The organism is Streptomyces sp. NPDC100445 (assembly GCF_044759735.1).
Taxonomy (GTDB): Bacteria; Actinomycetota; Actinomycetes; order Streptomycetales; family Streptomycetaceae; genus Streptomyces.
In genome coordinates, this window is record NZ_JBIVZV010000001.1 from 678370 (window position 1) to 793134 (window position 114765).

The 114765-nt window shown below is 74.0% G+C and carries 95 protein-coding genes and 1 pseudogene (2 of these 96 cut by a window edge); 43 read left to right on the forward strand and 53 right to left on the reverse strand.

Annotation, left to right across the window (positions count from 1 at the left end):
* The 5 genes from ACIQVT_RS03070 to ACIQVT_RS03090 form a co-directional block, all read right to left on the reverse strand.
* Positions 1 to 922: the 5' portion of an MFS transporter gene (locus tag ACIQVT_RS03070; RefSeq protein WP_403746548.1), read on the reverse strand. It extends 518 nt beyond the left edge of the window; only the first 922 of its 1440 coding nucleotides appear in the window; its start codon is at positions 920 to 922; its stop codon lies off the left edge, out of view.
* Positions 923 to 1129: 207 nt separating this feature from the next.
* Positions 1130 to 1936, reverse strand: a complete 807-nt coding sequence (locus ACIQVT_RS03075) for an FAD binding domain-containing protein (protein ID WP_403746552.1) — start codon at positions 1934 to 1936, stop codon at positions 1130 to 1132.
* Positions 1937 to 2221: 285 nt separating this feature from the next.
* Entirely contained in the window at positions 2222 to 4414 is a 2193-nt protein-coding gene (locus tag ACIQVT_RS03080) for an MMPL family transporter (protein WP_403746555.1), read from the reverse strand.
* A gap of 412 nt (positions 4415 to 4826) precedes the next feature.
* Positions 4827 to 5489 carry a ScbR family autoregulator-binding transcription factor gene (locus ACIQVT_RS03085; RefSeq protein ID WP_403746556.1) on the reverse strand — a complete coding sequence of 221 codons (663 nt, stop codon included), beginning with the start codon at positions 5487 to 5489 and terminating at the stop codon, positions 4827 to 4829.
* A gap of 368 nt (positions 5490 to 5857) precedes the next feature.
* Complete coding sequence (locus ACIQVT_RS03090) at positions 5858 to 6703, reverse strand: RNA polymerase sigma factor SigF (protein ID WP_403746558.1); 846 nt, start codon at positions 6701 to 6703, stop codon at positions 5858 to 5860.
* Between the two features lie 208 nt (positions 6704 to 6911).
* On the opposite strand from ACIQVT_RS03090, the gene ACIQVT_RS03095 reads away from it, so the two are divergent.
* Positions 6912 to 7781, forward strand: coding sequence for a class II glutamine amidotransferase (locus tag ACIQVT_RS03095; protein WP_403746561.1), 870 nt, complete (start codon positions 6912 to 6914; stop codon positions 7779 to 7781).
* A gap of 133 nt (positions 7782 to 7914) precedes the next feature.
* A complete protein-coding gene (locus ACIQVT_RS03100; protein WP_403746564.1) occupies positions 7915 to 8694 on the forward strand; it encodes a DUF1206 domain-containing protein in 780 nt (259 codons plus the stop codon).
* A gap of 82 nt (positions 8695 to 8776) precedes the next feature.
* Here the strand turns inward: ACIQVT_RS03100 and ACIQVT_RS03105 are convergent, their stop codons facing one another.
* From ACIQVT_RS03105 to ACIQVT_RS03115, 3 genes are all read right to left on the reverse strand, one after another.
* Complete coding sequence (locus tag ACIQVT_RS03105; RefSeq protein ID WP_403746566.1) at positions 8777 to 10483, reverse strand: LCP family protein; 1707 nt, start codon at positions 10481 to 10483, stop codon at positions 8777 to 8779.
* A gap of 202 nt (positions 10484 to 10685) precedes the next feature.
* Positions 10686 to 11660, reverse strand: coding sequence for an urea transporter (locus ACIQVT_RS03110; protein WP_403746568.1), 975 nt, complete (start codon positions 11658 to 11660; stop codon positions 10686 to 10688).
* A 136-nt stretch (positions 11661 to 11796) separates the two neighbouring features.
* Complete coding sequence (locus ACIQVT_RS03115; RefSeq protein WP_403746571.1) at positions 11797 to 13038, reverse strand: hypothetical protein; 1242 nt, start codon at positions 13036 to 13038, stop codon at positions 11797 to 11799.
* A gap of 216 nt (positions 13039 to 13254) precedes the next feature.
* On the opposite strand from ACIQVT_RS03115, the gene ACIQVT_RS03120 reads away from it, so the two are divergent.
* Positions 13255 to 13617, forward strand: a complete 363-nt coding sequence (locus ACIQVT_RS03120) for an STAS domain-containing protein (RefSeq protein ID WP_403746573.1) — start codon at positions 13255 to 13257, stop codon at positions 13615 to 13617.
* Between the two features lie 43 nt (positions 13618 to 13660).
* Here the strand turns inward: ACIQVT_RS03120 and ACIQVT_RS03125 are convergent, their stop codons facing one another.
* Together ACIQVT_RS03125 and ACIQVT_RS03130 are read right to left on the reverse strand one after the other, a co-directional pair.
* Positions 13661 to 14542: a YegS/Rv2252/BmrU family lipid kinase gene (locus tag ACIQVT_RS03125; protein WP_403746577.1), complete on the reverse strand. Its 882-nt coding sequence runs from the start codon at positions 14540 to 14542 to the stop codon at positions 13661 to 13663.
* Between the two features lie 77 nt (positions 14543 to 14619).
* Positions 14620 to 16212 (reverse strand): FAD-binding oxidoreductase, encoded by a 1593-nt coding sequence (locus ACIQVT_RS03130; protein WP_403746579.1) that lies wholly within the window; start codon positions 16210 to 16212, stop codon positions 14620 to 14622.
* Positions 16213 to 16317: 105 nt separating this feature from the next.
* Between ACIQVT_RS03130 and ACIQVT_RS03135 the strand changes: the two genes are divergently transcribed.
* Together ACIQVT_RS03135 and ACIQVT_RS03140 are read left to right on the forward strand one after the other, a co-directional pair.
* On the forward strand, positions 16318 to 16917 hold the full coding sequence (locus ACIQVT_RS03135; protein ID WP_403746581.1) for a TetR/AcrR family transcriptional regulator: 600 nt from the start codon (positions 16318 to 16320) through the stop codon (positions 16915 to 16917).
* Positions 16914 to 18497, forward strand: a complete 1584-nt coding sequence (locus ACIQVT_RS03140; protein ID WP_403746584.1) for a glycerol-3-phosphate dehydrogenase/oxidase — start codon at positions 16914 to 16916, stop codon at positions 18495 to 18497. Before ACIQVT_RS03135 ends, ACIQVT_RS03140 begins: the two co-directional genes overlap by 4 nt.
* 78 nt (positions 18498 to 18575) lie before the next feature.
* On the opposite strand, the gene ACIQVT_RS03145 is transcribed toward ACIQVT_RS03140, so the two are convergent.
* Together ACIQVT_RS03145 and ACIQVT_RS03150 are read right to left on the reverse strand one after the other, a co-directional pair.
* A complete protein-coding gene (locus ACIQVT_RS03145) occupies positions 18576 to 20027 on the reverse strand; it encodes a WGR domain-containing protein (protein ID WP_403746588.1) in 1452 nt (483 codons plus the stop codon).
* A gap of 482 nt (positions 20028 to 20509) precedes the next feature.
* Entirely contained in the window at positions 20510 to 21214 is a 705-nt protein-coding gene (locus tag ACIQVT_RS03150) for an SDR family oxidoreductase (protein ID WP_403746591.1), read from the reverse strand.
* Positions 21215 to 21598: 384 nt separating this feature from the next.
* Between ACIQVT_RS03150 and ACIQVT_RS03155 the strand changes: the two genes are divergently transcribed.
* Complete coding sequence (locus tag ACIQVT_RS03155) at positions 21599 to 23077, forward strand: glutamate-cysteine ligase family protein (protein WP_403746594.1); 1479 nt, start codon at positions 21599 to 21601, stop codon at positions 23075 to 23077.
* A gap of 75 nt (positions 23078 to 23152) precedes the next feature.
* Here ACIQVT_RS03155 and ACIQVT_RS03160 read toward each other — a convergent pair whose 3' ends face one another.
* Positions 23153 to 23542: a winged helix-turn-helix transcriptional regulator gene (locus tag ACIQVT_RS03160; protein WP_403746599.1), complete on the reverse strand. Its 390-nt coding sequence runs from the start codon at positions 23540 to 23542 to the stop codon at positions 23153 to 23155.
* A gap of 150 nt (positions 23543 to 23692) precedes the next feature.
* Here ACIQVT_RS03160 and ACIQVT_RS03165 point away from each other — a divergent pair, with 150 nt between their 5' ends.
* The 8 genes from ACIQVT_RS03165 to ACIQVT_RS03200 all read left to right on the forward strand — a co-directional run bounded on the left by ACIQVT_RS03165 (position 23693) and on the right by ACIQVT_RS03200 (position 28247).
* A complete protein-coding gene (locus ACIQVT_RS03165) occupies positions 23693 to 24343 on the forward strand; it encodes an FMN-dependent NADH-azoreductase (RefSeq protein WP_403746602.1) in 651 nt (216 codons plus the stop codon).
* Between the two features lie 160 nt (positions 24344 to 24503).
* A complete protein-coding gene (locus ACIQVT_RS03170; RefSeq protein WP_403746605.1) occupies positions 24504 to 25121 on the forward strand; it encodes a flavin reductase family protein in 618 nt (205 codons plus the stop codon).
* A 21-nt stretch (positions 25122 to 25142) separates the two neighbouring features.
* Positions 25143 to 25823 carry a maleylpyruvate isomerase N-terminal domain-containing protein gene (locus ACIQVT_RS03175; protein ID WP_403746608.1) on the forward strand — a complete coding sequence of 227 codons (681 nt, stop codon included), beginning with the start codon at positions 25143 to 25145 and terminating at the stop codon, positions 25821 to 25823.
* A 103-nt stretch (positions 25824 to 25926) separates the two neighbouring features.
* Positions 25927 to 26208: a hypothetical protein gene (locus tag ACIQVT_RS03180; protein ID WP_403746610.1), complete on the forward strand. Its 282-nt coding sequence runs from the start codon at positions 25927 to 25929 to the stop codon at positions 26206 to 26208.
* A gap of 271 nt (positions 26209 to 26479) precedes the next feature.
* Complete coding sequence (locus ACIQVT_RS03185; RefSeq protein WP_403746613.1) at positions 26480 to 26644, forward strand: hypothetical protein; 165 nt, start codon at positions 26480 to 26482, stop codon at positions 26642 to 26644.
* 2 nt (positions 26645 to 26646) lie between these two features.
* Positions 26647 to 26922, forward strand: coding sequence for a DUF4190 domain-containing protein (locus ACIQVT_RS03190; RefSeq protein WP_403746616.1), 276 nt, complete (start codon positions 26647 to 26649; stop codon positions 26920 to 26922).
* 87 nt (positions 26923 to 27009) lie between these two features.
* Entirely contained in the window at positions 27010 to 27708 is a 699-nt protein-coding gene (locus tag ACIQVT_RS03195; protein WP_403746619.1) for a YqjF family protein, read from the forward strand.
* Positions 27705 to 28247: a hypothetical protein gene (locus ACIQVT_RS03200; protein WP_403746625.1), complete on the forward strand. Its 543-nt coding sequence runs from the start codon at positions 27705 to 27707 to the stop codon at positions 28245 to 28247. The genes ACIQVT_RS03195 and ACIQVT_RS03200 overlap by 4 nt, the downstream gene beginning before the upstream one ends.
* Positions 28248 to 28429: 182 nt before the next feature.
* On the opposite strand, the gene ACIQVT_RS03205 is transcribed toward ACIQVT_RS03200, so the two are convergent.
* The gene (locus tag ACIQVT_RS03205; protein WP_403746628.1) at positions 28430 to 28849 is read right to left on the reverse strand and encodes a CBS domain-containing protein; all 420 of its coding nucleotides are present in this window, start codon (positions 28847 to 28849) and stop codon (positions 28430 to 28432) included.
* Between the two features lie 182 nt (positions 28850 to 29031).
* Here ACIQVT_RS03205 and ACIQVT_RS03210 point away from each other — a divergent pair, with 182 nt between their 5' ends.
* Positions 29032 to 29913, forward strand: coding sequence for a DMT family transporter (locus ACIQVT_RS03210; protein WP_403746631.1), 882 nt, complete (start codon positions 29032 to 29034; stop codon positions 29911 to 29913).
* Between the two features lie 6 nt (positions 29914 to 29919).
* Here ACIQVT_RS03210 and ACIQVT_RS03215 read toward each other — a convergent pair whose 3' ends face one another.
* From ACIQVT_RS03215 to ACIQVT_RS03225, 3 genes are all read right to left on the reverse strand, one after another.
* Positions 29920 to 30363, reverse strand: a complete 444-nt coding sequence (locus ACIQVT_RS03215; RefSeq protein ID WP_403746634.1) for a MarR family winged helix-turn-helix transcriptional regulator — start codon at positions 30361 to 30363, stop codon at positions 29920 to 29922.
* A gap of 107 nt (positions 30364 to 30470) precedes the next feature.
* The gene (locus ACIQVT_RS03220; protein ID WP_403746638.1) at positions 30471 to 31031 is read right to left on the reverse strand and encodes a quercetin 2,3-dioxygenase; all 561 of its coding nucleotides are present in this window, start codon (positions 31029 to 31031) and stop codon (positions 30471 to 30473) included.
* A 152-nt stretch (positions 31032 to 31183) separates the two neighbouring features.
* Positions 31184 to 31354, reverse strand: coding sequence for a hydrophobic protein (locus ACIQVT_RS03225; RefSeq protein WP_403746641.1), 171 nt, complete (start codon positions 31352 to 31354; stop codon positions 31184 to 31186).
* 138 nt (positions 31355 to 31492) lie between these two features.
* Between ACIQVT_RS03225 and ACIQVT_RS03230 the strand changes: the two genes are divergently transcribed.
* Positions 31493 to 31666, forward strand: a complete 174-nt coding sequence (locus ACIQVT_RS03230; protein WP_403746647.1) for a CsbD family protein — start codon at positions 31493 to 31495, stop codon at positions 31664 to 31666.
* A gap of 105 nt (positions 31667 to 31771) precedes the next feature.
* On the opposite strand, the gene ACIQVT_RS03235 is transcribed toward ACIQVT_RS03230, so the two are convergent.
* From ACIQVT_RS03235 to ACIQVT_RS03265, 7 genes are all read right to left on the reverse strand, one after another.
* Entirely contained in the window at positions 31772 to 32221 is a 450-nt protein-coding gene (locus tag ACIQVT_RS03235; RefSeq protein WP_403746651.1) for a hypothetical protein, read from the reverse strand.
* 173 nt (positions 32222 to 32394) lie between these two features.
* On the reverse strand, positions 32395 to 32742 hold the full coding sequence (locus ACIQVT_RS03240; protein ID WP_403746655.1) for an STAS domain-containing protein: 348 nt from the start codon (positions 32740 to 32742) through the stop codon (positions 32395 to 32397).
* Positions 32743 to 32820: 78 nt separating this feature from the next.
* Entirely contained in the window at positions 32821 to 33309 is a 489-nt protein-coding gene (locus ACIQVT_RS03245; protein ID WP_403746658.1) for an MSMEG_6728 family protein, read from the reverse strand.
* Positions 33310 to 33382: 73 nt separating this feature from the next.
* Positions 33383 to 34264: an SDR family oxidoreductase gene (locus ACIQVT_RS03250; protein ID WP_403746661.1), complete on the reverse strand. Its 882-nt coding sequence runs from the start codon at positions 34262 to 34264 to the stop codon at positions 33383 to 33385.
* A 59-nt stretch (positions 34265 to 34323) separates the two neighbouring features.
* A complete protein-coding gene (locus ACIQVT_RS03255) occupies positions 34324 to 34776 on the reverse strand; it encodes a hypothetical protein (RefSeq protein WP_403746664.1) in 453 nt (150 codons plus the stop codon).
* 91 nt (positions 34777 to 34867) lie between these two features.
* The gene (locus tag ACIQVT_RS03260; protein WP_403746667.1) at positions 34868 to 36487 is read right to left on the reverse strand and encodes a phytoene desaturase family protein; all 1620 of its coding nucleotides are present in this window, start codon (positions 36485 to 36487) and stop codon (positions 34868 to 34870) included.
* Complete coding sequence (locus ACIQVT_RS03265) at positions 36480 to 36971, reverse strand: SRPBCC family protein (protein WP_403746670.1); 492 nt, start codon at positions 36969 to 36971, stop codon at positions 36480 to 36482. The genes ACIQVT_RS03260 and ACIQVT_RS03265 overlap by 8 nt, the downstream gene beginning before the upstream one ends.
* A 379-nt stretch (positions 36972 to 37350) precedes the next feature.
* On the opposite strand from ACIQVT_RS03265, the gene ACIQVT_RS03270 reads away from it, so the two are divergent.
* Positions 37351 to 37959, forward strand: coding sequence for a PRC-barrel domain-containing protein (locus tag ACIQVT_RS03270; RefSeq protein WP_403746673.1), 609 nt, complete (start codon positions 37351 to 37353; stop codon positions 37957 to 37959).
* Complete coding sequence (locus tag ACIQVT_RS03275) at positions 37956 to 38387, forward strand: PRC-barrel domain-containing protein (RefSeq protein WP_403746676.1); 432 nt, start codon at positions 37956 to 37958, stop codon at positions 38385 to 38387. The genes ACIQVT_RS03270 and ACIQVT_RS03275 overlap by 4 nt, the downstream gene beginning before the upstream one ends.
* Before the next feature lie 63 nt (positions 38388 to 38450).
* On the opposite strand, the gene ACIQVT_RS03280 is transcribed toward ACIQVT_RS03275, so the two are convergent.
* On the reverse strand, positions 38451 to 39941 hold the full coding sequence (locus ACIQVT_RS03280; RefSeq protein WP_403746679.1) for a hypothetical protein: 1491 nt from the start codon (positions 39939 to 39941) through the stop codon (positions 38451 to 38453).
* A 291-nt stretch (positions 39942 to 40232) separates the two neighbouring features.
* Between ACIQVT_RS03280 and ACIQVT_RS03285 the strand changes: the two genes are divergently transcribed.
* From ACIQVT_RS03285 to ACIQVT_RS03295, 3 genes are all read left to right on the forward strand, one after another.
* Entirely contained in the window at positions 40233 to 41498 is a 1266-nt protein-coding gene (locus tag ACIQVT_RS03285; protein WP_403746682.1) for a sensor histidine kinase, read from the forward strand.
* Complete coding sequence (locus tag ACIQVT_RS03290) at positions 41495 to 42157, forward strand: response regulator (protein ID WP_403746687.1); 663 nt, start codon at positions 41495 to 41497, stop codon at positions 42155 to 42157. The genes ACIQVT_RS03285 and ACIQVT_RS03290 overlap by 4 nt, the downstream gene beginning before the upstream one ends.
* A 156-nt stretch (positions 42158 to 42313) precedes the next feature.
* Positions 42314 to 42826 carry a MarR family winged helix-turn-helix transcriptional regulator gene (locus ACIQVT_RS03295; protein WP_403746690.1) on the forward strand — a complete coding sequence of 171 codons (513 nt, stop codon included), beginning with the start codon at positions 42314 to 42316 and terminating at the stop codon, positions 42824 to 42826.
* Between the two features lie 457 nt (positions 42827 to 43283).
* On the opposite strand, the gene ACIQVT_RS03300 is transcribed toward ACIQVT_RS03295, so the two are convergent.
* Complete coding sequence (locus tag ACIQVT_RS03300) at positions 43284 to 44459, reverse strand: PP2C family protein-serine/threonine phosphatase (protein ID WP_403746693.1); 1176 nt, start codon at positions 44457 to 44459, stop codon at positions 43284 to 43286.
* A 199-nt stretch (positions 44460 to 44658) separates the two neighbouring features.
* On the opposite strand from ACIQVT_RS03300, the gene ACIQVT_RS03305 reads away from it, so the two are divergent.
* A complete protein-coding gene (locus ACIQVT_RS03305; RefSeq protein WP_403746698.1) occupies positions 44659 to 45093 on the forward strand; it encodes a MarR family transcriptional regulator in 435 nt (144 codons plus the stop codon).
* A gap of 369 nt (positions 45094 to 45462) precedes the next feature.
* Here the strand turns inward: ACIQVT_RS03305 and ACIQVT_RS03310 are convergent, their stop codons facing one another.
* The 9 genes from ACIQVT_RS03310 to ACIQVT_RS03350 all read right to left on the reverse strand — a co-directional run bounded on the left by ACIQVT_RS03310 (position 45463) and on the right by ACIQVT_RS03350 (position 54425).
* A complete protein-coding gene (locus ACIQVT_RS03310; RefSeq protein WP_403747880.1) occupies positions 45463 to 45873 on the reverse strand; it encodes an STAS domain-containing protein in 411 nt (136 codons plus the stop codon).
* A complete protein-coding gene (locus ACIQVT_RS03315; protein ID WP_403746702.1) occupies positions 45851 to 46939 on the reverse strand; it encodes a B12-binding domain-containing protein in 1089 nt (362 codons plus the stop codon). Before ACIQVT_RS03315 ends, ACIQVT_RS03310 begins: the two co-directional genes overlap by 23 nt.
* Entirely contained in the window at positions 46936 to 48618 is a 1683-nt protein-coding gene (locus tag ACIQVT_RS03320) for a SpoIIE family protein phosphatase (RefSeq protein ID WP_403746706.1), read from the reverse strand. Before ACIQVT_RS03320 ends, ACIQVT_RS03315 begins: the two co-directional genes overlap by 4 nt.
* A gap of 296 nt (positions 48619 to 48914) precedes the next feature.
* Positions 48915 to 49349, reverse strand: a complete 435-nt coding sequence (locus ACIQVT_RS03325) for an ATP-binding protein (RefSeq protein ID WP_403746709.1) — start codon at positions 49347 to 49349, stop codon at positions 48915 to 48917.
* A gap of 117 nt (positions 49350 to 49466) precedes the next feature.
* Complete coding sequence (locus tag ACIQVT_RS03330; RefSeq protein WP_403747883.1) at positions 49467 to 50309, reverse strand: RNA polymerase sigma factor SigF; 843 nt, start codon at positions 50307 to 50309, stop codon at positions 49467 to 49469.
* Positions 50310 to 50454: 145 nt separating this feature from the next.
* Entirely contained in the window at positions 50455 to 50814 is a 360-nt protein-coding gene (locus tag ACIQVT_RS03335; RefSeq protein ID WP_403746712.1) for an STAS domain-containing protein, read from the reverse strand.
* A gap of 12 nt (positions 50815 to 50826) precedes the next feature.
* Positions 50827 to 52443, reverse strand: coding sequence for an FAD-dependent oxidoreductase (locus ACIQVT_RS03340; RefSeq protein ID WP_403746715.1), 1617 nt, complete (start codon positions 52441 to 52443; stop codon positions 50827 to 50829).
* On the reverse strand, positions 52440 to 53177 hold the full coding sequence (locus tag ACIQVT_RS03345; protein WP_403746718.1) for a class I SAM-dependent methyltransferase: 738 nt from the start codon (positions 53175 to 53177) through the stop codon (positions 52440 to 52442). Before ACIQVT_RS03345 ends, ACIQVT_RS03340 begins: the two co-directional genes overlap by 4 nt.
* 60 nt (positions 53178 to 53237) lie before the next feature.
* Complete coding sequence (locus ACIQVT_RS03350) at positions 53238 to 54425, reverse strand: lycopene cyclase family protein (RefSeq protein WP_403746721.1); 1188 nt, start codon at positions 54423 to 54425, stop codon at positions 53238 to 53240.
* A 243-nt stretch (positions 54426 to 54668) separates the two neighbouring features.
* Here ACIQVT_RS03350 and ACIQVT_RS03355 point away from each other — a divergent pair, with 243 nt between their 5' ends.
* The 4 genes from ACIQVT_RS03355 to ACIQVT_RS03370 are packed head-to-tail and all read left to right on the forward strand — an operon-like array spanning position 54669 to position 59642.
* On the forward strand, positions 54669 to 56063 hold the full coding sequence (locus ACIQVT_RS03355; protein WP_403746725.1) for a polyprenyl synthetase family protein: 1395 nt from the start codon (positions 54669 to 54671) through the stop codon (positions 56061 to 56063).
* A complete protein-coding gene (gene crtI / locus ACIQVT_RS03360) occupies positions 56060 to 57601 on the forward strand; it encodes a phytoene desaturase family protein (protein WP_403746731.1) in 1542 nt (513 codons plus the stop codon). The genes ACIQVT_RS03355 and crtI overlap by 4 nt, the downstream gene beginning before the upstream one ends.
* A complete protein-coding gene (locus ACIQVT_RS03365; protein WP_403746734.1) occupies positions 57598 to 58635 on the forward strand; it encodes a phytoene/squalene synthase family protein in 1038 nt (345 codons plus the stop codon). The genes crtI and ACIQVT_RS03365 overlap by 4 nt, the downstream gene beginning before the upstream one ends.
* Complete coding sequence (locus ACIQVT_RS03370) at positions 58632 to 59642, forward strand: DUF5914 domain-containing protein (RefSeq protein ID WP_403746739.1); 1011 nt, start codon at positions 58632 to 58634, stop codon at positions 59640 to 59642. The genes ACIQVT_RS03365 and ACIQVT_RS03370 overlap by 4 nt, the downstream gene beginning before the upstream one ends.
* Positions 59643 to 59694: 52 nt before the next feature.
* Here ACIQVT_RS03370 and ACIQVT_RS03375 read toward each other — a convergent pair whose 3' ends face one another.
* The 5 genes from ACIQVT_RS03375 to ACIQVT_RS03395 all read right to left on the reverse strand — a co-directional run bounded on the left by ACIQVT_RS03375 (position 59695) and on the right by ACIQVT_RS03395 (position 66105).
* On the reverse strand, positions 59695 to 61770 hold the full coding sequence (locus ACIQVT_RS03375) for a SpoIIE family protein phosphatase (RefSeq protein WP_403746742.1): 2076 nt from the start codon (positions 61768 to 61770) through the stop codon (positions 59695 to 59697).
* Between the two features lie 503 nt (positions 61771 to 62273).
* Positions 62274 to 62975, reverse strand: coding sequence for a hypothetical protein (locus ACIQVT_RS03380; RefSeq protein ID WP_403746745.1), 702 nt, complete (start codon positions 62973 to 62975; stop codon positions 62274 to 62276).
* Positions 62976 to 63037: 62 nt separating this feature from the next.
* Positions 63038 to 64744 carry a carbamoyltransferase N-terminal domain-containing protein gene (locus ACIQVT_RS03385; protein WP_403746748.1) on the reverse strand — a complete coding sequence of 569 codons (1707 nt, stop codon included), beginning with the start codon at positions 64742 to 64744 and terminating at the stop codon, positions 63038 to 63040.
* Between the two features lie 40 nt (positions 64745 to 64784).
* Positions 64785 to 65306, reverse strand: a complete 522-nt coding sequence (locus ACIQVT_RS03390; protein ID WP_403746753.1) for a GNAT family N-acetyltransferase — start codon at positions 65304 to 65306, stop codon at positions 64785 to 64787.
* The gene (locus ACIQVT_RS03395; protein WP_403746756.1) at positions 65296 to 66105 is read right to left on the reverse strand and encodes an SDR family NAD(P)-dependent oxidoreductase; all 810 of its coding nucleotides are present in this window, start codon (positions 66103 to 66105) and stop codon (positions 65296 to 65298) included. The genes ACIQVT_RS03390 and ACIQVT_RS03395 overlap by 11 nt, the downstream gene beginning before the upstream one ends.
* Before the next feature lie 537 nt (positions 66106 to 66642).
* Between ACIQVT_RS03395 and ACIQVT_RS03400 the strand changes: the two genes are divergently transcribed.
* The 7 genes from ACIQVT_RS03400 (at position 66643) to ACIQVT_RS03430 (ending at position 76174) form a co-directional block, all read left to right on the forward strand.
* Complete coding sequence (locus ACIQVT_RS03400; protein ID WP_403746759.1) at positions 66643 to 68256, forward strand: MBL fold metallo-hydrolase; 1614 nt, start codon at positions 66643 to 66645, stop codon at positions 68254 to 68256.
* Between the two features lie 20 nt (positions 68257 to 68276).
* Complete coding sequence (locus ACIQVT_RS03405; RefSeq protein WP_403746762.1) at positions 68277 to 69065, forward strand: thioesterase II family protein; 789 nt, start codon at positions 68277 to 68279, stop codon at positions 69063 to 69065.
* Positions 69062 to 69832, forward strand: coding sequence for a thioesterase II family protein (locus ACIQVT_RS03410; RefSeq protein ID WP_403746764.1), 771 nt, complete (start codon positions 69062 to 69064; stop codon positions 69830 to 69832). The genes ACIQVT_RS03405 and ACIQVT_RS03410 overlap by 4 nt, the downstream gene beginning before the upstream one ends.
* Positions 69833 to 69911: 79 nt before the next feature.
* Positions 69912 to 71606 (forward strand): ABC transporter transmembrane domain-containing protein, encoded by a 1695-nt coding sequence (locus tag ACIQVT_RS03415; protein ID WP_403746767.1) that lies wholly within the window; start codon positions 69912 to 69914, stop codon positions 71604 to 71606.
* A gap of 49 nt (positions 71607 to 71655) precedes the next feature.
* The gene (locus tag ACIQVT_RS03420) at positions 71656 to 73410 is read left to right on the forward strand and encodes an ABC transporter ATP-binding protein (RefSeq protein WP_403746770.1); all 1755 of its coding nucleotides are present in this window, start codon (positions 71656 to 71658) and stop codon (positions 73408 to 73410) included.
* A gap of 51 nt (positions 73411 to 73461) precedes the next feature.
* On the forward strand, positions 73462 to 74544 hold the full coding sequence (locus ACIQVT_RS03425) for an ornithine cyclodeaminase family protein (RefSeq protein WP_403746775.1): 1083 nt from the start codon (positions 73462 to 73464) through the stop codon (positions 74542 to 74544).
* 4 nt (positions 74545 to 74548) lie between these two features.
* Positions 74549 to 76174, forward strand: a complete 1626-nt coding sequence (locus ACIQVT_RS03430) for an amino acid adenylation domain-containing protein (protein ID WP_403746778.1) — start codon at positions 74549 to 74551, stop codon at positions 76172 to 76174.
* Here the strand turns inward: ACIQVT_RS03430 and ACIQVT_RS03435 are convergent.
* Positions 76150 to 76986, reverse strand: a complete 837-nt coding sequence (locus tag ACIQVT_RS03435) for a putative nonproteinogenic amino acid hydroxylase (RefSeq protein WP_403746781.1) — start codon at positions 76984 to 76986, stop codon at positions 76150 to 76152. The two genes, ACIQVT_RS03430 and ACIQVT_RS03435, sit on opposite strands and share 25 nt — an antisense overlap.
* 191 nt (positions 76987 to 77177) lie before the next feature.
* Between ACIQVT_RS03435 and ACIQVT_RS03440 the strand changes: the two genes are divergently transcribed.
* Complete coding sequence (locus tag ACIQVT_RS03440) at positions 77178 to 78812, forward strand: condensation domain-containing protein (protein ID WP_403746784.1); 1635 nt, start codon at positions 77178 to 77180, stop codon at positions 78810 to 78812.
* 38 nt (positions 78813 to 78850) lie between these two features.
* Positions 78851 to 79921, forward strand: coding sequence for a guanitoxin biosynthesis L-enduracididine beta-hydroxylase GntD (gene gntD, locus ACIQVT_RS03445; RefSeq protein ID WP_403746788.1), 1071 nt, complete (start codon positions 78851 to 78853; stop codon positions 79919 to 79921).
* Between the two features lie 40 nt (positions 79922 to 79961).
* Here gntD (ACIQVT_RS03445) and ACIQVT_RS03450 read toward each other — a convergent pair whose 3' ends face one another.
* Positions 79962 to 82391 (reverse strand): amino acid adenylation domain-containing protein, encoded by a 2430-nt coding sequence (locus ACIQVT_RS03450; RefSeq protein ID WP_403746790.1) that lies wholly within the window; start codon positions 82389 to 82391, stop codon positions 79962 to 79964.
* A gap of 1468 nt (positions 82392 to 83859) precedes the next feature.
* On the opposite strand from ACIQVT_RS03450, the gene ACIQVT_RS03455 reads away from it, so the two are divergent.
* On the forward strand, positions 83860 to 87525 hold the full coding sequence (locus ACIQVT_RS03455; protein ID WP_403746792.1) for an amino acid adenylation domain-containing protein: 3666 nt from the start codon (positions 83860 to 83862) through the stop codon (positions 87523 to 87525).
* A gap of 83 nt (positions 87526 to 87608) precedes the next feature.
* Here ACIQVT_RS03455 and gntD (ACIQVT_RS03460) read toward each other — a convergent pair whose 3' ends face one another.
* Positions 87609 to 88691 (reverse strand): guanitoxin biosynthesis L-enduracididine beta-hydroxylase GntD, encoded by a 1083-nt coding sequence (gene gntD / locus ACIQVT_RS03460; protein WP_403746795.1) that lies wholly within the window; start codon positions 88689 to 88691, stop codon positions 87609 to 87611.
* Positions 88692 to 89126: 435 nt separating this feature from the next.
* Here gntD (ACIQVT_RS03460) and ACIQVT_RS03465 point away from each other — a divergent pair, with 435 nt between their 5' ends.
* Both ACIQVT_RS03465 and ACIQVT_RS03470 read left to right on the forward strand, forming a co-directional pair.
* On the forward strand, positions 89127 to 93665 hold the full coding sequence (locus ACIQVT_RS03465; protein ID WP_403746797.1) for an amino acid adenylation domain-containing protein: 4539 nt from the start codon (positions 89127 to 89129) through the stop codon (positions 93663 to 93665).
* Entirely contained in the window at positions 93662 to 94954 is a 1293-nt protein-coding gene (locus ACIQVT_RS03470; protein WP_403746800.1) for a cation:proton antiporter, read from the forward strand. Before ACIQVT_RS03465 ends, ACIQVT_RS03470 begins: the two co-directional genes overlap by 4 nt.
* A gap of 187 nt (positions 94955 to 95141) precedes the next feature.
* Here ACIQVT_RS03470 and ACIQVT_RS03475 read toward each other — a convergent pair whose 3' ends face one another.
* The 4 genes from ACIQVT_RS03475 to argG form a co-directional block, all read right to left on the reverse strand.
* Positions 95142 to 96884, reverse strand: coding sequence for an NAD(P)/FAD-dependent oxidoreductase (locus ACIQVT_RS03475; protein ID WP_403746802.1), 1743 nt, complete (start codon positions 96882 to 96884; stop codon positions 95142 to 95144).
* 23 nt (positions 96885 to 96907) lie between these two features.
* Positions 96908 to 98704, reverse strand: coding sequence for an amino acid adenylation domain-containing protein (locus ACIQVT_RS03480; protein WP_403746804.1), 1797 nt, complete (start codon positions 98702 to 98704; stop codon positions 96908 to 96910).
* Between the two features lie 142 nt (positions 98705 to 98846).
* The gene (locus tag ACIQVT_RS03485; RefSeq protein ID WP_403746807.1) at positions 98847 to 99602 is read right to left on the reverse strand and encodes a thioesterase II family protein; all 756 of its coding nucleotides are present in this window, start codon (positions 99600 to 99602) and stop codon (positions 98847 to 98849) included.
* 1296 nt (positions 99603 to 100898) lie between these two features.
* Positions 100899 to 102344, reverse strand: a complete 1446-nt coding sequence (argG, locus tag ACIQVT_RS03490; protein ID WP_403746810.1) for an argininosuccinate synthase — start codon at positions 102342 to 102344, stop codon at positions 100899 to 100901.
* A gap of 219 nt (positions 102345 to 102563) precedes the next feature.
* Here argG and ACIQVT_RS03495 point away from each other — a divergent pair, with 219 nt between their 5' ends.
* Together ACIQVT_RS03495 and ACIQVT_RS03500 are read left to right on the forward strand one after the other, a co-directional pair.
* On the forward strand, positions 102564 to 103244 hold the full coding sequence (locus ACIQVT_RS03495; RefSeq protein WP_403746813.1) for an SMI1/KNR4 family protein: 681 nt from the start codon (positions 102564 to 102566) through the stop codon (positions 103242 to 103244).
* Positions 103190 to 103771, forward strand: a pseudogene (locus tag ACIQVT_RS03500) (Dps family protein); the annotation flags it as partial. The gene ACIQVT_RS03495 and the pseudogene ACIQVT_RS03500, both read left to right, overlap by 55 nt.
* Before the next feature lie 58 nt (positions 103772 to 103829).
* Here the strand turns inward: ACIQVT_RS03500 and ACIQVT_RS03505 are convergent.
* Positions 103830 to 104906, reverse strand: coding sequence for a fatty acid desaturase family protein (locus tag ACIQVT_RS03505; RefSeq protein ID WP_403746816.1), 1077 nt, complete (start codon positions 104904 to 104906; stop codon positions 103830 to 103832).
* 124 nt (positions 104907 to 105030) lie between these two features.
* Positions 105031 to 107811, reverse strand: coding sequence for a M4 family metallopeptidase (locus ACIQVT_RS03510; protein ID WP_403746819.1), 2781 nt, complete (start codon positions 107809 to 107811; stop codon positions 105031 to 105033).
* Between the two features lie 307 nt (positions 107812 to 108118).
* On the opposite strand from ACIQVT_RS03510, the gene ACIQVT_RS03515 reads away from it, so the two are divergent.
* Together ACIQVT_RS03515 and ACIQVT_RS03520 are read left to right on the forward strand one after the other, a co-directional pair.
* A complete protein-coding gene (locus ACIQVT_RS03515) occupies positions 108119 to 108892 on the forward strand; it encodes a polysaccharide deacetylase family protein (protein ID WP_403746821.1) in 774 nt (257 codons plus the stop codon).
* Positions 108893 to 108950: 58 nt separating this feature from the next.
* Positions 108951 to 109961 carry an aminoglycoside phosphotransferase family protein gene (locus tag ACIQVT_RS03520; protein ID WP_403746824.1) on the forward strand — a complete coding sequence of 337 codons (1011 nt, stop codon included), beginning with the start codon at positions 108951 to 108953 and terminating at the stop codon, positions 109959 to 109961.
* A gap of 43 nt (positions 109962 to 110004) precedes the next feature.
* Here the strand turns inward: ACIQVT_RS03520 and ACIQVT_RS03525 are convergent, their stop codons facing one another.
* Together ACIQVT_RS03525 and ACIQVT_RS03530 are read right to left on the reverse strand one after the other, a co-directional pair.
* Complete coding sequence (locus ACIQVT_RS03525) at positions 110005 to 110895, reverse strand: SDR family oxidoreductase (RefSeq protein WP_403746826.1); 891 nt, start codon at positions 110893 to 110895, stop codon at positions 110005 to 110007.
* Between the two features lie 81 nt (positions 110896 to 110976).
* Positions 110977 to 111159: a hypothetical protein gene (locus tag ACIQVT_RS03530; protein ID WP_403746829.1), complete on the reverse strand. Its 183-nt coding sequence runs from the start codon at positions 111157 to 111159 to the stop codon at positions 110977 to 110979.
* A gap of 369 nt (positions 111160 to 111528) precedes the next feature.
* Between ACIQVT_RS03530 and ACIQVT_RS03535 the strand changes: the two genes are divergently transcribed.
* The gene (locus tag ACIQVT_RS03535) at positions 111529 to 111927 is read left to right on the forward strand and encodes a VOC family protein (RefSeq protein WP_403746832.1); all 399 of its coding nucleotides are present in this window, start codon (positions 111529 to 111531) and stop codon (positions 111925 to 111927) included.
* A 126-nt stretch (positions 111928 to 112053) separates the two neighbouring features.
* Here the strand turns inward: ACIQVT_RS03535 and ACIQVT_RS03540 are convergent, their stop codons facing one another.
* Both ACIQVT_RS03540 and katG read right to left on the reverse strand, forming a co-directional pair.
* On the reverse strand, positions 112054 to 113346 hold the full coding sequence (locus ACIQVT_RS03540; protein WP_403746834.1) for a right-handed parallel beta-helix repeat-containing protein: 1293 nt from the start codon (positions 113344 to 113346) through the stop codon (positions 112054 to 112056).
* A gap of 303 nt (positions 113347 to 113649) precedes the next feature.
* Positions 113650 to 114765, reverse strand: partial view of a catalase/peroxidase HPI gene (katG, locus tag ACIQVT_RS03545; protein ID WP_403746836.1) — the 3' portion only. The gene runs 1116 nt beyond the window's last position; 1116 of the gene's 2232 nt are visible here — the last part of the coding sequence; the start codon falls outside the window, past its right edge — the gene reads right to left on this strand; the stop codon is at positions 113650 to 113652.

The window sequence follows — 114765 nt, forward strand, 5'->3', positions numbered from 1 at the left end:
TGAAGCCGCGGGTGTGCTGGAGGTAGAGGGTGTTGAGCAGCAGTGTCATGTTCAGTGCGGCGAACACCGCCACCGCGCCGAGGACGGCGCCGCTGAACACGGGTCCGCGGAACAGGCCCGGGTCGACCAGCGGTTCGGCCCGGCGGGACTCCGCCAGTGCGAAGCCCGCCGTCGCCGCGAGGGACAGGGCGTAGGCGCCGAGCGCCGCCGGTGAGGTCCAGCCGACGCGCGGTCCCTCGATGAGGATGCCGACCCACAGTCCGATGGTCACGGTCAGCAGGAGCTGTCCCGGGACGTCGGGCCGCCGGGGCTTCGCCGCCCGGGACTCGGGTACGAACACCGCGCTGAGCACGAGGGCGGCCACGACGACCGGGGCGTTGATCCAGAACAGCGACCGCCAGCCGAGTTCCGCGACGAGGGCGCCACCGGTGACCGGGCCCGCGGCCATGCTGAGTCCGAACACGGCCGCCCACACGCCGATGGCCCGCGCCCGTTCCCGCGGGTCGGGCATCGCGTTGACCACGATGGCCAGGGCCACGGGGCTGAGCATGGAGGCGCCGACCCCCTGCACCGCGCGCGCCGCGATCAGCGCGCCCGCCGACGGGGCCAGGGCGCAGGCCAGCGAGGCCGTGCCGAACACCGTCAGACCCCACTGGAACACCTTGCGCCGCCCGCACCGGTCCGCCAGCGCGCCGGAGGAGATCAGCAGACCGGCCAGGACGACGGTGTAGGCGTCCACGGTCCACTCGAGGTCGCGGGTGCCCACGCCCAGGCCGTGGCCGATGGCGGGCAGTCCCACGTTGACCACGGTGGTGTCCAGGCCGACGAGGAACATGCTGAGGCAGCAGACGGCCAGCACCGTCCAGCGTCTGCGGCTGCTCGGCGGGAGGGAGGGGGGCGGGGCGACGGTCGTGGCGGTCACGGTCTGCCTTCCGGGTGCGGGAGCGGTACCCGGTCAGGCTCGGTCAGGGCGGCGGGCAGCGGCCAGCGTCTTTGCCGCTACGGCAAACGGGCGCGCGGCCGGCGCGGTGGCGCGGTGGCGCTCTCAGCGCTCCGGCGCGGGCGGGGCCTCGCGCGCGCCGGCCTCCCAGCGCTCCGGCGCGGATGTGGGCCTCCTGCGCGCGGCCTCTCAGCGCTCCGGCGCGGACGGGGCCTCGTGCGCGCCGGCGCCGTGCGGACCGGGTGCGTGGTCACCGGGCGTGTGGTCGCTCCACGGGTGCCCGTCGCGGCCGTGCAGGAGGCCGGTGACCTGTGGGCGGATCACGTCCCAGGCGCCGGTCGGCAGGTCGCCCAGGGCCGTACCGCGCAGTGCGCCGAGAGCCTCCTCGGTGCCGGTGTCGCCGGCGGTGTCCCCGCCGAGCACGTCGTAGCCGTCCCGTACGGCGACGCGCAGGCGCCGGCCCCCGCTCTCGTCTGCGCCCAGCGCCGAGGCCACGACCAGCGGGGGCGGTCCGCCCGCCTCACCGGGCAGTTTGCGGTAGGCGGAGGCGATCGGCGCGCGCCAGCGCAGGCTGAGCAGCAGGGGCCGTTTGACGACGACCTCGGCCAGGTCCACCTCGCGGACACCGTCGCTCTCCAGCACCGTCGCGCGGGCGTCCAGGACGAGGGCGGCGGGGAGCAGGCAGCGCAGCGTGCTGCCGACGAGGTTGCCCCCGACCGTCGCGGTCCGCCGCACGGCTCCGGTGCCGATGGCGGCGGCGGCGAGCCGCAGGACGTCCGGCTGCCGGGCGCCGATCCGGTGCAGGACCACGGCGGCGCCGACGGTCTCGCGCCCCGTGACATTGGCCTCCGGCAGTTCGCGCAGGGACATGGCGAGGCCGGGGAAGCCGTCCCGTTGCCACGTCGCCCAGACGAGCGTCGCCCCGCCGATCGGCACGGCCCCCTCGGCCAGGTATTCCTGTGCTTCCGTCACGGACGTGGGCAGACACAAGAGCACGGCGGCGACCTGCCTTCCTGGTCGGTGGGACGGCGGGCGGCCGCACCGGGGCCGACGGCCCGCCGACAGCGCAGTCTGGTCGTACGGCCGGGGGCGCGTACAGGGCTCACACGAGCGTGATGTGCGCACCGTCGGTCCGGGGCCGTGGTTCCCGTGGCGCCGGGCGGACTGCCCGCGCACGGCGGTGTGCGGTGCGGGGTGTCGGTGCCGGCGCGGGGGGTGACCCGGAACGCGATGAGTCCTGCCGGGCCGTGCGGCCCGGCAGGACTCATCCGGTTGACGCGGTCAGCCGCGGTGGCCCGCCGGGTCGTGGGTGACGTCCCGGCCCTCGTCGCCGTGGAGGGGTCCGGAACCGTCGGTCCCGGCGGTCGGCCGGGGAGCCGGCTCCGTCGCCCGGTCCCCGTGGCCCGGCCACCAGGCCGCGTGGCCGATGAGCGCCGTGAGGCTCGGGGTGAAGAACATCGCCATGACGAACGCGGCGACCGCGATGCCGAAGGAGACGGCGAAACCCATCTCCGTGAGCAGCGCGTTGCCCGCCAGCATCATAGTGGCGAAGGTCGCCGCGAGGATGAAGCCCGCCGCGGCGACGGTCGGTCCGGCGTGGCGCAGGGCCATGCCCGCCGCCTCGCGCGGGTCGCGGCCCTCACGGGCCTCCTCACGCAGTCGGGCGATCATGAGGATGTTGTAGTCGGTGCCGATGGCCACCACGAACAGATACATGATCACCGGGAGCATAAACATCAGCCCCGGGTGTCCCTGTCCGTCCTGGAAGATCCACACGGTGGCGCCGAGGGTGGCGCCGAAGCCGAGGCCCACCGAGGCCATGAGGTACCAGGGTGCGACCACACTGCGCAGCAGCAGCCCGAGGATGATCATGATGAGGAGGGCGGCGACGGGGAACACCGTGCGGTAGTCGTGGTTGACCGCGGCGTTGATGTCCTTGTAGATCGAGGACATGCCGCCGACGAGCGCCTCGGTTCCGCCGGGCGCGGCGGAGTGCGCGACGTCGCGGACCCGGCCCACGGCGTCGATGGCCTTGTCCGTGGACGCCTCGTACTTGAGCGTGACGGTGAAGTCGGCGGTGGTGCCCGGCTTGTTCACCTGGGTCACACGGACGTCGGCGACACCGTCCACGGCGCTGAGCTTGCGCGTGTACGCGTCGAAGGCGGACTTGTCCAGCGGCTTGCCGGCGGTGGAGGAGAGGTAGACGTCGGTGGGTGCCGCGGCGCCCGCCGAGTACGCCTTCTGCATCTCGTCCTGGACGACCATGGACTCCTTGGTCTTGGGCATGGAGCCGGAGGCCAGGTCGAAGGTGGCCTTGTAGCCGAGCGTGCCCAGCGACAGGGCGAGCAGGATGAGACCGGACACCACGGCGGTCAGCGCCGGGCGGCGCTGCACGCTCCGGCCGAGGGCGGCGAACCGGGCGTTCTCCGGCTCCTTCTGCCAGGACTTGGACGGCCAGAACACCTTGGGCCCGATGAGGGAGACCACGGCCGGGATCAGGGTCAGGCCCGCGACCAGGGTGGCGGCGACCGCGATGGCCAGCGCCGGGCCCATCTGCTTGAGGAAGCCCAGCGTGGACAGGACCAGGGCGAGGAAGGCGATGATGACCGCTCCGGCCGCCGAGGCGATGGCCTCACCGACCCGGGCGACCGCGTTGATCATGGCCTGCTTGGGTTCGTCCCCGGCCCGCAGACTCTCGCGGTAGCGGAAGATCAGGAACAGGAAGTAGTCCGTGCCGACGCCGAAGAGGACGACGATCAGGATGGACGAGATCGAGCTGTTGGCCTGGAGGTCGAACAGCTTGGTGGCGTAGGCGATCAGTCCGTTGGCCACGGCGGACACGAGACCGATCAGCAGCAGCGGCAGCACCGCGAGGATCGGCGCCCGGAAGATGATCAGCAGCGTCACCAGGATGATCACGAAGGTGCCGATACCGATCAGCGCCTGGCCACGCTTGGAGGAGTCCTCCTGGTCGAGGGCCTGTGCGGCGGAACCACCGAGTTTGACGTCGAGGTGGGTGCCCCTGGCCAGTTTCCTGACCTCGGCGCGCAGGTCCTTGGCGGCGTCCACCTGTTTCGGCTGGCCGGCGTTCTTGCTGTCCATCTGCACCAGGGTCAGGGCGTACCTGCCGTCCTTGGACGGCTGGCCGGGGACCACCTTCTGGACCTGGTCGATGTGCTTCTGGCCCAGATCCGAGGTGATCCGGGCGACGTCCTTCTGGTCGGCGGCGGTCAGCTTGCCGCCGTCGGTGCGCTGGTAGAGCGCGATCGCGGACGGGGTGAAGGCGCTGGGGAACGCCCTCTCCTGGAGTTGTGCCGCTTTGATGGATTCGTAACTCTTCGGCAGGAAACTGCTCTCGTCGCTGTTGGAGGGCAGACTCGGAGCGGTGGCCACAATGGCCACGGCGGCGATCAGCCACGCGACTATCGTCCAAATGGGATGACGGACGACGGCGTTGCCTATTCGTCGGAACATGCGGAGGGTCCTCCTGGGAAGGAAGATCACCGCAGCCCGGGGAGCGGTCCCTGGCATCGGCGACCCCGACCGGCACGCAGGTCACGGGCCGGTCGCATGGTTGTCTTGGTCCCACATCCTAGTGACCACGCGCGCCTGTTCCCGCATCGGGCGCGCTCAGCCGGGCGATGTGCTTCGGAAGTGAACGACTGGCCGACGGCGGCCTGTTGGGGGCGGGAACGGAAGGTGACCGCAGCGGCGCACGGGGCCCGGCCGCCTCCCGGACGAAACGAAACGCCTGTTTCCGGACGGCCTTCCCGCCGTACGGACCACCGCCGCTCCCGGCCGGAAACCGGCACGGCGGTTCGGTACCGGCCGACGGATGCACCCGCCGCGCCACGCGGGTAGGGCCACCGGAGCGGGGGGGGGAGGGTCAGGCGAGGGCGCCGGCGAACTCGGCCGACTTCTCCCGGACCTCCGCGATCACGCGGGCGCCCCGATCCGGCGCGGTGTCCAGCCGGACCAGCACGGCCGGGGCGGCGATCGCGGGCAGGAGGTGCTCGTACAGCGCCGCCATGCGCTCGTCGAGGTCCGTCCACCCGGCCACCGCCTGCGAGACGAACTGGACGCCGATCCACGCGCCGAGGAAGACCTGGGCGGTCTGTTCGGGGACCACGTGCGGGAGGACCTCACCGCGTCGCTTGGCCTCCGCCAGGACGCAGGAGGTCAGCCGGGCCCAGGCCGGCCAGGTGCTGCCGAGGACGTCGTGGCCCCGGAGGTCCGCGGAGAGCCGGACACCGGCGAGCAGCATGGGTTCCCGCGGCAGGCGCGTGGCCAGGGTCATGCCCGCGTCCACCCATTCCTGGAGCTTCAGCTCCCGGGGCACGTGGTACGCGGTGCGCATCTGCTCCTGGAGCACGCCCCGGGCGAGGGCGGCCTTGGAGTCGAAGTGGAAGTACAGGGCGCCCTTGGTCACGCCGGCCCGGTTGAGTATCTCGGCGATGGTGGCGGCCGCGTAACCGCGTTCCGCGAAGACGCCGGCGGCGGCCTCGAGAACAGCGCGCCGGGTCCGGACCGCTCGCTCCTGCTGAGCCATGGACCCTCCCCCGGCCGAGAACCAAACCGAACAGCTCGTACCCTACCGCACGCCGTTCAACAAGAGGGCGTACGGCACCTGTTGGGCGCGGCAGGACCCAATCGCCCCCGGGGAAACCCGACTTGGCCGCCGCCGGGCGCGGGAGGGGACGAAGGCATGCGCGTGGGAGGCGGCCGGGGGCCGCGCGGACACGGTGGCGACGGTGTGCCCGCACGCGTACGCCCCGCACGGCCGTCGGCTCCCCGGCGGACCGGGGCCGGGGGTCGTCCTCCGCGCGGTGGCGGGGGCGACCCGGACGGCTGTGCGGGGCGGCGATGCCGGTGCCGGTCCCCGCTGTATCGCGGGCACCGGGTGTGCGGCCGTGGGCGTCAGCTGGTGGCCAGCATGCCTTCGCGCAGGCGCTTGAGGGTGCGCGACAGCAGCCGCGAGACGTGCATCTGCGAGACACCCAGACGCTCACCGATCTGCGCCTGCGTCAGCTCCTCCACGAACCGCAGATGCAGGATCACCCGGTCCCGCTCCTCCAGCTCCGCGATCATCGGAGCCAACGCGTGGAAATCCTCCACCAGACCCAGCGCCGCGTCCTCCGCACCGATGAAGTCCTGAAGCGCGCTCTCCCCGTCCTCACTCCCACCGATCGCCGCGTCCAGCGAAGCCGAGTTGTAGCCGTTGGCCGCCAGCCGCGCCTCCACGACCTCCTCCTCCGACAGACACATCAACTCCGACAGCTCACGCACCGTCGGCGTCCGCCCCAACCGACTGCGCAACTCCTCCGTCGCCCGCGCCAACGCCACCCGCGCCTCCTGAAGACGCCGCGGCACATGCACCGCCCACGACGTGTCCCGGAAGAACCGCTTGATCTCTCCCACGATGTACGGCACCGCGAACGACGTGAACTCCACCTCACGCGTCAACTCGAACCGGTCGATCGCCTTGATCAGGCCGATCATCCCGACCTGGACGATGTCCTCCATCTCCTCCGGCCCACGACTACGAAAACGCGCCGCCGCGAACCGCACCAACGACATGTTCATCTCGATCAACGTGTTCCGCGCGTACTGGAACTCCGCCGTACCCTCCTCCAGCACCGCCAGCTGATCGAAGAACACCTTCGACAGCTCCCGCGCATCCCGAGGAGCCACAGCCGTGGGATCCGCGACCTCCGGCAGCCCGACCGCCGTCTTCGTGTCCTGGGCCACGGTGAGCGTCGTCATGGTGTTCCCCTCCCGAATCGTTCCGTAGGTGCTGGTCACCGGTCGACGAAGCCGCGTCTACCCGGGCGCATCACATACACACCTGTTTTTTTCGAGAAGTCCGTGGAACGCCCGTCGCGCGTGCCGCGTGCGGGGCGGCGCCGGGCGCGGGACCATGGGCGTCCGGCCGCGGATCTCCCGGGCGGGACCGAGACGAAGGAGGGTGCCCGTGTGCCGTCTTTTCGGGCTGAGCAGCTCCCCCGCCCGCACCGACGCCACGTTCTGGCTGCTGGACGCGCCGGACAGCCTCGACGCCCAGAGCCACCGGGAACCCGACGGCACCGGTCTCGGCTACTTCACCGGGGACGGTACTCCGGAGGTGCACAAGGCGCCGATCGCCGCCTACGAGGACCGGGTCTTCGCGCGGGAGGCCCGGGAGGTGGAGTCGGCGACCTTCCTCGCCCACATCCGTTTCGCCTCGACGGGCGGCCTGGACGTGCGCAACACGCACCCCTTCCAGCAGGACGGGCGGCTGTTCGCGCACAACGGCGTCATCGAGGGCCTCGACGCACTCGACCGGCACCTGGGCCAGGACCTCTCGCTGGTGCACGGCGACACCGACTCCGAACGGTTCTTCGCGCTGGTGACCCGGGAGACCGCGGCGCACGGCGGTGACGTGTCCGCCGGCATCGTCGCCGCGGCGCGCTGGGCGGCCGCCCACCTCCCCCTGTACGCCCTCAACATCATCGTGGTCACCGCCGCTGAGCTGTGGGCGCTGCGCTATCCGGCCACGCACGAGCTGTACGTCCTGCCCCGTCCGGCCGGCGGCCGTCACGGGTCGCGGCACCTGGACCACTCCGGCCGCCACGGCCGGCTGCGCGTGCACTCGGCGGCCCTGAGCGAGCGGCCCGCCGTCGTCGTGGCGAGCGAACCCATGGACGAGAACCCGCACTGGCGGCTCATGGACCCCGGTGAGCTGCTGCACGTCGACGGGGAGGGGCGGATCACGTCGCGGATGGCGCTGTCCGAGCCCCCGGCACAGCCCCTCACTCTCGCCGACCTGCGCCCCGCGGCGGCCGCCTCGCAGCGGTCCAAGTAGCGCCCGCCCCGCCGGCCGGAGCCGTCCCGGCAGGTGTCGTACCGGGACGCGGGGGCATCGGCCATGTATGGGGACACAGTCTTGGGCAGTACGCGGACGGTTCGGGGCCCGGCGCGCGGCCGACAGTACGGCGATGACCGCCGCGGGCCGGGCGGGCTTCGCCGCCCGCGGGCTGATCTACGTCCTGGTGGGCGTCATATCGCTGGAGATCGCGTTCGGCGGCGGCAGCGGCGGGAAACAGGCCGACCGCGGCGGCGCTCTCACGGAGCTGGCCGGCAAGCCGCTCGGCTCGGCGATGCTGTGGGTGGTGGGCCTCGCGCTCGCCGGCATGGCGCTGTGGCGGCTGTCGGAGGCGGTGGTCGGCGCGGCGGGCCCGGACGGCACCAAGCTGTCCAAGCGGGCGGCGTCCGCGGGCCGGTTCGTCTTCTACGCCTTCGTGTCCTACTCGGTGCTGTCGTACGCGGCGGGCGACAAGGGCAGCGGCAGCGGCTCCTCCGACCAGAACACCGACGACGTCACCGCGATGGTGCTGAAGTGGCCGGCCGGTGAGTGGCTCGTCGGCATCGCGGGGGCCGGCGTGGTGATCGCCGGACTGTGGATCGCGGTGCGGGCCGCGCAGAAGAAGTTCCGCAAGCACCTGCGGACCGGGGAGATGTCCCCGCGGACCGAGCGGGTGACCGACCTCCTGGGAGTCACGGGCGGCGCCGCCCGCGGCATCGTCTTCGCCGTCGCCGGGGTGTTCGCGATCATCGCGGCAGTCCAGCACCAACCCGGCAAGGCCAAGGGCATGGACGACACCCTGCGCTCGTTCCGGGACCTGCCGGCCGGGCCCTGGCTCCTCGCCCTGATCGCGCTCGGCCTGGCCGCCTTCGGCGTCTTCTCCTGGTTCATGGCCCGCTGGCGCAGGATCTGACCGCGCCGGGCGGTGCCGGCCGGGACGTACGCGGCGGCCCGGAACGAACCCCCGCGACCGCGACGCGCCTCCCGCGCGCCGCTCAGTCGTCGGAGTCGGCTTTGTTCCGGGCCGCCGCGTACGCCTGGGACGGGGTCATCGGGACGCCGTGCAGGGCGACCGTCCGGTACCGGCTGACCTTGGCGCAGGTCTTGGCCTGGTCGGCGGTGGAGGCGTGGGCGTGGGAGACGGCGGTGGAGGTGCCGGCGGACGTGGACGCGGAGGAGCCGCCGGGGTAGTCCTTGCCGCTGGTCCAGTCGCCGCCCACCACCAGGGTCAGGCCGCTGCCGGTGCCCTGCTTCAGGTGCGAGGCGGGCAGGCCGAGCGCCTTGGCGACGGTCTGCGCGGCGGCCTTGCGGCCCGTGCCGTAGGTGAGGGTGGTGGTCGTGGCGGCGCGCGGGGCGTTGCCCGTGGTCGTGCCGGAACCGAAGCCCTGCGCGGTGAGGGCGTCCGCGACGGCGGAGGCGCGGCCGGTGACGGCGGTGCCGTTCTCCACCGTCACGGCGATCTCGGAGGCGGGCACGGGCGAGGCGCCGGCCGTGGCGGTCGCGGAGGCCGCCCCGGACCGTCCGCCGGAGCCGGTGCTCAGGGACCGGTCGTGGGCGATGGTGGCGAACAGCGCCCTGGCGCCCGGGCCGACCACCACGCGGTTGTCGTCGTCGGGGTCGGGGGCCGTCTGCATGGTGGCGAAGGTGATCCGCTTGGCCGGGACCTTGTTGACGTCGGCCGCCAGCGCGATGAGCCGCTTCACGGAACCGAGGCCATCGTCCACGGTGAGCGCCTTGGTGGCGGCGTCGGCGAGCGCGTACACCGCGCCGGGGTCGGTGAGCGTGCCGGCGCTCTTGAACTTGCGGATCATCGCGCTGAGGAAGATGTGCTGGGAGATCGTGCGGCCGAGGTCGCTGCCGTCCCCGAAGCCGTGCCGGGAGCGGACGAACTCCAGGGCCGCGACCCCCTTGAGGGTGTGGGTGCCCTCGGAGAGCTTCAGGTGGGAGTACGTGTCGTAGACGTCGGCGTCGACACAGACGGAGACACCGCCGACCGCGTCGGACATCTTCACCACGCCGGAGAAGTCGAGCTTGACGAAGTGGTCGACGGGGATGCCGGTGAGCTGGTGGACGGTGGCCACCTGGCAGGCGGGGCCGTACTGGAGCGCGCTGTTGACCTGTCCGTAGTACCCGGGCGTGGACTTGCCGGTCTCGCTGTCCTCGCACGCCGGGACCTTGGTCATGGTGTCCCGGGGGATGCTCATCACGCTGGCGTTGGAGCGGTCGGCCGATATGTGCAGCACCATCTGCACGTCGGCGTTGCTGCCGGTCTGCACCCCGGTCTTCGCGCAGCCACCGCCCAGTGAGCAGTCCTTGGCGCTGGTCCGGCCGTCGGAGCCCATGACGAGGATGTTGATGGGGGTGCGACCGAAGGCGTCGGCCTGCTCCGCGCCGCCCTTGCCGTCCAGCGCGACGCTGTGGATGTTGCCGTCGAGGTGCTGGTAGAACCACCAGCCGGCACCGGCGGTGACCATGATGAGGGTGGACAGGCAGATGCCGAGGATCTTCAGCACCCGCCGGCCGCGGCGCACCGGACGGGCGCGGCGGGAGCGCACGCCGTCGTTCCGGCCGGACGTCCCCCGGTCCTGGGCCCGGGGACCCGGGGGGCGGGCCCCCTCGGGGGTGGCCGAGCGCTGCCCGGGTACCCCGTCGCCGCGGCGGCGCGTGGCCTGGCCGGCCGGCCCGTCCCACGGGTCGCTCATGTCCCACTCCCCTGAACGGTCGAGCCTGCCGCACCCGGCCGTTCAGGAACGGCCGGGCGTGTGCGGCGGTGTACGGGCAGGCGAGCCGGGCTGTGTCGACCCGCTCGCGTAGTTGCGCAATCTAACAAAGCTGTGGCCGGAACCGCACAGATGCATACGCAATTCACAGGTGAGGCATCTCATGGCACCGCCTCGGGCGATGTCACGCGGCGGGTGCCGGGCCGCCCGTCCGCCGTGGGGTCCGCCCGTCGGGTTCGGGGGCGCGTCCGGTCAGCCGGGGGAAGGACCGGGCGGCGGCGAGGAACGCGAGTGTCGTCAGCACGAACGGCCAGGTGAAGGCGTGGCCGCCGGACGGGGCGAGGAGCCGCTCGACGGCCGGTGTGAGGGCGGTCGCCGTGGCCGCGCCCAGCAGCGCGTACGGCAGCGTGACCGGTCCGGCCGGCAGCAGGACGCCGCACAGGGCGAGGGCGACGAGCACCGCGTTGTGGCCCATCGTGCCGTCGGCGATCCGCGACGCCGGCGCCCCGAGCGCCCAGGCGGTCAGCAGGCCCGTCGCGCTGCCGGCACACGCCACCAGCCCCATCAGCCGGCTCGCGAGGAACAGGCCGGCCAGGAGCAGGGCGCCCACATACCACTCGTCAAGGAGGAAGACCTGCGACAGGCCGCGGAAGAACGCCCGCCACAGCCGGCCGGGGTCCAGCGCGGTCGGCCCCGCGGCGGCGGACGGCAGCGCGGCGAGGCCGTCCCCGCGCGCCCGGACGCGGTTGAAGGCCGGGGCGGCGATGGTCACCGCGTTCGCCAGCAGGCAGTACGGCAGGGTCAACGGCGGCAGGTGCCTGCCGCGCGGCAGCCGCGTGACGGCGGCGGTGACGACGGTGACGACCGGGCAGGCCGCGGCGGCGAGCAGGGCCGTGGACGGCCGGCCGGGTCCGAGGAGCACCGCGCAGCACAGGGCGAGGAGGCAGGAGTTGAAGCCCTCCAGCCCCGTCTCCACCCGGGCGCGGGCCACTTGGAGCAGACGCGCGGCGCCGGTGCCGAGGGCGGCGCCGCCCAGCGCGTAGGCGGCGTACCGCCAGTCCGCCGCACCGAGGGCGAGGCAGACGACGGCGCCCGTCCGCGCGTCGGCCAGGAACAGCACCTGCGCCGGACCGCGCAACAGCACCCACCACCCGCTCACGCCGTGCTGCCGCCACCACCCCCGGACACCGTCCGACCGCCGCACACCCGCCCCCTAATTCCGCTCTACGACAGTTATCTTCCGCCATACGGTACGAACTGTCGAGATCGCGGACGGACGGGAGCGGGCGGCCGGGTCACCTCCTGGTCGTGCTCCGGCGGCGTACGGCCACCAGGACCAAGCCGCCGAGAGCGGTGACGCCCACCGCGATGCCGGCCAGCAGCGGCATGCCGTCGCTTCCCGTCGCCGCGAGCGCGCCGCCGGTTGCGGTGCCCGCGCCGGAGGCCGCCGAGGCCGAGCCGGAGGCGCCGCTCGTGCCGGTGGTGCCGGTGGTGCCGGTCGACTGTCCGTGCGGGTCGTTGCCCTGACCCCGGGTGCCGCCGGTGCCGCCGCTGCCCGTGTCCCCGCCGGACGTGGTGCCGCCGGTCGTCGTGCCGCCGGCGGTGTTGGTGCCGCCCGGCTCACCGCCGCCGGTCACGTGGACCGACAGTGGGGCGGTGTCGTTCGCCGGGTTCTTGTCGAACACGGGGTGGATGCCGTACACCGAGGAGGCCGTCACCTCGCCCTGGGTGTCCCGCGTCTTCCTCCCGATCTCCAGGACGAAGGTGTACGTGAGGGACTGGCCGACGAGGAGGGTGTGCTCGGCGGGCCAGCAGACGTACTTCGGATGGCCGGGCTCCGACGGTCCGGTCGGAGCGTCGATCCCGAACGGCGCGCAGTCCTTGGGCACTTCACGCGCCACGGTGCCCGGCGGGATCCGCACCATCAGGCCAGGCTGGTCGTCGCTCTCCTCGTTGCGGATCCAGCCGGGGCCGCTGTTGCGCAGGGTGGCGGTGACGGTGACCCGGCTGCCCGGGGCGCCCTCCGCCTCGTCCCCCTCGGCCACCAGGTCGGCCGTGCTGTCCGCGGTCAGGGCCAGCCGCCGGTAGCTGTCGTCGAATCCCTCGCCCGGAGCTTCGCCGGTGGGGCCGGTGCCGTACTCGACGGCCTCCATCAGGGCCTCGGGCAGGGCCTTGAACCGGACGGGCGTGGTCAGGGTGGCGCCGGGCTTCACGACCGCGTCCAGCTCGCACAGCGCCTGGCGGACCTGGTCGGCGGAGGTCGAGTACGTGCAGCCGTCCGTGTGCTGCGGGAAGTCGAGGCCGCGGGTGAGCCGGATCCGGAAGGTCACGCCGTCCGCGGGTGCCGTGCCCCGGTTGGTGACGGTGACGCTGTGGTCGTACACCTCGCCGGGCTCGGGAGAGGCGGTCGGCAACGCCGAGACCACCAGGTCGGGGGCGAGGTCGTCGGCGTGCGCCAGGGGTACGGCGAGGGCGGGGACGCCGATGCCGATCGCGGCGGCCATCGCCGCTGCCGCGGGGCGCAGGGGTGAGCGCACGGTGGGACTCCTCGTCAGGACGGAAGAAGGCGGTGACCGGCGCCGTGCCGGCCCGGTCGTCGTGTACTGGACACACCGGGGACGGCAGAGGTTGTAAAGGAAATCGCACATTCGTGCCGGACGGCCGGGGGCCGGCCCGCATCCTCCGCCCGATCCGGGGCAGCCTCCCGGGAGAGAAGCTTTGGGCAAGGATCGGCGAGCGTGGACGAGGAACACGTGGCAGACAGGAACGAAGAGACGGCAGCGGACCGGCTGTCGGTCGATCGGGCCACCGTCGACGGTGTCACCGTGGTCACGGTGAACGGCGAGGTGGACCATCACACCTCAGGCGTGCTCCGCCAGGCCCTGGGGCCCGACGATCCCGCCGAACCGACGCGTACGGTCGCGGACTTCAGCGGCGTGGCCTTCATGGACTCCAGCGGTATCAACGTCCTCATCGCCGCCCACCAGGCCCACGGACCGGCCGGCTGGCTGCGTCTGGCCGGCGTCCGCAGAACCGTCCTGCGCACCCTGGAGATCGTGGGCCTGACCACTCTCCTCCCCTGCTACCCGAGCGTCGAGGACGCCCTGCGGGACTGAGCCGCGCCGCACCGGGTCGGCGGCTCGATCCGTGCGCGTGCGGTCAGTACAGCATCCGCAGGTCCGCGGGGCGTACCCGCAGCGTCACCGGGAGGGTGGCCTCCACCTCGCCGTCGGCACCGCAGGGGACGGGCCGGTCGGCCTCGATGCGCAGTTCCCGGCCGCGCAGGACGCGCACCTCGGGGCGGTTCACGTGCGCGCCCGTCCTGAGTTCGTTCATCAGGGTGAAGAACAGCCGGCGGGGCGCGTCGCGGATCATGACGATGTCGAGCAGCCCGTCGTCCACCCGTGCCTCCGGCGCGATGAGGCGGCCCGAACCGTAGTAGGGGGAGTTGGCGGCGACGACGGTGTAGCCGCGGTGGTCGTGCTCGGTGCCGTCGACCGTGACGCGGAATGCGGCCGGCCGCCAGGTGGTGACGGCACGCAGGCCCCCGGCGTAGTACGAGGCGGCGCCGCGCAGCAGCCGGGCTTCGTTCGCGTGCCGGTTGGCCTGCGCGTCGACCCCGGCGTACACGCTGCCCAGGACGACGGTGCGCGGGTGGACGGCCGACTCCACCTCGATGGTGTCGACGGCCCGGGGCTCGGCGTGCAGCAGGACGCCAGCGAGCGCGGCCGGGTCCGTGGGCAGGCCCAGCGCGCGGGCGAAGTCGTTGCCGCGGCCGGCGGGGACCAGCCCCAGGACGGTGCCGGTGCCGCTGAGCGCGCCGCCGATGCCGCCGGCGATGCCGTCGCCGCCGACGGCGAGGACGACGCGACCCCGCTCCCCGGCGGTACGGGCGATGTCCCGGGCGTGGGCCAGGCTGTGGCTGTACTCGGTGTCCAGCCCGGCGCCGGCCTCACGCAGCAGCCGGGCCAGCCGGAGCAGGGTCGCCGCCCCGGTGGAGCCGCCCGCGGTGGGGTTGACGACGGCGGTGAACTGTCGCATCGGTATGCCTTTCGCGGCAGGCGGTCGGAGCGGTGGGGTCGGTCGGTGCGGTCGGTCGATGGGTTCGGTCGGTGGGGTCAGTCGGTGGGCAGCAGGACGCCCGGGTTGAGGAGCCCGTCGGGGTCCAGGCGGTGTTTCACGGCACGCAGGGCCGAGACACCGAGCGCGCCGGCCTCGCGGACGTACCAGTCGCGGTGGTCGGTGCCGACCCCGTGGTGGTGGGAGATGGTGCCACCGGCGGCCAGGACGGCCTCGTTCGCGGCGTGCTTGGCCGGCGTCCAGTGCGCCACCGGGTCCTCGCCCTGGGCGCTGACGACGGTGAAGTACAGCGAGGCGCCGTTCTCGTAGACGTGGGAGATGTGGCACATCACCAGGGGCGGGGTGCCCGCCCGGGTGAGGGTGTCGGTGAGGGCGGTGCGGACGGCCGTGTACAGGTCGGGGATCCGGGACCAGAACGCCGCGGTCTCCAGCGTCTCGGCGAAGGCGCCGGCGTCGAGCAGGGCGTCGCGCAGGTAGGGCGCGGAGTAGCGGCCGTGCGCCCAGCGTTCGCCGGGCGCGGTGCCGGCGGGGGTGCCGCCGCAGTCCGCCAGGACGGCCGCCGCCCGCTCCCGGCGCCACGCGGTGTCCTCTGCCGTCCCCTCGTACCCGGTGATCGCGAGGCAGCCGGCGCCGCCCGCGTCCGGACCGGCGCCGATCGCGTCGGGCTGGGCGAGGCCGACGAGGGTCTCGGTCTCGTCGGACAGGCGCAGCACGGTCGGGCGGGGCCCGTCCTGGGCGAGGCGGCGCAGCGCCGTGGTGCCCTGCTCGAACGAGCCGAACCGCCAGCCCTCGTACACCCGGCTGCGCGGCACCGGGCGGATCCGTACGACGACGGAGGTGATGACGCCGAAGGCGCCCTCCGAGCCGAGGATCAGCTGGCGCAGGTCGGGTCCGGCGGCGGACCGGGGGGCGCGACCGGTCTCCACGGTGCCCTCCGGGGTGGCCAGCGTCAGGCCGAGGACCATCTCGTCGAAGCGGCCGTAGCCGGCGGAGGCCTGGCCGCTGGAGCGGGCGGCGGCGAATCCGCCGACGCTGGCCCATTCGAAGGACTGCGGGAAGTGACCGAGGGTGAAGCCGTGTCCGGCGAGCAGCGCCTCGGCCTCCGGGCCGCGCAGACCGGGCTGGAGCACGGCGGTGCGCGAGACGGGGTCCAGGTCGAGCAGGCGGTTCATGCGGCGCAGGTCCAGGGAGACGAACGCGCTGCGCTGGGGGGCGAGTCCGCCGACGACCGAGGTGCCGCCGCCGAAGGGGACGACGGCCAGGCCGTGCGCGGCGCAGGCGCGCAGCACCGCGAGGACCTCGTCGTGGCCGCCCGGCAGGACGACGGCCTGCGGGATGTCCTCGACGTCGCCGGCGCGGACGCGCAGCAGGTCGGGGGTGGACTTGCCGCGGGTGTGGCGGACGCGGCTCTCCGCGTCGGTGCGGACGTGCTCCTCACCGCCGACGGCACGGGCGAGCGCGCGCAGCGCGTCGGGGGAGGCCGTGGGGGCGGGCGGGCGGAGGTCCGCGAGGGCGGCCACGGATGTGGTGCGGGGTGTGACGCCGAGCAGGTCGCGCAGCAGCCCGGTCACCGTCTCGGGCAGCGGTGCCGCCTTGGCCGGGTCGCCCCAGCCGTTCCACAGCATGTCCATCGAACGGTCGTCCTCACAGGTCGTGTGCTCGGTTCGCGCGGCTCGGCCGCCGTCCCGGGGCGCGAACCGCTTCCGTCCGGCCCCCGGGGCGTTACACTGTGACACATGACGCCTATTCGTCACAACGGTTCGGACGGCGATCACGTCCTCGACGCGGTGCGCGACTGCGTGCTGGCCGTCGGGGTACGGCGCACCACCCTCGCCGACGTCGCCCGCCGCGCCGGTGTCTCCCGGATGACCCTCTACCGACGCTGGCCCGACCTGCGGACCCTGGTGGGCGACCTGATGACCCGCGAGTGGATCGACGTGGCCGGCCGGGCGATGCCGGAGCCCTCCGCCGGCACCACCACTCGCGCCCGGATCGTGGAGGGACTGGTGACGGGGGTCGAGGCGTTCCGGGCCCACCCCCTGTTCCGGAAGATCGTCGACGTCGACCCCGAACTGCTGCTCCCCTACGTGCTCGACCGGCGCGGCGCCAGCCAGGAGGCCCTGCTCGGACTGCTGGCCGACGCCCTGCGGGAGGGCCACGCGGACGGGTCCGTCCGGCCCGGCCACACCGAACGGCAGGCCCGCGCGCTGCTGCTCACCGTCCAGTCCTTCGCCCTGTCCCTGCGCACGATGACCGACGAGGACGACCCGGAGCTGGACTCCGGCGCCTTCCTCGGCGAGCTGCGCGCCCTCCTGGAGAGGACCCTGACGCCATGAGCCACACCGAGGCCGCGCCCGGCTCGTCCCTGAACGCACACCGGCGCGAGCGGGAACTGGCCGAGGCCGCGGACGGCCGGACGGTGGACGTCCTGGTCGTCGGGCTCGGCGCCACGGGGGCCGGTGCCGCCCTGGACGCGGCGGCCCGCGGACTGGACGTCGTCGCGGTGGACGCCCACGACCTGGCCTTCGGCACCTCCCGCTGGAGTTCCAAGCTCATCCACGGCGGGCTGCGCTATCTGGCCTCCGCCCAGTTCGACGTCGCGCACGAGAGCGCGGTCGAACGCGGCGTCCTGATGACCCGTACCGCCCCGCACCTGGTGGCCGCCCAGCCGTTCGTGCTGCCGCTCACCCCGCTGGTGTCCCGGGCGCAGGCCGGGCTGGCGTGGGCCGGGTTCCGGGCCGGGGACGTGCTGCGGCTGACCGCCCGGACCCCGCGGCAGGTGCTGCCGGCACCCCGGCGGCTGTCGGCGACCGAGGCCCGGCACCTGGCGCCCTCCGTCCGCGCGGCCGGGCTGCGCGGAGGCCTGCTCTCCTGGGACGGCCGGGTGACCGACGACGCCCGCCTGGTGACCGCCCTGGCCCGTACCGCCGCCGCGCACGGCGCCCGGGTGCTGACCCGGGTGCGGGCGCTGGAGCTGACCGGGACGGGCGCCCGCGTCCGGGACGAACGCACCGGCGAGGAGGGCGAGATCAGGGCCCGCACCGTGATCAACGCCACCGGGGTGTGGGCGGACACCCTCGCCGACGGCATCCGCGTCCGGCCGTCGCGCGGCACCCACCTGGTCCTGCGCTCGGAGCGGCTCGGGGCCCTGCCGGCCGGGCTGCACGTCCCGATCCCCGGGGAGACCAACCGCTTCGTGCTGGTCCTGCCCCAGGGGGACGGCCGGGTCTACGTCGGCCTCACCGACGAACCGGTCGAGGGCGGTGTCCCGGACGTGCCGGAGGTCCCCGAGACCGACATCGGCTTCCTCCTCGACGTGCTCGGCTCCGTCCTGGACACCCCGGTGGCCCGGGACGACGTCGTCGGCGCGTTCGCCGGACTGCGCCCGCTGCTGGACACCTCCGGGACCGACGACCGGGACGGCGCGCCGGCCCGCACCTCCGACGTCTCGCGCCGGCACGCGGTGCTCACCTCGCCCGACGGTGTCACCACGGTGGTCGGCGGCAAGCTCACCACCTACCGGCGGATGGCACAGGACGCGGTGGACGCCGCCGCCGGGACGCGCGGGCTGCGCGCCGGCCCCTCCCCCACCGCCGCGCTGCCGCTGGTCGGCGCCGCCGCCCCCGGCCGGCTGCGCGCCCTCGGCGCGCCCCCGCACCTCGTCCGCCGCTACGGCACCGAAGCCCCGGCCGTGCACGCCCTCGGCGTCCGGGACCCCGCCCTGGCCGAGCCGGTACTGCCCGGCCACCCCGTGACCCGGGCGGAGCTGCGTTGGGCGGTCGAGCACGAGGGCGCCCTCGACGAGGCCGACCTCCTGGACCGTCGCACCCGCATCGGCCTGGTCCCCGCGGACCGCGCCGCCGCGCTCCCCGTCGCCCGGGAGACCCTGGAACGGGCGGCGGCCGCGCGTTCCTGACCGGACGGGCACGGGCAGGGCACCGACCGGACGGCGGTACGCCGCCGTCCGCGGGCCGTCACCCGGGCCGACGGGCCGTCACAGCAGACGCCGGATGTCGCCCCGGACCCGGTAGAAGCCGCCCGCCGCGGGGTGCAGGGCGTCGACGACGTACCGCGCGCCGGGTTCCCGTATCGCCCGGGGGAACTGGACGTTCCAGGAGGTGTCGTAGCCGTCGGACAGCACGTGCACCCGGACCCGGCCGGCCTCCCGGACGCACTCGACCACCACCGCTCCGGCGGGGGCCCGGTCGACCGTGGCCACCGCGGTCACCGTCGTGGCCGGCGCGTACGTCGGCAGGGCGGCGGCGAGCTTGACGTCCCGCACCACCGGCACCGTGCCCCGCTGGGCCTCGGACACCGCGTCCTCGCTCGCGTCCACGCAGACCAGCGACCCGTCGGTGGTGACCAGGTACAGGCGCTCGTCGTGGTACTGCATCGACAGCGCCGAGCCGCCGCCCGTGCCGAGCTTCCACAGGCGCGTGCCGTCCTGGTCGAAGCAGTACACGGACGAGGCCGCGTCACCGGCGAAGACGAACCGGCCGCCGGGTGAGGTGGCGCACGAGTACACGCTGCTGTCGCACGCGTACGTCGCCTCTATGGCACCGCTCTCCTTGCACAGCCGCTGGACCACCCGGTGCGCGGTGCCCGCGTACACGGCGTGCTCCTCCTGCCAGCCGAAGAGCACGCCGCCCCGGGTGGGGGTGTGCCACAGTTCGCCGCCGCCGTCGGGCGCGTAGGCGGTGACGCCCCGCTGGTGGCCGTGGTAGACCGCCCGGTCGTCGGCCCGCACCATCCACGCGTGCTCGCCCTGGCTGCGGCGGGACCACTGGTGTTCGTCCTCGTGGTCGATGACGGTCAGCCGGCCCGCGCGGTCCGAGACGTCCAGGACGCCTTCGTGGATGTCCAGCCAGAAGATGTCCACGTCGGCGGCGATGTCGTAGGCGGCGAAGGGCAGTTTCGAGGACAGGTCGTACACCTTGCCGTCGTCGCAGCCCGCGTAGATCCAGAAGTCGTCGGCGACCAGGCACTTCACGCCGTCCGGCAGGCCGAACCGGGCCTGGACGGCGCCCTCGTGGTCCAGGGTGTAGACGTCCCCGGCCTGGTTGCCCACCCAGCAGCGCTCGTCGTCCACATGGATGCCGAACGCGGCGGAACCGGTGCGGAAGCGCCACAGCACGGGTGCCACCGCCCGCGCCGTGGACGGGGCGGAGCTGACCTGACGGCGGGTCACCGCACGGGGGGCGCGCTGCCCGGGGACGGCGGGGGCGTATCCCTTGCGGACCTTCTCCCCCACCTTCCTCGCGGCGGCGGCCCGCGCCTTCTCCGCCGTCGCGAACGTCGTCGTCTGCGTCTGCCCGGCGGCGCCTATCCGCCCGTACCGCACGGTCACCACGAGGCCGTCGACGGTCACCTCGTAGAACTTGTGGGCACCTTCGCCCTCCTGCGACAGCTCCAGGTACGTCGTCGACACCGTGCACGCCGTGGACATGGCAGACCCCTCCCCCAGGCCGGACCCGCGGCCGTTCCCGCAGGTCCTCACTGCCCAACACCGTAGAGGCGCCCACTGACAACGCCCCGGCCCTCGAACCCCGGCCGCCGGACCGAGGCCGCGGGTGCCGGCACGACACGCGCGACGGACCCGGCTGACGCGACGGATGCGGCAGACGTGGTGTCGGGGGCCCGGTGCCGGAGTGCCGCGCGAAGACGGGCGGCGCCCGGCGCGGTGTGCTCCTGACCGTGTCGGCCGGCATCCCCGGGACGGCGGCCGTCCCGGGGATGCCGGCGCGCGAGCACCCGGAGGGCGGCCGGCAGCGCGGCGCGGTCGGCGAGCCGCTCGGCCCGGTCGCCGACTCCACGCCGCCGCGGTCGATGTGCAGGCCGCGCCGCCGGCCGAATCGAACGGCGTGCGGCCGGACGCGGCGCGGTGGGAGCCGTGCGGGCGGGGCCGGTGCCGGGGCGCGGCGGGCGGGTCTACCGCGCCAGCTGCGGGTAGAGCGCGGCCGGGTCGCCGGAGAGCGCGGCCTTGACCTGGCGGCTGAAGTCGTCCGCGAGGACCTCGTACGCCCCGGACTCGACCCCGTCCAGCGCCAGCGCGGCGACACTCCGGGGGTCGGACTTGGGCGCGTCGACGTGCGCGGTCATGTCGGTGTCGAGGTAGCCGACGTGCAGTCCGGTGACGCCGATGCCCCGCGGAGCCAGTTCCAGGCGCAGGGAGTTGGTCTGGGACCACAGCGCGGCCTTGGTGGCGCTGTAGGAGCCTGCGAGACCGATCCAGGACAGCACGGAGTGGATGTTGAGCAGGTGGCCGCCGCCGTTGCGCTCGATGGCCGGCACGAAGGCCCGGGTGACCAGGAGGGGGCCGTAGAAGTTGGTCTCGAACTCCCGCCGTACGTCGTCGACCGGGGCGTCGAGGAAGGAGGCCGCGCCGAGCGAGATGCCCGCGTTGTTTACCAGGACGGTGACGTCCTGGGCGAGTTCCGCGGCGGCCTGGACGGACCCGGGGTCGGTGACCTCCAGGGCGACGGGCACCGCGTCGGGGTGGGTGACGCCGCGCGGGTCACGGGCCGTGGCGTACACCTTCGTGGCGCCCCGCGCGTACAGCTCCTCCACCAGCGCCTTGCCCAGCCCGCGGCTGCCGCCGGTGACGAGCGCGACCGAACCCTTGATCGTGGTCATGTGTATCTCCCAGTAGTAAACCGATCGGTTTCCATCAAGGTAGACCGATCGGTTTCCCACGGCAAGCGAGCCGGCGGGCGGACAGGCGTAGCGGGCCCGGAGGCGGCGGGCCGGCGCGGCGGGGAACGGCCCGAGCGCATGGATGCACCGTTCCCCGCCCCGGACCGGTCGGCCGATGAGCGGACCGGTCTGGTTCAGACCTTCCGCCGCCGGGCGCGCGCGAGCCATCCGGGAGGGCCGGCCGGGTGAGCCGGGACCGCGCGCCGACGCCGGCCCGGGGCTCCGGCGGGCCGACGGGGCCGGGCGACCGCCCGCTTGGTGCGGCTCGCGCGGGGGTGCGACGCTGGGGGGAAAGGTGTCCGTCGAGGGGACCCTGGAGGGTCGATGGGGCGTGACGTCCCGGCGCTCGTGTTCACCCGCGAGGACCGCCGCCGGTACCGGATCAAGATGCACGCCTGCCTGGACGCGCTGGCACTCATGCTCCGCGAGGCGCGGTTCGAGTCGGAGCGGCCGCAGGTCGGCCTGGAGATCGAGCTGAACCTGGTGGACGACGAGGCCGAGCCGGCGATGCGCAACAGCGACGTGCTGGAGGCGATCTCCGACCCCGCCTGGTCCACCGAGCTGGGCCGGTTCAACCTGGAGATCAACGTCCCGCCCCGGCGGCTGACGGCGGGCGGCCCCGACGCCTGGGAGTCGGAGATCAGGGCGGCGCTGAACCACGCGGACGAGCGGGCCCGGTCGGTGGGCGCCCGCCTGATCACGGTGGGGATCCTGCCCACCCTGCGCCAGGAGGACATCGGCGAGGGCGCCCTGTCGGAGAACCCCCGCTACCGGCTCCTCAACGACCAGGTCTTCGCGGCCCGCGGTGAGGATCTGCGCATCGAGATCGACGGGGTCGACCGGCTGCGCACCTACGCGGACACCATCACCCCGGAGGCCGCCTGCACGAGCACGCAGTTCCACCTCCAGGTGTCCCCGGAGGAGTTCGCCCCCTACTGGAACGCCGCCCAGGCGATCGCCGGGGTGCAGGTCGCGCTCGCGGCGAACTCACCGTTCCTGTTCGGCAAGGAGCTGTGGCACGAGACCCGTGTCCCGCTGTTCGAGCAGGCCACCGACACCCGGCCGGAGGAGATCAGGGTGCAGGGGGTGCGGCCGCGGGTCTGGTTCGGGGAGCGGTGGATCAACAGCGTCTTCGACCTGTTCGAGGAGAACCTGCGCTACTTCCCGGCCCTCCTGCCGCTCTGTGACGAGCAGGACCCGGCGGAGACCCTCGACGGCGGTGACATCCCCGACCTGGGCGAGCTGACGCTGCACAACGGCACCATCTACCGCTGGAACCGTCCGGTCTACGCCGTCACCCACGGCGTGCCGCACATCCGGGTGGAGAACCGTGTGCTGCCGGCCGGGCCGACCGTCGCCGACACCCTCGCCAACGGCGCCTTCTACTACGGGCTCACCCGGGCCCTGGTGGAGGAGGACCGGCCGGTGTGGTCGCGGATGTCCTTCTCGGCGGCCGAGGACAACCTGCACGCCGCCGCCCGGCACGGCATCGACGCGCTGCTGTACTGGCCCGGGATGGGCGAGGTGCCGGTGCCGGAACTGGTCCTGCGGCGCCTGCTGCCGCTCGCGCACCGCGGGCTGGAGCACTCCGGGATGGACGACGCGTGGCGGGAGCCGCTCCTCGGGATCATCGAGCAGCGCTGTGTGACGGCCCGGAACGGGGCCGTGTGGCAGAAGGAGATGTTCCACCGCCTCGACACCGCCACGCACGCCGGCCGGCACGAGGCGCTGCGGCGGATGGCGCAGCTGTACATCGACTACATGCACCTGAACGCGCCGGTGCACACCTGGCCGGTCGACTGACCGATCCGCCCCCGCCCACATCCGGCGCCGTTCGGCCGGAAGGAGAGCTAGCCGTCGGGTCGGCCGGAAAGTCAGCTAGCCGCAGGTCCGGGACGGCGGCTCCAGGCTGGTCTCCGGGCACGCCGACGCCTCCGGCAGGTGGACCTTGGCCCACTCCGCCAGCTCGCGCAGCGCGGGCTCCAGGGCCGCGCCGGCCGTGGTCAGCCGGTAGGAGACGCGCAGCGGCGGGCCGTCGTCGACCTCGCGCAGCACCAGACCGGCCGCGCCCAGTTCGGCGAGCCGGTCGGACAGCATGCGTTCGCTGATGCCCGGCACGGCCCGCCGGAGGTCGGTGAAGTACGCGGGCTGTTCCACCAGAACTGCCACGATCGGGCCGCTCCAGCGCTTGCCGAGCAGCTGGAAGACGCGGGTGATGCCGTCGTCCACCCGCTTGCAGGCCGCACTGTCGTGGTTCTCGTCCGCCATGACCTCAGCGTACTACTTGTCCGTAGGGGGGTGAGGAAAAGTAAGTCCCTGTGTTAGAAATAGTCGAGTACGAAACGTCAGCCGCGGCGTCATGTGCTCGGCTGTTCGCATGACCCGCCTTGCCTCGCTTCGCCCTTTCTGGAGACATCCATGGCCACCCTGCTGCACATCGACTCGTCCGTCTTCCCGACCCAGGCGTCGGCCTCCCGCGCCGTGACGGAGGCCTTCCGCAAGCACTGGGAGGAGGAGCACCCGCAGGGCACCGTCGTCTACCACGACCTGGCCGCGCAGCCCGTTCCGCACATCACCGCCGAGGCGCACCTCGCGGGCTTCACCGACCCGGCCACGCACACGCCCGAGCAGGCCGCCGTCTTCGCCGAGCGCCTGAAGCTGATCGAGGAGCTGGAGCAGGCCGACGCGATCCTGATCGGCGCCCCGATGTACAACTACACGATTCCCTCGACCTTGAAGGCCTGGCTGGACAACATCGTGCTGATGGGCCGGACGGGGGGCCCCGACCCGTCCGCCAAGGGCACCCCGGTGACCGTCGTCGCCAGCCGGGGCGGCTCCTACGCCCCGGGCACCCCGCGCGAGCCCTACGAGTACGTGCAGAACTACCTCAAGGCCGTCCTCGCCGACGCCCTCGGCCTGGACCTTGAGTTCATCGTGCCGGAGCTGACCATGGCGTCGAAGAACCCGGCGATGGCCGAGCTGGTCCCGCTGTACGAGGCCTCCCGCGACCAGGCCCTGGAGGCCGCCGCCGCCCGGGTCAAGCAGCTCGCCGGGCGCCTCGCGGCCTGACCGCCTCCCGGCCCGGGCACCGCGAGGCGCCCGGGCGAGCGGCCCCGGACCGGTGTACGCCGGTCCGGGGCCGCCGCATGTCCGGAGGTCTGGCGGGCCCCGGGGTGACGGGCGGGCCCCGGGGTGACGGGCGCTGCGGGCGACCGCTTAGCGTGCTGTCATGCGTGTCGACTACTCACCGGATGCCATGGATCCCGGATCCTTCTACCGTCTGCTCACGGCCGTCGTCGTGCCCCGGCCGATCGCGTGGGTCTCCACCCTCACGCCGGACGGCGCGACGGCGAACCTGGCCCCGCACTCGTTCTTCACCGTCGCCAGCACCGATCCGCCCATCGTCCAGTTCACCTCCGTGGGCCGCAAGGACTCGCTGCGCAACGCGGAGGCGACGGGCGAGTTCGTCGTCAACCTCGCGCCCGAACCGCTCCTCGCCGAGATCAACGCGACGGCGACCGACTTCCCCCGCGACCTCGGCGAGTTCGACGCGGTGGGCATCGAGCGGGAGCCCTCCCTGCGGGTGGGGCCCCCGCGCGTCGCCGCCTCCCCCGTCGCCCTGGAGTGCACGCTGCACTCGACGCTGCGGCTGGGCGGTTCGACGGTCGTGTTCGGCCGGGTCGTGCACGCCGCCGTCGACGAGGACGCGCTGGTGGACGGCCATCCCGACATCGGGCTGCTGCGGCCGCTGTCCCGGCTGGGCGGCAACGAGTGGGGAACGGTCGGCGAGATCCACGAGCTGGCCCGGGTGCCGTACCGGGACACGGCGCGACTGACCCGCAACTGACCGGCACCGGAGGGAGACCGCATGAGCAGGCCACCGGGCACCGGCCCGGCGTCCCTCCTGCGCGCGGCGTACGAAGCCGCCTCCGCGGTGGTCGCGGACCTCGGCGACGAGGAGTCGTGGCTGCCGACCGGCTGTACCGGCTGGGCGGTGCGCGACCTCGTCTTCCACTGCCTCCAGGACGCCCAGCGGGCGTTGGTGGCCCTGCACACGCCCGTCGACCGGCCCGTCGACCGGGACGCGGTCACCTACTGGCGGGACTGGCGGCCGGACACGGCCGGGGCGGCGAACGGCCGGCGCTGGGCACGGGTGAACGGCAGCATGTTCCTCGACTTCGGCCAGCTGCGCGGCCTGTACCTGGAGACGCTGGCGGCGGCCGCGCACGCGGCGGCCACCACGCCGCCCGGGACACCGGTGGCCACGCAGGGGCACGTCCTGACGGCCGGCGACCTGACGACCACCCTCGCGGTGGAGGCGACCGTCCACCATCTGGACCTCACCGTCCGGCTCCCGCACGCGCCGGGCCCCTCGGCCGAGGGACTGGCGGCGGTCCGCACCACCCTGGACGGCCTGCTGGGCCGGCCCGCCCCGCCGGGGTGGAGCGACGCGCACTACGCCCGCGTGGGCACCGGGCGGACCGCGCTCACCGACGCCGAACGGGCCGCCCTGGGGTCGACGGCCGACCGGTTCCCGCTGTTCGGCTGAGGGGCCGCCCGGTCATCGGCCGCACGCCCAACACGGGGACACGCACGCGTCGCACCTGCGCGGTGCGGGGCGCGTCGGCCAGGTTGATGGAAACGTGCGCCCCATGAACAACCCACCCACCGTCAACAGTTACGTCGACCGGGTCACGGCCGGCCCCGGCGGGGCGATGACCGACGAGGTCGGCGTCGTCACCGGCGACCTCACCGTCGCGACCATCCTCCGCTCCGACGGCCACAGCGTGCGCGTCGCCGTGCAGCAGGACGGCAGCGACACCTGGTACACCCTGGCCGGCAGCCCGGCCCCGGTGCCCGGCGGCCGGATCGCGGCCTACCACCGGGACCTGCTGGGGCGGATCCGCCGAGGCGGCGGCACCCGCGCCACCTGAGCGGCGGCCGGCACGGACACCGCCGGGCGCCGGAGGGCACCGTGGCGCGGAGCGGGCCGCGCGGACACGGCCCGTGCCGCCCGCTCCGCGCCACCTTCCGGCCACGTCCGCGCCGCCGCGCCGTCGGGAACGCGCCGATACGGCCCGCCCCCGCGTGAGGAGGCGACTCGCGGGTAACCGGCGATGTCATGAACGCGTTGAAGAAACGACCGCAGCAGTCGGTGCACCGACAGGAGTGCGCGCCCCTCGGCACCGGCCCGGGGAGGTGGCCGTGTTCTTCCTGATCGCCGCCCTGCTCCTGCTGGGCATCGTCGTGGGGTCGGCGGCGTACCTGCCCTGGCCCGTCACCCTGGTGGCCGGTGCGCTCATCGCCCTCTGGCTCGTCGTCTTCGCGGGACGCGAGCGGCGCCGCCGCGACCGGACGGGAAGGGCGTGACGATGCGACTGACCGCACCCCCCTCGCCCCGGACCGGCCGCCGGGACACCGAAGGCATGGCCGTGGCCTCCTTCGTCCTGGGACTCGTCGGACTGCTGGTCCTCAACCTCGTCCTCGGCCCCGTCGCCATCGTGCTGGCCGTCATCGCCCTGCGCCGTGACACCCCGCGCCGGTTCCGCGCGTACCTGGGGCTGGGCCTCGGCGTCGCGGACCTCGTCGTGCTCGCCGTCCTGATGTCCGCGCACGGCACCGCGTCCTGGTCCGTCTGGGGCGGCTGAGCCCGCCTGTCTGCCGCACCCTCCCGGTTTCGGGGACCGTCCGCGGGAAAACCGGGGGGCGTGGTGTCCTACGGACCGGAGCGGCGTGTGCGCGCCCCCGTGCTGCGAGCCGGATGGCTGACCCAGGCCTTCGTGCACCGGGCGTACTCCCCCGGCGAGGTCCAGCGGCTGCTGCCGCGGGGACTGGAGGTGGACACCTTCGACGGGGCGGCGTGGGTGGGCGTCACCGCGTTCGTCATGGCCGGTGTGCGCCCGCAGGGTTCGCCGCTCGGCCTGCCCTCCTTCGCCGAGACCAACCTGCGGACCTACGTCCGTGACCGGGACGGCCGGGACGGGCTCCGGTTCCTCTCCGTCGAGGTGGCCTGCCCGGTGATGCCGGCGGCCCGCGCGGTGGGCGTGCCGTACCACCTCGGGCGCCTCACGGTGGCCCGCGACGGGGAGACCCTGACCTGCACCGGGATCCGGCACGGCGGCGGACCCCGCCACGACCTGGCCGTCCGGCCGGGCGCGCCGCTCCGGCCGACCCCCCGGGACGTATGGCTGACCTCGCGGTGGCGGGCCTACACCCGGCGGTTCGGCGCACTCCGGGAGACACCCGTCGAGCACGCGCCCTGGCCGCTGCGCACGGCCCGCCTCGAACGCGCCGAGGAGACCCTCACCCGCGCCGCGGGACTGCCACCGTCCGGCTCCGAGCCGATCGCGCACTTCTCCGACGGTGTGCGCGGGGTGCGGCTCGGCGTCCCCCGCCCGCTGCGCCACACAAGCCCAGAAGGAGGCTCACGATGAATCCGTCCCGTACGGCCGCTGCCAGGACCACGGGCGGCCTCGACACGCGGCTGCTCGGCATCTACCTCAACGACCACCTGGGCGCCGCCACCGGAGGCGTCGAACGGTTCGGCCGCGTCGTGCGGTCGGCTCACGGGTCCGCGCTGGGCAGGGCCCTCGGGCCGGTCGCCGCGGAGGTCCGCGAGGACCGGGCGGCGCTGCTGGACATCATGCGGGACCTGGGCGTGCCGGTGCGCCGCGCCAAGGTCTGCGCGGGCTGGGTGGCCGAGAAGGCGGGACGGCTGAAGCTCAACGGCCGGCTGGTGCGGCCGTCGCCGCTGACACCGGTCGTGGAGCTGGAGGCGCTGCGGCTGGCGGTGGAGGGCAAGGCGGCCGGCTGGCGCACGCTGCGCCGGCTCGCCGAGACCGACCGGCGTCTGGACGCGGGCCGGCTCGACACCCTCCTGGAACGGGCCCGGCGACAGCAGGACACGGTGGAGCAGTGGCGGGTCCGCTCGGTGGACAGGGCGCTGCGCGCCGACCGCGCCGGCGGCGCGTGAGCCGCCCGACCGGCCGGCCCGTCACCCCCGGCCGGTCCGCTCGCCCGCCCCGCACCGCCCTCGGCCACCATCGCCGCCGCGTACGGCGGGAGCCGTGCCCGGAGGTCGTCCGCCCGGGCGCCGGCCGTGCGGCCGCGTACGGCACCGCGCGGCCCGTCGTGCCGTCGGCACCGGCGATCCGGTCACCGGGTGGGGCCGGCGGCGCTGATGACCCCCAGCGTGGACTCGGGGTCGTACTCCATCGCGACGTCGCCCAGGGCGATGATCCCGACCACGTTCCCGTCCTCCACGACCGGCAGCCGGCGCAGCGCCTTGCCCCGCATCAGCCGCACGGCCCGCTCCACGTCGTCGTCCGGGGCGACGGTGACCAGTTCACTGCTGCACGCCTCGGCGACCGTCCGCCCGGTGACGTCACCGCCGTCGGCGAGGATGCGCACCGTCAGGTCGCGGTCGGTGACCAGTCCGCGCAGCCGGTGGCCGGCGCAGACCAGCACCGCGCCGATGTCCTCGTCCCGCATCCGGGCCGCGACCTCGCACACCGGGGTGTCCGGCGTCACCGCGACCGGGTTGCTGGTCATGATCTCGCGGACCGCCTGCGCCATGCACTCCTCCACTTCCACCCGTCGGACTCTGCCGGGCAGATACCCCGGAAACGGACGCGTAGCCCGTCCGGGCGGGAACGACGCTCCGGTCGGCCGCCGTCCCCGGCACCCCGCCCCGCCCTTCGTAGGCTGGCGGGGCCCCGTCCTCCCTCCGGGGAGCACGCGGCAGGCAGGAGACGGTCGTGATCGAACTGGCCGCGGCGTTCGCCGTCGCGGGAGCGGCGAGCAACGCGGTGGGCACCGCGTTCCAGCGCAAGGCGGCCTCGGCCAGCAGCCGGGGCGGGCTGCGCCTGCTGGCGGAACTGGTGCACCAGCCCTTCTGGATGATCGGCATGGCGGGGGTGATCTGCGCGGCGCTGTTCCAGAGCCTGGCCCTGGTCAACGGTCCGCTCGCGCTGGTCCAGCCGCTGTTCATCCTGGAACTGCCGTTCGCGCTGCTCGTCGCCGCCCCGCTGATGCACCGAAGGCTGCCGCCGTGGGGCTGGTGGGGGGTGGGCGGCTGCGTGGCGGGCCTCGCCGTGCTGCTGCTGGCGGCGGCCCCGCACGGCGCGACCGACCACGCGCCCCTGTCCCGCTGGATCCCGGCCCTGTTCCTGTGCACGGGCGCCATGGCCGCGGCGATCGCGCTGGCCGGCCGGGGGCGCCCACCGGCCCGGCGCGCCGCGCTGCTGGCGATGGCGTCCGCGACGGGCAACGCCCTGACCGCGGCCCTCCTGAAGTCGGCCAGTGGCACCTTCGCCGACCACGGTTTCGCCGCGTTCCTGCGGTCCTGGCAGACCTACGGCTTCGCGCTCGCCGGTGCCGCCTCCGTGCTCCTGCTGGAGAACGCGCTCCAGGCCGGTCCCCTGGCCGCGGCGCAGCCCGCGCTGACCATCGGTGACGCGGTGGTGAGCCTGGTCCTCGGGATCACCCTGTTCGGCGAACGGATCCGCACCGGGTGGTGGCTCGTGCCGGAGGTGTGCGGGGCCCTCATGATCGTCGTGGGGGTGGTGGTCCTGAGCCGGGCGGTCCAGGGCATCACCCTGGTCCCGTCGGCGTCCGGGGAGGAGAACCCGGCCACGTGAGGCCGCTCAGGGCGCGGCGACGAACGGCGGCTCCCCCCAGTCGGAGGTCAGCGCCTCCCGCAGCGCCCGCGCCGGTACGGGGCCGATCCGGTCCACCAGCACCGCCTCGATCACGCTGATCGTGGCCTGCGCCCGCTCGTGCGCGCGCCGCCCCTCGGCCGTCGCGCGGATCAGCCGCCTGCGGGCGGACCCGGGGTCGGGCACCTGCTCCAGCAGTCCCAGGCCGATCAGTCCGTGCACCGCCTGGTGCGCCGTCTGCCGGGTGACACCGACGCGCCGGGCGAGTTCGGAGACCGTGGTGCCCTCCGCGTCGAGCATCGCGAAGACGGACGCCTGCGCGGTCGTCACCGGCTGCTCGCCCGCCGCCTCCATGCTCGCGAAGAGGGCGTCCTCGAACCAGCGGCGGGCCTCGGACAGCAGTTGGGGCAGGTTGGGTGCGCGGTGACTCATGGCTCCTCGGAAGGTCGGGTACCCGGCGGATTATCCTCCGCCGGGCGGCGACCACCCGGTGCGTCCCGGGAGCCGGCGGCGCAACGGCCGCGGCGTGACCGGCCGGGTCAGCTCCCGGTCCGCCACTCGTGGCCGGGCAGGAAGCTGACGTCGTACCGCTCGGGCACGGTCGCGAACTTTTCCGGTGCGGGCACGAACGGGCGCGCGGGCAGCCCGAGTCCGTCGGCGGGCGTGCCGAGAGTCTCGAAGAACCGCTCGAAGGTGCCGCCGGGGCCGGCGGCGACGCCGACGATCTGGGAGTGGTGGCGTTCCATGCGGTAGGCGTGCGGGCAGTTCTTCGGGACGAAGCCGAAGTCACCGGGGGTGAGCAGCTTCTCGTGCTGCTCACCTTCGAGGTCCTCCACGAAGAGCCGCACGGCGCCCTGGGTGATGTAGAAGACCTCGTAGGTGTCCGTGTGGGAGTGGGCGGGGATCAGTTCGCCCTTCGGCCCTTCGCAGGTGAAGAAGTTGAACGTGTTCTCGGTCTGTTCGGCGCCCGCGTACACCGTGAAGAGGTCGCCGAACAGGTGGGCGCGGTCGCCCCGGCCCTTCTCGACGAAGTAGGGCTTCCCGGGCTCCGGCGGGATGGCGGAGCGGGTCCGGTGCCGGGTGGCGTACTCGATGGTCATGCAGAACCTCCGATTCCGTACGGGCTTCATGTCAGGCTACCTGACATTACTCCGACACCCGGCCGCTCAGCCGAAATCCGTCGCCGCACGCGCGCGGGGCCCGGCCGATACTTCGGCCGGGCCCCGCGCGTGACGCGTGTGTACGGGTCAGATCACCATCGGTACCACCGACCTCGGCCGCCACCGGAGTTGGTGGAGCGCATCACGAAACCGAGGAGCCAGACGACCAGGACGATGACGGCGACCCACCAGAGGATCTTGAGGGCGAAACCGGCACCGAAGAGGATCAGGGCGAGAAGCAGAACGAGAAGCAGGGGAACCATTTTTATCAACCTCCTGTCCTCCGCATGCCCTGCGAACTTCCCTTCATTCTTCACCGCCCCCTTGTTTGTGAAGGGATGATCGGGGCACGAGCGGGTTACCGCGACAGCGGCACACGACCTACGAGGAGGCGCTGTTCCATGACTGCCGGCGAGAAGGCCAAGGCGAAGACCGAGCAGGCCGAGGGCAAGACCAAGGAAGCCGTGGGGAGCGCCGTGGGCAACGACCGCATGGCCGCCGAGGGGCAGGCCGAAAAGAGCAAGGGGGACGCCCGCGAGGCCAAGGAGAAGACCAAGGACGCTTTCAAGCACTGACGTTCTTCTCCCGAGAACGCGGAAAGCGAAAAGGGCCTCCCCGGAGAATTCCGGGGAGGCCCTTTTCGCGGTGCCGGCCCGCCGTCATGGGCGGCCGGGCGCCGTTCACATGGGCGAGCGGCTGCGCGGCACCCGGGCCAGCGGGCTCACCAGGCCGTACAGCTGGTCGAAGGCGTCCCGCAGCACCGGGCGGTCCTGCGGCGCGGCCGTCACCAGGACCTGTTCCAGAAGTTGCCGCCGGCGCTGCCGGGTCGCCTCCAGGACACACTTGCCGGCGCCGGTCAGGCAGTACTCCCCGGGCGGGACACGGCGCACCAGCGTGCGCTGCTCCAGCCGGTCGAGCAGGTGCCGCACCGCAGGGAGGCCGACGCCGAGGTCCCGGGCGATCCGCTCCGGACCGGCCTGCCCGCCCGCCAGGGCCAGCAGGCCGCGCATCTGCTCCTCGGCGACCGTGGGGGCGACGTCCTCATGGGCCCGCTGCCACAACTGGATCATCGACGCGGCCACGTGTTCCGCCGCCAGTTCCGCTCCGGCAGGTTCGGGTTCCACTGACATGGCTTGCCCCTTCCTCGATGCCGTCGAGAACAGGCGCTTACCCACCTGATGACACATCAGGCCCGCCCGCGCGTTCGAAAAGGCGCTGAACTGGGACGGCACGCCGGGGAAATGCGCCACGGGTCGGCCGTCCGGGTGAAGGGCGGCATCCGGGTGAGGACCGGAGCGACGAATCAGCCGCCGGCGGCCGCCGCGTCCTGGGCGGTGTCGAAGATGTCGATGATCTCGTCGACGCCGGTGATTCTCAGCAGTTGCCGCAACTGGTCGGGGACCGCGGCCAGCACCAGCCTGGTGCCGATCTCCCGAGCGCGCCGATGGGCCGCGAGAAGGGCGTTCAGCCCCGCGGAATCACAGAACGGCACCCCGGCGACGTCCAGTACGACGAAAGTGTCCCCGGAGGCGAGCAGGTCCAGGAACTCCGTGCGGAACATGGGCCCGGTCAGGTAATCCATCTCCCCGTCGAACACGGCCACCAGGGCGTGCCCCAGACGGGTCTTCACCACCGAAGGAACGTTGGACACCAGCCCTCCCGATACCACCCGGACCGCAGACCGCGTCCCGCAGGGCCACCTGCCCCCGATGCGGCCGCCCAACCAGTGTCAGGGACGCTCGGACAGGTCGCGGCCCGCACGGTCGGACGACGGCCACACATAGGGCAGATCGTCCGGGACGCCCGGGAAGGTGTGCGCGTACGTCTCCGGGTCCTTGCGGACGAGGGCGGACCGGTGGCTGCGGTGGAAGGCCTCGTCACCCAGCCACGGCGGCAGCTCCCCCGCGCCGGCCAGGGCGGCCTGGTCCCGCACGCGCGCGCCCGGCCGGTGCGCGGCGTACCCGGCGACCAGCGAGGCGGCGCAGCTGTCCTGGTGCCCCTGCTCGCGCCAGACCCGGCACACCTCCAGGCCGTAGCGGACCAGTGCCTCGTCGTACCCGTGCCACATGCGCACGGCCGGATGTCGGCGCCAGCCGTAGCCGGGGACGGTGAGGCCGCGCAGCACCTGGAGCGCCTCGACCCGCTGTTTGCCCAGGCGGCGGCGGTCGAGGAGGAGCGCGGAGCGCCGGAAGTCGGGGTCGGGGAGAAACGTCTGCATGGACGCCGTCCTGGGGTGGGTGGGTGCGGGGTGCCGGCTCGGCCGGGGTGACGCGCGGGCGTCGCCGGGCGGTTCACGGGTCGGGCCGGGCCGCCGCGTGGTCGGCGTCGCCTCCGCCGCCGAGGAGTCCGGTCGGCCGCAGGGAGTCCTCGGCCTCCAGGCGGGGCAGGTGTCGCCGGGTGGCGCGCAGGACGACCGGGGGCAGGAAGGCACGCACCGGCTGCACGAGCCGCAGCCAGGGCGGCGCGTACACGGCCGTGCGCCGGCGTTCCAGGCCGCGGACGATCCGGCCGGCGACCTCCGTGACGTCGTACACCCGGCGGGCGGGTCCGGGCATGTGGCCGCGCAGCTCGCGCAGCACCGGGTACCGGTCGGCGTCGCGGATCATGTCGGTGTCGGTCCAGTTGGGGTAGGCGATGCCCACGGCGACGCCGTGCGGGGCGACCTCGGCGCGCAGCGCGTGCGCGAAGGCCTCCACGCCCGCCTTGGACGCGCAGTAGGCGCTCATCAGCGGGGCGGCGCCGAGCGAGGCCAGGGAGGCGATCTGGAGGTAGTACCCGGCCGTGACCTGGAGGTCGGGCAGGAAGACGCGGGCGGTCTGGGCGCTCCCGGTGAGGTTGACGTCGATCACCCGCCGCCACTCGGCCGGGTCCGTGGCGGCGAACGGGCCGCCCGCCGCGATGCCGGCGTTGGCGATCACGACGGACGGGGTGCCGAGTCGCCGGCGTGCCTCGCGCGCGGCCTCCCGCAGCGCCGGCAGGTCCGTCACGTCCACCTCGATCGCGAGCGACCGGGTGGGCAGGCGGGCGGCCAGGTCGTCCAGCCGGTCCTTCTCGTGGCCGAGGAGGACGGGCCGGGCGCCCCGCCGGGCGACCTCCCGGGCCAGCGCGGCGCCCAGCCCCCGTGCGGCGCCCGTCACCACGACCGTCCGGTCCTTCAGGGGGCTGTTTCCCACGGGCTTCGCCTTTCTCTCTCGCCGGGGTGCGTGGCCGCGCCCCGGCCGGGACGCGGGTCTCAGGCGCCGGCGGCCGGGGGGCGCGCCGTGTGGTCGGGGTGGCCCGGGGTGCGGCGGTCCTCCTTCATCTCCGCCTCGTACAGGTGGTCCCGGCCCTGGGCGAGTTCGTTCACCGCGCTGCGTTCCAGCTGCTGGAAGGGGCGGTAGTACGTGTCGTTGTAGGCCTCGACGATCTGGAACGTCCAGTGGCCCGGGATGACGTTGCGGCCCAGGATCTCGGCCTCGACCTTCTCCGCCCACTCGGGGTGCCCCGCCTCGCGCAGCAGCCGCACCGCCCGGTCCAGCTCCAGGTCGGCGCCGCCGGTGAGCTGGTGGAAGCCGTACAGGTGGCCGCGGGCGCGTTCGGTGGTCTCCAGGGCCTTCGACAGGGCGCCGAGGGCCTCGACGGTCTTGTCGTCGACGCCCTCGGGACGCCGGTGCCGGCGGTCGGGGCCGTCCTGCTGGTCGTGCATGGTGCTCCCTGGTACGAGGTGACGTGTGCGGGTCTCTTCGACGTTTCCCGTCCCCGGGGACGACCGGATGCGCCGTCCGCCGGACGGGGGGTCAGCGTTTGCGGCCGGTGCGGTCGCGGCGGGTGAGGACCCGCTGGACACCGGCCAGGCCGGGTGCCCGGCGCGAGCGCAGCGCGGCACGGGCCGCGTTGGCGCCGGGCGCGCCGTGCACGCCGCCGCCCGGATGGGCGCCGGCGGAGGCGAGGTACAGGCCCGGCACGGGGGTCTCCGGCCGTCCGGCGCCGGGCACCGGACGGAAGACGAGCTGCTGGTGGAGGGCGGTCGTGCCGCCGTTGATGGCGCCGCCGGGCAGGTTGGCGTCCATCGCCTCCAGGGTGGGCGGCGCGAGGACGCGCCGGGCGCGGATCCGGGAGCGGAAGCCCGGGGCGAAGCGTTCCACCTGGCGCTCCACCCGGTCCGCCATGCGTTCCTGCTCGCTCTTGTCCCAGGCTCCGGTGATGCCCTCGTCGCCGGCGTCCGCCCGGATGTCGTGCGGCACGTGGGTGTAGGCCCAGGCCGACTCGGTGCCCTCCGGGGAACGGGAGGCGTCCGCGGTGGTCATCTGCCCGAACAGGGCGAAGGGGCGGTCGGGGACCTGGCGCATGGCGATCTGCGCGGCGAAGCGGGTCAGCTCGTCCACGCCGTCGGCGAGGTGGACGGTCCCGGCGCGGGCGGCCTGCTCGGCCCGCCACGGCACCGGGCCGTCGAGCGCCCAGTCCACCTTGAAGGTGGCGAAGTCCCACTGGAACCGCAGCAGATCCGCCATCAGCTGCGCGGGCAGGTGCTCGGCGCCGACGAGTTCCCGGTAGAGGACGGGCACGGCCACGTCGGCGAGCACCGCCCTGCGCGCGGGCACGGCGGAACCGGCGCTGGTGCGCACCCCCACGGCCCGGCCGCCGCGGACGACGATGTTGTCCACCCGTTCCCCGCAGCGCAGCTCGCCGCCCTTGTGGCGCAGCCGCCGCACCAGCGCCTCGGTCAGCGCGCCGGAGCCGCCGGCCGGCACGGGGAAGCCGTAGGTCTGGCCGAGCATCGACATCAGCCAGCCGAAGCCGCCGCTGCCCGCCGACTCGGGGGCGAGGTCGGCGTGCAGGGCGTTGCCGGCCAGCAGCAGCCGGCCGCCCTCGCCGCGGAACTCCTCCTCCCCCATCCGGCGTACCGGCAGGGCCAGGGACCGGGCCGTGCGCAGACCGCCCGCCGCGCGCAGCGTCCACAGCAGCCGGGCGGAGGACTTGACCGGCGGGAACGGGGTGAACAAGGCGCCCAGCAGGTCCGGGCGCAGGGTCTCCCACAGCTCGCACAGGCGGTGCCAGGCCGCTCCGTCGCCGGGCGCGAAGGCCTCGACGGCCGCGGCCGTCGTCTCGATGTCCCGGTCCAGCACGGCGCAGCGGCCGTCGCTCAGCGGATGGGCGAGCACGCTGGGCGCGTGGCTCCAGCGCAGCCCGTGCTCCTCCAGGCGGAGCGCGGACAGGATCGGGGAGGCGGCGGCCAGCGGGTAGAACGAGCTGAAGAGGTCGTTGACGAAGTCGGGGTGGACACCCCGGTCGTGGCGGACCGCGCCGCCCGGTTCCGGCTGCTCCTCGATCACCAGGACGCTCCACCCGGCGTCGGCCAGCACATTGGCGGCGACCAGTCCGTTGGGGCCCGCCCCGATCACCACGGCGTCAGGCATGACGGGGGGCCTCCCCGGTGCGGGCCTGCCGGGCGGAGGGTCCCGGGCGCCGCTCGCCCTCCTCGCAGCAGCGGGCGAGCCGGGCGAGCATCGACCGGTGGCGCACCTGGATCAGCGCCTCGACGCCGAAGTTGTGCAGCGCGGCCCCGGCCCCCCGCAGGGGGTGTTCGTCCGCGATGACCAGGCAGTGCTCGCCCCACTCCCGCAGCTCGATGGCGAACCGGGCCGAGCCGAGGAACCCGGCCATGATCTCCAGCTCCAGGCGCTCGCCCTCCTCGCAGCGGCGTACGACGGTCCGGTTGGTGAGCCGCGCCGGGCCCAGCCGGATCTCGTACTCGATGGACGCGCCGACCTGGGGCCATTGGCCCTGTTCCGGCCGGGACTCACCGGTGCCGACCACCCAGTCGGCGTACCTGTCGCCGTCGGCGAGGACCTCCCACACCGCGGCCGGATCGGCCTTGATCAGACGATGACGAACTGCCATGTTGCCTCCGGTTCACGCGCTGCCGACGGCCGTCACCGGGTGCCCGGGGACGGGCGGCCCAACCGTGTGACCGGCCGGGCTGCCGTGTGCCCACGTCCGGGCGGCGCCATGCGCCGCGGCGCCGTGGGCGGCCGGGCGTCACCCGCACGGCAGGCGTGTGCGGTGACCCTGCGGGCAAGCGGGAGCACAGGGGAACCCCGGTACGGCGAGGGACACGGTCCCTGAGGAGGTCGGCGATGGTGTGGTGGGCCTGGGTGGTCCTGGTGATCGTGGCGATCGGACTGATCGCCGCGGCGACGCTGGCGGTACAGGCCAGACGGCGTTCCGGAACGGTGATCGCGGTGCGCGGTGGCCGTCGCTCCGGTCGAGGGGGGCCGCGGTGATCACGCTGATGCTCGCACGCGAGCTGAGCGGGCGTGAGGTGGTGACCCTCGCCGGCGAGGCGGTGGCGCGGATCAAGGACACCGTCTTCGACGCCGGGGCGGGCCGGATCACCGGCTTCACCCTCAGCGGCCGGGGGCTGCTGGCCGGGCCGCTGAAGCGGAGTCTGCCGTTCTCCGCGGTGCACGCGGTGGGGCCCGCCGCGGTGATGATCCCGAGCGAGGCCGTCCTCGCGGACCGGGAGGCGGTCGTCGGGTCCCGCTCGGCCGGCGGCCAGGTGATCGGGGCGCCGGTCCTCACCGACCAGGGCACCGCGATCGGCACCGTGCGCGACGTGGTGGTCGAGGCCGGTGCCGGCGGGCGCGTCGTCGGCTTCGAGATCGCCGCGGACGAGCGGTTCGACAGCCACCGGCGCCATGTGTTCATCCCCCGCGGGGAGACCCTGGCCGTCTCCGGCGAGGCCATGGTCGTACCGGCGCGGGCGAGTCACTTCGCCGCGGCCGACCTGCCGAGCTTCGCCGGCCAGGTGGAGGCCTTCCAGGCGGGCACCCCGCTGCCGCACGTGGAGACCCCCGCACCCGCCGCAGCCGAAGGAGACCCGGCATGACCCTCTTCACGCAGGCCCGGGGCCTGTCGGTGATCACCGCCGAGGAGGCGGCCACCCTCGGCACGGTGAGCGGCCTGACCATCGACGCCCACACCCGCCGCGTCGCGTGCCTGCGGCTGTCCGGGGCGCCCAAGGGCTCGTCGGTCATCGGCTGGGGGGCGGTGGAGGCCGTCGGACGCGATGCCGTGATCGTCCGGTCCCGCGTCGCCGCGGACTCCGGGCCGGACGGCGCGCCCGAACACCGCGAGATCGTCGGGAGCCGGGTCCTGACCGAGTACGGCACCGAACACGGCACGGTCAAGGACGTCGCCTTCGACCCGGTGAGCGGAGAGATCCTCACCCTGTACACGGCGCTCGGCGACATCCCCGGCGACCACCTGATCGGCCTCGGTTCCTATGCGGTGGTCGTCCACGCCGACCGGGTCTGACGGGGCGGGACGCGTAGGGCCGCGGCACGCCGCCACCCGGCGGCCGTACCGCGGCCCGGTCGGTCAGCGGCCGCCGGCCGGGCGGTGGACCCTGAGGTCGCCGTAGGCCGACAGAGCACCGGCGAGGTCACCGGGTCCGTGCCGCAGGGTGGTGTCCAGGAAGGCGAGCGTGGTCGCGGCGACGACGTGGGGGCTCTCGGTGCGGCCCAGGGAACCGACGATCGAGGGCACGGGCGGCAGGTACAGGGGGCCGTCCATGAAGGTGAGGTGGGTGGCACCGGGGACGGTGAGCCGGTAGCTCGTCGCGGTGTTGTTCCGGAGGGCCTCGGTGAGGCGGGGCAGGTAACGCGGATCGGTTCCCGGGGTGATGGCCTGGGTGAGCGCGAGCACCGGCCGGTGGAGGGAGGGGGAGGCGGGGCCGTGGGGGTAGCCGTCCAGATCGATGACGGCGTCGAACCGGCCGTCCTGCCGCGCTGCCCGCAGGGCGGCGGCACCGCCCAGTGAGTGGCCCGTGGCCGCGACCCGGCCGGTGTCCAGGCGGCCGGTCAGCGGGCCGGTGATCACCCCTGCGTCCAGACGCTCCAGCTGGGTGAGGACGAAGCACAGGTCGGCGGCCCGCACCGCCGTCCAGCCGACCGCCAGCTTCTCGTCCTCGTCCCGGTCTCCGGTGGAGGTGGTCCTGGAGCGGATCGTCCGGCCGTCGGTGAGGACGACGGCGGCGGAGTCGTAGGGGTGGTCCAGGGCGGCGACGACATAGCCGTGGCTGGCCAACTCCTCCGCCCAGGCGGTGTTCTGCGTGCGCACGCCACCCGACCCGGGTGAGAACAGCACGACCGGGAACCGTCCGCCCCCGCCGGCCACCGGCGCGTCGACGACCGCGTGGCTGTGGGCACGCGGGACGCCGTCGACCAGGAAGCCGGGCAGACCGACCTCGTGGGCGAGGGCGTCGGAGACGGTGCGCGCCTCGTGCTCCGTGCGCCCGAGGTACCGGGCCCGCCGCGCGCCCGCGGGGCTCGGCCGCGCGGGATACCAGAGCTGGACCACGACCGTGCGCCGGTCGCGCGGATCGGCGGTGAAGCTCTCCGGGCGGCGTACGTCGGTCCACTGCACCACTCGGGTGCCGACCGCGAAACGGCCCGACGGCTCGGGGAACACGGGCACCGGAAAGGCCCACGCGGCCACCGGACCGGTGGCGATCAGGCCGGCGCAGGCCACCGACCCCGGCAACGCCAGCCACCACCGGGCCCGCCACGGCGGCCGGCCGGTACGGCGGCGCAGCAGCGGGATGAAGGCGAACGGCGACGCGACGGCGGCGCCCGCCAGGACCGGCAGCAGCTGCCAGCGGATCCCCACCGCCCCCAGCACGATCGTGGACAGCACGAGAACCGCTCCGGCGGCGATCGTGACGCGTGGGCGGGCCGCGGGGGGAAGCCAGCGCGCCGCCACCAGCGCGGCGGCACCCAGCGAGACGGCGATTTCGGGAGGGGACAGGTACAGCCCCGTGATGATCTCGGTCACCCGGTCATCGTCGGGGTGGGACACGCGCCGCCACATCGGTCCCGGGTCGCCCGCGCATGCGACCTCAGTCGCGACCGGACAGGCCGGATGGGCGGCCGGTCTGCGACCGCGGAACGCAACGGGACTCCTCCTGCGGTCGTACTTCGCCGCAGTGCCGTCAGACCGTGGGCCCATGTGTGCGGCGGGGTCCGCGGCCTACCGTGACAGGCCCCGGTGCACGCCGGGGAGCGCGGGGCGCTGAGCCGCTCGTACACGATCCGGCTCCCGCCGTGCGCGACGGCGGCCCCGGCCGGGGCCGCCAGGACGCCGAACCGACAGGAACGAGTGATGACCGAGGCGGCCACAGGGCCCGGTGACCCCCACCAGGCACACCGGACGAGGACCGCCGTACGGAGGCACGCCGATCCGGTCCCCGTGCGGGCGGCGCGCCTGGTGCGGGCCGCCCGGCGCCGGGGCTCCCGGCTGCCGCCCGGGGTGCGGGACGGACTGTTGCCGGCGCTGCTCCTGCTCCACGTCATGACCACGCGCGCGCCGCGGGAGCTGCCGGTGGCCGTGGCCCTGACCGCCGCCCTCGCGCTGCCGCTGGTGTGGCGGCGCCGGGCCCCGCTCACGGTCTTCGGCGTCGTGGCGGCCGCGGCCTTCGTCCAGTGGCTGGTGGGCGTCCAACTGCCGGCCGACGTCGCCCCGCTGGTGGCTCTCCACACGGTAGCCGCGCACTCGGGCCTGCGCGGCACGCTGGTCGCCGGCGCCGTCGTGGAGTGCGGGGCCCTGCTGGCCTGCCTGCGCTGGGCGACGGGAGGCGCGTTCCTGACCCCCTTCGTCGGGGTGAGCGCGGTGGTGGTCGCCGCCGCCGTGCTGGGGATGAACGCACGCACCACGCGCGCCTATCTCGCGGTCCTGGAGGAACGGGCCGCACGCCTGGAGGAACAACAGGACCAGCGGGCGCGGCTGGCCGTCGCCGAGGAGCGGACGCGCATCACCCGGGAGATGCACGACATCGTCACCCACAACCTGTCCGTCATGGTGGCGCTCACCGACGCCGCCGTCCACGTGCAGCACCGGTCGCCGGACAAGGCCACCACCGCGATGGTCCGGGTCTCCGAGACGGGCCGGCAGGCCCTGACCGACATGCGGCGCTCGTTGGGCATCCTGCGGACCGACGAACCGGACGCGGAACGCCACCCGTTGCCCAGCATCGCACAGCTGGAGGACCTCGCCGACCGGATGTGCGCCGCCGGGCTGCCGACCCGCGTCGAGATCCACGGCGGCCACACCCACGTGCCCGCCACCGCCCAACTGACCGTCTACCGCCTGGTACAGGAAGCCTTGACCAACACCTTCAAGCACACACCCGCCGGCTCCCAAGCTCAGGTCCGGGTCCGGTGCTCGACCGAGGACGTGACCGTGGACGTCACCGACAACGGCCCCCGCCCGCCGCGTTCCGGCGCCGCAGGACCGGGCCACGGCATCACCGGCATGCGCGAGCGCGCGGCCGCCTACGGCGGGAAGCTGCGCGCCGGCCCGCTTCCGGGCGGTGGCTGGGGCGTTCACACCCGGCTCCTCCTCGGCAGCGGCGGAGCGGCGTCCGCATGACGATCCGCATCCTGATCGCCGACGACGAAGCGCTGCTCCGCATGGCCTTCGGTACGGTCCTGGAGGCCCAGCCCGACATGGCACCCGTCGGCGAAGCCGCGGACGGCGCCCAGGCCGTACGCCTCACCCGGGAGCTGCGCCCCGATGTCGTCCTCATGGACGTCCGGATGCCCGGGACCGACGGGATCGAGGCGACCCGGCAGATCGTCCGGATCGCCCCGCGGAGCAAGGTGCTGATCCTGACCACCTTCGACCTGGACGAGTACGCCTTCGCCGGGCTCGACGCCGGTTCCTCGGGGTTCCTGCCGAAGAACACCAGGCCCGAGGAGCTGCTCACCGCGATCCGCGGCGTGGCCTCGGGCGACGCGGTGGTCTCCCCGCGGATCACCCGCCGCCTGCTGGAGAAGTTCCGCCCGCACCTCTTCGACGGCGGCGGCGCCGAGCACGACGAGCGGCTGAGCCGGCTGAGCGCCCGTGAGCGCGAGGTGCTCGTCCAGGTGGGCCGCGGCCTGTCCAACAGCGAGATCGCGGCCGGCCTGTACCTCGCGGAGGCGACCGTGAAATCCCATCTCGGACGCATCCTGCACAAGCTGGAACTCCGCGACCGCGTACAGGCCGTGATCTTCGCCTACGAGAGCCGCCTCGTCCGCCCGGCGTGAGACCGCCGCCCGGCGGGGCGCGGGCGGCGGCCCTGCCGGGAGTGCCGGCCGCGTCCCGGAGCGGGCCGGTACCGGTTGCCCCGCGGATGGGCGGGTACAGCGTGTGCGTGAGGTAGGTGTCGGTCAGGTCCAGGGGTTCCTGAGAGTGATGAGTTCGTGACTCGTCCCGGTGGTGCCGGAGACGGCCAGGCGCGCGCGGAGGGGGACGGCCCCGATGCCGCCGCGTCGCAGATCGCAGACGCCGTCGAGCGGCTGTCCCAGCTGTGGTCGGACGCCGCGCAGCGGGCGAGTCTGCGGCTCTCGGCGCACCAGCTGCGGGGTCTGCGGATACTGGAGGCCAGCCCGGGGCTCAATCTGACGGGCCTCGCGGAGCGCATGGACATCGGCCTGCCCACGGCCAGCCGGCTCTGCGACCGTCTGGAGGCGGCGGGCCTGCTGGAGCGTGAACTCCACCCGCACCGGCGGCGCGAGGTGCGGCTCAGCCTGACGGGCCACGGCCGGCGCCTGCTCACCGAGGTGGCCTCGGAACGCGCGCGGGCCCTGGCCACTCCCCTGGCGGCCATGCGGACCGCCGAGCGCGCGGCGCTGGTCCAGGGCATGCGGGCCTTCCTACGGGCTCAACGCCACGGACCCGCACGGGGCACCGACCCCGACACCCGCGAACCCTGACGCGCGGCGGGGCAACGGCCGGTCGGCCGGCGTACGGCGCGCGCGCCCAAGGCGTACGGGCGTTCCAACTGACGCGGCGACCCGGACCACACGCGGCGCGGGCACCGATGTACGCCCACGGTGACAGACGGCTGAACCCGGCCGGGCACACGTCCACTCGGACCTACGCGCCGCGCCGACCCCGAGAAACGCGAGCCGTGACACGGGGCTGGACCCGGCCCGGCGGGGCAACGGCCGATCGGGCCTCTCGCCGACCGCCCGGCGCAGTGTTCCTCCGTAGGTGCGGGCGTTCGCGCGGACCAGCGCACCCATCCCCGTCGGGCGGCGGTGCGCCGGGACGGTGTCGCCCCCGGGGCGTCCCGCTCGCGGGGGACGGACGTACCGGCGCGGTCCACGTTCGGCGGCCGGTGGTGCGCGGTCACGCGGTGCGCCCCGGGCGGTCAGCGGGTCGTGTCGCTCACCGGTCGTCCTCCGGCCGGCCGCGCCAGTCCAGGCAGACCACGAGCGCGTCGTCGTCCGGCATGACCTCGCCCCGGTGGCCGGTCAGCTCGCGCAGGATGGCGCGCGGCACCTCGGCCGCGGGGAGCAGGCGGGTGGACTGGATCGCCCGCGCCAGGGCCGCCTCCCCGTACGCCTCCCCCTTCGGCGAGGCCACCGCGTGCACGCCGTCGCTGACGAACAGCAGCCGGTCGCCGGGCTCCACCTGGAACTCCTGCGCTACGTAGTCGGTCTCCTCGAACATGCCGAGCGGCAGCTGCGCGTCGAGCGTGACCCGCTCCACGACACCGCGCCGCAGCCGCAGCAGCTGCGGGGAGCCGGCGTCGACCACCCGCACCCGGCCGGTCGTCAGGTCGAAGTCGAAGAGCAGGACGGACAGATAGCAGCGTCCGCGGTAGTGGGCGTAGACGGCCTGGTCGGCGAGGGCGGCCTGGTCGGCGATGGGGATGCCGGCCCGCCGGGCGTTGCGCAGGGCGTTGATCGCCAGGTTGGTCAGCAGGGACGCCTCTATGCCCTCGCCCATGCCGTTGGTGACGTACAGGATCAGGTGGTCCGCGGTGGCCGACCAGTCGAAGTTGTCGCCGAAGACGGCGTAGGCGGGCTCCAGCTGGGCGGCCAGGTCGTACTCGGGACGCGAACACGAACGGCCGGGCAGCAACTGCCACTGCATCTCGGCGGCCAGCGTCAGCCGGTCCTTGCGCCGCGCCTGGAGGTACAGGTCGGTGTCCCGCTCGGCCACCAGCACCTCGCGTCCGAGCACCTCGGCGATCTCGCAGAGTTCGGCCTGGTGCCGGCGGGCGTGGCCGGCGTCGGCCAGGGTCACGGACAGCACGCCGATCCGGTCGCCGCGCACACTGACCGGCAGGTGCAGCCTGGCGCGCCCGTCCCGCAGGTCCTCCCTGTAGCACTGCTGGGAGCCGAACGCCCGCCCGGCGGGGCTGTTGTGCACCGACACCGGTTCCAGGGTGTGCGGCAGCACGGACACCGGCTGGAGCACGGTCAGGCTGTAGTCGGCCATGAACAGCTCGACGGCCTCGGCCGCGTACTGTTCGACCAGTACGCGGCGGGCGGCGTCGAGCAACTCATGGGGAGCCGCTGTCCGCAGGGCGCGTACAGCGGCGACGAATCTCTTCACGATGAGAAGTGAACCAATCTTTCGCCGGACATAGTGTGTGCCTCCCGCGGAGGCGAAGTTCTCCCGTACCGTCGGCCGGTCGCGCCGGACATCGGCCGGCGGCACCCGCACCTAGTACGCTGGCGGGCACCCCAGTGCCTGCGAGAGTGTGACTGTGACTTGCTTCCACCGCCGACCGGAGCCCGACGAGATCGCACGCGTGACCTCAACGGCCGCGGAGCTGCTGGAAGTCCTGTGGGGCCGGGCGTCGACCGCGCCGGCCTCCGCGTCCCAACTGCGCCTGCTGCATATCCTCGAGCACCAGGACGGCATCAATATGCGCACGCTGGCCGAGGCACTGGCCTCGACGCCGCCGTCGACCAGCCGGCTGTTCGACAGGTTGCAGGCCGCCGGGTTCGTCGAGCGCGAGAACAGCCCGGCCGACCGGCGTGAGGTGCGGCTGCGCCTGAGCGGCCGGGGCCGCGCCTTCCTCGCCGATCTGCGGTCCCGCCGGGAGGCGGAACTCAGGGCGGTCCTCGCCCTCATGCCGGCCGCGAAGCGGACCGCGCTCGCGGAGGGGCTGGAAGCGTTCTGTGCCGTGGCCGCCGAGCAGATACACGCCGACGCGCAGGGTCCCGGAAGCAGGACCGCCTGAACCGGCCGGCCGGCCGGCACCGCCCGCCTCGGACGACGGCGCGCACACGGAGCGGCCTCCGTTGACCGGAGCATCCCAGATCCTTCCCCGTGTACATACGACACGGCTACTTTCTTGCCTCCTGGCTATAGTTGTCAAACGGCAACTGTTGATGCCGTTCGGTCCTTGCCGGGCATCCGGAGGACGCCCTGTCCTCCGTCTACCCCGAGCCCCGGGCGATCCGCGGTGTCCGGGCCGCACTTCTCGGCCCGGATGCGCGAGCGCACCGAGGAATCCGGCCCCCAGCAGGGGAAACGCCTCGACGGGAGGCCGAAAAGATGTGCGGCGCCGGGTGCCCGGGCGGACGACGGAACCTCCGGAGCGGTCCGCTCAGGTGGCGCCGGCCCGGGTGGCGTCGCCGTCCGCGCCCGCCTCGCGGTCGTCGGCGGGCGTCACCGGCCGGGTGAGGTGGCCGAGGATGTCGGTGAGCAGGAGCCGGTGGTCCAGGACGGCGGGACGGTTGTCCAGGCAGAGGCCGGCGCCGAGGGAACTGGTGTATCGGCGGATCATCAGCAGTGCGGACAGGCCGGAGGAGTCGATCCAGGTCGGTCCGCTGAAGTCCGGGTGGACCACCCGGGGCCGGGGATGGCTCCGCAGGTGCGCGACGACGGTGTCCACCAGGTCGTCGCTGGTGTCGTGGTCCAGCTCGCCGACCACACGGACCGTCCACGTGGCCGGCCGGTGATCTCCAGGCTGAATTCGGTGGGGGCGTGCTCGGTCATACGCGGCTGTCGGGTCCAGGCGCGGGTCGGGTGGAGTGGGCGCGTACCGCGAGCTCGCCCGCGCGCAGCAGACCCAGGGCGCGAGGGAAGTCGCGGAGCAGACCGGCCAGGACGTCCAGCCCGGCCAGCAGGGAGGGCGTCGGCACCCCGCGGGCCCGCAGGATGCCGGCGGTCCAGGTCAGGAAGGCGGTGAAGACCCCCGGATCGTCCACGTACAGGGCGGTGGCCAGGAAGCCGACGATGTGGGCGAGGTCCTCCGCCGTACGCTCCCGCTGCGCGTCGGTGTAGTCGCGCAGCGCCGGGAAGCGGTCCTCCAGGTCGCTGAGCGTCTGTTTCACCAGCCGGCCGCGGGAGTGGACGACCATCGTGTACTCCTGGTCGGCCAGGTGGGGCAGGTCGTCGACCACCTGCCGGACCGCCGTGGGCGCCGGCCGGGGCAGACCGCGCGCCAGGACGTCCGCCGCGCCCCGGGCGTCCGCCGCCCACCGGTCGGCCCCCAGGGCCTTCGCGTACCTGCCGTCGGGGCCGAAGGCGCGGCCCCCGGCGAGGACCGGGACGCCGACGGCCTGGCAGGCGGTGATCGCCGTGTGGGCGGTGGGCAGGTGGGTGGGCAGCGAGCTGGACAGCAGCACGGCCTGCGGGTCGGTGTGGTGCAGGTGGGCGATGAGGTGCGGGGTGGGCGTCTGCGCCCCGAGGTAGTCCACCTGCCAGCCGCGCAGGCGCAGTACCTCGGTCACCAGCCGGGCCGGGAAGGCGTGCCACTCGCCGTCCACGCAGCAGACGGTCACCCGGCCCAGCACCACGCGGCCGGGCCGGCCGGGCCGCGGGAGGTGGGCCAGGGCGGCCACCACCCGTTCGTTGATGGCCGTCGCGGCGTGCTCCTGGGCGACACTGAGGCGGTCGGCGGCCCATGCGGTGCCGACCCTGACCTGGACCGGAGCGATGACGTCCAGCAGCAGTGTCTCTTCGTCCAGTCCGTCGGCCAGGGCGTCCCGGACGGCGTCCACGGCGTCGTACTCGTCACCGGCCGTGACGGCCTCCCACAGCCGCTCGCGACACTCCTCCGCCCGGGCGGGGTGGCTCACCTGCTCCTCCGGGGATGCGGATGGCGGGCCCTGCCGTCGACCACCGACAGGGGGCCGGTCCTAGGGGCACTGATGGCGAGGACGGCCATGTCGTCGTGGGGTCCCGTGGCGAGCCACTGGGTGGCGAGCATCTGGACGCGTTCCACGACCGCCTCCGCCGGCATGCCCGCGCACTCCGCGAGCGCCCGCCGGAGCCGGTGCTCCCCGAAGAACTCGTCCCCCAGGGGACCCCCGCGGGCCTCGGTGATGCCGTCGGTGTAGAGCAGGCAGGTCTCCCCCGGAGCGAGCGCGGTCTCGACCGTGCGGGCCGTCACCGTGGGCAGCGCGCCGACGAGGGTGCCCCGGGTGGGCATCTCCTCGACGTCGCCGTTGTTGCGGACGACCAGCGGCGGCAGGTGTCCGGCGCTGGTCAGCCGCAGCCGCACCCGGCCGTCCCGGCGGCGGACCGAGGCGAGCACGAGGGTGGCGAACCGGGTGTGGTGCGAGGTCAGCAAGGCACCGTTGAGGAGGCGGAGGACGTGCTGGTGATCGGCGGCGAGGGGCAGCAGCGCGTGCAGGGTGTTGCGGATCTTGCCGGTCAGCACGGCGGCGTCCAGGCCCTTGCCGGCGACGTCGCCGAGGACGACGAGGCTCTCCTGCGAGGAGTCGGCGCCGGGGTGGAAGTCGTAGAAGTCCCCGCCGACCCGCTCGTGGTCCTTGGCCGGGCGGTAGGCGGCCGCGTACTCCACCTCGTGCACCCGGTGCAGGGCGGGCGGGAGCAGTTCCCGCATCAGCGTGGCCGTGATGGCGGCCTGTTCGGTGTAGAGGCGGGCCGCGGACAGGGCGGCGCCCGCCCGGGCGGCGAACAGCCGGGCGAAGACCTCCTCCCCCTCGGAGAAGGACCGCTCGGTGCCCGAACGCAGCAGGACCAGCGCGCCGGCGGGCACCCCGTGGCCGGGCAGGGGGGCGATGATCACGGAGCCGGCCGAGCCGGAGAAGCCCTCGGGCAGCAGCCAGTCCGGGATGGCGTCGGGGTTGATCCAGCGTGCCGGGACGGGCGGGAAGCCCTGGAGCGCCTCGCTGAGACCGGGGACGGTCCGCGGGTCTACCTTCCGGGTGACCTGGGTGACGGACCCACCGCGCCCGGCGTACGTCAGGTGGTGGCGCCGGCCCTGCGGCGGGGCGACGAGCACGGCGGCCTCGGCCAGGTACTCCGCGGCCGTGCCGGCGACCACTTCCATGCAGCGGGGGACGTTGAGGGTGGACAGCAGCCGGTTGGAGACCTCGGCCAGGGCGGTGGACCGCTCCTGGGCGCCGAGCAGGGCCTGCTCGGCCCGGTACCGGTCGGTGTCGTCGACCAGCCACCACACGACGTCCCCGTCGGCGGACGGCGAGGGGTGCGCCTGGAAGACGCGTTCGTCGATGACACCGCTGAGCGGGGCGCGGGGCTCGGTCGGCCGGCCGCCGGCGAGGTGCCGGTGGGCGTCGGACAGCCAGGCCGGCACGACGTCGTGGAGCCGGTCACCGCCACAGGCGTCCGGCAGCAGTGACCGGGCGGCCCGGTTGAGCTGCACGAGGCCGCCGTGCCGGTCGACGACCAGGACGGGGCAGGGGGCGTCGCCCCACGTCGCACCGACACTGGCGGCGGCGTCGCGCGGGGCGGCGGAGGAGCCGCGATGAGCGCACACAAGCAGGGGCACGCGAGACGCGCGCCCCACCACCTTCCTGCCATCGGAAATAGATGCCTTACGGCAACAGTTCCGCATGATGGCGTGGGAAGCAAGCCGCGTCCCGGGGTCGGTGGCGGCGCTCCGGTGCCGCTTCCCTGCTGGGAGCGGCCGCTCGGTGCGGAGAAAAATGTGGGCCACTTCCTGTCCGGGACCGCCCACGCGGGGGATTCCTCACCCTGGGCGGGGAGCGTTCGCCCCTGCGTGCGATTCCGGCCCGCGGGTCCGCGCCGGCCGGGCGTCCCGTCTGCGGGGCGCCCGGCGGGGCGTCACCCGGCCGCGCGTCCGGCGGGCGTGTCGTCCGCCAGGGCGAGGCGGACGGTGATCCGCTTGCCCACCGGCTCGCGCTGGGCCTCGAAGGCCTCGGCGACGGCCAGGACGATCTCCAGGCCGTGCTGGCCGACCCGGCCGGGCTCGGCGGCCCGGGCCACCGGCAGCACGGGGTCGGAGTCCCACACGGACACCTCGACCAGGGCGCCGACGACGCGCAGGTCCATCAGGATGGTCCCCTGCGCGTACTTGCACGCGTTGGTGACCAGTTCACTGACCACCAGCTGGGTCAGGTCGAGCGCCCGGGCGGAGACCGGGACGCCGTAGTCCTGCTGCGCGTGCGTCAGGAACGCGGCAGCACGGTGCCGCGCCTCGGCGATGCAGCCGATCCCACCGTCGAGCGCCGCGCTGGCCTTCATCGGCTCGGGGGCCATGTCCCGTGCACGGTCGGCGCGGAGACCGCACGCCGTGGAAGCCGCCTTCACTACCTTCACTTGGCCGCCTATACCCGTCTTGTGGGGCTCCATGCCCCTGACTACGACGAAGGGAACTCAGCGAGTGGTGAGCATGCCTTCGCGCAGGCGCTTGAGGGTGCGCGACAGCAGCCGCGAGACGTGCATCTGCGAGACACCCAGACGCTCACCGATCTGCGCCTGCGTCAGCTCCTCCACGAACCGCAGATGCAGGATCACCCGGTCCCGCTCCTCCAACTCCGCGATCATCGGAGCCAACGCGTGGAAATCCTCCACCAGACCCAGCGCCGCGTCCTCCGCACCGATGAAGTCCTGAAGCGCGCTCTCCCCGTCCTCACTCCCACCGATCGCCGCGTCCAGCGAAGCCGAGTTGTAGCCGTTGGCCGCCAGCCGCGCCTCCACGACCTCCTCCTCCGACAGACACATCAACTCCGACAGCTCACGCACCGTCGGCGTCCGCCCCAACCGACTGCGCAACTCCTCCGTCGCCCGCGCCAACGCCACCCGCGCCTCCTGAAGACGCCGCGGCACATGCACCGCCCACGACGTGTCCCGGAAGAACCGCTTGATCTCCCCCACGATGTACGGCACCGCGAACGACGTGAACTCCACCTCACGCGTCAACTCGAACCGGTCGATCGCCTTGATCAGGCCGATCATCCCGACCTGGACGATGTCCTCCATCTCCTCCGGCCCACGACTACGAAAACGCGCCGCCGCGAACCGCACCAACGACATGTTCATCTCGATCAACGTGTTCCGCGCGTACTGGAACTCCGCCGTACCCTCCTCCAGCACCGCCAGCTGATCGAAGAACACCTTCGACAGCTCCCGCGCATCCCGAGGAGCCACAGCCGTGGGATCCGCGACCTCCGGCAGCCCGACCGCATGGGCCGTCGCACGCCTGTCCGTCTTCGCCACGCTCACTGCCGTCAAGGTGTTCCCCTCCCGGGTACGCACGCCGCCCGGGCCGGGCGACTGGTCGATGGGGCTCGGTTACCCGGTCGTACGCCACTCATGCGTGCGCCGGCACCACCGGATTCCGTACGTCCGGCCTGATGGGCCGTCAGCCGTCCGTGACGCCCAGTGCCGCCTCGCGGGAGTCGGTGAGGGTGAAATGCTCGCGGGTGCCGCTGATGGTGAGCAGGCGGGCCACGCTCTCCTGGAGCGGGCCGAGGAGGACGAACGCGCGGCCGTCGGCCCGGTGGCGCTGGTGGGCGTCGAGGAGGGAACGGAGCAGCTGACTGTCGCCGAAGGTCAGACCGGTGAGATCCACCACAGTGGTCGGCAGGGCGCGCTCGTCGGCCTCGTCCCAGGCGGCGGCGAGCAGGTCGCACTCGTCGTAGTCCACCTCACCGCGCACCGTGACCTCGAGGACACGACGGTGCCGGGTGACCCGCACAACCGTTCCCGACTCCCACTGCATCCCGTCATCCTGTCACTCTCCGGCCGGGTCGGGCGAGCCCGTTCCCGGCCGGTCGCCGCGTCTGTGACGTGGGACGTTCCCGGTCAGAGCGGCCAGATGGCGCAGCACGGCGCCGCGGCCGCGGTCCGGTACCGTCCACAGCGTCTGGCCCCGCACGCCCCACCGCTCCAGCAGCGCGTTCGCGGCCAGGAAACCGGTCGTCGCGGCGCGTTCCATCAGTGCCACGGGCAGGTCGGTGCGGACCAGGTCGCCCGCCAGGACCAGACGCGGGTCGGGGGTGCGGACGGTCGGCCGGTCGTGGTGGCCGCCCACCGGGAAGAGGGGGCAGTCCTCGCGCCATTCGTGGCGGACGTCGACGATCCCGGCGTCGCGCGTCTCGGGGTAGACGCGGCGCATCTGCTCGACGAGGCGTTTCTCCTCCACGTCCCGGGGCGCCCCGGGCGGCACCGCGTAGGCGTGCAGCTCGACCACCGATCCCCCGGTGCGCGCGGCCCAGCGGGCGGCCTCGTCCTCCCAGGCCTCCAGCACGCTGATGTTGTCCAGGGTCTCGAAGCCGCCCGTGCCCAGGAAGCCCGGCCGGCCCGGTGCCACGGGCCGGTCCAGCCACAGCCGGGTGACCAGGAACGGCGGGGCGTCGCGCAGCCGTGCGACGCGCTCGCGCCAGGGCGCGTCGCCGAGGCGGTCCGAGCGGGCCACGAGGGAGCGCAGGCCGCCGCCGTCCAGGGCCAGGACGGCGCTGTCGTGGTGGCGTTCGTCCCGGTCGGTGGTGACCAGGAAGCCGCCGTCCCGCGCCGGTGCGACGTGTGCGACGGACGTGCCGGTGCGCACCTCGGCGCCGTGCCCCTCCAGGTAGCCGGCCAGCGGCTGCCACAGGGCGGCGGGGAAGGGCTCCCGGGGCACGTCGAACAGCAGGCCCTCGGCGGAGCCCAGGAAGTAGATGTGGAACATCAGGGCCATCTCGGCCGCCGAGAGGTGCCTGGGGTCGGCGAAGAAGCTGCGGGAGAACACCTCGAAGGCGAGGTGCCGGGCCTTGTCGGGGAAGCGGACGGCGTGCAGGAAGTCGTGGGCGCTGGTGCCGTCGAGCCGGTCGTAGATGTCGGGGACCCGGACGTCGAGCAGGGGCAGCGCCGCGACCGGGTTCATGGCGGCAAGGTCCCGCAGGCCGAAGGAGGGGCTGAGCGCGACGAAGCCGAGCGCGCTCCACGGCGGGGTGCGCGGGACGTGGCGGAAACTGTCCCGCAGTCCCCCGGCGTGCAGCAGCGGGTAGTCCGGCAGGCCGGTCAGCCGCCGCAGCCCGGGGTCGGTACGGCGCAGCAGCCCGCGCAGGTTGTAGTACTGGCGGAAGAAGGCGTGGAAGCCGCGGCTCATGGTCACCGGCGTGCCGTCCCGCAGGGTGGTCGACCAGCCGCCGACCCGTCCGCCGAGGTAGGGCCGGCTCTCGTACAGCGTGACGGCGACACCGCGCTCGGCGAGTGCGGTGGCGGCGGCGAGGCCGGCGATGCCACCGCCGACGACGGCCGTGGTGGGGCGGATGCCCCGCACGCGTCGCGTCCCGGGGGCGGCGGGGAGCAGCCGGGCCCGCCGGTCCCGGCCGCGGCGGGCGGCGTCCGGGTGTCCGCGCCCGGTCATCGCGCGGGCTCCTGGTGGCGGGCGGTCCCCGGGCGGCGCGCGACGAAGGTGTGGGTGATGCCCGTCTGCCAGCCCGGCAGGGGCAGCGCCCGGACCCGTTCGAAGCCGGCCGCGCGGACCCGGCCGGCGAAGCGGTCGGCGGTGTCGAACTCCACGACGCTGCGCCACAGATGGCGGTAGAGCTCGCCGTCGCCGAGGGCGGACGCGGTGGGCTGGACGAGGCCGCGGCACACCAGCGTCCACACGGCGCGGTCGGCGCGCCGGCCGCTCAGGGTGTACTCGTGCACGCCGAGCCGACCGCCGGGCGCCAGCAGACCGCGGGCGGTGGTGAGGACGGCGTCGGGGTCGGAGACGTTGCGGAAGAGGTAGGCGGCGAAGACCGCGTCGAACGGCCCGGCGACCCCGGCCTCGGCCAGGCCCTCCGCCGGCGCCCGTACGAAGGTCACCTCCTTCGCCCAGGGTTTGGCGGCGGCCCGCTCCAGCATGCCGGCGGAGGCGTCGACGGCGGTGATGCGCGCGGCCGGAAGGACGGAGCGGAGCGCGGCCGTCGAGGCGCCGGTGCCGCAGCCGAGGTCCAGCAGGCGCAGGCCCGCGCCGTGCCCGGGCAGGCCCAGGCGGCGTACCGAGCGCCGCAGGTGGGCGTGGTAGCCGGGGTTGGCGGCCACCAGCGTGTCGTAGCTGCGGGCGGCGTGGTCGAACGCGGCGGCGAGGTCCGCGTCACGCAGCAGGGTCATGCGGTCTCCAGGGGCGGCGGGGTCGGGTACGGGGAGGGGTGCCCGGGCGGGGCGGGCGGGTCAGTCGAAGGGGCGGCGGGGCAGGCCGGGCAGTTCGCACGCCGAGCGCAGCATCGGCCCGATGGGGGTGCGCAGGCCGATGGCCAGGTCCTCGCGCAGGCGGGTGCGCCCGTCGAGGAACCGCAGCAGCGTGGGCGTGGGGACGCGGCGGAACAGCCCGCAGAACAGGGCAGGCCCGTCGACGCGGCCGCTGGCCAGGGCGCGCAGCAGTACGGCGTCCATGGCGCGGGAGCGGGCGGAGTGGGCCGGGGGCGGCACCGGCCGACGGCCCCGCAGCAGGGCCGCGGCGACGGCCCGGGTCTGGCGCTGCACGCCGGCGAAGGTGTAGCCGGTGGACGGTCGGGTGGCACCGCCCGCGGCGCCGATCCGGAAGACGGACGCGCCGACCTGACGGGGCATCGGGGCGTCCGTCATCGGGATGACGGCGGTCTCGGTGGCCAGCACCTCCAGGTCGCCGAGGCCGAGGATGTCGCGCGTGTAGTGGCGTACCGCCGCCCGGTAGCCGCTGTCGGTGAGGAGCCGGGGGGAGAACTCGGTGTACTCCACGAGGGCTTCGCGCGGTCCGGTGGGCAGCACGTAGCCGAACGACAGGCCGTCGGCGGGCTGGGGGGTGCGGAAGTCCATCAGGTCCGCGGTGGCGGGGTCGAAGACGGGCGCGGCGGTGCGGACGAACCAGCCGTGGAAGTGCTGGAGCAGGGTGGTGCGGGCGGCGGGCAGGCTGCCGAGCGGCCGGGAGTCGAACACCCAGCGGGCGGCGAGGACCTGGGTGGCGCCGTCGGGGTGGGCGAGCCGGAGCCGGGCCCCGCCGGGCACGTCCTCCACCGTCTCGACGGTGGCCTCCAACCGCCGGGTGCGGGGGCTGCGCGCCAGGTCCCTGCCGACCAGCTCCTCGAAGTCGTCGGAGCGGATCATCTTGTACCGCAGCGGTCCGAGGTCCCCCTCGACCGGGCGTCCCGCCGGCGGCCGTACCCGCAGGTGCTGCCAGGAGGCCGTCACCGCGGCGTCGAAGCGTCCCCGGCCCGCCTCCCAGAAGCACCAGGTGCGGCGCGGCGGGCGCAGCGGGCCGGGCGGCGCGTCGACCAGGACGACGGACGGCGTGCGCCGTCCCGGCGCGGGCCCGGCCAGACGGTGGGCCAGGGACAGGCCGGCGGCTCCCGCCCCGACGACGGCCACCTCCGCCTCCAACACGACGGCTCCTTCCGTGCTGCGCGTCCCGGTGCGCGTCGCGCACCCGGCCCCTGTTCCCGCCCGTGTGCCCGAACGGATGCGGGTCACTCGTATGCGACACGCGTCGGTCACGGGGGGTGAGTGATGTGGAAGGCATCGTCACAAGCGGTCCGTCGCGCCTCGGCCCGTACCGCATCCGCGTCCGGCCCACGCGCCGAAGACGTGGTGACGAACTGCTCAGTGATCAGGACGAGAGGAACCGGGATGCGCCCCACACAGGCGAAGGAACACCATGCGGTCGCGCCGCCACCCGTCCCGCGCCCGGTGCCCCTGTCGGGTTCCCCCGCCCGGGTGCGCCCGGACGGCGCAACCGGCGGGGCGCGCGGCGCGGTCCCGCCGGACGCGGTGGACGGGCACGCGGTCGACGCGGACGTGTCCGCCGCCGTGGGCCGGGTGCTGGACGACTTCCTGGCCGACCGCGCCGCCCGGGCCCGGGCCATGGACGTCCTGTTCGCCGACGAACTGGCCGGGAGGGTCGTACGGTTCACCCGCACCGGCGGCAAACGGGCCCGCTCCCAGCTGCTGTGGTGGTCCCTGCGGGCCTGCGGCGGCGCCGGACGGGCGCGGCTGGCGGCGGGCCTGCGGATCGGGGCCGCGCTCGAACTCCTCCAGACCTGCGCCCTGGTGCACGACGACGTGATGGACGGTTCGGCCCGGCGCCGGGGCCGGGCGGCGCTGCACGCCGAGCTGAGCGCCCAGTACACCGGCGCGGCCTCGCCCCGGCGCGTGGGCCGCTTCGGGGAGGCGGCCGGGCTGCTGGCCGGCGACCTGGCGCTCGCCTGGTCGGACGACCTGGTGGCCGAGACACCGCTCGACCCGGTGACGGCGTCGGCCGTGCGCCGGCTGTGGAGCGACATGCGCACGGAGATGGTGGCCGGTCAGTACCTGGAGATGCAGGGGCAGATCACGGGCGCGTACTCGCTGTCCCGGGCCCTGCGGGCGGCCTGCCTCAAGAGCGCCCGCTACTCCGTCGAACGGCCCCTGGCGCTGGGCGCGGTGCTGGCGGACGCGGACGAGGTGACGACGGGCGCGCTGCGCTCGGCCGGCCGCTGCGCCGGCATGGCCTTCCAGCTGCGGGACGACCTGGACGACGTGTTCGGCGATCCGCTGCGGACCGGGAAACCGCTCGGCGGTGACATCCGCGAGGGCAAACCGACGTACCTGGTCGCCCTGGCCCGGGTCCGCGCGGAGAGCACCGGCGACCGCGGCGCGCTGTCCGTGCTGCGCCGCTCACTGGGCGACGCCGCGCTGACCGGGGCGGACCTGGACCGGGTGCGGGAGGTGCTCACCGCCACGGGCGCCCGGGCGACGGTCGAGGACAGGATCGGCCGGCTGGTCGCCCAGGGCCTGCGCCACCTCGACGACGCGCACCTGGTGCGCGAGCCCGGTGCCCGGCTCCGTCGGCTGCTCGCCGCCGCGGGCGCCAGACCGGGGACCGGTGAACACGCGTCCCCGGCGCCGGGCGCGGCCGGGGAGGACGGCGCGGGGAGCGGGCCGGAGCCGGTGCGCTCCGGTGGCGGAGGTGATGCGGGCGGCTCCGTGCCCGCGTTCCTGGCGGGTTCGGGCGCGGGTCCGGGCGCGACGGAGTGCGGCCGATGACGCGCACGCTGCCCGGGCGCAGTGACCACGTCGTGGTGGTGGGAGCGGGTCTGGCCGGGCTGTCGGCGGCGCTGCACCTGCTCGGTGCCGGACGCCGGGTCACCGTCGTCGAGCGGGACCCGCTGCCCGGCGGCCGGGCCGGACGGCTCGACCTCGGCGGGTACCGGATGGACACCGGCCCGACCGTGCTCACCATGCCCGACCTCGCCGACGAGGCGTTCGCCGCCGTCGGCGACAGCCTGTACCGGCGGGTCGACCTGGTCCCGCTGCACCCGGCCTACCGGGCGTGCTTCGCGGACGGCGCCACCCTCGACGTGCACACCGGCGCCGACGCGATGGCGGCGGAGGTGGAACGGTTCGCCGGGGCCCGCGAGGCCGCGGGGTACCGGCGGCTGCGCGAGTGGCTGGAGCGGCTGTACCGGGCGCAGATGAGCCGGTTCATCGACGCCAACTTCGACTCCCCGCTCGGCCTGCTGACTCCCGACCTGGCCCGGCTGGCCGCGCTCGGCGGCTTCGGCCGGCTGGACGCCCGGATCGGGCGTTTCCTCGGCGACGAACGGCTGCGCCGGGTCTTCTCCTTCCAGGCCTTGTACGCGGGCGTGCCGCCGGCGCGCGCCCTGGCCGCGTACGCCGTCATCGCCTACATGGACACCGTCGCCGGTGTGTACTTCCCCCGGGGCGGCATGCACGCCCTGCCGCGGGCCATGGCGGACGCCGCCGCCGACGCGGGCGCCGACCTGCGGTTCGGGCAGGAGGTGGTCCGGCTGGAACGCTCGGGGTCGCGCGTCACCGCTGTCGTCACCGACCAGGACCGCATCGCCTGCGACAGCGTGGTCCTCACCCCGGACCTGCCGGTCACCTACGGGCTGCTGGGCCGCCGCCCGCGCCGGCCGCTGCGCCTGCGCCACTCCCCGTCCGCCGTGGTGCTGCACCTGGGCACGGACCGCACCTGGCCGCGCCTGGCCCACCACACGATCTCCTTCGGCGCGGCCTGGCGCACCACGTTCGACGAACTGACCCGCGACGGGCGCCTGATGAGCGATCCGTCCCTGCTCATCACCCGGCCCACCACCACCGACCCCGGCCTCGCTCCCCCGGGCCGGCACCTGCACTACGTCCTCGCACCCTGCCCCAACACCGACATCGGACCGGACGCCGTCGCGTGGGGCGAACTCGGCCCCCGCTACCGGGAGACGCTGCTGCGGGAGCTGGAGCGGCGCGGCCTGGACGGCGTCGAGGACGCCGTCGAGGAGGAGTGCCTCGTCACCCCGGCCACCTGGCAGGCCGCGGGCCACGCCGCCGGGACCCCGTTCTCGGCGGCCCACACCTTCGCCCAGACGGGTCCGTTCCGGCCGCGCAACCTGGTGCGGGGCACCGAGAACGCCGTCCTCGCCGGCTGCGGCACCACACCGGGCGTCGGCGTGCCGACCGTGCTGGTGTCCGGGAAGCTCGCCGCCGCTCGGATCACCGGCCTGCCGCGACCCACGCGCGGCCGGACGCAGCCACCGACCGAACCCCTGGAGGAAAGCACCGTATGACGGACCGTGAACTGGACGCGGCGGGGATCGGCGATCCGGCGCTGCGCGCGGCCTACCACCACTGCCGCGCGCTCAACGCCCGGCACGGCAGGACGTACTTCCTCGCCACCCGGCTGCTGCCGGTCGAGCGCCGGCCCGCCGTGCACGCCCTGTACGGCTTCGCCCGCTGGGCCGACGACATCGTCGACTCCCTCGACCCCGGCACGGACACCGTGCGGCGCGGCGAGGTGCTGGCGGAACTGCGGCGGAGCCTGGAGAAGGGCCTGCGCGACGGGGACAGCCGCGAACCCGTGGTGCTGGCGCTCGCCGACACCGCGCGCCGCTACGGCATCGAGCACGCCCACTTCCGCGACTTCATGTCGGCGATGAGCGCCGACCTGGTGGTGACCGACTACGCCACCTACGCCGACCTGCGCGGATACATGCACGGCTCGGCCGCGGTGATCGGGCTGGAGATGCTGCCGGTGCTGGGGACGGTCGTCCCGCGCGAACAGGCCGCGCCGTACGCCGCCGCGCTGGGCGTCGCCTTCCAGCTGAGCAACTTCCTGCGCGACGTGGGCGAGGACCTGGACCGGGGGCGCGTCTACCTGCCCGCCGACCTCCTCGCCGGGCACGGGGTCGGCCGGGACCTGCTGCGGTGGAGCCGGGACACCGGGCGGCGCGACCGCCGGATCACGGACGCGCTGCGCGACTTCGAGGCGCTGACCCGCGGTGTGTACCGGGAGGCGGCGCCCGGTCTGGCGATGCTGGACCCGGTGTCCCGCCCGTGCATCCGTACCGCGTTCGTCCTGTACGGCGGCATCCTGGACGCGGTCGCCCGGGACGGGTACGCGGTGCTGCACCGCCGGGCGGCGGTCGGGCGCCGGCGCCGGGCCGCGGTCGCCGCCGACGGTCTGGTCCGGGTGCTCGCCGCCCGGCTGGCCGCGCGCCGGGCACCCGGGCCGGCGGTGCGCCCCGTGGCGCCGGACCCGCTGCCCACCGCCGCGCGCGGCATCCCGTGCCCGCCGGTCGCCGTCGCCGAGGAGGTCGCGTGAATCCCCCCGCCCCCGGCCGGCGCGGCCGGCTGCCGTTGTCGCTGCGGCGGCGTCCGGTGCCGTGGGAGCGCCAGCGGCCCACCTGGCGGGAGGCCAGGCCCGCGGTGATCGCCGGGGCGCTGAAGCGGGCCGAGGCCCGCCCGTCCGGCAACTGGTACGTGGTGGGCGCCTCCCGCGACCTGCGCGCCGACCGTCCGCTCGGACGGACCGTGGCCGGGCGGGAGCTGGTCCTCTGGCGCGGCCCGGACGGCCGTCCCGTCGGCGGCCCCGGCGCCTGCCCCCACCTCGGTGCCCCGTTGCGGGACAGTCCCGTGCGCTGCGGCACGCTGGTCTGCCACTGGCACGGGCTCGCCCTGGACGGCGGCCCGTCCGCGGGCTGGGCCCCGCTGCCGGTGCACGACGACGGCGTCCTGGTGTGGGTGCGGCTGGACGAGGTGGGCGGTGAGGCGCCGCTGGACGCGCCGGTTCTCCCGCCGAGGCCGGCCGTGGCGGGCGCGCTGACGTCCGTCTACACCGGCGTCGGGGTGTGCGAGCCGGAGGACGTCGTGGCCAACCGGCTGGACCCGTGGCACGGGGCGTGGTTCCACCCGTACTCGTTCGTCGATCTCACCGTGGTCGGATCACCCGACGACCCGGACGCCGAGGACGCCTTCACCGTCGACGTCTCCTTCAAGGTGGCGGGACGCCTGGTGGTGCCGGTGCGGGCCGTGTTCACGGCACCCGAGCCGCGTACCGTCGTCATGCGGATCACCGAGGGCGAGGGACTGGGTTCCGTCGTCGAGACCCATGCCACGCCGCTCGGGCCGGACGAGCGGGGCCGGCCGCGTACGGCGGTCGTGGAGGCCGTGCTCGCCGCCTCCGGCCGGCCGGGCTTCGCCGTCGCCCGCCGGGCGGCGCCCCTGCTGCGTCCGCTGGTGCGGGCGGCGGCGGGGCGGCTGTGGCGGGACGACCTCGCCTACGCCGAGCGGCGCTGGTTGCTGCGCGCCACGGGGCGGTTCCCCGGCTGACGGCCGGCCTGGTGAGGTACGTACGCCGGTGACCCGGCCGCCGGTGACCGCGTCACCGGGCCGAGAGCGGCTGGGCGCGGGCGATGAGGAGGGCGACGTCGTCGTGGCCGGCGGGGTGGCGCAGCTCCCGCAGGAGCCGGTCGCAGGTGTCCTCCGTGGAGGGGTCCGGTGATGCCAGCAGGCGCAGCAGGTCCTCCAGCCGTTCGTCGATGGGGTCGTCGCGGGTCTCGACGAGACCGTCGGTGTACAGCACCAGCTGGTCGCCGGGCTCCAGGCGCAGGGTGGTGGTCTCGAACGGGACGCCGCCGACGCCGAGCGGCGTGCCGGTGGGCAGGTCGAGGAGTTCGGGCGGCTTGCCGGCGCGCACCAGCACCGGGGGCAGATGGCCGGCGGACGCCACGTGCAGCAGGGCCCGGTGGGGTTCGTAGACGGCGTACACGCAGGTGGCGATGTACGGGTCCAGCCCGTGGGTGATCTTGTCGAGGTGGGTGAGGATCCGGGCCGGGTCCAGGTCGAGGTCGGCGAGGGTGGAGGTGGCGGTGCGCAGGCGGCCCATCGCGGTGGCCGCCGGGATGCCGCTGCCCATGACGTCGCCCACCGCGAGGGCGGTCCGGTCGTCGTCGAGGGGGATCACGTCGTACCAGTCGCCGCCGACCTCGCTGAAGGCCTGCGCGGGCCGGTACCGGGCGGCGACGTCCAGACCCGGATGGCGGGGCGACAGCCTGGGCAGCAGGCTGCGCTGGAGGGTCTCGGCGGCGCTGCGGATGTGCTGGTGCAGGACGGCGTTGTCGATGCTCAGCGCGGCGGACGAGGCCAGCTCGCAGGCGAGGGCGAGGTCGTCGTCGTCGAACGGCTGGGAGTTGCGGGCGCGGGCCAGCCCCATCACGCCGATGACCTCGCCGCGGGCGATGAGCGGGACCGCCATGTCCGAGTGGACACCGGCCCGGGCCAGCAGCCGGGCGGCCTCGGGCCCGGACGCGATGCGGGTGTGGTCCTCCAGATGGGTGAGGAGGTGGGGGCGGCGGGTGCGGATGCAGTGGGCCGCCGGATGGTCGGCGTGGTAGGTGGTGAGGCGGCCGGGCGGGACCATGGCGTCGACGGCGTCGGTGACGTAGGCCGTCTTCACCGCGAGGGCGCGGAACAGCGCGGGGCCCTCGCCGAGGTCCGGACGGCCGGTCTGGAGCACGGAGTCCAGGAGGTCCACCGCGACCATGTCGGCCAGGTCGGGCACGACGACGTCGGCCAGTTCCCGCGCGGTCCGCTCCACCTCCAGGGTGGTGCCGATCCGGGAGGAGCCGCTGGCCACGAGGCGCAGGCGCTGCTGGGCCTGCTCGGCCTTGCGGGCCGCCTCGTACCGGTCGGTGACGTCGACGACCATGTTGGCGATGCCGAGCACGTGCCCGTGGTGGTCCTCCAGTCGGTAGACCGACACCGCCCAGGCGTGGTCGTGCTCCGGGTCGGCGGCGGTGCGGCCCACCACCTGCTGGTCCACCACGGGCACACCGGAGGCGAGGACCCGCCGCATCACGGTCTCCGCGTCCATGAAGGGTGCGCCGGGCAGCACCACGCGGAAGTCGCGGCCGATGTGGCCGGCCTCGGGGATGCCGTGCATGGCCGCCAGGGCCGGGTTGACGGCCAGGTACCGCAGATCGGTGTCGAGCACGGCCAGGCCGATCGGGGCCTGGGTGACCAGCCGGGTGGACAGGGCCAGGTTGCGCTCCACCTGGCGCAGCGTGGCGCGGTCGGTGGCCAGGCCCAGGGCGTAGTGGTCGCCGAGGTTGTCCGTCAGCCGCATGTTGCGGAACTCGACCATCCGGGTGCTGCCGTCCTTGTGGCGGACGGGGAACGCCCCGGCCCAGCCCCGGCCCGTCGCCATCACGTCGGCGAACAGGGTGACGGCCGCGTCCTGGTTCCCGGGGTGCAGGAGCAGCGGCGCGGCGTACTGCCCGACCGCCTCGGCGCGCGTGTAGCCGAACAGCTCCTCCGCCTGCGGGCTCCACATGTCGATCTTCCCGTCGGCCTCCAGCAGCACCGCGGCGACGCCCAGCAGATCGAGCAGTCCGCTCGGATCCACCGCGCCGCCCTCCGGACGGGCGGGCTGCTCCGGACGCCGCTGCGCTCCTGTCATCGCACTCGCTCCTTCCGCCTGCCGCCTCTACGGTGCGCCCGCCTCACCGCGCAGTCGGGTGACACGGTCTTCCCGCAGGTCAGCAGCCGCATCCACGATGCGGTACGGGACGTGGGGCGGCCACGGGGACGCGCCGGGAAGGGTCCCGCGACCTGCCCCGGCCCCCGTGTCCCGGGCACCTGGCGCCGGGTACGAACTCCATGGAGCGCTCACCTCACTGTTCCGGCCGACACTCCACTTCTACCCCTCACCACCACCAGGTGTCCCGCTCGGCGGCGCGGATCGCCCGGACAGGCCGCGCGGAGGGTGATCCACCGGCGCCACGGGAGCGGGCCTGCCGGGGCTCGGCACGCGGGCGTGGAAGGGCGGTGAGGCACCTACAGTCGGCGTGCCCCCGGTGGGCCGTTGCGGGGGCGCCGCGCCAGCCCGGCGGTGCGGCCCGGGCAGGGGACGTGCGGGCGCGGTGGTTCACCTCGGACGGCGGGGCGTCCCGTGCCTCCTCCCTAGGGTCGGCGGGCTCCCGGCAGCCCGAGGACGTGTTCCGCCTGCCCGGCGGTGGGGAATCCCGGGGTGCCGGAGGGGTCGATGCCGTCCGGTGCCGGGGGGTCCGGCTCGTACAGGGTGCGCAGCAGCGCGTGGGGCACGGCCGTGTCGAACCCAGTGGTACCCCCGGCCGTGCCGGCGGCCTCCGCGTCGGGGGGCAGCAGGAGCCGCCGCGCGGACAGGTGCGCCGCCAGGAGCCGGGCGGTCGTGGTCACGTCGGCGGCGTGGGGGCCGTCTTCGCCGTGGGCGACGGCGGCGACCACCGGGATGCGGCCGTCGTCCAGCAGGGTGCGCAGGACCCCGGGGTCGGCCACGAGGTCACCGCGGGCGGTGCGGGTGAGCGTGTGGCCGTCCTCGCCGGTGATGCCCACGGCCAGCGGGCCGTGGGCGTTGACGAGGCCGACGAGGCGGCGCTGCACCAGGCCCGCGGCCACCGTGCGCAGCGCGGTGGCCGCGTCCTCGCCCGGGGCCCGCGGGACCGGCTCGGCGCCGGCGTCGTGCACGACGACCGGCCGCGCCCCGGTGTAGCGCAGGAACGCCAGGTCCTCGGCGAACGCCTCGGCGAGCGCGCCGGGGGCGAGCACGGCCGGCCCGGCGACGACGACCACGGCGCTCCCGTACAGGGAGCTGATCACCGGCAGGGCGGCGACGAGCGCCCCCACCCTGCGCAGTGCCTCGTCCTCCGGGCCTCCGGCCGCCGTGCCGGTCCCGGACGGGTACCGGATCAGACGTCCGTGCGGCGGTGGAGGACCCCGTCGCTCCAGATCCGGTCCACCCTGCCCCAGTCCATGGCGGAGGCGACGTCCGGGAAGAAGCCGTGCCCGTTGAGGTTGGCGCTGGTGTTGCACAGGACGGGCACGCCGCTGAGCCGGTGGTAGGCGGTCAGCACCTCCGTCAGGAACGGGTCGTCGTCCGCGGAGACGGTCTGGAGCCGTGCCGTACCGTCGAGGTGGACGATCGCCGGGACCCTGTCGAGCCATTCGGGGCGCACTTCGTGCTCGAAGAGCATGTACGGGTCAGGGGTGCCGGGGTCGAAGACGGCCGGGGCCTCCTCGACGAGGCAGATCGGGGCGACCGGGCGGTAGGGCTCGCGGTCCTTGACCCGGTTCAGCTCGTCCTTCATCGCGGCACCGGTGGGCGCGGCCAGGATGCTGCGGCCGCCGAGGGCCCGCGGCCCCAGCTCGGCACGGCCCTGGAGGACGACCACGGGCAGGCCCGACTCATGCAGCTCCCGGGCGAGTTCGGCCGGGGTGCAGGGTGTCGCCGTCCAGCCGTCGGGCACCTGCGGGCTGGGGACGAGGGCCGGGCCCAGCCGTACGTGCCAGTCGACGGGACGCAGTCCCTGGTGCCGGGCCCTGCCGAGCACGGCGGCGCCGATCGCCGAGCCGGAGTCGTTGGGGAACGGCGGCACCCAGACGTCGGCGAACTCCGGGAGGGCGCGCAGCGCGTTGTTCCACTTGATGTTCAGCGCGCAGCCGCCGGCGAAGCACAGGTTCCACGGTCCGGCGCCGCGTGCCGCGCGGACCTTCTCGGTGATCCGTTCGAGCAGGAGCTCCTGGAAGAAGGCGTGGACGCTGGCCAGCACGTCCTCGTCGGTGATGCCCCGGGGTTCCACCCGGTCGCGTACCGCCTGGAAGAACGTGTGGACGGGGGGCACCGACGGTTCGAAGAGGCTGCCGTAGCCGCCGACCGTCCGGCGGTACTCCACCGACTCCGGCAGGTCGCTCTCGAAGACCCGGTGGAACTCCTCGCGCAGCGCGGTCAGTACGTCCTCGTGCGGCGTGCCGAGCGCGATGTACGCCATGAGCTTGCCGGCCACCGACAGGTCGTCCACCGTGGGCGACTGGACCTCGCGGCGGAACGGGCCGAAGTGGTGGCCGGCGATGGCGTAGGCGTGGCCGAGCAGCGGGAAGAGCGCGCCGAGGTTCTCCACGCCGGTGTCGGGGTCGGCCCAGTACAGCCGCGGGAAGAGACCGCCGTCCCAGACGAGGACGAAGGACGGCTCGCCCCGCCGGGCGAAGGGGCTGGAGCAGTAGGCGCTCGCCAGGTGGCCGGCGGCGTGCGCGTAGCTCGTGTACGGGTAGGAGCGGCCGTCCATCGGGAACTCGCCGAAGGCCCCGGGCGCGGCCAGGTCGGGGCAGGCGTCCGACTCCCGGTAGGGGCCGACGGCGAGTTCCACCGGGACGGCGGAACTCAGCAGGGAGACCACGCCCGAGACGTCGCCGTCCCAGCCGTCGACGACCCATTCGTCGACGTCCTGCGGCTTGTAGCCGAAATCGGCGAGAATTCCGGGGATCTGGCTGAGGTCGGAGACGGTGCTGTACCGCAGACCGTTCCCTATCTTTTCCATCTCGACGCTGAAAACGAGGCGATCGTCATCGAGCAGGGCCACCGCTCCGTCGTGCGTGAGCTTGAGTCCGCAGACAATCAATTTTCCACTCCCTGATCATGCTGAAGCAATGGCCCCAGTGTTACCGGTCATCGAGTCGCAGACAATAAAGGGACGACTTGCGGCCGGCGGGGGACAGCCGCCGCCACTCTTCCGGGGCGGAGTCCGGGTCGACTTCTTGGAATCCGTGTCGCGTGAACCAGGCGCCACCGTGTTTGGAGGCCGCGAGAATCGCGGTGCAACCGGCGTCGGCCGCTTGCCGCACGGCGTGGCGCAGCAGGATCCGACCGATTCCCCTGCCCTGGGAATCCTGCGCGACGCAGAGGTTGTATATGACCAGGCAGTGCGGCACCGGAAGGAGACCGAGACAACCGGCGATATTCTTTTCGCCGGCCGATCCGTCGACGGCCACGAGGAAATCGCCGATGTGCCGCGCGAAGGTGTCGGGCGAGCGTCTGAGCAGCCGGTCGGCGGCCGCGAACGGTGCGGAGATCCGGGCCAGCTCCCCGGCGTCCCCGGGGTGCGCGGGCCGTACCGACACGCCGGTCCCGGCCGGCCGGGGCCGGGCGTCGACGCGGGTGCCGGCCTGTCGGTCACGAAGCATCGGGTTCGCCGCGGCCGCCCGGGCCGCCGTTCCCGTTCCCCGCGAAGCCCAGGCCGAAGGGCTGGTCGACGGGCATCAGCTCGATCATGTTGATGTTGACGTGCGGCGGCCGGTCCAGGCACCAGGCGATGCCTTGGGCCACGTCGTCGGCCGTGAGAGGGGTGACGCCGTCGTAGAGGGCCGCCGCGCGCGCCTCGTCCCCCTCGTAGCGGACCTGGGCGAACTCGGTCCTCGCCATGCCGGGCGCCACGCAGCTCACCCGGACCCCGGTGCCCTGGAGGTCGACGCGCATGTTGAGGGAGAGCTGGTGCACGAACGCCTTGGTGGCGGCGTAGACGTTGCCGCCCAGGTAGGGGTACTCGGCCGCGATCGACCCGACGTTGACGACGTGGCCGCCGCCACGCGCGACGAGTCGGGGCAGTACGATTTCGGTCAGATTCAGCACACCTGTGACGTTTGTATCGATCATTTCACGCCAGTGTGTCGAGCCGCCCGCCTGGACCGGACCGAACCCCTTGGACAGGCCCGCGTTGTTCACCAGCACCGAAATGTCGCGGTATCCGGCGGGTAGCTCCTCCAGGGCCCGGCCCAGGGAGTCGGGGTCCCGCACATCGGCGACCACGGGGAGAATGGCTCGATATGGATCCTCTTCGGCGAGCGTTTTGAGCCGTTCGGCGCGGCGGGCGAGGGCAATGACTGCGTATCCTCTTGCAGACAACACCTGCGCGATGCGCGCACCGAATCCGGACGAGGCGCCAGAAACCAACGCAATGCCACGAGGCTCCGTACCGTCCGACATATCCCTCTCGTTCCCCCTGCAACAGGTCGCAGAGTTTCACGTAGGCCTGCACCCCGTGTCAAGGTGCACTTCATGACCGGTCATGCAGCGGGTTCCCCGCGCGCCGGCCTCAAGAAGAGGATTTAAGGTCACGCGCTCTCCAGGAAAGGAAGTAGTGAAGAGAGCTTCACCGCATGACCACCCGTAACTTCTTGCCAGTCAATCACGCTCCCGCACGGCGTCGCCATGTGACGCACGTCACATGGGCTATCGGTGGCAGGCCCTTGAGGATCATGACTACAGTCGAAAGCTAAGTCCCAGTACTACAGCGCGAAATCATGCGGCGATAAAGGGCGGAAATCCAGTCCCGAACGCCCGGATCGAAAGCCTCGCGGGGAAACGGGGGAGTATGCCGGCCCATCTGTTCGGTGGCGCAGCACGAATCCCTCGCCCCACGCCCGTGCCGCCCATTCACCACAGGGCCGGATCCGGATTTCGAAGACACCACCAGAGCCGACCCCCGTTGACCACCGGCCTCGACTCGCAAGGGAACGCAGCGTGCCCGTCATCCACAAACGCCATCTTCGTGCGTCCGTCGTCGCGCAGCCGTTGCTGCACCGCTGGTACGCCTGGCCCTACCTGCTGGCACCGCACACCGGGGCGCTGAACCTGCGCGAGAGACTGCTTCCCATCCTCCGCAACTACGTCATGTCCCCGACGCTGCACGCCAACGCCCTGGCGGACCCGGCCCGTTACGGCGCGCCGTTCCTCAACCCGGGCAACGCCGGCACCGCCGAGGTACAGGCACTGCTCGACTCGACCCTGCGGGAGGCCGAGGCGCGGCTCACCCTCGCGGACGACATCGACCGCCTGCGCGCCCTGCTGGCCGAGCGGGCCACCGGCGGCCCCCTGGAGTCCCTCTACCCCGAGGTGCCCGAATCGCTGCGCGGCTGCGTCGAGTTGGTCTACGACACGGCGAACCACCCCTCCTTCCGCTTCTTCGAGTCGCTGCTGTACCGCTCCCCCGCCTTCGAGGAGCACGGCCAGACCCTGTCGCTGACCGCCGTCCCGCCGCGCGACCAGCCCTTCGTGTACGGCAGCCCGGTACTGCCCTCGCCCGAACGCCTCGACATCGCCGTGCCGTTCTCCGCCGGTGTGTGGGACGACGTGTTCGCCGCCCGCCTCCAGCCCGTGGACACCCGGGAACTGGCGGAACGGCTGGGCCTGGACGCCACCGCGACGGCCGGCTTCGACGCGCTCTTCCACGACGAGACCCCCCGCACCCCGGACCCGGTCCCCGACGGCCACGTCCGGATGCGCTACTTCGGGCACGCGACGGTCCTGGTGGAGACCTCCGCCGGCGCCGTCCTGCTCGACCCGCTGATCGGCTACACCGACGACGGGCACGAGCACTTCACCGTCGCGGACCTGCCGCACCACATCGACGCCGTGGTGATCAGCCACTTCCACTCGGACCACTTCTCGCTGGAGACACTCCTCCAGCTGCGCACCCGCATCGGCACCATCGTGGTGCCCCGCGCCTCGGGCGGCACCATCCAGGACCCCAGCCTGAAGGTGATGCTGGAGGCCCTGGGCTTCCGCCGGGTGGTCGAGCTGGGCGAACTGGACACCCACCGGGCCGCCGAGGGCCTGGACGTCGTGGGCCTGCCCTTCATCGGGGAGCACGCCGACCTCGACATCCGCACCAAGATGGTGCCCCTGGTCCGCGCGCTGGGCCGTTCCTTCATGTTCGCCACCGACATCACGCCGATCGAGCCGGCCCTCTACGACCGGGTGCGCGACATCGTCGGCGAGGTCGACGCGCTGTTCGTCGGACTGGAGTGCGTCGGCGCCGCCCTGAGCTGGCTGTACGGCCCGCTGATGGAGGCCAAGCTGACCCGCGAACAGAACCGGTCGCGCCGCCTGAAGGGGTCCGACGCCGCCATGGCGGACCGGCTGGCCCAGCAGGTGGGCGCCCGGCACGTGTACGCCTACGCCATGGGCCTCGAACCCTGGCTGAAGCACCTCACCGGCTCCGAGTTCGACGCCACGTCCGAACCGGTGGTCCAGAGCGGCCTGCTGGAGGAGTTGTGCCGACGGCGCTCGGTCGGTTCGGAGCTGCTGTACCGGCAGGCCGAACGCGTGTGGCCGGCCGCCGAGCCGCGCTCCTGAGCCCGCCGGGACGCGCCACGATGAATCCCTCTCCCCCCACCGCACCCGCGCGGGAACTGGTGCGCCCCCGGCCACGGCCGGAGGCACCCGCCGTCCTGTACTGCTTCCCGCACGCCGGCGGCGCCGCCTCGGCCTACCGGCCGTGGCCCGCGGCGCTGCCGGACCGGATCGAGGTGGTGGCCGTCCAGCTCCCCGGACGCGAACACCGGATCGCCGAACCGCCGGGTGTGGACACCGCACGCCTCGCGGACGCCGTCCGCGCGGACGTCGCGGCGTACGGCTCGCGGCCCTACGCCCTGTTCGGGCACAGCATGGGCGCCCTGGTCGCCTTCGAGGTGGCGCGCGCGCTGTCCGTCGGCGACGGCCCGGCCGGTCCCGCGCTGCTGGCCGTCTCGGGCATGGAACACCCCGGCTCCGGGCGGCCCCGGCCCGCACTGTCCGGACTGCCCGAGGCGGAGCTGCTCGCCTGGATGGCCGGGCTGGGCGGGTCACCGGCCGAGGCGCTCGCCGACCCTGGGCTGCTGGAGATCCTGCTCCCGCCGCTGCGCTCCGACCTCGCCTGGCTGGAGGGGTACGCCCCGCGGCCGGCGCCCCGACTGGCCTGTCCCGTCTCGGTGTTCGCGGGCGAGTGGGACGACCGGGTCGCGCTGCCGGGCCTGGAGGCCTGGGCCGGCGAGACCCGGCGGACGGCCACCGTACGCCGCTACCCCAGCGGGCACTTCTACGCGGCGGAGCAGCTGCGGGCGGTGTGCCGCGACCTGGCCGACGACCTCGCCGACGCGCTGGACACGCGCGGGGCGCTCCGTTGAGCGCGGCCGACCGGCGCTGGCTCGTCGAGTGGCAGCCGCCGGCCACGGCCCGGCTGCTCCTGGTGTGCCTGCCCCACGCGGGCTCGGGGGCCTTCCAGTTCCGCCGGTGGCAGCAACTGGCCGGTCCCGGGATCGCCGTGGCCGCCGTACAGCTGCCGGGGCGGGAGAACCGGTGGGGCGAGGAGCCGGTCACGGGCACCGAGGAAGTGGTCCGGGAACTGGTCCCGGTACTGGCCGCCCGGCTCGACCTGCCGTACCTGGTGTTCGGGCACAGCATGGGCGCCCTGCTCGGGTACGAGCTGGCGCGCGCCCTCGGCACCGGGTACGGGTCGTGGCCCGTCGCCCTGGTGGCCTCCGCCTGCCGGGCGCCGGACGCCCAGGGCGAGCCGACCGGGGCCGCCGCGATGAGCGACGGCGAACTGGTGGCCGAACTGGCCGCGGACGGGGCCGTACCGGCCTACGTGGCCGCCAACGAGAAGCTGGTCCCCGTCGTCGCCCGGCCCCTGCGCGCCGACCTCACCCTGTGCGACCGGTACCGCCCGCCGGCCACGGAGACCGTGCTGCCCTGTCCGGTGCACGCCTGGCGGGGCCGGGACGACCTCGCCGTCACGGACGAGCACGCCGGTCAGTGGCGGTCCTGGTCGGCCGAACCGGCCGATGTCCGCCGCTTCGACGGCGGTCACCTCTACCACCTCGACCGCCCCGACGAGGTCGTGGACGCGCTCCGCCGCCTGGGCGAACGGGCCCTCACGGGCGTGGGGGAATAGCCCGCCACCTCCCGCCGGCCCGCCCGGCCGCCTCCCGCCCGGGCCCCGAGCCCACCGAGACACGTCAGAAGGAATCGCGTTGCCGAGGAACGACCCACTGCCCGACACCGGGGACCCGGATCTCCGCTCGCCCCGCCGCTATCTGCTCTGGCTGCTGCGCCGGCAGGCCGGTACGGCGACGCTCGGGGTGCTCTGGGGCTGCCTGTGGATGGCCGGCATGGGGCTCACCCCGCTCGCCGTCGGCGGCGCCATCGACGCGATCACCGACGAGGACACCGCGAGCCTGCTCGGCTGGACCGGGGTCGTCCTCGGACTCGCCCTGGCGACCACCGCGGGCAGCGTGCTGCGGCACCGGTGCGACACCGTCGGGCGGCTCAAGGCGAACTACCTGACGGTCCGTCTCGTGGTCCGGCAGGCGGTGCGGCTCGGCGGCGGGCTGCGCGACGGCGTCGCCGACGGTGACATGGTGACCGTCGGCACCGCCGACATCTCGCGGATCGGGGCGCTGCCCGGTGCGGTCGCCCGCGGCACCGGCAGCGCGGTCACGATCGTCGTGGTGGCCGTCGTGCTGCTGTCCACCTCCGTGCCGCTGGGGCTGCTGGTGCTCCTCGGGGTTCCCGTCCTGCTGGCGGGCACGGGTCCGCTGCTGCGCCCCCTGCACCGGCGCGTCGGCCGGTACCGCGAGCTGGAGGGCGAACTGACCCGGCGGGCCTCCGACATCGTGGCGGGCCTGCGGGTGCTGCGCGGCATCGGCGGCGAGCGGGCCTTCTGGGGACGCTACCGCGCGGACTCCCAGCGGCTGCGGCAGGCCGGCGTCGAGGTCGCCGAGGTGGAGTCGGTGCTGCCGGCCGCCGAGGTCCTGCTGCCCGGGGTGCTGGTGGTGGCCGTGGTCTGGGCCGGCGCCCGGCTCGCCCTCGCGGGTGACATCTCCCCCGGTGACCTCGTGGCCGCCTACGGCTACGCGGCGTTCCTGATGCTGCCCATGCGCACCGTGACCTCCGCCGTGCAGGTGGTCGTCGGCGCCAACGTGGCCGCCGGGCGCGTGGTGCGGGTGCTCGCCGTCACCCCCGACCCCACCGTCGGCACGGCGCCCGCCGCCCTGCCGGACGCGCCCGACCTGACCGACGCCGGCTCCGGCCTGACGGTCCGGCACGGGACGCTGACCGCCGTGGTGTCCGCCGTCCCGGAGGAGAGCGCCGGGATCGCCGAGCGGCTCGGCCGCTACCGCGAGGGCGTGGTGACCCTGGGCGGGGTGCCGCTGGACACCCTGCCGGTGGAGCAGGTGCGCCGGCACATCCTGGTGGCGCGCAACGGCGACACCCTGTTCTCGGGAGTGCTCCGCGACGAACTCGGCGCCGGCCGCACGGACGAGGAACTGGCCGCCGCGCTGCACACCGCGGGCGCCGAGGACATCGTGGACGCGCTGCCCGACGGGCTCGCCGGCGTCCTCACGGAGCAGGGCGGCACCCTCTCCGGCGGACAGCGCCAGCGGCTGCGGCTGGCCCGGGCCGTCGCGTCCGGGACGCCCGTGCTCGTCCTGGTCGACCCGACCAGCGCGGTGGACGCCCTGACCGAGGCGGGCATCGCCCGGCGCCTGCGGGAGGCGCGCGCGGGGCGGACCACCGTGGTGATGAGCGCCAGCCCGCTGATCCTGGACCAGGCCGACGAGGTGGCCTTCGTCGTCGACGGCAAGGTGGTCGGCACCGGCGCGCACCGCGACCTCGTGGTCCACAACCCCCAGTACGCCGCCACCGTCCTGCGGGACGGAACATGACCGGCCGCGCCTCCCGGCGGGCGTCCGGCTTCCCGCGAAGGAGTGCCCAGTGAGTCTTCCGGTCGCCGACGCCCCGGCGGTGCGCCGACACGTCCGAGAACTGGTCAGGGGCCGCGCCGGTCTGCTCGGCCGGACGGTGACCTGGTTCGTCCTCGCCACCGCGTGCGGGCTGGTCGTCCCCGCGCTCCTCGGCCGTCTCGTGGAACAGGTGCAGCAGGACGTCTCCACCACCCGCGTGGACGTCGTGGTCGCGGTGATCGCCGGACTGCTGCTCCTCCAGGGCGTGTTCACCAGGACGGCGCGGCTGCTCGGCGCCCGGCTCGGCGAGCAGGTGCTGGCGGACATCCGCGAGGGCTTCGTCCAGCGGGTGCTGGCGCTGCCGCTGTCCGCCGTGGAGAAGGCGGGCACCGGTGATCTCCTCACCCGCGGCACCCGGGACGTGGACGCGCTGTCCAGGGCCGTGCGCATGGGCGCCCCGTCCATCCTGGTCGCGGGCCTGTCGGTGCTGCTCACCTTCGTCGCGCTGCTGGTGACCAGCCCGCTCATGGCGCTGCCCTGCCTGGTGGCGGTGCCGCTGATCGCGGGGTCCACGCGCTGGTACCTGAAGCGTGCCCGGGCTGCGTACCTCGCGGAGGCGGCCGGTTACTCGGACCTGACGCAGGGGCTCGCCGAGACCGTGACGGGTGCCCGCACCGTCGAGGCGCTGGGCCTCGGCGAGCGGCGGATCCGCCGTACCGACGAGGACGTCCTGCGGTCGAACGCCGCCGAGCACCGCACGCTCTTCCTGCGCAGCGTGTGGTTCCCGCTGATGGACTTCGGCTACGTCCTGCCGGTGGCCGCCACCCTGTTGTGCGGCGGCCTCTTCCACATCCACGGGTGGGTCAGCCTCGGGGAGGTCACCGCGGCGACGCTGTACACCCGCGCGGTGATCGATCCGCTGGACGAACTGCTCGGCTGGCTGGACGAACTCCAGGTGGGCGACGCCTCCCTGGCCCGTCTGGTCGGGGTGGACGCGGGTGCGGCCGGGGACACCGGCGCCGGCCGGAGGCCGCAGGGCCGCCAACTGGCCGCCGACGGGGTCAGTTACGCCTACCGCGAGGGCCACGACGTCGTACGGGACGTGACCCTGCGGGTGCGGCCCGGTGAGCGGATCGCCGTCGTCGGCCCGTCCGGAGCGGGCAAGTCGACACTCGGCCGGGTCCTCGCGGGCATCCACCCGCCGCGCAGCGGCACGGTGACCGTCGGCGACGTCCCGGTGGCCGAACTGCCCCTGGAGGAGCTGCGCCGGCACGTCGCGCTGGTTACCCAGGAGCACCACGTGTTCCTCGGGACGGTCCGCGACAACGTGACGCTCCCGGTGCCGGACGCGACGGACGAGCGGGTGACGGCCGCGCTGGACGCGGTCGACGCCGGTGACTGGGTGCGCGGCCTGCCCGCGGGGCTCGACACCGGCATCGGCCCCGGCGGCCACGCGGTCTCCCCCGCCCAGGCCCAGCAGCTGGCACTGGCCCGGCTGATCCTCGCCGATCCGCACACGCTGGTGCTGGACGAGGCGACCTCGCTGCTCGATCCCCGAGCGGCCAGGCACCTGGAGCGTTCCCTGGCGGCCGTGCTGCGCGGCCGTACCGTCATCGCCATCGCCCACCGGCTGCACACCGCGCACGACGCCGACACCGTCCTCGTCATGGAGGACGGCCGCGTCACGGAGCGGGGCGGCCACGACGAACTGGTCGCCGCCGGCGGGGCCTACGCGGCCCTGTGGGACTCCTGGCACGGCAAGACCCCCGACACCCCCCGAACTTGAGCGCACCCGGAACCTCCGGCAGCGGAACACGAACCGGATCAGGAGAGTGACGTGAAACCGGACACCACCCACATCGTCGACGCCCCCGCGGTCGCCACGATCGTCGGCGAGGTCGGCCTCGGCCGGCTGTACGACCTGGCGATCGAACGACTGACCGAGGTACTCGCCTCCAGCGGTCCCACCCGCGCCGAGATGAAGACGCGCGACGGCTTCCTCCTCACCACCCCCACGCTGGGGCTGCTGGAGTGGATGCCGGCGGTCCGCCACGGCTCGACCGTCTCCATGAAGATGGTGGGCTACAACCCGCACAACCCCGTGAAGAACCAACTGCCCACCATCCTGTCCACGCTGCTCGCCTTCGACGTCGAGTCCGGGCACCTGCGCGCCGTCGTGGACGGCACGTTCGCGACGGCGATACGGACGGGGGCCGCGTCCGCGCTGGCCTCGCGGGCGCTGGCCCGGCCGGACAGCAGCGTGCTGGGGCTCATCGGCTGCGGCGCCCAGGCGGTGACGCAACTGCACGCCCTGGCGAGGGCGTTCCCGCTCACCGAGGTCCTGGTGTGCGACACCGACATCCGGGCGGAGAACACCTTCGCCGCCAGGGCGCGCATGCCCGAGGGGCTGGTCCGGGTGGCCGACCCCGCGGAGGTGGAGGAGCGCGCCGACATCCTGTGCACGGCGACCTCCGTCGCCCCCGACCAGGGGCCGGTGCTGCGGGGCACCTCGCTGCGCCCGTGGGTGCACATCAACGCGGTCGGCTCGGACATGCCCGGCAAGACCGAACTGCCTCTGGAACTGCTGCGCGACGCCGTCGTCGTCCCCGACCACCGGGAGCAGGCGGTGGCGGAGGGCGAGTGCCAGCGGCTGCGCCCGGAGGAGATCGGCCCCTCGCTGACGGAGGTGCTGGCGGACCCGGCCCGGCAGGCCGAGCTGCGCGACACCCGTACCGTCTACGACTCCACCGGGCTGGCGCTCCAGGACCTCGTGATGGTGGAGCTGCTGGAGGAACTGGCCCGGGAGGCCGGGGCGGGCCACCGGCTCGCGATCGAGGCGACCGCGCACGACCCGCAGGACCCCTACTCGTTCCTGCCCGAATCGGTCTCGCGGGCGCCGTGGCCCGCGCAGGAGGTGTGACCCCGTGCCCCAGCCCACCGACCGCCGGGACCCGCCCGGCGGCAACCGGCACCCGGAACACCGCGGGCCGGTCGTGAACATCGGCGCCCGGACGGTCCTGGACCTCGTCGACCGGGAGATCGCGGCCCGCCCGGACGCCCTGGCCGTGTGCGAGCAGGGCCGGAGCCCGGTGTCGTACGCGGAACTGGACCGGCTCGCGGACACCGTGGCCGCCCACCTCGCCGGCACGTTCGGGGTCGCCCCCGGGGACACCGTGCTGATCGCGGGGCGGGCGGGCGTGGACTTCACCGCGGTGGTGCTCGGCACCCTGCGGGCGGGGGCCGCCTACCTGCCCGTGGACATGACCTATCCGCGCGAGCGGATCGAGCAGATACTGCGCACCAGCAGCGCCCGGCTCACGGTCCTGGACGAGGGCGTGGCCGACGCGGCCGCCGAGCACCCGGGCGCCGCCGCGACCACCCTGACCCGGCTGCTCGCGCCCTGCCCGGGCCCGGCGCCGGCCCGGCCCCGCATCGCCGCCGAGGACGCCGCGTACGTCATCTTCAGCTCCGGCTCGACCGGCGCGCCGAAGGGCATCGTGCAGACGCACCGCTGCCTGGCCAACCTGGCGGCCTGGCAGGCGAACGGGTCCGGTCTCGGCCGGGAGCGCCGGGTGCTCCAGTGCGCGCCGCTCACCTTCGACGTGTCGGTCCAGGAGATCTTCTACACCCTCGCCTCCGGCGGCTGCCTGTACGTCCCCCACCCGGACGTACGGCGTGACCCGCGCGACCTGGTCGAGTACGTCATCGGCGAGGGGATCGAGGTGGTCGACTTCCCGCAGTCCCTCATCGACATCCTGATGTCGCTGCCCACCAACCTCGAACACGCCCCGGCGCTGCGGCACATCATCAGCGCCGGCGAGACGGTACGGGTCACGCCGGCGCTGGAGGGGCTGCTCACCCGGCGTCCCGAGGTCACCCTGCACAACCACTACGGGCCTGCCGAGAACCACATGGTGACGAGCCATTCGATGAGCGCGGGGCGCGGCAACCTGGAGCCCCGCCCGCCGGTCGGGTCACTGGTGTGGAACACCTACATCCGCATCCTGGACGAGGAGCGGGCGCCGGTACCCGACGGGGAGGTCGGCGAGGTGTACATCGGCGGGGTGGGGGTGGCCCGCGGGTACACGGACCCGGAACTGACCCGGGCCGTCTTCGTGGAGGACCCGTTCCTCCCCGGGGCCCGGCTGTACCGCACGCGGGACCGGGGGGTGTGGCGGGCCGACGGCACGCTCGGGCTGCTGGGGCGGATCGACGACCTGATCAAGATCCGCGGCAACGCGGTGGAGCCCCGTGAGCCGGAGTCGCGGCTCACCGCGCTGCCCGGGGTCAAGGACGCGGCGGTGTACGGGGTGGCGCGGGCCGACGGGGGCACGGAGCTGCACGCGGCGCTCACCGGGGATCCGCCGCCGGCGCAGGAGTTGCGTCGCGCGCTGCTCGCCGTGCTGCCGGACTACATGGTGCCGGTGCGCTGGTGGGTGACGGACGAGCTGCCGTACTCGGCCAACGGCAAGCTGGACCGCAGGGCCCTGCCCGGGCCGGCGGCCAGACAGCTCGCCGTGGTCCCTCACCAGGCGAACGTCTCCCGGTAACCGCGCTTGTCGACGCAGTACGTGCGGAACGCCTCCGCCTTCGCGACCATGACGTCGTCGCCGGTGCGCCGGGCGGCCTCGGCGTACCAGTCGAAGGCCGCCGTAGCGTGCGCCTGGCGCTCGAAGTGGAGCGCGGCGAACCGGCGGAAGGAGTCGCGCATGGTCGCCCGGGTCAACGGCGGGCCGGATTCGATGAGTTCCTCTATGTCGGCGTCGGTCACCTCGGGCAGGTCGAGTATCCGCACGGGCCGTTGTGCCGGGACGTCGCCCCGGATCTCGACCGGTTCCGCGGCGCCGGCGAAGTCGAGGCACAGGGAGAGCCGGGCGGGTCCGGCACTGCTGCGGGCCGAATGCGGGTCGGTGGTGTGTATCTTCCAGACCTCACCGCGCCGGAGATGGTAGACGAGGTCGTTCTCGGAATGCAGGGATTCCTCACCGGTACGCAACGGAATCTGCACCCGGGTGCCGGGCTCGGTGAATTCCAGGAAATCGACGTGCGGGGCGAGAATTCCGTCGGCGAGGCTGAAGATCCGCACCCACTGGAGTCGCTCCAGCGGGAAGTGCTCGGTCACCAGCGACATGACGCCGGGCAGTTCCCTCCCCAGGTCGGTGAGGGTCAGGCGGTCGCCGTGCGGGCGGAACGCGGTGTCGGACTCGGCGCCGCTGCCGTTGGCCAGCACATGGGCCGACCACGAGCCGAAGGTGAAGGCGTCGTACTCGCCTCCGGCGTCGTGCCGGTCCACGAGGGCCAGCTCCGTTTCCAGGTCGTAGGAGTCGATGGGCAATACCGCAAGCCGCTGGGACTTGAGCAAGGCAATCCCCCTCCAGCAGTTGGTGACTTGACGCGCTGAACATTCGCCGGCGCCTTCCGCTCGCCACCATAACCCGACAGAGATACGAGGGCAATGACAGCAATCTCCGCCTGGCGGAAGGTTATTGACAAGATCTGGAGTGTTTGTGCAGGGTTTTTTTCCGCAGAGTTCTGCCGTCACGGAGTGGAATCATGACTGACCTCGTGCAGGATCTGTGCCGGCTGTTCGCGCGGGCACTGGAGCTGGAGTACGTGACCGAGGACACCGACTTCTACCTCGCCGGCGGACACAGTCTGTCGGCGCTGGCGCTGGCCGTGTCCGTCGAGGAGGCCGTCGGGCTCCCGGTCCGGGTGCGCGACATCCTGGAGTGCGCGACCCCGGAGCTGCTCGCCGCCCGGCTGGCCGAGGCGCGCGGTGGGGCGGCCGGCCCGCGGACCGCCCCTGAGGCCGGCCCGGACGCCGGGCGGGCGCGGGACGGCGGGACGCCGGCGGACGCGGACGCCCCCGCGGACGCCGAGGTCCCGGAGTCCGTGCGCTGGCTGTGGCTGGCGCGTCAGCACGCGCACGGCGGCGACGGCGCGTACACCGTGCCCTGTCTGCTGCGCGGTGAGGGGGATGTCGACGTCGACCGGCTCGCCGCGGCCGTCGCCATCCTGCCCGCCCGCCACCCGGCGCTGCGCACCGTCTTCGTGGAACGGCGGGGCACCGTCCGGGCCGTCGTCACGGACCGGACGGCCCCGCTGGACGTGGTCGACCTGCGCGGCGACTCCCTCACCGAGGAGGAGTTCGAGGCGCTCGTCCACGACCGCGTCGAGGTCCCCTTCGACCTGGCCCAGGGGCCGCTCTTCCGCTCGACGCTGTTCCTGCGGCCGGACGGTGCCTGGTCGTTGCTGTTCACCGCCGACCATCTGGTCTGCGACGGACGGTCGCTGACGGTCCTGGCGGCCGAACTGGTCGCCGCCTACCGCCAGGACGGCGCCCTCCTCCCCGCACCGGTCCCCGGGCCGCGCCCGGCGCCCCGCCCGCGCGAGGAGTCGCTCGCGCACTGGCGGGAGCTGCTCACTCCCCCGCCGGCCCCCCTGCTCCTGCCCGTGGACCGCCCCCGCAGCGCACCGGCCGGCGTGGCGACGGACACGGTGTCCCTGGACATCGAACCCGGGACCACGGACCGCCTCGGGGCGGTGGCCGCCACCGCGCACGCCGGTCTCTTCGCGTCGCTCGCCGCGGCCGTGGCGAGCGGACTGGGCGGGCTCACCCGGACCGACGACGTCTGCCTGGGCACCCCCGTGGACCGCCGTTCCCCGCTCGGTCTGGACGGCGCCGTCGGTTTCCACGTCGCGACCGTCCCGCTGCGGCTGGACCTCGCCGGCCGGGACGACCCGGCCGCACTGGTGCGCCACGTGGCGGCGCGGACGGCGGACGCCCTGGACCACAGCGAGGTCGCCTTCGACGAGCTGGTCGCGGCCCTGGACCCGCCCCGGCCGGCGGGGCGCGGCCCGTTCTTCGACGTGTGGGTCGCCCTGTTCCCGCGCATCGACACCGGCCCCGCCGGTCCGGGGGGCATCGCGCTGCGCGGCGGCCCCTTCCTCCAGCGGCGGGGCATGTTCGAGCTGTCGTTCCAGTTCGTCGCGGAGGAGCGGGGGCTACGGCTGTGCCTCCAGTACGACACCGGGCGCTACGACCGGGACACCGCCGAACAGGTCGCCGGCCGGGTCCTCGCCGAACTCGGCCGTCTCGCCGGCGGGTCCGCGGTGTCCGGGGAACCGGCGCAGCCGCCCGGCGCTCCGCCCGCCCCGGCCTTCCAGGGCTTCCGCTTCGACGCGTGAGCCGGCCCCGACCTCATCCCAGTGAACAGGAGACACCCATGACCACGACGCCCACGCCCGCGGCGACGGCCGTGCCCGAGCAGTCCGGGACGGCCGGGACGACCGAGCTGCGGCTGACGCCCGACGAGGCCGCCGCGACCGACCGGCTGGCCCTGGAGCTGGCCGCGGAGCACCCCTCGGCGGACAGCGAGAGCCTGCTCCAGGAGCTGCCGTTGCTGGCGGCCCGGTTGCCGGAGCGGGTGCGCAGGTTCCTGCGCGCCTTCCAGCTGGACCGGGCGGACGGGTACTGCGCCATCAGCGGGCACCTGGTGGACGACGACCGGATCGGCCCGACCCCGGCGCACTGGCGCGACGAGCAGCGCGTCCACCGGGAACTGCCCGAGGAGATCCTGCTGCTGCTGTACGCCTCGCTGCTCGGCGAGCCGTTCGGCTGGTCGACCCAGCAGGACGGCCACCTGGTCAACGACGTGTTCCCCATCAAGGAGTACGAGACCCTGCTGCTCGGCACGGGCAGCAGGACGGCGCTCACCCTGCACACCGAGGACGCCTTCCACCCGTACCGCGCGGACTACATCATCCTGGCCGCGCTGCGCAATCCGGAGCGGATCCCGGTGGTGGTGGCGGAGGCCGACTTCACCACGCTGCCGGCGGACGTGCTCGACATCCTCTTCGACCACCGCTTCCGGATCATCTCCGACGACTCGCACCTGCCGCACAACAACACGGTCCGTACGCCGGAGGACCAGCGGGTCTTCGACAACATCTCCCAGCTGATCCACGGTCTGGGCCGGGTGCCGGTGCTCTTCGGTTCCCGTACCGATCCGCTGCTGTGCTTCGACGCCACGCACATGTCGGCGCCCGAGGACGACCCGGAGGCGGTGCGGGCGTTCGCCGCGGCCCACGAGCTGCTGACCCGCGCCGCGCGGCCCCGCGCCCTGGACGCCGGCACGTACGTCTTCCTCAACAACCACCGTGTGGTGCACGGCCGCAGTTCCTTCACCGCCCGCTACGACGGCACGGACCGCTGGCTGAAGCGGGTCAACGTCACCCACGACCTGCGCAGGTCGCGCGCGCTGCGGCGGTCCGTCGGTGCCCGGCTCATCGGCTGAGACGGGGGGCCGGGCGCGGTGGCGCCCGGCCCCCGCGCCGTCAGGTCCGGGACGCCGCCGCGGCGCGGCACACCCGGGCCACGGTCGGCTCGTCGAAGAAGTCGTCCAGCTCCACCTGCACGCCGAGCCGGTTCTCCAGCTCGATGACGAGGAGGGCGGCGGCGAGGCTGTGCCCGCCCAGCTCGAAGAAGTCGTCCTCGTACCCCACCGAGGACACGCCGAGCACCTCGGCGAAGAGCCCCGTGACCTGGCTGGTGAGATCGTCCTCGGCGGGCTCCCCGGGCGCCGCGCCGGACTCCCCCGTCTCCTGCGGGCCGGTGGCCGCCTGCGGCTCCCCGGCCCGCTCCGCCAGGGCGGCCCGGTCCACCTTGCCGTTGCGGGTGAGCGGCATCTCCGGAAGCCGCTCGATCCGGCTGGGCACCATGTGGCCGGGCAGGACGCGGCGCGCCTCGGCGCGCACGCCGTCCGGGTCGGCGTCGCCGGTCACGAAGGCGACGAGCACCGGCGAGCCGTCGGGGCCGGGGGCGGCCAGGGCGACGGCGGAGGCGACGCCCGGCACCGAGCAGAGCCCCGCCTCGACGTCGCCGAGTTCGATCCGGTTGCCGCGGATCTTGACCTGGCTGTCGCCCCGGCCGAGGAACTCCACCCCGGCGGGCGTCCACCAGCCCCGGTCGCCCGTGCGGTAGCGCCGTCCACCGGGCACCCCGGCCGCCTCGGTGAACAGCCGCCGGGTGAGGGCGGGGTCGTTCACGTAGCCGTCGGCCAGGCCCGGTCCGGCGAGGTGGATCTCCCCGGGGAAGCCGGGCGGGAGCCGGCGGCCCCGCTCGTCGAGCACCTCCAGGACGGTGGTGTCGATGGGCAGGCCCACCGGGAACCCGTGCCGGGGCCGCTCGGTGCAGTCGTAGGCGGTCGCGCCGACCGAGTTCTCCGTCGGGCCGTACTCGTTGACCAGCCGGACGCCGGGCAGTTCCCGGAAGTGGCGTGCGACGAGTTCGGCCGGGCACGCCTCGCCGGCCACGGTGACCAGGCGCAGCGAGCCCGGCGCGGCCAGGGCGTCGAGCAGCACGCGGTACAGCGACGGCACCAGGGTGATGTGGGTGGCGCGGTGGGCGCTCACCAGCTCCCCGACACGCTGCGGCACCAGCCGGTCGGACTCCGGCAGGAGCAGCAGGGTGCCGCCGGCGCCGAGGACGGAGAACAGGTCGGAGACGGAGCTGTCGAAGGAGAAGGACGGCACCTGGACGAGCCGGGTCCCGGCGTCCAGCCGGTGGTAGCGCCGCTTCCAGGACAGGTATCCCGCGATGGCGGAGTGCCGGACGGCGACGCCCTTGGGGGTGCCGGTGGAGCCGGACGTGTAGATGACGTAGGCGGGGTCGTCCGGGCCGGGGAGGGCGGGCAGGGCCGGGCCCTCCGTGCCGGTGCCGGCCGGCGCGGTGAGCGCGTCGGCCGTCAGCACGGGCACCGGGCTCCCGGCGGTCGGGCCGGTGCCGTCGGTCACCACGGCCGCGCAGGCCGCGTCGTCGAGGACGAACCGGAGGCGTTCTGCGGGCAGTGCGGGGTCCAGCGGGACGTAGGCGGCGGCCGCGCGCAGGACACCCAGGACGACGGCCACGGCGTCCACGCTCTTGGGCAGCGCGGTCGCCACCCGGTCGCCGGGCCGTACGCCGGCCGCGCCGAGCCGGCGGGCCACCGCCTCGGCGCGGGCCGCCAGTTCGGCGTAGGTGACGCGCCGGTCGCGGTCGACCACGGCGACGGCGTCCGGGGTGGCGCGCACCTGCTCCATGAAGGGTCCGAGCAGGGTGCCCGGCGTGGGTTCCGGCGCGAAGCCGGCGCGTTCCCAGCGGGCCACCTCGGCCGCGTCCTCGGATGCCGTCGGCTCGACGGCGGCGCAGGCGGTGCCGGGTTCGGCGAAGGCGGCCAGGACGGTCACCAGGGAGCGGAGCACCACCGCGGCCCACCAGGGGTCCAGTCGCCCGGTGTCGAAGCCGGCGTGCAGGGCCCGGCCGCCGTCCGGGGTCTCGCGCAGGCTCACCATGAGGGCGGTGGCGGGGTGCGGCGCGGGCGGCAGCCGGTCGGAACGCACGAGGAGGGAGAAGGGCAGGGCGGGGTCGTCGGCGGCGACGGTGTCCGCGGACCGCAGCGCGCTGTCGACGGCGATCACCAGGTCCCGCAGGGCGGCGTCCTCGGGGGTGGTGACGGCGCAGAGGGTGGTGCCCCGTGGTCCGGCCACGGCGAGCACGGGTTCGGGCGCGTCCTCGGCCGCGCGCAGGACCAGCGCGGCGGCGGCGGTGAGGACGACGAGTTCCTCCAGGGGGCGTTCTCCGGCCACCCGGCGCAGGCCCTCGCGTGCGGCGGGCGTCAGCTCCTCGGTGACGTCGCCGTGTCCGTCCCGCCCGGCTCCGGTGAGCCTGGCCCGCAGGGGGGTGGGGGTCGGTGCCGCGGTGGGGCGGGGTGCGTTTTCGAAGCTCATGACGGGTCCTCAAGGGGGTCGGGGCCGGGCCCCGCACGGCGCGGGTCTCGCCTCGCAGGCCCACGTGGCCGCGGCTGCCTCCGAGGCTCGGAACGGTCTTGTGCCTGGCTTACGGAATCGGACAGGGTGTTCACGTGCCGGTGATCGGGGCGGGTGGGAAGAACGGGGTGCGCGTCGTGGGGCGTACCGCGCACGAGCGCGCCGTTTCACCGGTGGGACGCTTACCGGAAAGGGCCGGCGATAAACCGGATGTGCACCCGTACGCGGAGACGGGCGCCTTGTTCTGCATTCCGCCGGCGGTTTCCCGCCGGAGAGTTCTCCGGGAGTTCGTGTCGAGCCGCCGGGAATCGCATCGCGTAAGACGAATAGAAGCCGGCATATTGTCGCCGCGAGGGTCCGGTAACGGCTTTTCCCTTTTACCGTCCCCGTTTCCAGGACTCCGGGGAGGTCGGTGTCATCGCAGGTCAACCGCCCCAGTACCGGTAAATCGGGCATACGGTCGATCTATGCCTCGGCCGTCGTCGCGGGTCCGGTATCACGCATACGGGTGCCGGTGGAGTCGACATACCGAACCGCCCCCGCATGTCGGATTTTCCGCGTTTGCCCCCTCCCGTATCACCAGGTGTTCGGACAAGGAGCATAGCAGCGGAACGGATCTTGACACAGCCCCTCTTGCGCCCCCGCGACCCCACGTCAGATTTTCCCTGAAAAAGCTTGGCTGACACTCGTCACTATGGCACGCTCGGACGGAGAAGGTCACGAGCTTCGCCCCACGACGGGCCGGGAGCGCGGAATCCCGGGCTCCTCGCCTTCGTTTCCTCGTCCCGCGCGGGCAGACCACCCGCAGGAATGACGAAAGGACCGCACGTCCATGACGCCCGCAATCGAGGCACTCCCTCCACTCGGCCGGGACGACGGCTTCACCGGGAGCCGGACGCCCGCTCCCGAAGGCCTCGACGCACGATGCCCGGCACGGCGCGCCGTGTCCGCCCGGCCGGACACGAGACCGGGTCCGCCGGCCCGGTGAGCGCCTCCCGCCCGGGCGCACGGTCCTGTCCGCCGGCGCCCGTGGCGCCGACGGTCCGCTGACACGCCCACCCGTACGCACGCGGCGGGCCCCGCGGCACGTCCGCCGCCGTACGGTTCCCCCATGAGCCGCGCGGCCACCGCCGCGGCGCGACGGCCCGGCCCGCACCGAGCGGCACCGACGCGTCCGCGCCCGCCGGCGTGCGCCGACCGCCGTCCCCGTCGCCGCGTCCACACCACCACCGGGTTGTCTCCGGCCACAGGCCGACGCCCGTTCCCCGGCCGGCCCCGCCGCGCCCGTCCCGACGCCCGCCCGGGCGACCGTCCCCGACGGCCCGCCGGCGCGGGCCACCGCCCGCCGCCCCCGCTGCCACCGGCAGTGCCGCAACCGGCGTACCCCGTCCGCGCCGAGGCCGAGGCGCCCCTGGCAGAGGAGAACCTGATGACCGTTGCCGATGGCCGAGCGAGGGTGACCGTCGCGCTCGACGACGACACCAGTGCCGCGCTGCGCGCCCTGTGCGCCTCGGCGGCCGCGGAGGTGCCGCTCGCGGTCCCCGCGCTGCTGCGGGTCCTGGCCCACCGGCTGGCCCCGGACGCCGACCCCGCCGTCCGGGCCCTGCTGCCCGGTGGCGAGGTCCGGCTGGAGGCACCCCTCGACCCGGGCGCCGGCTTCCGGGCCTGCCTGCGTGCCGAACGGCGCGCCGCCGAGGCCGCCGTCGGCCGCGCGGCGCTGTCCGGCACCGCGTTCACGGCCGGCGCACTCGGCCGGCAGGCCGTCCTCGGCGGCCGGCTCGACCCGGACGCGGGACGCGTCGCCGTGACCGTGCGCGGTGACACCGCCGACGCCCGCGACGCCCGGCGCACCGCGGGCCGACTCGCCGAGCTGGCCGCCGAGGTGTGCGCCGCGCCGGACACCCCGCTGGGCCTCCTCCCCGTCCTGCCCGCCGGTCGGCCCGAGGAGCTGCTCGCGCTCGGTACCGGCCCGCACCGGGAACTCCCGGGCAAGCGCACCGTCCTGGACCTGTTCGCCGAGCAGGTCGCCGCGCGCCCCGACGCCACCGCCGTCATCTGCGGGGATCGGGCCCGCAGTTACGCCGAGCTGGACGGCATGGCGGACCGGCTCGCCGCACGGCTGGCGGCGGCGGCGCCGACCGGGCCCGAGCGGATCGTCGCCCTGCTGTGCGCGCGCACCGAGTGGATGCTGGTGTCCCTCCTGGCGATCCTCAAGACCGGCTCCGCCTTCCTGCCCATGGATCCGGAACAGCCTCCGCGCCGGGTGCGCGAACTCCTCACCGCGAGCGGGGCCACGGCGGTGCTCGCCGACGCCACCCGGGCCGAGCCGCTGACCGGCGCACCGCAGCCCGTCGTGCTGCTCGGCCGGGACAGCCCCACCGGACCGCCCGGGCCGGCCTTCCGCCCGGCGGGCCCCGAGGACCTGGCCTACGTCGTCCACACGTCGGGCTCCACCGGAGCCCCCAAGGGCGTCATGGTCGAGCACCTGGGCATCCTCAACACGGTCCTCCACCGCATCGACTACTACGGCCTCGGTCCCGGCTCCCGGGTCCTCCAGGTCGACCCGGTCCACGCCGACGCGGGTATCTCCGACGTGCTGTCCGCGCTCTGCTCGGGCGCGCCCCTGGTGGTCCTGGAGCGGGAGCAGCTCATCGACCCCGACGAGGTCGCGGCCGTCATCCGGCGCGAGGACGTCACCCACGTGCAGACCGTGCCCAGCCTGTACCAGCTGATCCTGGAGTACGCCGGGGACCGGCTGCCCTCCCTGCGCCAGGTCGTCCTCGGCGGTGAGCGGCTCACCGCGGCCCTGACGGACCGGCACCACCAGCTGCTGCCCGACGCCGAGTTGTTCAACGAGTACGGCCCGTCCGAGGACAGCGTGGCCACCACCCTCGTCCGGGTCCGGGCCGGCGGCGGGGAGCCGCCCGTGGGCAGGCCCTTCCCCAACAAGACGGTGGACCTGCTGGACGAGCACGGCCGGCTGGTGCCGTTCGGCACCCCGGGCGAGATCTGCGTGGGCGGCATCGGGCTGGCCCGCGGCTACCTCGGCGACGAACGCCGCACCGGGGAACGGTTCGTGGCCAACCCGGTGCGCGGCGGACGGCGGATGTACCGCACCGGCGACCTGGGCCGCTGGCTGCCCGACGGCAGTCTGCTCTGCCTCGGCCGCATCGACGATCAGGTGCAGATCCGCGGCCACCGGGTGGAGCCCGGGGAGGTCACCGAGACGCTGGCCGGGGCGCCCGGGGTGCGCGGCGCGGCCGTCGTGGCGGTGCCGGGCACCGCCGGGGACGGCTCCCACCGGCTCGTCGCCTACGTCGTCGGCGACGGCGAACCCGCCCGGCTGCGGGCGTACCTCGCCGACCGGCTGCCCGCCCACATGGTGCCGGACGCCTACGTCGCGGTGCCGGCGCTGCCGGTCACCTCCATCGGCAAGCTGGACCGCGCCGCGCTGCCCGCCCCGCCCGAGCCCGGCCAGGGCGCCGGGGCGGCGGACGACGGGGACGACGGGGAGCTGACCGGGGCCCAGCGGCGCGTGGCCGGCGTGTGGTCGGCGGTGCTGGGACACCCCGTGCACCAGCTGGACGCCGACCTGTTCGCGCTCGGCGGGCACAGCCTCACCGCGGCGCGCATCGCCAAGGAGCTGGGCGTGGCGGTCAGTACGGTGTTCGCCCGCCCGACGGTACGGCTGCTCGCGGAGGCCCTCGCGGAGGGCGCCCCGGAGCCGGCGGTGGCCGCCGCCCCGGCCCCGGCCCCCGCCGCCCCCGGGGAGGGTGTCTTCCCGCTGTCCCGCGCCCAGCGCAGGGTGTGGCTGACGTCGCGCCGCACCCACGCGGACCGGTTCATCATCGCCGACCTCGTCCGTACGGGCCGCTCCCTGTCCCCGGACACCCTGCGCACGGCGCTCACGGCCGTCGTCGAGCGCCAGGAACTGCTGCGGGCCCAGGTGGTGCCCGCCGGGGCGTCCGCCGGGCTGACCGTGCTGGACCGGCTGCCCGGCGGCGTGCCGCTGCGCGTGACCGAGCTGCCGGGCGCCGACCCGGACGGACCGGCCGTCCGCGAGGCGCTGCGCCGGGCCCGCGCGGTCACCTTCGACCTGGAGCGGGCACCGCTGTTCGAGGTCTGCCTGATCGCGGGCCCGGCCGGCGGCGACCTGCTCACGGTCGCCGCCCACCACCTGATCTACGACGGTGCCAGCGTGGACGTGCTGCTCGACGACCTGTTCGCCGCGTACGACGAGGTGGAGCGGTCCGGCGCGGTCCGGCGGCCCGTGCCGGACCACCAGTACCGTCACTGGGCGGCCGAGGAACAGACCTGGATGGAGTCACGGGAGGCCGCGCGGCAGGAGGCATTCTGGAAGGAGCGGCTGGCGGGGGTACGGCCCGCGCCCGACCTGGTGGACGGCTCACGCCGGGGCAGGCGCCGGGGACTCGCCGGACTCGCCCGGCGGACGCTTCCGGCGGCGGCGGTCCAGGGCTCCCCGGTGACGCCGTACGCCGTCGTGGTGACCGCGTTCACCGCGCTGCTGCACCGGACGACCGGGGCGACGGACCTCGTGCTGGGCTTCCCCGCGAGTCTGCGGCACGGCCCGGCCGACGACGCTCTGGTCGGCTACTTCGCCAACGCGGTCCCGCTGCGCCTGGAGTTCGGGGCGCGGGACGGACTGGGCGAGCTGCTGGGGCACGTGGGCGCGCGCGTCGTGGAGGCGTACGAGCACTCCCGGTTGCCCTTCGACGCCCTCGTGGAGCGCCTCGGCATCGGTGCGCGGCCCGGTCGCAGCGTCCTGCTCGACCTGGGTGTCAGCTGGGAGAACGCGTCCGTCGGCGGCCCGTCCTGGCAGGTGGAGGACGTGCTGGCCGAGGACCTGCCCGCCGACAGCGACCTGTGGCTGTACGCGAGCGTGCGCGGCGACCTGTTGCACCTGGACCTCACCTACGACCGTCAGCTGGTGACGGAGGAGGAGGCGGCGGGCTTCGCGGACGAACTGGTGCGGCTGGTGCCCGTGGTGGTGGCCGAGCCGGCCACGCCGGTGGGCACGGCCCCCGCGGAGGAGAAGGAGGAGGACGTATGGGGCGCGACCTCGTACGACTTCTGATCCGCCGGCCCGCTCGGCGGGTGGTCCGACGGTCCGGGGCCGGGTGGCGGCCCGCTGCCGCGGGCCGCCACCGTGACCGAGGGTCAGACCAGGGCGCGGCGGTGCGGCGCGAAGCGCCGGCCGCCCGCCAGGCGGAGGTCGGCCAGCACGTTGATGCGGCGCAGCCACCGGTCGGTGCCGTCGTAGCGGGCGGCGAACGGCCGCCGCCCGTGGACGGCCCGCTTGTTGTCCACGATGAGCAGTTCACCGGGGCCGACGACGACATCCCGCAGCGCGGCGTCGATGGCCGCGGTCACCGCGTCGAGCGCCTCCAGGGCCTCACCGTCCAGGGACCGCGGCATGAAGGCCGGGTCGATGCAGATGTAGGGGGCCTCGCGGTCGCCGGAGAGGACCGGCGTGCGGCGCGGTGCCGTCTGCCGGTCGGCGATGTCGCGGAACGCCTCGGCGACCCAGCTGTCCTCGTCCAGGCCGGTGGTCCTGCTGTTGAAGGCGGCGGTGTGCGACTCGTCCGGCAGGATGACGAAGCGCTCCTCGAAGAGCACCTGCCGCACCCGGTCCTCCAGTTGGATGTCCTGGGCGGTGGCGAAGGTGGTGGGCACCCGGTCGTGGTTGCGGATGCCGGCCAGCAGGATCCAGTCGGCGCGCAGCGGGTGGAAGGCGTCCTCGTTGTGCCACTCCAGGGTGGTGGTGGAGCTGGAGCCGAGCTGTTCCGCCTCATGCCCCTTGATCGGGAACAGGTCCAGCACCAGCCGGCCGCGCTGCTGCGTCACGAAGGAGACCGGGTCGCCGAGCAGCGAACCGATCAGGAGCAGCAGGGCGGTGGCCCGTTCGGCCTCCTCGCTGACCGGTTCGTGGACGTAGTCGGTGGGGGTCGGTCCGGCCAGCGCCTCGGACACGGGCAGGTTGGCGAGGACGAGTCCGCCGTACGGACGCCCGGTGAGCCGGAAGTCGACGAGATGGGAGCGGATGCGCAGGGGTATCTCGTGCGCCAGCAGGGCCAGTTCGTCGAGTCGCCGGTCGATCGGCTGTTCGTGGCGGCCGTCGAGGGCCGCCTCCGCCAGATCGCGCAGGGCGGTGTGCTCCGCGTCGGTCAGCTCCAGGCAGGGCATGCGGTCGTCGGCTCGCAGCGGGAGTTCCGCGACGGGAAGAGCTCCTCTGAGGTTCATGAGGTGTGCTTTCCTTTTCTGTGCTCAGGCTTTATTCGGGACGGACGGACCCTCATGAGAGATATCGGACACGTAACGGTCCGGACGGGGGCAAACCTTTTCCGGCCTAAAATACGGGGAAATTCGGGGTGCTCTGGATATTATCGACCGACGTTCCAAGAACGCCACGGAGAGCCCCCTTCCCCCGATTCCGTCCACCGACTCACAATCCCCGCGTCGCCGGAAAAGACTGGGTCGAAGCCTAGTCTCACCAGACACTTCGACCCAGTAACCGGCAATGTGAGCCGCGTCACGTCACACCCAGCGCATTCCCCACGACCCTGCGGATAACCCAAACCGCGAAGCGTCCCGGGTCATTCTCGCGCCCCGCGCGGTTACCGGTTCGATTTCCAGACCCGCCTCTTCTCCAGCACTTTCCAAGCCGAGGAGCCACCGTTGTCGAAAGGCCCTGACCCTACCCGTGGACCGGCGCACTCCTCGCCCCGGACCACGCTTTTTGGCCACCCGGCGGAAAGAGACTCCGCGGCCGTACGGGCCCACTGGCTGGCGGCGCTCCAGGGCATCCGGCGGGAGCCCCTGCTGGAGCCGGACGGCGCCACCGCGCCGGCTCCCGAGGCCGCGTTCGTGCCGGCCGGACCGGCCGCCGCGCTGCGGCGCATCGCCGGCGACGACCCGGTCGGCCTCGGCCTGCTGCTGTTCGCCGCCACCCGGCTGTGCCTGAGCGCCTTCGGCGCCGGCGGGGAACCGGCCGTGCTCTGCCCCTCACCGGCCGACCCGGACGCCGAACTCGCCCTGCGGACACCGCTCGACCGGACCACGCCGATGACCGCGTTCCTCACCTCCGCCCACGCCGACCTGGTCGCCGCGACCCCGTTCGCCTGGCGGCACCGCGCCTCGCTGGCCGCGCAACTCCGGGCGGCCGGCACGGCGGAGGACGACGCCCTCGCCCAACTGGCCGTCCGGTGGTGGGCGTCCGGCGAGCCGGCCGGACCGGCGCGCGCCGGCGTCGAGGTGCGCGGGCGACTGGAGGAGGACGGCACCCTGCGGGTGGAGGTCGTGTCCGCGCAGGGACGGGTGCCGGCGGCCGCGGCGGCCCTGCCCCGGTGTGTCGCCGCCGCGCTGACCGACCTGGCCCGCGACCCGGGGCGCCCGGCCGGGCAGGTCGACGTGCTCGGCCCGGACCAGCGCGCCGAGCTGGAGGCCTGGAGCGGACTGCCACTGCCCGCCGCCTTCCCCGCCCTGTCGCTGCTCGACCTGGTCGACGCGTCGGCCGCCCGCAACGGCGACCGGACGGCCGTCGTCGACGGCGCCATCCGCCTGACCTACGACGACCTGATGCGGCGGGCGGCGCTCCTGGCCGCCGAGCTGCGCACCGAGCACGGGGTGGGCCCCGGTGACCGCGTCGCCGTCCTGCTGCCGCGCGGCGCGGGCCTCGTCGTGGCCGTCCTGGCCGTGCTGCGGGCCGGCGCCGTCTGGGTACCCGTCGATCCGGGCCACCCGGAGCAGCGCGTCAGCCATCTCCTCCGGCTGAGCGAGGCCACACTCCTGATCGGCGACCGGCCGCCCGCCGGCTGCGCCCTGCCGGCCGTACCCTCCGAACGGGTCCTCGGCGCCCGGCCGGACGCCGCGGCCGACACGTCGCCCGCGCCCCGGGTACGGCCGGAGGACGAGGCCGTCCTGTTCTTCACCTCGGGGTCCACCGGACTGCCGCGCCCGGTGGGCATCCGGCACGACCAGCTGCGCCACAAGGTGGTCAGCTCGGCGGAGCAGCTCGGCATCGACGGAGGTGTCCGCACCGCCCTGCTGTCCGCGCTGACCTCGGACGCGACGGCGTACCAGATCTTCGTGACGCTCGGCGTCGGCGGCACCCTGGTCGCCATGGGAGCACCCGACGAACTGGACCCCGTCACCTTCTGGGACCGCATCCGCGCGGAAGGGGTCACCCTCGTCAACTGCGTTCCGGGGCTGCTGTCGGCCATGCTGGAGGCGCTCCCGCCGACGGCCGGACTGCCCCTGTCCCATCTGATCCTCGGCGGCGACGCCGTGCCGCGCGGCCTGATGGCCCGCACCCGGGGCCGGCTGCGCGTCGGCACACTGGTCAACCTGTACGGCCCGTGCGAGGCGACCGTGGAGTGCGTGTCGTACGTGGCCCCCGGCGACCGGGCCGCCGAACTGATGTCGGTACCCATCGGCTCCCCCTCCCCCGGTTTCGGCGTGCTGCTGGTGACGCCGTGGGGGGTGCCGGCACCGGTCGGTGTCCCCGGGGAGATCTATGTCGCCGGGCCCGGTGTGGCGGCCGGTTACCTCAACGCGCCGGAGGCCACGGCGGAGCGGTTCGTCCCGTGCCCGGTCGGCGACGCCGGTCACAGCTTCCGCACGGGTGACCTCGCGCGCTGGACCGCCGACGGCACCCTGGACTTCCTGGGCCGGATCGACGGCCAGGTCCAGCTGCACGGGCAGCGGGTGGAACCGGGCGAGGTGGAGCAGGCGCTGGTGCGGCTGGCCGGGGTACGGGAGGCGGTGGTCCTGCCCCGGCCGGCCGGGGCGGACTCGGTGACGCTGGCCGCCTGGTACACGGCCGACACCGCCGTGGAACCGGCCGACGTACGGGCCCGGCTGGCCGAGGGACTGCCCGCGCACATGGTCCCCCGCCTCCTCACCCGGCTGCCCGCGCTCCCCCGGACCCCGCACGGGAAGATCGACCGGGCCGCGCTCGCGGCCACGCCCGATCCCCGGGCCGCCGAGGTCTGGGCGACGCACGACGACGCCTCACGGACCGTCGCCGACGCCTGGGAGAGCGTGTTCGGGCAGCCGCCCCGCTCCGCCGACGAGGACTTCTTCGAGGCCGGCGGCCACAGCCTCACCGCCGCCCAGCTGGTCAGCGCCCTGTGCGCCGCGGAACCCGAGTGCGGGGTCGCCGTACGGCAGATCTTCACCGCGCGGACGCCGGGGGCGCTGGCCGAGGCCGTACGACAGGGTCTGCGCGACGCGCGGCCGTCCCCCGTCGCGCACACCACCGCGCCCTCCGCCGCTGCCGTGCCGCCGGCGCCCGGGGAGACGCTGCCCGCCGCCGTCGCGGCCAGCAACGCGCAGCGCCGCATGTGGCTCCTGGAAGCGCTGGACGAGGGCGAACTGCGGGCCCACAACATGGTGGAGGCGTACGAGCTGGACCGCCCGCTCTCCCCGGAGGCGCTGCGCGCCGGGGTGCGCGCGGTGGTGGCCCGGCACGAGTCGCTGCGCACCACCTTCGACCTGCCCTCGGACGGCTCCGGCGCGGAACTGCGCCAGGTCGTCCACGACGCCGGGGACCTGGACGTCGTCCCGCTGCTCCAGCGGGTCGCGCCCGAGGACTTCGGGGCCGCGCTCGACCGGGCGCGGGACGAGGAGACCAGGTGGCGCTTCGACCTGGCCACGGGTCCGCTGTTCCGGCTGCGGTACCTGAGCGCCGAGGGGCACCGGCCCGTGCTGCTGTTCAACGTCCACCACTGCGTGAACGACGGCTGGTCGTACACCGTGCTGCTGCGCGACCTGCTCTCGGCGGCCGGCGCGGCCGAGGCGGGACGGCCCGTCGCGCTGCCCCCGCTGCCGGGCTACCGCGCGCACACCCGGGCACTGGCCGACCGGCTCGCCGCGCGCGACGCGGCGGCGCACGCGGCGTACTGGCGGCGCACACTCGGCGATCTGCCCCCGTTCCCCCCGCTGCCCGCCGACCACGCGCCGGGCGCCGTGCGCGACAGCGCCGGCGGGCAGGTCCGGGTGGGGCTGGATCAGGAGCTGACGGACCGGCTGCGCGCGGTGGCCGTGCGGGCCTCGGCCACGCCGTTCATGGTGTGCGTGGCGGCGGTCCGCGTGCTGCTGCACCGGCTGACCGGCCTCACCGACCTGCCGCTCGGCACGGTGGTGGCCGGGCGCTCGGCGCCCGGACTGGCCGAGGAGGTCGGCCTGTTCGCCAACACGGTCGTGCTGCGCACGCGGACCGGGCCTGCGGACTCCTTCGCCGGCCTGCTGGACCGGGTCCGCCGCACGGCCCTCGACGTCCAGGAACACGAGGAGTACCCGTTCGACCGGGTCGTGGAGGACCTCGCGCTGCCGCGGACCGCCGGCCGCAACCCGCTCTTCGACGTGCTGGTGGAGACGGTGATGTCGCCGGCCGTCACGTCCGGCGACGGGGACGGCCGGCGCACGGCCCGGCATGTGGACGAGCCGCCGCGGGTCGGTGACTTCGACCTCTCCTTCGGCTTCCGGCTGCCCGAGCCGGGCGCCCCCCGGGCCGCGGAGATCCGTGTCGGCTTCCGCCTCGACCGGTTCACGGCGCACAGCGCCGCGCGCATCGGCGAGCGGCTGCTGGAGATCCTGCGGGCCGTCCTCACCGACCCGGACGCGCCGCTGGACGCGGCGCCCGCTCCGGCGACCGGCATCGGTGGCGGACCCGCGCGGACCACGACCGACCTCGCCCTCTCCGAGAGCGCCGTGCGGGGTCTCGCCCGGGTCAGCGGCGGGCGGGCGGCCGAGGAACTCGTGGTGCTGACCGCCGCGGTGGCGCTGCTGACGGCCGGCTGCGACGGCCCGGGCGGGCTACAGGTGCAGCGGGCGTCGGCGCGGGTCGGCTGCCCGGTGGCCGTGGCCCCCGCGGCCACCCCCGCCGACCTGGTCGTGGCGGTGGACCGGGCGGTCCGCACGGCGGACCCGGCCCGTGGGCTGCCCGCGGTGCTGGTCGCCTCGGAGGCCGTCGCCCCGCCGGCCGACCGGGTGCCGTTGAGCGTGACCCTGCTCCGGGGGGACCGGACCGGCGGGCGGGTACTGCGACTGGAGGCGGACCCGGGGGATGCCTCGCAGCGCACGGCCCAGACCCTGCGCCAGTGCCTCGACCGGGCACTGAGCTGCTTCGCCCAGCCCCGGGAACCGTTCCCGGACGGCATCACCGCGCCCCCGGCACTCGTGCCGCACGGCGCCGACATCGGGGGGAACCCGTGAGTCCTGACCTGGCCGTGACCCATCTCGTCGGAGCGTCGGCGGTGATCCTGCTGGCCGCCCATGCGGGGGGTTGGGTCTCCCGCAGACTCGGCCAGCCCACCATCGTGGGCCAGTTGATCGCGGGCATAGCCCTCGGCCCCAGCCTGCTGTCCCAGCTCCCGGACTCCGTCGGCAACACGCTGTTCCCCCAGGCGATAGCGCCGATGCTGACGGGGCTGAGCCAGGTCTCCCTGGTGCTGTTCCTGTACGTCGTCGGGTACGAACTCGACCTGAGCCTGCTGCGCGGCAGGTCCCGGACCACACTGACGGTCGCCGCCGCGGCGTTCGCGGTGCCGATGGCGGTGGGCGCGGGCGCCACGCTGCTGTTCCACGGCACGCTGGAGCGGCTCGGTGTGCCGCACCACATGTCGGTGAGTTCGGTCCTCTTCCTGGCCGTGGCGCTGTCGATCACGGCCGTGCCGGTGCTGGTCGTCGTCGTGCGGGAGAACGGGCTGGCCGGCACGGTGCCCGGGGTCATCGCCGTGTCGGCCGCCGGCCTGATCGACATCGTCGGCTGGGCGGTGCTGCTCGGCACCCTGATGCAGGGCAAGGGCGGCGGGGCCGGCATGTCACTGCCGGTGCGCCTGCTGCTGCTCGTGGTCTTCGTCGTGGTGATGGTGTGGCCCGCGCGGCTGCTGCTGAAGCGGTTCCACCGCTTCCCCGGTGTCTCCGCGCAGCCCCGGCTGGCGCTGCTGATCGGGTTCGCCTTCACGGCCGCTTGGGCGACCAGCGCGCTCGGCCTGCACGTCATCTTCGGGGCGCTGCTCGCCGGGGTGGTCACACCGCGCGAACCCGACGGCACCCTCGACCCGGAGCTGGTGCGCCCGCTGGACAGCGTGGGATCCCTGCTGCTGCCGTTCTTCTTCGTGGTGTCGGGCCGCAGTGTCGCCGTCGGCTCGTTGGGCGGCACCGCGGTGGCCGTGCTGGTCGTGGTCACGGTGCTGGCGGTCGTCAGCAAGGTGGGTTCCGGGGCGCTGGCGGCCCGCGCCTGCGGGCTGGACAACCGTACGTCCCTGACGATCGGGGTGCTGCTCAGCACCCGTGGACTGACGGAGCTGATCGCGCTCAACGCCGGTCTGGAGGCGGGGCTGTTGAGCGGCCCGCTGTACACGGTGTTCGTGCTGATGGCGATCGCGACGACGCTGCTCACGCAGCCTCTGCTGACGCTGTGCCGCCGGGTGCGGCCGACGGACCCCGACCCGCTGTCCACCGCCGGCCCGGTGTCCGCGGCGGCACCGGGCGGCCACTGACGGGCTCCGGCGGCGCGGGTGCCGCGGCCCGGGTTCCGGCCACGGCCGCGGCACCCGCGGCCGTGGGTGCCGCCCGCCGCCCACGCACGGGAACAGCGGGTCCACCTCCGGGGAGGCGGACCCGCTGTGCGGGGCCCGGCGGTCGCGCTCCGGAGCCCGGGTTCCGGGCGGTCGTGTTCCGGTGGATCTACCGCCCGACGGGCGTCGCGACCCGGTACAGGCGGCGCAGCTCCTCTTCGAGCTTCTTGACCTCGTCGAGCCGGGGCCGGCTCTTGGGGGCGAACAGGCCGTCCTTCTCCCAGCGGTCCGGGTCCAGGCTCAGCGCCGAGACGTTCAGCCAGCCGCGGGAGCGGACCGCGTCCAGGTGTTCGGGCAGCGCGTCCTCAAGGGCCAGGTAGAACAGGACGTGGGCCAGTTCCTCGATGCGGTCGATGCCGTCACGGACGCTCACCAGGACCTCCCCGAAGGCGGGCGTCGTGGTGTCGTCGGGGGGCAGGTTCTGCACGAAGAGGCGGGCGAGGGTGGGCAGGTCGTCGAAGTAGTCGATGTAGTCGAACTCGAAGACGCCCCGGTAACTGCCCGACCAGGCCTTGAGCAGGTTCATGACGGAACCCTGGGTGGCGACCACGGGGGCGCCGAGCGCGCTGAGCGTCGTGCTCGCGGACTCGTCCAGGTACGTCTTGCCGTAGAACTGCGGGTCGGAGAACGCCCAGCCGACGTAGTAGTCCCAGATCGTCTTCAGGGACATGATCACCGGGTTGTCGTGGAAGGCGTACGAGCCCTGGATGTTCTGGGTGAGCCCCTCGGCGAGGGACAGGAACCACCGGTTGGCGTAACGGACGAACTCCTCCTGGAAGGAGTCGGCCCGGTCCCGGCCGATCATCTCGGTCACGAACCCGTTGGCGTAGCCGATCAGGTTCGAGCCGACCGAGTAGTAAGGGTCGGCGAAGACCGCCGCGTCACCGACGCACGCCCAACGGTCGTGGGAGAACACCTGGTGCGAGGAGTGGCTGTAGTTCTTCAGCACCCGGAAGTCGAGCACCGGCAGTTCGCGGATGGCGGGGTCGAAGCCCGGCACGCGGTCGACCACGAAGTCGATGGCCTTCTCGATCCGGTTGTACTTGATGACCGGGTGGAGTTCGTCGCTCACGACGATGCCGACGCTGGTGTGGTCCGGGGCCAGCGGGATGGCCCACACCCAACCGCCCTCGAACATGAAGTGGTTGGTGGAGTGCCAGCGGGGCTCGTCCGCGCGGTCGTGCCAGTCCGTCTGGTCCGGCGCCACCAGTTCGTCGGTGTCCAGGCGTCCTTCGAGCCGGAACCAGACGGAGTTGTGCGGCTTGGGGTACCGCTTGGTGAGCCCGAGCTTGCGCTGGAGGAGCCGGTGCCGGCCGGTGGCGTCGACGACCCAGCGGCAGGTGACGGTGGTCGTCTCCGGGTTGCCCTCGTCGTCGCTCTGGTACGTCACCCGGTGCGGTGCGTCGCCTTCGCCCAGCTCGATGTCCAGGACGCGTACGCCCTGGGTCAGTTCGGCCCCGGCCTCGACCGCGACCACCCGCAGATGCTCCTCCAGGGAGCCCCGGTTCAGCTGGTAGGACTTGGCCGGCAGGAACCGGTTGACACCGAACTCGGACTCCAGGTGGAAGTCGGGGCGGTCGCCGTAGAAGTAGCGCAGCCCGAGCTTCTCCAGCTGGTGCTCCTCCAGGTAGTCCCGTATCCCGACGACCGCGGCGAAGTAGTGCGCGCCCACCTCGACCGTCGACTCGCCCACCTTGAACGCGGACACGGGGATCGGCGAACGCTCGCGCTCGCACACGAGGACGCTGAGCGTGGGATAGGCGTCCTTGAGCTGCTTGGCGAGGCAGAGCCCGGCCAGGCCACCGCCCGCGATGACCACGTCGTGGTCGACGCCCGTGAACTCCGTGACCATGGAATCAGTACCGCCCTGTCCGCTCAAGGTTTACCCGCCTCGCTGCTCTGCCGGTTCTCGATGATGAGAGCCAGGCTCCTGATGGTTCTGCCGGTGTAGGGGTCGGAGTTGTCCAGCTGGACCCCCAGGCTCTCCTCCACGGCGGCGACGAGGTCCATCACACTGAGGGAGTCGCCGCCGAGTTCGAAGAAGTCGTCGTCCGGGCCCACTCCGAGCGGGGCGAAGATCTTCCGCCAGATCGCGAGGAGTGCGGACTCGACGGGTGACGCCGGCTCGGGCGCGGGGCCCGCCGGAGAGGTCGCGTCGGAGTACAGGGCGGCGAGGGCCGCCTCGTCGACCTTGCCGTGCGCGGTGACGGGCACCGCGTCGACCGGGATGATGGCCGACGGGACCATGTAGTCCGGCAGGGTCTCCTGGGCCGCCGCGCGCAGCCGTTCGACGTCGCCCGCCGTGGGGCCGACGACGAAGGCGATCAGTCGGGGCGTCGCCGTCGTGACGTCCCGGCGCAGCAGGACGACGTGGTCGACCGAGTCGTCCTTGGTGAGCGCCTCGGCCACGTCACCCAGGTCGACGCGCCGGCCCCGGATCTTCACCTGCTGGTCGCGGCGCTCCACGAACTGGAGATTGCCGTCCTCGTGCACGCGGACGATGTCACCGGTCCGGTAGACCCGCTTTCCGCCGAAAACCGGGGAAGAGGGGACGAAGAAGCTTTCCTCGGTCAGTTCCGGAGTTCCCAGGTAACCCCGAGCCAGGCGGTCTCCGGCGAGATACAGCTCACCCGTCCCACCGGTTTCCACCGGCTCCCCGTCCTCGCCCACCACAAAAGCCTCGGTGTGGTCGATGGGCTTTCCGATGAGCACGTGCGGATCCGAGGCGCCGAGCGGGTGGACCGTGGAGCACACCGAATTCTCGGAGGGCCCGTATTCATTGAGGAGTTTCACGTCGGGAAGCCGGGAGAAATGCTCCCGGACGAGGCTGGAGGTGAACCATTCCCCGGCGATCGTGATACTGCGCAGCGCCTTCGTCGACTGTGCGCTCATCCCGGCCAGCAGGCGGCTGTAGAGCGCCGGGGTGATGAGGAAGTGCGACACCTCGCGCCGCTCCATCAGGCCGACGAGGTAACGCCGGTCGGTGATGCGGTCCCGGGCGGGGAGGAGGAGTCGCGCCCCCGAGGTGAGGGCGCAGAAGGTGTCGGCGACGGAGCTGTCGAACGAGGGGCGCGGCATGGCGAGCGTGGTGTCGTCCGGGCCGAACCCGTAGTAGGCGTTGCGCCAGGTCAGGGTCTTGACGATGGAGTGGTGCTCGACCGCTGTGGCCTTGGGTTTCCCGGTCGTGCCCGAGGTGTGGATCACATACGCGAGGTCCGTGGGGGTCGACAGCGGCGCCGGGTCCGTGTCCGGGGTGTCGAGGGTGTCGCTCATCACGTCCGTGATGAAGAGCACGCCGCCGAAGAACGCGGCGCCCGCCGCGGCGGACGACTCGACGAGCAGGGCCCGTGGTGAGGTGTTCTCGATGATGCGGTGGGTCACGGCCGGCGGGTTGTCCGGGTCGAGCGCGACATAGGCGCCGCCGGCCTTGAGTGTGGCCAGCATGCCGATGACCACGCTCGGCGGGTGCCGTACGAGAATGGCCACCCGGTCGTCCGGGGTCACCCCGGCGGTGTCGCGCAGGTAGTGCGCCAGCCGGTTGGCCCTGCGGTTCAGTTCGCCGTAGCTGATGCATTCGCCCTCGTACTCGAGAGCGATATTCTCGGGAGCTTGTCGGACGCTTTCCTCGAAAAACTGGTGCAGGGTCCCCGGTTTGTCGGGTGCTATCGTCACATGTTCCCCCAGTGCGAATTGCGAATACCGCGAGTCGTCGACCTGGGCAGCTTATCCGTCGTCAATCGAACACTCAAGGGGGGACTTCTTCGCATTCCGCGGCGGCCCGGTGGATGAATCGGGCCATTCCCAGACGACCGAACTAGACATCGAGTGCGCGGGTGAGCGCGCCGGTCGTCGCGGCCGGGGAGTTCTGCGGGAAGAAGTGGCCGCCCGGTACCGCCGCGAGGTCGAAGGGCCCGGCGCACAGCTCGCGCCAGGTGGCCGCCACGTCGGCGGTCACGTCCGGGTCGTCGTCCCCGTACAGCGCGGTGACGGGTGTCGTCAGGAGTGGTCCGCCGGGCGGCGGGCGGAAGGAGGCGTGCGCGGTGAGGTCGGCGCGCAGCACGGGGAAGAACCGTTCCCGGAACGCGGGGCGGTCGAGTCCGGCCGGGTTCGCGCCGAGGCGCTTCCAGAGCAGCTCGATCTCGTGGTCGTCCCCGGGGGGCCGGGGTGTGGCCGGCCCGGGCGGTCCGGCCGCGAGTACCGCGAGGTGGGCCGGCGGGCGCCCCAGTTCGGTCAGCCGGAGCGTCAACGCGTAGGCGAGACAGGCCCCGAAGCTGTGCCCGGCCAGGACCAGCGGGCCGGGGAGCGCGAGGACTGCCGGCAGCACGTCCGCGACGAGGTCGGGCACGTTGTCGAGCAGGGCCTCGCGTCCGCGTGCCTCACGCCCGGGCGGTACGTACGCGTGGAGCTCGACGCGGTCGGGGAGCGCGCGCCGCCACGAGGTGTAGGCCGTCGTCCCTCCCCCGGCGTGCGGGAAGCACACCAGGCGGGTGCGGCGGGCCGGGTCGTCGGGCTCGCCCGGCGGGCCGAAGCGGTGCAGGGACACGCTGCTGGGACCGGGATTGTTCTGCATGGTGCACACCACCCAAGGGGATCCACGACGAAGTACTGCGTGAGGGGCGTCGGTTCGTGACGAGGCGCGTGCCGGCCGGCGGGGCACCGGCGCGGTGGTGGCCTGCGGGTCACGGCCTCCGGGACGGCGCCCGGCGGCGTCTGGTGCCAGCAGCCATGACCTCACGTACCCGTGGTGCGGCAGTGGGCGTCTGGTGTGCTGGCACGGCGCTCCCTTGAGAGGTGGTCGGGGCTGGCGTGGTGCCCGGGTTCGCGGCCGGTCCCGGTCCGGCCGGGCCGGGAGGACGGTGACGTGGGGGTCGTTGCGGTGTGCGGCCCGGTCCCGGTGGCGGCTTACCGCCCGTGTGACGTGTGTCTGAGTGAGCCCCGCCTTGTGGTTTCCATGTCTATCACAGTCCACCGATCATGGACCTGACTATTTTGCGCCACGGTGGCGCGGGATCGCCGTTGACGCCACACGCTCGCGAACGACGCGGTGCGCTGCGCGGGCGGGGCGGGGGCGGGGTGCTCGGCGGGTGGTGCGTGGCCGGGAAGAGGCGCCCGGGGAAGGTGGCTCGAGGGCTCGGAGGCACGGGCGAGAGAACTCGGGGAGGCAGGCCCCCGCCGGGGCGGAAAGGGCGGGGGCCTCGGGAGGGAGGCCCCGGCCGGGGCCGGTTCCGGGACGGGGGCCAGGTAGGGCAGCTGTCCTGGAAGGAGCGGCAGTACCTGGCCGGAGGGTCCCGGGAAACGCACCGAGGGGGCGGGGGCGCGAGCGCCAGCGCGAGATGCCGAGGGGAAGGCGCCTCAGGGGCACCGAGCGGGAGGCTCACCGGTGAAGGTGGGAACCCGGGCGGGACGGGAATCCGGGCGGGCGGCACCCTTCCGGGGTGAGGGGGGTGGGGGCCCGAGTGGGCTCGCCGTTCGTGCGTCCCGGGAGGGGTTCCCGCGGTGCGGCGTCACCAGGCGGGCGGGAGTGGGCCCCCGCTGCGTCGCGCCACCTCGATATGCGGACCGCACCGTGGCACCGCAACTCCGCGCCACCGGAAGGGCGGCAGCGGAACCCGGCCGTGGCGTACCCACACGGCCCGTCGGCCGGATGCCGCAGCGCCGCGCCACGACACGGGTGTCAGCGCGGACCCGCGGCACCGCACATACCCCGAAGCACCGCATCACAACACGGACCGCGCCGCGACCCCAGGGCACCGCACCACTGCACGGACCGTGCCATGCCCCGGAGCACCGCACCACCACCCCGTCCCCCGGCGGGACTTCGCGCCACCGGGGTCCGCCGTGCGGGGTGTGTGGTGCCGGGGTGCGGTCAGTCGACGCCGGCCTCCATGGCGGCGCGGTCCAGCATCTCGTCGCCGGCGGCGGCCTCACCGCGGGAGGCGATGACCTCGGCGCCACCCTCCGGCATGCTGCCGATCAGTCCGGTGGCGGCGGCCTGGGCGGCGCCGATGGCGGGGTGGCCGGTGCCGATCAGCCCGAGCCCCGCGTACTGCTCGAGACGCGCCCGGGAGTCGGCGATGTCGAGGTTGCGCATGGTGAGCTGGCCGATGCGGTCGGAGGGACCGAACGCGGAGTCCTCGGTGCGCTCCATGGACAGCTTGTCCGGGTGGTAGCTGAACGCGGGGCCGGTGGTGTCGAGGAGGGAGTAGTCCTCGCCGCGGCGCAGTCGCAGGGTGACTTCCCCGGTGACGGCGGCGCCGACCCAGCGCTGTAGCGACTCGCGGACCATCAGCGCCTGCGGGTCCAGCCAGCGGCCCTCGTACAGGAGCCGGCCGAGGCGGCGGCCCTCGTTGTGGTACTGGGCGACGGTGTCCTCGTTGTGGATCGCGTTGACCAGACGCTCGTAGGCGATGTGCAGCAGAGCCATGCCGGGGGCCTCGTAGATGCCGCGGCTCTTGGCCTCGATGATGCGGTTCTCGATCTGGTCGGACATGCCGAGGCCGTGGCGTCCGCCGATGGCGTTGGCCTCCATGACCAGTTCGACGGGCGAGGCGAACTCCTTGCCGTTGACGGTCACCGGCCGGCCCTGGTCGAAGCCGATGGTCACGTCCTCGGGGGCGATGTCGACCTCGGGGTCCCAGTGCCGGACGCCCATGATGGGGTCGACGGTCTCGACGCCGGTGTCCAGGTGCTCCAGGGTCTTGGCCTCGTGGGTGGCGCCCCAGATGTTGGCGTCGGTGGAGTACGCCTTCTCCGTGCTGTCGCGGTAGGGCAGCCCGTGCGCGAGCAGCCACTCGGACATCTCCTTGCGGCCGCCCAGCTCGGTCACGAAGCCGGAGTCCAGCCAGGGCTTGTAGATCCGCAGGTGCGGGTTGGCGAGCAGACCGTAACGGTAGAACCGCTCGATGTCGTTGCCCTTGAAGGTGGAGCCGTCGCCCCAGATCTGCACGTCGTCCTCGAGCATGGCCCGCACCAGCAGGGTGCCGGTGACGGCGCGGCCGAGGGGCGTGGTGTTGAAGTAGACCCGCCCGCCGGAGCGGATGTGGAAAGCGCCGCAGGCCAGCGCGGCCAGGCCCTCCTCGACGAGGGCCGCCCGGCAGTCGACCAGGCGCGCCACCTCGGCGCCGTAGCTGGTGGCGCGGCTGGGCACCGAGGCGATGTCGGGCTCGTCGTACTGACCGATGTCGGCGGTGTAGGTGCACGGGATGGCGCCCTTGTCGCGCATCCATGCGACGGCGACGGAGGTGTCGAGGCCGCCGGAGAAGGCAATGCCGACGCGCTCGCCGACCGGAAGGGAAGTGAGGACCTTGGACATAGGAAGAGTATGCAGGATTCCACATCTTCATGCAGACCCCGGGGGGTGATCCCTGGCGCGGCCGCACCTATTGCGCACGATATGAGATGAATAGTCACTCGCGGATATCGCTTGATGATGGAGGGTCGCCGCGGAGCGCCCACGTCGATCACACCTCCCCCTCCGCGGCCCATGGGACGGAGTCGGTCGCGCGCCGGCGGCTACACGTACCGTCTGCGCATGACTGATCAGTGGTGGGTGGGCCTGCGTCAGCGGGTCGAGGCGGCGAGTGCAGGGCCTTTCGGCAGCAAGGTGTTCGGAGCGTTGGGACACAGATGGATCGTGGAGGACCCGCTCACCCAGCGCGAGATCGCCGAACTCGAGGCGCAGACGGGCGTGCGGCTGCCGGACGAGTACCGGGCCTTCCTGCTCCACGTCGGCGCGGGCGGCGCCGGCCCCGCGTACGGCCTGTTCCCGGTTCGGCGCGTGCGGGGCCGCTGGCGTTGGGAAGGCGACGGCGCGGACATGGCCGACCTGTCGAGGCTTGCCGAGCCGTTCCCCGACCAGGGCCCGGACCCGCAGCTGCTCGACGACCTTCTTGCCCAACGCCCCGAGGAAGAGGACTTCGACAAGACCGAGGACTTCGACGACGCCATCGAGGCGTGGGACGAGCGCTGGGAGGCCGTCATGTTCGCCCCGGAGCGCACCGCCGGCGCCATCGTGATCTCCCACCTGGGCTGCGCCCAGAGGGAATGGCTGATCATCAGCGGCAGCCACCGCGGCACGGTCTGGTCCGACTGCCGGGTGGACGACGTAGACCTCGCCCCGCTGCTCGGCGACGACGGTACGCCGGTGACGTTCGCCCGCTGGTACACCGACTGGCTGGAGAAAGCCGAGCGCACAGCCCTGTCGGCACCGTAGACCCGTCCCCTGTGCTGTTGAGCCGTGGACCTGCCCGACCGGCCCGGGGGCCACGAGTTCCGCGTCCTCGCGCCGTCCTGACGCGCGGCCCGGCGGCCGGGGCGCCCGGCCGACGACCGGTCGCACGTCATGGCGGCCCGTGCCACTGGCTGATGCGCGGCGCGACCTTCTACCAGCTGCACCTGGTGCTGGACAAGCACGCCGGGGAGCAGCTCGTACTCGTCGACACCCTCGCGCAGCGGGTGCAGACGCTGGGCGGGGTCGCCGTCGGCGATGCCCGGCACGTCGCCGAGCTCACGTCGATCCCCCGGCCGCCGGACGGCGTGGAGGAGGTGCCGGCGATGCTGTCCCGGCTCCTGGAGGCCCACGAGTCGATCCTCGTCGACGCGCACGACGCCGCCGCGCGCACCGCCGAACTGGGCGACGACGGCACCAACGACCTGTTCGTCTCGCAGGTCGTGCGCACCGGCGGACTACAGTCGTGGTTCCTGGCCGAGCACCTGGTCGACACCCCCCTCGTCCGCGCCCGACCGGCGCGGGGGCGGACGTGTGCCCGGCTCGGGGGGTGCCGGACCCGGCCGGGCGTCAGGACGTCCGGCGCTGCCGCCTGATCGGCTCCCCGACCCGGTGCAGATGGGTGAGCGCCTCGCGGTAGGACCGGATCAGCCCGGTCTCGTGGTACGGCACCCCGATCTCCGCGCAGTAGGCGCGGACGAGGACCCGGGCCCGCCGCAGGTGGGGCGTGGGCATGCTCGGGAACAGGTGGTGCTCGATCTGGTGGTTGAGGCCGCCGAGCAGTACGTCGGTGAGCAGGCCGCCGCGCACGTTGCGCGAGGTGAGGACCTGGCGGCGCAGGAAGTCGGGCTGTCCGTCACCGGTGAAGGTGGGCATGCCCTTGTGGTTCGGGGCGAAGGTGCAGCCGAGGTAGACGCCGAAGAGGGCCTGGTGCACGGCGAGGAACGCCACCGCCTTGCCGGGGCTGAGCACCAGGAACAGCGCGGCCAGGTAGCCCGCGATGTGCAGGAGGAGCAGCGTCCCCTCCAGGAGGCGGTGCTTCACCGCGGGCGAGCGCAGCGCCCGCACGCTCGCGACGTGCAGGTTGAGGCCCTCCAGCGTGAGCAGCGGGAAGAACAGCAGCGCCTGGTGGCCGCCGACGAGGCGGGCGAGGCCCCGGCTGGAACGGGCCTGCCCGGTGGACCACACGAGGATGTCGGGGGCGACGTCGGGGTCGAGTTCCTCGTGGTTGGGGTGGGCGTGGTGCCGGGTGTGCTTGTTCATCCACCAGCCGTAGCTCATCCCGATGCCGAGGTTGCCGAAGAGCCGGCCCCACGTCTCGCTCGGCCGGCGCCGGCGGAAGACCTGGCGGTGGGCCAGGTCGTGGGCCGCGAGGGCGACCTGGCCGAAGACCAGGGCCAGGAAGGCGGCCACGGCCAGCTGCCACCAGGTGTCACCGAGGGAGAGGAACGTGGCCCAGCCGGCCGCCAGCAGCGCGATCACCGTGCCGAGCCGTGCCGCGTAGTAGCCGGGGCGCCGCTCGAACAGGCCCGCGTCGGCGATGCGTCGGGACAGCCGGGCGTAGTCGCTGCCGGCCGGGGAGCCGGGGGTGCGAGGTCGGGCGGCGGGCGCCGCTGTGTGCGGGGTGGCGTCGGTGGAAAGCGTCATGCCGTCGAGTCTGCGCAGGTCCGCCCGGCGGCGACAGCCTGCCAGTCACCAGGCCGGGCGGGGGGTTGCCACCACCCGGCCCCGGTAGGTTTCCCCACCCCGGCACATCCGGGCCGCGGGGCGGTCAGGCGCACCTGCCCCTGGGGCGGGCCCGGGTCACCACGTCGCTGCGGCCGGTGGTGGCATCCAGCCAGACGACCCGGGTGCCGTCGGCCGCGGCGGCGGAGAGCTGCTCGCCCCGGCCGCACGAGACCCGGCCGCGGCGGGTGCCCCGCCCCCGGTGGTCCGGGGTGAACTGGTAGAGCTTGGCCAGTGCCGGGTCGTCGGGTCCGGGCGAGGGCGGCCGGGCCACCACCGTCACCGCGCGCGCGGAGGCCGTCAGGTCGGAGACGTCCAGGGCGTCGGGGCCGCCCTCCGGGCTGAGGTCGGTGATGTGCGAGCCGTCCGGCCCGGCGCGGCGCAGGGTGGTGGCGCCGTCCTGGTCGACGGCGTCGAGGAGCCAGTAGACGTGGTCGCCGGTGAGGGCCGTCGGGCCGAGGCTGGTCGCCGGTCCGGCCCGCTGGACCACCGTCTCCTCGCCGGTGGCCACGTCGATCAGCCGGGTGGTGGCCTCGTACACCGCGCTGACGCGCTGCCAGTCCTGGTAGACGATCCTGCCGTGGCTCACGGACGGGAAGGTGGACCGGTGGTAGGTGCCGCCGCCGATGGTGACCACGGCCGACGGGTCCTTCAGGCTCAGGTAGGCCACGCCCGCCCGGCCCCCGTAGTTGTAGTAGGCGAAGGTGACGACGTCGCCGTCGACGGAGAGCGCGGTGCCGACGCTCCGGCCGTGCCACAGGGTGCGCACCGGTCCGCCCGCGAGGGGCCGGCCCAGGATGTCGACGCCGTCGGCTCCGTGCGCCTGCCACACCACGGTGGTGCCGTCGGTGGCCGGGTTCACGTGGTAGCGGCCGTCGTCGGGGCTGATCCGCTCGGGCGGCGCGCTGCCGTCGGTGCGGCCGGCCAGGACCGCGTACGGCGCCGATCCGGCCGGGTCGGACGTCGAGGCGACCCAGCGGCCGCCGCCCGCGCCGATGCGGGAGTCGTGGGTCTCGACGCGCGGCAGCAGTACGTGTGAGTCGATCCCGAGCGCTCTCTCCCAGTGCGGGACGATGCCGTGCGCGGTGAAGGCGTGACGGACGGCGGCGAGTTGCCGCCCGTGCACCCCGAGCCGCCGGGCGGCGGCGAGGACCGCGTCGCGGCCCTCGGTGAAGCCGTCGAGCGGGGTGAGGTACTCGGTGAGCGCCCGGTACACCACGGCGTCGGCGAGGCGCGGGGCGAGGTGCCGGCGGATGTCCCAGAGCGCGCCGCCGAAGATGGTGGAGTTCAGGTGCACGCCGCCGTTGTCGGTGCCGAATCCGACGCCGAGGAACGAACCGGCGGTGGTGCGACCGTCGTTCAGGTCGCGGACCGCGCAGGCGCGCGGCTCCTCGGTGCGGCACAGGGTCTCGCCGAGGAGTCCGGAGTCCGGGTCGTCCATCGGCAGGTGGCGGACGTCGGACTCGACGGCGTTGCCGAAGTAGTCGGCGAGGGCCTCGTCCAGGGCGCCGGACTGCCCCGCGTACACCAGGCCGGCGGAGTGCTGGACGACCGCGTGGGTCATCTCGTGGCCGACCACGTCGAGCGCGGCGGACAGCGGCCGGTGCTCGGCGTCGCCGGTGCCGTAGACCATCTTCCGGCCGTCCCAGAAGGCGTTGACGTACGGCTGGCCGTAATCGGTCGCCCCGACCAGGGAGTCGACGGTCATCCCGTGTCCGTCCAGGCTGTCCCGGCCGAACGCGGTGCGGTAGTAGTCGTAGACCTGCCCGGCCGCCCAGTGGGCGTCGACCGCACCGGACGCGGTGGCCTCGGCGCCGAACTCCTGTGTGGGCGAGGCGACTTCCTCGATGCCGTCGGGCCAGGTGCCGGACAGGTCGCTCGCCCATCTGCCGCTCGCGTCCCAGGTGGCCAGGACGTTGCCGGGGACGCTCCGGATGCGGGTGCCGTCGCGCAGCACGTAGGCGCCGCGGGTGTCGTCGTGGGTGACGGCCAGGGGGACGGTGGTGCCGTCGAGCCGGACTCCGGAGCCGGTGGTGCCGGGCGCCGGTGCGCCGCCCGGAGCGCGGACGGCGGCGCCCCGGGCGGCCGTGGCGCCTGACGCGGCGAAGGTGCGTACGTCGCTGTACCGGAGGACCGGGTAGCCGGCCCGGGCGTCGATGTACACCTCGCGCAGCACCGGTTCGCCGTGGGCCGGGTCGGTGCCGCGGACGGTGACGTGCCGGGTGAGGACACCGGTTCCGGTGGGCAGGACGGTCAGGCCGTGGGAGGCGCCGGTGAGCGGCGTGCTCCCGTCGTCGGTGCGGGTGCCGAACGCGCGGGCGGTCAGGTCCCGCCGTACGGCGTCGACCGCGCGCTCGACGGCCAGGCCGTCGTCGATCACGGCCTTGGTGCCGGTGCGCAGGCCGGTGAAGTACCGGCCGGAGGTGCCGGTGACGGTCCGCCGGCCGCCCTCGCGTTCCATGCGGACGACGTACTGGCCGCCCAGGACGGGCACTCCGTGGTACGTCTGCTGGAACCGCACGGTCTCCCGGCCGCCCGACGTGAGCGTGCCGGCGGGTCTCAGGTCCCGCTCCGGATCGGCGATCCGGTAGCGCTCGGCGCGCCGGGCGAGGTACGCGCGTGCGGCGTCCGGCGCGGTCGCGGCCGCCGGTGCCGGTTCCCGGATGCCGTCCACCAGCGCCGGTGCCGTCGTGCCCTTCCCCACCGCGGTCGTCGCGGGCGCCGCCGGTGCCCCGCGGGCGGGGACCGCCGGGACGAGGAGTGCGGCGGCCCCCAGGAGTGCCGCCGCACCGGACAGGACCTTGTGCCGGACCGCCCGTGTCGGCACCGGATGTACCGGTCCCGTGTCGGAATGACGCATCGCTCCCCCAACCCCCCGCCGCGGCGCGGCCGTTCCGGTGGCGGGGCCGCCGCCGGGCAGCCCATTGGAAGCGGCGCGGCGCCGGTGCACAACAACCCGGGCGGGCCGACCGGCGATTTCCGGCCCCGCCCGGCGGGTGACTGTCGCGGGAGCGCCCCGGAATTGTCCGTGATCGGTAACAGCGGGAGCGCGCGCCCGTCCGGGGCCGTCATGCCAGGTGCACAGGGACCCGTCGGCGCGACGGCGGGGGGAGTCGACACGGCAGGGGGCGGACATGGCACGGCATGGCGGGCGGGGATGGCACGGCCGGATGGTGGCGGCGGCGCTCGGGGTGACAGCGGTGGCCGCCGCCACCTCGGTGTGGACCGCGCAGGCCGGCCAGGCCGGCGGCGGCTCGCCCGGCACGGGTTCCTCGGCCCGGCACGCCGCGCCCGCGCAGGCACCCGTGTCCACGGTCATAGCCCACGCCTCGGACCGTGGTGAGCACGCCGTGAACATCACCATCGACGACGGCCCGGACCCGGTCTGGACCCCCCGGGTGCTCCAGGTGCTGCGGGACAACGGCGTGAAGGCGACGTTCTGCATGGTGGGCACGCAGGCCGAGGCGCACCCGGAACTGGTCCGGCGGGTGGTGGCCGCCGGACACCGGCTGTGCGACCACACGGTGTCGCACGACACCACGATGGACACCAAGCCCCCGGCCTACCAGTCCCAGCAGATCATGGACGCCGAGCGTCAGATCACCAAGGCGTCCGGCGGGGTGCGCCCGATGTACTACCGTGCTCCGGGCGGCGCCTTCACCCCGTACAGCCGGAAGCTGGCGGCCTCGCACGGGATGCGTCCGCTCGGCTGGAACGTCGACTCCAAGGACTTCGAGCGGCCGGGCACGGACGCCGTCGTCTCCACCGTCAAGAACGAGCTGGCGAACGGTCCGACGATCCTCTTCCACGACGCGGGCGGCGACCGCTCCCAGACCGTGGCCGCGCTGAGCACCCTGCTGCCGTGGCTCAAGCAGCAGGGCTACGCGTTCGGCTTCCCCGTCCGCTGAACCGGCGGGGCGGCGCAACCGCTGGCCGGGGCGCCGGCCGCGATGATGGGATGGGGCGATGCGAGAGGATGCCACGACCGTCGTCGACCGCGGGCAGTACCTGGACGCGGTGACGCCCTGGGAGCAGGAGGGCTGGCGTGCCGCCGCCCTCGACTGGGTGGCCGAGGAGTTGGGCGCGCACGGCCTGCGCGCCGCCGGCCCGCTCCGGGTGCGGCTGCGGCCCTGGTCCGTACTGGTGCGGGTGCCCGTGGCCGAACGCCCGGCGGTCTGGTTCAAGGCGAGCCCGCCGGCCGGCGCCTTCGAGGGCCCGCTGACCGCCGCCCTGGCCCGCTGGGTGCCCGGGCACGTGCTGCGGCCCCTCGCCGTAGACGCCGCGCGCGGCTGGTCCCTGCTGCCCGACGGGGGCGATCTGTTCCGTACCGTGCTCGGCCGGGAGCCGGTCGCCCCGCGCGCCTGGGAGGAGTTGCTCGCCCAGTACGCGAGCATGCAGCGCGCCCTGGTCCCGCACGTCCCCGCCCTGGAGCGGCTGGGGGTGCCGGCCGCGCGGACGGCCGGCCTGCCGGCGGTGTTCGAGCGCCTGCTCGCCGGGGACCGCGTGCTCGGCCCGGCCGACCGGGCCCGGCTGGAGGCGCTGCGGCCGCGGCTCGCGGACTGGTGCGCCGAACTCGGCTCACTGGGCGTCCCGGACAGCCTCGACCACGCCGACCTGCACGACGGACAGGTGTTCCGGCCGGCCCCGGGCCGCTACACCTTCTTCGACTGGGGTGACGCCGCCGTCTCCCACCCTTTCTGTAGCCTCCGCGTCACCGCCGAACGGGCCCTGCATCACCACGGACCACGGGCGCTCCCCCGGCTGCTCGACGCCTACCTGGAGCCCTGGACGGGCGAGAGCCGTACGGCTGCGGGGCTGCGCCGGGCGGCGGCGCTCGCCTGGCGGCTGAGCGTGCTGAGCCGCGCGGCGGCCTGGGGCCGGCTGTTCCCCGGCGCGTCCGGCGCCGGCCCGGGAGCGGAGCAGAGCGCCCGGTGGCTGCTCGACCTCCTGGCCGAGCCGCCGTTCCGGGCGGGCTGACCGCTCCCGGGGCGGCGCGTGCGCCGGGAGCGGGACGGCCGACTCAGGGCAGCGGGGTGCCGCCCGTCGCGTTGAGGATCTCCGCCGTGATGTAGCCGGCCTGCGGCGAGGCCAGGTACACGTAGGCGGGGGCCAGTTCGGCGGGCTGGGCGGGGCGGCCGAGCGGGCTCTGCTTCCCGAACTCCGCCGTGTCCGGCAGGGTCGCGGGGATGAGCGGGGTCCACACGGGTCCCGGCGCGACCGCGTTGACGCGGATGCCGCGGTCCGCGACCATCTGCGCCAGCCCCTGCGTGAAGGTGACGATCGCGCCCTTGGTCATCGCGTAGTCGAGCAGGGGCGGGCTGGGCTGGTACGCCTGCACGGACGTGGTGTTGATGACGCAGCCACCCGCCGGGATGTGCGGCAGGGCGAACTTGGTGAGCCAGAACATCCCGTACAGGTTGGTCCGCATCACCCGGTCGAACTGCTCGGTGCTGATCGCCTCGATGCCGTCGGACTGGGCCATCTGGTAGGCGGCGTTGTTCACGAGGACGTCGACGCGGCCGAACTCGGCGACCGCCCGCTCGATCAGCGAGCGGCAGTTGTCCTCCTCGCGGATGTCGCAGGACACGGCGACCGCCTTGCGGCCCGCCTCCTCGACCAGCCGGGACGTCTCGCGGGCGTCCTCCTCCTCCGCGTCGAGGTGCGTGAACAGCACGTCGGCGCCCTCGCGGGCGAAGGCGAGCGCCACCGCGCGGCCGATGCCGGAGTCCCCACCCGTGATCACGGTCTTGAGGCCCTCGAGGCGGCCGGTGCCGCGGTAGGAGTCCTCGCCGTGGTCGGGTGGCGGGTCCATGGGGCCGGTCCAGCCGGGGTGCGGCTGGTCCTGGTCGGGGAAGTCGGGGCGGGGGTGCTGCGTGACCGGATCGGGCCGGTCACCGTGCTGGTCCGTCACAGTGGCCTCCTGCGTCTCGGGTGGACGGGACAGGCGACCGGGTTCCCTCCTCGTGGCGGGTGAAAAGCGGTTCTTTGCCGGTCAGGCCGTCGGGCTGTGCTGCCCGGTGGCGCGCAGCCGGTCCCGGCGGGCGAGGTTGTAGAGCCGCAGGAGGTGCTTGGCGACGGCGCAGAGGGCGGCGTCGGCGTGGCACTGGCGGCACGTCTGGATGTGCCGCTCGTAGGTGAGGCGCGCGCTTTCGAGCGCGTCGTTGGCTGTGGACATCGGCATCTCCGGGCAGGGGCGCGTCCGCGGACGGCACAAGTTGACTGGCTGGTACACCTGAGCCCAAGGTGATCATGTTACTGCCGGTAGTGGGAAACCGCCCCGGATCCTTACAGGCCACCGGTCGTACGAGGCGACTGTCACGGTGTGTGACAGGATTCCGGCCGCCTCGGGGCGGGAGGTGGCCCAGGGGCCGGTCGTCCGGAGGCCTGGCGCCGGGGCCGTGCCGCGCGTGAGGAGCTTGGCTCATAAGCCCGTTGGGGCGTCGAGGGGACGCCGATAGGATCGTCGTACGGCATCGCGTGCCGGTCACCGGCCGGGTGAGGCATGGAGGTGCCCGTGAGATTGCCTTGCGGAGGCATTCCACCCATGTCAGTCGAGTTGAACCACACCATCGTCCACGCCCGGGACAAGCGGGAGTCGGCCGCTTTCCTCGCCCGCATCCTGGGCCTGGAGGCCGGGGCCGAGTGGGGCCCGTTCGTTCCCGTGTCCACGAGCAACGGGGTCACCCTGGACTTCGCCACCGTCCCGGCGGAGTCGATCGTCATGCAGCACTACGCCTTCCTCGTCTCCGAGGAGGAGTTCGACGCGGCCTTCGTCCGGATCCGGGAGGCCGGCATCACCTACTACGCCGACCCGCACGGGAAGCAGCCGGGCGAGATCAACCACCACTTCGGCGGCCGGGGCCTGTACTTCCACGATCCGGACGGACACGGCATGGAGATCATCACCCGCCCGTACGGCAGCGAGCCGCCGGCGGCCTCCTGAGGCACGGGCGGGCCGCGACGGTCGCCGGTGGTGCCGGTCGACCGTCGGCCCGCCCGGTCCGCCGGGAAGGTGAGCGGGACGCCGCCCGGGGCGGCGTCCCGCGTGTCACCGTGCGCCGTGCGCCGGCTACGGGTTCACGACACGGCCGCCGAACGTCACCACGAGGTGGCCGTCCGAGGCGAAGGACCAGCCGAGCGCGCCCGCGTAGGAGGAGCAGCGGGAGCCGTTGGCGCCGGTCCAGAACTGGTCGGAGCCGTCGACGTCACCGACGGTCTTGTCGTTCGAGCCGCTGACGGCGAAGCGGCACGAGGTGTCGGTGCGGAACACCGAGGTTCCCTTGTCGAAGGAGAAGTTGCGTTCGGCGTTGTCGATGCCGACGTTGTCGGACACCGTCATCCGGCCGGGGTTGCTGTTGTAGGTGAAGCCGTGGTGGCCGTTGCGGTAGGCGATGTCGTGCCGCACCACGTGGTTCACGGCGATGTCGTCGCCGCCCAGCTTGTAGCCGTTGCGGTCGCCGTTGGAGTTGACCGTGCCGTCGCTCAGGGTGCCGTTGCCGTAGGACAGGGAGTACTCGATGGTCACCGGGCCGATGGGGCCGGTGTCCGTCTTGGTGTACAGGTCCCAGCCGTCGTCGATGTTGTTGTGCGAGACGTCGTACTGGAAGACGTTCCCGGTACCGGTGGTCAGTTTCGCGGCGAAGCCGTCGGCGTCCTCCCCGTCGGAGTCGGCGTTGTCGTGCGACTCGGAGCTGACGATCAGGTTGTTCGACGGCCACTGCGCGGTGGGCGTCGTGGAGGAGGCGCGGCCCAGTTGGAGGCCGGTGTCCCGGTTGTAGGCGGTCACCACGCGCTCGACGACATTGTTGCTGCCGCCGACGAAGATACCGTTGTCCCCGGCGTGTTCGACGGTCAGGCCGTACAGGCGCCAGTAGGAGGCGTTCAGTTGGATGCCCCGGTTGGCCGGGTTCTCGCTCTGCGCCGAGAAGTCGAGCACGGGCTTCTCACCCGGGTAGGCGGAGAGGGTGGTGCGGGCGCCGGAGGTGCCGTCCGTGCCGGCCGGGACGGTGACCGTGACGGACGGGGTGTACGTCCCGCCCCGCAGGTAGATCGTGCCGCCGGGGGTGACGCGGCTGATGGCGGAGGTCAGTGTGGTCGGGGCCGACTGGGTGCCGGGCGCGGCGGCGCTGCCGTTCGGCGACACGTAGAGCACGGCGCCGGTCGCGGCCGCGGACACGTCGGCGTCGAGACGGTCGTGGTCGGGCAGGCCGGCGGCGGCGGGGCGGACGGTGTCGGGGCCCGCCTCGACCGGCACGGTCCCGGCTCGGTGAGGGGTGGGGGCGGCCTGCGCGGTGGTGCCGGACAGCGCGACGAGCGTGCCGGCGAGCAGACCGGCGCACGCGAGGGCGGATCTGATGTGCATCGGCTTGTCTCCTAGCGGTTCGGGCTCGGCAGTGCGGGTGCGGGTGTCCGCGTGGTGGCCCGGCGGCCGGTCGTGGCATGGTGGAGACCGCCGGAAAGCGCTTTCTCCACCGGACTCCTCGACGCTAGGGAGCGGCCGATGGGCGCGTCAAGAGTCGCGTACCTGATCCTTATTCAGAAATATGAATAGCAAGGGTCGTTGTCGGTCGCCGTGCCGTCGGCCGCGATCCCGCCCGGCGGCACGAGAACGTCCGGGCCCGCCCCCGTGGGGCGGACCCGGACGTGTGGGCCGGAAGGCTCGGGATCAGACGAGGTCGAACCGGTCCGCGTTCATGACCTTGTTCCAGGCGGCGACGAAGTCGTTGACGAACTTCTCCTTCGCGTCGTCGCTCGCGTAGACCTCGGCGACGGCGCGCAGTTCGGAGTTGGAGCCGAAGACGAGGTCGGCACGGCTGCCGGCCCACTTCACCTCGCCCGTGCTCGCGTCGCGGCCCTCGAACGTGGTCTGGTCCTCGGAGGTCGACTTCCACGTCGTGCCCAGGTCGAGCAGGTTGACGAAGAAGTCGTTGGTCAGCGCGCCGGGCGTGTCGGTGAGGACACCGAGCTGCGTCTGCTGGTGGTTGGCGCCGAGGACGCGCAGGCCGCCGACGAGGACGGTCAGCTCGGGGGCGCTCAGGCCCAGCAGGTTCGCCTTGTCGAGCAGCAGGAACTCGGCCGGCAGGCGGTTGCCCTTGCCGAGGTAGTTGCGGAAGCCGTCCGCGGTCGGCTCCAGCGCCTCGAAGGACTCGGCGTCGGTGTGCTCCTCGGTGGCGTCCACGCGGCCCGGGACGAAGGGCACCTCGACCTGGAAGCCGCCCTCCTCGGCCGCCCTCTCCACGGCGGCGGCACCGCCGAGCACGATGAGGTCGGCCAGGGACACCTTCTTGGCACCCGAGGAGGCGTTGAACTCCGACCGGACCTCCTCCAGCGTACGCAGCACCTGGGCGAGCCGGTCGGGCTCGTTGACCTCCCAGCCGCTCTGCGGGGCGAGCCGGACGCGGGCGCCGTTGGCACCGCCGCGCTTGTCGCTGACGCGGAACGTCGACGCGGACGCCCACGCGGTGGTGACCAGCTGGGACACGCTGAGGCCCGAATCGAGCAGCTTGGTCTTCAGGGCCGCGATGTCCGCGTCGTCGATCAGCTCGCCCTCGCGCTCCGGCAGCGGGTCCTGCCACAGCAGGGTCTCCTGCGGGACCTCCGGGCCGAGGTACAGCGACTTCGGGCCCATGTCGCGGTGGGTGAGCTTGTACCAGGCGCGGGCGAAGGCGTCCGCGAACTCCTGCGGGTTCTCGTGGAAACGGCGGGAGATGGGCTCGTACACCGGGTCGAAGCGCAGCGCGAGGTCGGTGGTGAGCATCGAGGGGGCGATCTTCTTCGACGG

What these genes read in the sequence shown, in the direction of transcription:
- argG (WP_403746810.1), bottom strand. Translation starts at nt 102,344, where the DNA reads ATGTCCAAGGTCCTCACTTCCCTTCCGGTCGGCGAGCGCGTCGGCATT.
- ACIQVT_RS03455 (WP_403746792.1), top strand. Translation starts at nt 83,860, where the DNA reads ATGACCGTTGCCGATGGCCGAGCGAGGGTGACCGTCGCGCTCGACGAC.
- ACIQVT_RS03535 (WP_403746832.1), top strand. Translation starts at nt 111,529, where the DNA reads ATGTCAGTCGAGTTGAACCACACCATCGTCCACGCCCGGGACAAGCGG.
- ACIQVT_RS03160 (WP_403746599.1), bottom strand. Translation starts at nt 23,542, where the DNA reads ATGGCGGACGAGAACCACGACAGTGCGGCCTGCAAGCGGGTGGACGAC.
- ACIQVT_RS03440 (WP_403746784.1), top strand. Translation starts at nt 77,178, where the DNA reads ATGACTGACCTCGTGCAGGATCTGTGCCGGCTGTTCGCGCGGGCACTG.
- ACIQVT_RS03215 (WP_403746634.1), bottom strand. Translation starts at nt 30,363, where the DNA reads ATGAGTCACCGCGCACCCAACCTGCCCCAACTGCTGTCCGAGGCCCGC.
- ACIQVT_RS03130 (WP_403746579.1), bottom strand. Translation starts at nt 16,212, where the DNA reads ATGGACATGCTGTGGAACGGCTGGGGCGACCCGGCCAAGGCGGCACCG.
- ACIQVT_RS03335 (WP_403746712.1), bottom strand. Translation starts at nt 50,814, where the DNA reads ATGCAGTGGGAGTCGGGAACGGTTGTGCGGGTCACCCGGCACCGTCGT.
- ACIQVT_RS03290 (WP_403746687.1), top strand. Translation starts at nt 41,495, where the DNA reads ATGACGATCCGCATCCTGATCGCCGACGACGAAGCGCTGCTCCGCATG.
- ACIQVT_RS03340 (WP_403746715.1), bottom strand. Translation starts at nt 52,443, where the DNA reads ATGACCGGGCGCGGACACCCGGACGCCGCCCGCCGCGGCCGGGACCGG.
- ACIQVT_RS03355 (WP_403746725.1), top strand. Translation starts at nt 54,669, where the DNA reads ATGCGCCCCACACAGGCGAAGGAACACCATGCGGTCGCGCCGCCACCC.
- ACIQVT_RS03285 (WP_403746682.1), top strand. Translation starts at nt 40,233, where the DNA reads ATGACCGAGGCGGCCACAGGGCCCGGTGACCCCCACCAGGCACACCGG.
- gntD (WP_403746795.1), bottom strand. Translation starts at nt 88,691, where the DNA reads ATGAACCTCAGAGGAGCTCTTCCCGTCGCGGAACTCCCGCTGCGAGCC.
- ACIQVT_RS03540 (WP_403746834.1), bottom strand. Translation starts at nt 113,346, where the DNA reads ATGCACATCAGATCCGCCCTCGCGTGCGCCGGTCTGCTCGCCGGCACG.
- ACIQVT_RS03375 (WP_403746742.1), bottom strand. Translation starts at nt 61,770, where the DNA reads ATGACAGGAGCGCAGCGGCGTCCGGAGCAGCCCGCCCGTCCGGAGGGC.
- ACIQVT_RS03085 (WP_403746556.1), bottom strand. Translation starts at nt 5,489, where the DNA reads ATGGCTCAGCAGGAGCGAGCGGTCCGGACCCGGCGCGCTGTTCTCGAG.
- ACIQVT_RS03265 (WP_403746670.1), bottom strand. Translation starts at nt 36,971, where the DNA reads ATGGCAGTTCGTCATCGTCTGATCAAGGCCGATCCGGCCGCGGTGTGG.
- ACIQVT_RS03145 (WP_403746588.1), bottom strand. Translation starts at nt 20,027, where the DNA reads ATGTCCACGGCGTGCACGGTGTCGACGACGTACCTGGAGCTGTCGCAG.
- ACIQVT_RS03530 (WP_403746829.1), bottom strand. Translation starts at nt 111,159, where the DNA reads ATGTCCACAGCCAACGACGCGCTCGAAAGCGCGCGCCTCACCTACGAG.
- ACIQVT_RS03165 (WP_403746602.1), top strand. Translation starts at nt 23,693, where the DNA reads ATGGCCACCCTGCTGCACATCGACTCGTCCGTCTTCCCGACCCAGGCG.
- ACIQVT_RS03235 (WP_403746651.1), bottom strand. Translation starts at nt 32,221, where the DNA reads ATGTCAGTGGAACCCGAACCTGCCGGAGCGGAACTGGCGGCGGAACAC.
- ACIQVT_RS03275 (WP_403746676.1), top strand. Translation starts at nt 37,956, where the DNA reads ATGACCCTCTTCACGCAGGCCCGGGGCCTGTCGGTGATCACCGCCGAG.
- ACIQVT_RS03475 (WP_403746802.1), bottom strand. Translation starts at nt 96,884, where the DNA reads ATGGTCACGGAGTTCACGGGCGTCGACCACGACGTGGTCATCGCGGGC.
- ACIQVT_RS03365 (WP_403746734.1), top strand. Translation starts at nt 57,598, where the DNA reads ATGACGGACCGTGAACTGGACGCGGCGGGGATCGGCGATCCGGCGCTG.
- ACIQVT_RS03100 (WP_403746564.1), top strand. Translation starts at nt 7,915, where the DNA reads ATGACCGCCGCGGGCCGGGCGGGCTTCGCCGCCCGCGGGCTGATCTAC.
- ACIQVT_RS03255 (WP_403746664.1), bottom strand. Translation starts at nt 34,776, where the DNA reads ATGCACGACCAGCAGGACGGCCCCGACCGCCGGCACCGGCGTCCCGAG.
- ACIQVT_RS03140 (WP_403746584.1), top strand. Translation starts at nt 16,914, where the DNA reads ATGAGCCACACCGAGGCCGCGCCCGGCTCGTCCCTGAACGCACACCGG.
- ACIQVT_RS03090 (WP_403746558.1), bottom strand. Translation starts at nt 6,703, where the DNA reads ATGACGACGCTCACCGTGGCCCAGGACACGAAGACGGCGGTCGGGCTG.
- ACIQVT_RS03190 (WP_403746616.1), top strand. Translation starts at nt 26,647, where the DNA reads ATGCGACTGACCGCACCCCCCTCGCCCCGGACCGGCCGCCGGGACACC.
- ACIQVT_RS03180 (WP_403746610.1), top strand. Translation starts at nt 25,927, where the DNA reads ATGAACAACCCACCCACCGTCAACAGTTACGTCGACCGGGTCACGGCC.
- ACIQVT_RS03245 (WP_403746658.1), bottom strand. Translation starts at nt 33,309, where the DNA reads ATGCAGACGTTTCTCCCCGACCCCGACTTCCGGCGCTCCGCGCTCCTC.
- ACIQVT_RS03505 (WP_403746816.1), bottom strand. Translation starts at nt 104,906, where the DNA reads ATGACGCTTTCCACCGACGCCACCCCGCACACAGCGGCGCCCGCCGCC.
- ACIQVT_RS03395 (WP_403746756.1), bottom strand. Translation starts at nt 66,105, where the DNA reads ATGTCGGACGGTACGGAGCCTCGTGGCATTGCGTTGGTTTCTGGCGCC.
- ACIQVT_RS03175 (WP_403746608.1), top strand. Translation starts at nt 25,143, where the DNA reads ATGAGCAGGCCACCGGGCACCGGCCCGGCGTCCCTCCTGCGCGCGGCG.
- ACIQVT_RS03450 (WP_403746790.1), bottom strand. Translation starts at nt 82,391, where the DNA reads ATGAGCTTCGAAAACGCACCCCGCCCCACCGCGGCACCGACCCCCACC.
- ACIQVT_RS03125 (WP_403746577.1), bottom strand. Translation starts at nt 14,542, where the DNA reads ATGCGACAGTTCACCGCCGTCGTCAACCCCACCGCGGGCGGCTCCACC.
- ACIQVT_RS03150 (WP_403746591.1), bottom strand. Translation starts at nt 21,214, where the DNA reads ATGACCACGATCAAGGGTTCGGTCGCGCTCGTCACCGGCGGCAGCCGC.
- ACIQVT_RS03230 (WP_403746647.1), top strand. Translation starts at nt 31,493, where the DNA reads ATGACTGCCGGCGAGAAGGCCAAGGCGAAGACCGAGCAGGCCGAGGGC.
- ACIQVT_RS03405 (WP_403746762.1), top strand. Translation starts at nt 68,277, where the DNA reads ATGAATCCCTCTCCCCCCACCGCACCCGCGCGGGAACTGGTGCGCCCC.
- ACIQVT_RS03495 (WP_403746813.1), top strand. Translation starts at nt 102,564, where the DNA reads ATGACTGATCAGTGGTGGGTGGGCCTGCGTCAGCGGGTCGAGGCGGCG.
- ACIQVT_RS03105 (WP_403746566.1), bottom strand. Translation starts at nt 10,483, where the DNA reads ATGAGCGACCCGTGGGACGGGCCGGCCGGCCAGGCCACGCGCCGCCGC.
- ACIQVT_RS03200 (WP_403746625.1), top strand. Translation starts at nt 27,705, where the DNA reads ATGAATCCGTCCCGTACGGCCGCTGCCAGGACCACGGGCGGCCTCGAC.
- ACIQVT_RS03485 (WP_403746807.1), bottom strand. Translation starts at nt 99,602, where the DNA reads ATGCAGAACAATCCCGGTCCCAGCAGCGTGTCCCTGCACCGCTTCGGC.
- ACIQVT_RS03280 (WP_403746679.1), bottom strand. Translation starts at nt 39,941, where the DNA reads ATGTGGCGGCGCGTGTCCCACCCCGACGATGACCGGGTGACCGAGATC.
- ACIQVT_RS03345 (WP_403746718.1), bottom strand. Translation starts at nt 53,177, where the DNA reads ATGACCCTGCTGCGTGACGCGGACCTCGCCGCCGCGTTCGACCACGCC.
- ACIQVT_RS03515 (WP_403746821.1), top strand. Translation starts at nt 108,119, where the DNA reads ATGGCACGGCATGGCGGGCGGGGATGGCACGGCCGGATGGTGGCGGCG.
- ACIQVT_RS03080 (WP_403746555.1), bottom strand. Translation starts at nt 4,414, where the DNA reads ATGTTCCGACGAATAGGCAACGCCGTCGTCCGTCATCCCATTTGGACG.
- ACIQVT_RS03520 (WP_403746824.1), top strand. Translation starts at nt 108,951, where the DNA reads ATGCGAGAGGATGCCACGACCGTCGTCGACCGCGGGCAGTACCTGGAC.
- ACIQVT_RS03205 (WP_403746628.1), bottom strand. Translation starts at nt 28,849, where the DNA reads ATGGCGCAGGCGGTCCGCGAGATCATGACCAGCAACCCGGTCGCGGTG.
- ACIQVT_RS03220 (WP_403746638.1), bottom strand. Translation starts at nt 31,031, where the DNA reads ATGACCATCGAGTACGCCACCCGGCACCGGACCCGCTCCGCCATCCCG.
- ACIQVT_RS03325 (WP_403746709.1), bottom strand. Translation starts at nt 49,349, where the DNA reads ATGGCCCCCGAGCCGATGAAGGCCAGCGCGGCGCTCGACGGTGGGATC.
- ACIQVT_RS03260 (WP_403746667.1), bottom strand. Translation starts at nt 36,487, where the DNA reads ATGCCTGACGCCGTGGTGATCGGGGCGGGCCCCAACGGACTGGTCGCC.
- ACIQVT_RS03225 (WP_403746641.1), bottom strand. Translation starts at nt 31,354, where the DNA reads ATGGTTCCCCTGCTTCTCGTTCTGCTTCTCGCCCTGATCCTCTTCGGT.
- gntD (WP_403746788.1), top strand. Translation starts at nt 78,851, where the DNA reads ATGACCACGACGCCCACGCCCGCGGCGACGGCCGTGCCCGAGCAGTCC.
- ACIQVT_RS03155 (WP_403746594.1), top strand. Translation starts at nt 21,599, where the DNA reads ATGGGGCGTGACGTCCCGGCGCTCGTGTTCACCCGCGAGGACCGCCGC.
- ACIQVT_RS03135 (WP_403746581.1), top strand. Translation starts at nt 16,318, where the DNA reads ATGACGCCTATTCGTCACAACGGTTCGGACGGCGATCACGTCCTCGAC.
- ACIQVT_RS03390 (WP_403746753.1), bottom strand. Translation starts at nt 65,306, where the DNA reads ATGCTTCGTGACCGACAGGCCGGCACCCGCGTCGACGCCCGGCCCCGG.
- crtI (WP_403746731.1), top strand. Translation starts at nt 56,060, where the DNA reads ATGACGCGCACGCTGCCCGGGCGCAGTGACCACGTCGTGGTGGTGGGA.
- ACIQVT_RS03170 (WP_403746605.1), top strand. Translation starts at nt 24,504, where the DNA reads ATGCGTGTCGACTACTCACCGGATGCCATGGATCCCGGATCCTTCTAC.